We start from the raw sequence: 115,343 nt of genomic DNA on the forward strand, positions 1-115,343 counted from the left end.
ATTACTAGCTGCGTTATCGGCAATGATGTTTGTGAGAGAGTTTGATACCTACCTCGACCTATACTTTTTTGATGGCGCTTGGCAAAGTATCGTCTATTCAATTTTAGCTGGCGTGTTTGTTTATTTAATAACAAACAGAGGAAGTATTTTTAACTCTTTAAAAGCCTATAGCCTCACTCCTAGTTATGGAATTTGCTTATCAGGCATGGTTACTTTACTCGCATTTTCGCGAATGATGGGCAAAGGCGCATTTTGGCATTCAGTAATGGGTGATGACTATGTACGTGCGGTAAAAAACATTGTTGAAGAAGGTATAGAAACGCTTGGCTATACTTTGATTTTTATTTCAGCCATTGAGCTTGTACTCATATGCCGAAAAAGAATGGCTAAAAATCACAAGCATTGCACTGATCAAGTAACTCAATAACGTAGCTACATTTTTTATTGGTTACTTTTTTTACACTAAATTTGCTAATTGGTTTAATAAATCAATATACTGAGCCTGTTTTTATCAACTCACGTTTAATTGGATACCATGACTAAAGATATATTGCTGCATCCGTTTCTTCTTTCAATTGTAATGATCACAATTGCATTTGTACTAAAAGTGCTTGTTGATAAGCTCGCTAAAAGTCGCGCAGAAAAAAAAGAAAAAGACATCCGTTACATCGCACACAATATTAAGCACTTTATTAATTTTGTAATGATGATATCGCTGCTATTTGTGTGGTCGACCGAAATTCAAAACTTTGCACTTTCTATTGCTGCTTTTGCCGTGGCGATTGTACTTGCAACGCGTGAGTTTATTCAGTGTGTAATAGGCTTTTTTTACCTCGTAACAACTCGCCCGTTTAGAGTCGGTGATTGGATACAAGTAGGTGATTACTTTGGTGAAGTAGCTGAAACGGATTGGATAAAAACAACCATGCATGAAATTGATATACATACTTATCAATTTTCTAGAAAAACCATATACATACCTAATAATAAGCTGATTACCAGCTCTATTAAAAACTTAAACTTTGTAAAACGCTTTGTTACACATCATTTTATTATTGTCCGAAGAGAGAGCTTTAACCCTTACCCTATTCACGACACACTCACTGAGCAAGCTAAACTGTACTGCGAAGAGTTTCAAGAAGTAGCAAGCCGTTATAATTCGATGATTGAGCGTAAACTTGATGCAAAAATATCTGGCCCAGAGCCGGTAATTCACTTTGGTACAACCGATTTAGGTGAATTTAAAGCAAGCTTTACCTTGTTTTGTCCGACAGAAAAAGCGCTTGAGATAGAGCACAAATTAACAGAATGCTTTTTTGCGTTATGGTACAAAGAGGCTGAAAAAAATAAAGAAGGTGAAGGAGAGGCATAAACCTCGCCTACACAAAGTAAAAATACAAATCGTAGGTGCGAATTTATTTCGCGCTCTATTTCTAAGTCTGTATTTAAAAAGCGAGGTATAAAACCTCACCTACAATAAACATCAAGCACGTAGGTGCGAATTCACTTCGCACTCTATTTCTAAGTCTGTATTTAAAAAGCGAGGTGTGAAACCTCACCTACCCAAAGTAAGAATGCAAATCGTAGGTGCGAATTTATTTCGCGCTCTATTTCTAAGTCTGTATTTAAAAAGCGAGGTGTGAAACCTCACCTACCCAAAGTAAAAATACAAATCGTAGGTGCGAATTTATTTCGCGCTCAGTTTCTAAGTCTGTATTTAAAAAGCGAGGTGTGAAACCTCACCTACAATAAACATCAAGCACGTAGGTACGAATTCACTTCGCGCTTGAGTAATATTTAAGCTGTACCACCGACCGTTAACTGATCAATCTTAAGGCTTGGTTGGCCTACGCCTACCGGTACGCTTTGACCATCTTTACCACAAACACCAACACCTTTATCAAGTGCTAAGTCGTTACCAACCATAGATATTTGCTGCATTACTTCTGGTCCATTACCAATAAGCGTTGCGCCTTTAATTGGTTGGGTAATTTTACCATTTTCGATTAAATACGCTTCTGATGCACTAAACACAAACTTACCTGAGGTTATATCAACTTGTCCGCCGCCAAAGTTAGGCGCGAATACCCCTTTTTTAACTGAGCTGATAATATCGGCTTGGCTGTGCTCACCACCTAACATGTAGGTGTTAGTCATGCGAGGCATTGGTAAATGCGCATAAGACTCACGACGTGCGTTACCGGTAGGATTTACACCCATTAAACGCGCGTTTAGCTTATCTTGCATATAGCCTTTTAAAATACCGTTTTCGATAAGTACGTTGTACGCGGCTGGTGTGCCTTCATCATCAACATTAAGTGACCCACGGCGATCAGCCATAGTGCCATCATCAACAACTGTACACAGCTCAGATGCTACTTTTTGGCCCACTTTACCACTAAACGCAGACGCGCCTTTGCGGTTAAAGTCGCCTTCAAGTCCATGCCCTACTGCTTCGTGTAAAAGCACGCCAGGCCAACCATTACCAAGTACAACTTCCATCGTGCCTGCAGGTGCATCAATAGCTTCAAGGTTTACTTTAGCTTGGCGTACAGCTTCTTCAGCAAATTCCATCCAACGTGGTTTACCATCAACAAGCTCTTTAAAGTAACCATAATCTAAACGTGCACCACCACCTGCGCCACCGCGTTCACGGCGACCATTTTTTTCAAGCAGCACTGAGCAGTTTAAACGAATAAGCGGGCGAATATCGGTGGCAAACGTACCGTCACTTGCTGCGATTAATACTTCTTCGTATACCGCTGACATTGAGCTAATTACTTGCTCTGCATCGGGTGCTAGTTCACGAATATAGTTTTCAAGTTCGCGTAATAAACTCACCTTGTCGGTATCGCTCATACTCGAAATTGGCTGGTGCGGTGCAAACTGCTCTTTAGCTTTAACATCACTAAATACTTTAATCGCTCTATCTTCGCCAGCATCTGCGATGCTACGAGCCGCTGTAGCCGCTTTATTAAGTGCTTCAAGATTTATTGCATCAGAGTAAGAAAAACCTGTTTTTTCGCCGCTTACAGCACGTACACCAACGCCACGTTCAACGTTATAAGAGCCTTCTTTAACTAAGCCGTCTTCAAGCACCCATGATTCGTGGTGGCTTGATTGAAAATATAAATCGGCGTAATCCACTTTATGCTGATGTATGTAAGCGAGCGTTTTTTCGAGCTCTTCTCTATTTAGCTGGCTGTCTTGTAGTAAATGCTGTTCAACCGAATTCATAATAAATGCTCTCTAAATCGTTGATGAGACTGCACGGGCATATCTCGTCTAATTTTTTGTAACTGGTCTAAATCTGCGTTGCAGCTTATAAAACCGGTGCCTGTTGGCAATTCACTCAGGGTATTGCCCCAAGGTGAAATAATAATACTGTGGCCATATGTTTGTCGGCCATTTTCATGTGTACCGTACTGAGCAGCTGCAACTACATAACATTGTGTTTCTATTGCGCGAGCTGCTAATAGCGGTTGCCAATGCGCTTGCCCTGTAGGGACTGTAAATGCACTGGGTACTAAAATAATATCGGCGCCTTGGCGTACTAGTTCGTTAAATAAGCCACTAAAGCGCAGATCATAACATACTGTTAAGCCAATTTTACCAAAGGGAGAATCAACAACCACTACATCGCGACCTGCTTGGGTAAAATCTGACTCTCGATAGCTACCTGTTTTATCATCTACGGTTACATCAAATAAATGTATTTTGTTATACGTTGCAACCAGCTCGCCTTGATTATTATATAAGTGCGATGCTGCGTAATACTTATGTTCGTTAAATGGCTCAGGCATTGTGCCTGCATTTAACCAAATATTATGGTGTTGGCACAATTCACTAAGTTGTAATTTGTATTGCTCAACTTGCTTAGCAACACGTAACATATCGTTACCAGTTTTACTAAACACTAAAAAAGCCTCAGGCAAGCAAACAAGTAATGGCCTTTTTGCGGGGAGTGTTTTAAGTGCGCGCTTTAAGCTTGTTATGTTGTCATCAGGGTTTAGCCCTGAACACATTTGTAGGGCAACTATTGTGGGTGTGCTTATGCTTGCTGTTTTGTTCATTGCGTTACTGTTACTTGTGCATCTTTAAGTTTTAAATCGACTGATGCTTGTGGCTGATTTTGCGCAGCTTGAGGTAGTGTAACTTCACGACTTTTTCTGTCGAGTTCTTGAACAATAGGATCGTTCATTTTACCCGTTACTTTAAAATTGATCTCTGAGATGACGCGCGCAGAATGAATAACTTTATCAAGTGCTAAAGCAGCAAGCCCTGTTACTGGATTAACCATCCACGCAACTATAACCGGAATGCTTGAGGTTACTTGTGGCGCTACAGCAAGGTCGTAATCTATATCTAGCGTATTTAAGTTTGCGTAGCCTTTAATAGTTAAATCGGCAGGCACACCATCCATTTTAGTATCTTTAGTGTAAGCGATACCGTTTTCTAACTGCATAGAGCCTTGCATGCTGTTATAAAAAAAGCCCTTTGAAAATACATCTCTAAAATCAAGTTTCAGTTTGCGTACGAGTGAATCAAGGCTCAACAGCGAAAATACGCGTGCACCACCATCACTTATTTCAGTTAAGTGACCTTCCCCTAAATCCCAAGTAACCTCACCACTTAAAGTTTTCACATCAAAATCATAAGGTGCTGCTTGCCAAGTAAGATCATAATTTAGATCAGCTTTAGAATCCTTAATTGCAGAGGTAATATCAAACTCGCCAAACAATGCGCCTATATCATCACTTTTAAGCTCACCACTTAGCGTTGTTAAACCATTTTGCCACTGCCCTTTAGTGCGCAGTACATGATCTCCTTTATCGATTACAAGTTCTGATATCGATAAGCGCTCGCCATCACCTAATAATGACGCACTCACTTTATCAAGCTGATAGCGATCAATTTTGCAGTCACTACATTCAAACTCAATGGCAGGTATTTTAGTAAGCCAGCTCAAGTCTTCCTCAGGAAGTACATCTGTTATTTCAATTAATTGCTCGCTAGGCTGTGCAAAATTAAGCCTTAAGTAATCGGCATTAATTCGTATAGGCTGGCTAGGTTGTGATGTAGGAATAAAAACCCCAGCTCTAAGTTCTTTAGCATTTAGCTTTAGGTATAAATCGTCTTTTGATGGTGCTAAACGCATTTCAAAATCATTAAAGATGATATTACTCGCATCAAGCATACCTATATTTGCGACCACCTCATTAAGCGGTGGCATAATCCCTTTTGATTCTTGATCTGGGTTTGCTTTACCTGCTTTAATTATTTGATCAATCAGATCAAACCAAGGCACTAATTCACTCTGCTCAAGATTTATATTTACGCTTAAGTCTTTTTGGTTTAATCCTAAATCCTGTTTTCCGAGCACAAAATGGACATTACTAAACTGTGATTTTCCATTTTCTAAAATAGCATTAAAGTAAAACTGTTGATTAGCGTTTGCTGTAATGAGATTAGAAATATCATCACCTTGAACTACTGCATCAAGCGCCCACGCTTGTTCGCTATTTTTATTATAAGGTGCGGGTAAGTTACTCGTTAAGCCAAGTAGTTCTGAGTTTACCTGTGCACGGTAATTAAAGCCTTGTTCGGTAAAATTAAGTACCAAACCAATATCAACATCGCTTTGCCCACTTAAATAATTTTTTAATATACCTTGTCCACTATCAATTAGTGTATCGGCGTCAATTTTGGCGTTTATATCTATGTTTACTTGGTAATTTTTTGCATCACTTTTACTGCTGTAATTAATATTTAGCGGCATGCCCAACCACTTCGCAGTCGCATTTTTAAGTGTGATGTTGTCGTTTTTAAAATTAAGCTCGCCAGTTAAGTTTTTAAGCTCAATACCTGGCGTTGCTATAAATACTGGTAAGTCATTTAAATTAACTTTGCCGCTAACACTGGCTCCGCCTTTAAACTTAGAGCCTACTAAAAGCTCAATACTGGCATCGGCTTCGCCTTTGCCCTGTACAACTCTAAAAATTTCAGCAAGAGGTTTGGCAATAGGTGTCGCTGCAAAAAAATCATGTAACTTTTCCATCTCTGCTTTTTTATCAATTTGCACAATAAGTTCATCAGCATTCATTAAATCTGCAATGCTCACCTGTACACTATTACCAATATCTAAATTAACCAACTTGCCTTGCTGGCTATATATGTCCATCCGCTCATTAGCAAAATGTAGCTGTACATTAGCATTAGTGACCGCAGGCCAATCAGAGTCAAACTCATAGGTTGCATTGTCTATTTGTGCTAATACATCAAACTGACCACTACCATCAGTAAATGGGAAACCAGACAAAGGCCCTGCAAATAAGACCTGTGCTTTAGATACTTCTCCGCCTTTAATTGCACCATTTAAATAGCTAACAAGTTCAGGGCTCATCGCTTTTAATGGGAAGTAATGACCTGCAATATTGGCATCTGGAGCGAACGCTTCTGCGTAAAGATCTAATCGAGGATCATCTGTTAGGCTAATTTGTAATTCTGCAGCAAGAGTAACTTCATCATTATCAAACCAGATATTGTCACTACTTATATGCCAGCCATCATCTCGCTTAGCTAAATCTAGTTCTACATTTAGCTGATTATAATTTATGTCGTTACTAAAGCTTTCGCCTGTAACTAATGTGCCACTTTCACCAAATAAATTTATTCGACCAGTACTTTGGGTAAGTAAACCATTTACTCTAAGTCCTTGTGCGGCAGGTACCGATCTTAATTCTTGCCAGCCAATATTGTTAGCCTCAAACCATAATTGCCATTGCTGTGCATTAGAAAAACTTAAATAAGCTTGATCTATTTGCCCACTAGGTTGGCGTTCTAAAAATGGTTCAAGTGCATTAAAATTACTTAGCCCAGCTAGGTTACTCAGTAATTCAAAATCAACTTGATGCAGCCACACTTTATTTTGCAGCCCTAGTTGGGCTTCAAACTCTAAACTTGGCCATGCTTTATCGTTACTATTAAATGTTAAACCGGTGCTTTTTAAGTGCCAGCTATTTTGTTCTGGATATAGATGGAATCCACCTTCACTCAAACTAACTTGGTGGCTTTGCTCTTCTCGCTGCCAGCGTACAAAGCTTGGTAACCACTGCATTTTCACATCACTTACAAAACCTTTATCTAGTTTTAGCCATGCTTGTAAATTAATATCGCTATGCAGTTGTTGTTTTTGCGTATTTATATATTGCGCTAACCAGTTAGATACATCGACCTTATTAGCCTGTACATAAATGTCGCCCGCTACTTGCTCTAGAGTATCCCCAGTAAGTGCTATGCGCGCGTCAAAGTCTCCGACCGAAATACCCGGCAGTGCTAAGCTTCCACTACCAAGATGCTGCTCATCTTCATTTTGCCAAACAATGTTTTGAAGAAGTAATTTACGTTCTTTACCGTCTTCTAAAATAAAGTTAATACTGGAATTTTCTATTGCAAAATGACCCGTTTTACCCAAAAACAGTTCTTCAATTAGCTCTTTTTGCTCAAAAGAAACTTCGTCGTTATCACCGGTTTTAAATAAGTTGGTGATATTTACACTGGTATGAAAACCATTAATAACAAAATAATTAGATCTAAGTTGCAGTGCTTTTAAGCTTTCCCATAGGTTTAGCTCTAAGCTGGTTTTAGCAATGGTGAGTGATATTGGCGCGGTTTCGTTATCTTTAAACGATAAATCTTCTAGCACTAATGCAGGACCACTGCCCTGCCAACTAGCTGATATTTCGCCAATAGATAAGCTTATTTCAAACTTTTCGTGTAAATAGCTTTCTATGTCACCTTTGTATTCGTTTGCATACGGGAGGGTATATTTTAAAATTGAAACAATAACGGCCAGTAATACCAAAATTATGGCGCAAGTCTGCCATAACTTTCTAAAACAAAAAAAACAGACCGCTTTTGCTTTCATTACATCATTACCACATCAAACTGTTCTTGGCTGTATAAGCTCTCGGTTTGAATATTGACTTGCTTACCAATAAATAGTTCAAGCTCAGCAAGGTTATGATACTCATCGTTCAGTAGGGCCTCACTTACAGCAGGCGCTGCATACACCATAAACTTGTCCGCTGCGTATGCTCGGTTAACACGCACTATTTCACGTAGTATTTCGTAGCAAACCGTTTCAACTGTTTTTTGTGAACCACGACCGGAACATGCTGGGCATACATCACATAAAATATGCTCTAAGCTTTCGCGTGTACGTTTACGCGTCATTTCAACAAGGCCAAGCGCTGAAAGCCCATTAATATTCGTTTTAGTGCGATCTTTTGCAAGGGCTGATTCAAGTGAATGAAGCACCCGTCGCTTATGATCCTCACTTACCATATCGATAAAGTCGATAATGATAATACCGCCTAAGTTACGCAGCCTGAGCTGGCGGGCAATTGCAGAGGTTGCTTCTACGTTGGTATTAAAAATGGTTTCTTCTAAATTACGATGTCCTACAAATGCGCCAGTATTAACATCAACAGTCGTCATTGCTTCTGTTTGGTCAATAATTATATAACCACCCGATTTTAGCGTAACTTTACGATGTAGTGCTTTTTGAATTTCGTTTTCAACGTCAAACAAATCAAATATAGGTCGCTCGCCTGGGTAGTATTCAAGCACTTGAGAAAGCTGTGGAACAAACTCTTCTGTAAATAACTTTAGTTCTTCATAGCTGAGTTTAGAGTCAACGCGAATGCGCTCCATATCTTCGCCTACGTAGTCACGCAGGGTTCTAAAGGCAAGCGTTAAATCTTCGTGTAGGATACTGGCTTTACTCGTTTTTCTACGACGTGATGTTATTTTTTCCCATAATTTTCTTAAAAAGCCAGCATCGTGCCGTAATTCAGCTTCGCTAGCACCTTCAGCTGCTGTACGTACGATAAAGCTGCCATTTTCATCGCCATATTCTGCGACTATTTTTTTAAGACGTGAGCGCTCTTCTTCAGTTTCTATACGCTGACTAACCCCTACATGGGTCGCATCAGGCATAAACACTAAATAGCGAGAAGGAATAGTTATATCAGTGGTGAGCCTTGCGCCTTTAGTGCCTAGCGGATCTTTTACCACTTGCACCATAATGTATTGGCCTTGACGAACTAACTCTCTAATATCTTGTACTTTTTTTATTGGTACGTCGTCTACGCCTTCAACAATAGAGGCACTATTTACAATATCGGATGCATGCAAAAATGCAGCTTTTTCAAGGCCGATATCAACAAAAGCAGCCTGCATACCCGGAAGTACACGGCTTATTTTTCCTAAGTAAATATTGCCTACAATACCTAGATTACCGATTCGCTCTAGCTGTATTTCTTGCAGTACACCGTTTTCTATTAGGGCAACACGGCTTTCGCTCGGTGTGACATTGATCAGTAATTCTGTACTCATGTTACCTTCTTAAGAATGTTTGTAGTAATTGTTCGGTTTCATATAAAGGTAAGCCTACAACAGAAAAATAGCTACCCGCAATGTGAGTTACAAAGCGGCCGCCTAAACCTTGGATACCGTAGCCACCGGCTTTATCTTGTGGCTCACCTGACTCCCAATAAGCATTAATTTCTTCATCTGTTAAGGTTTTAAAAGTAACATCTGTGCTTACAACACAGCTAAGCACATCATTTTGCGTCGCAAATGCAACTGCGGTAAGAACTTGATGCGTGTTACCCGATAGGCGTTTTAACGTGTGTGTAAAATCGTTTTTATCGCGAGGTTTACCCAATGACTCGTTATCTATAACAACCACGGTATCACTACCAAGTACAGGGCGATCGGTATAACCAAGCTCTACACCGCTTTGGGCTTTCAAGCGCGCTAAACGCTCAACAAGTGCTCTAGGTTGCTCGTTTGGAAGTGGGCTTTCATCTGCATCAACACTAAATTGTGTAAATTCGACACCTAATTGGCTTAATAACTCTTTACGACGGGGAGAGGCTGATGCCAAATATACTGCGGTAGTCATTACCTGATCCTAAAATGTCTGCGATATTTACGAAGTAGTAAAAAGACCCAAAACCAGCTAACCATTCCGGTTGCTACTGGCCATAAGTACTGTGGATTAAAGTAAACCCCTAACAAAAAGTGATTTAGCCAAAACTGCATTAAGTGATACAGCGTTAAAAATAAACCAATTAGTAGGCTTTGTTGCCAAAGCGAAAAGTTACGAATTTTTTGAAAGTTGCTCGCGGTTACAAAAATACATACCGAGAATGTAAGCGAGTTCACGCCCAGCGGTGAGCCAGACGCTAAATCTATTAATAAACCAACAACCCAAGCAGTACCAATATTTAAACGATGCGGTACTGCTAGCGACCAATACATAAGTACAAGTAAAACCCAGTCAGGTCTAAATGGTTCAAACGAAAATGGAAGTGGCATTAGTGCCATTATTAACGCAAAAAAGATGCTTAGCGCAATTAACAATGAATAACGGTTAATCATCGCTGATTTGCTCCTGTTGATTACGCCATAAAATAACCAGCAAACGAATGCGATCTAGTTGCGCAATAGGTTCTGCAAAAACTTGTGCAAACGGTCGCCCTTCATCACGATTTATTTCGGTTACTACTGCCACCGGGTATCCTTCGGGGAATGTGCCCCCTAAACCCGATGTAACAAGTACATCGCCAATTCGCACATCTAAACTGTGTGGCACGTGAGAGAGCTTAACGACGTTAATTTTACCTATGCCTTCAACAACCGTTCGTACATCGTTACGAAGTATACGCACAGGTGTAGCATGTGTGGTGTCGGTCATTAGTAGCACGCGTGAAGTTGTTGAACCAACCTTTGTAAGCTGCCCTACTACACCCATTTCATCAATTACAGCTTGGCCTTCACTAAGCCCGTCAGTTGTACCACGGTTAATAACAACCTGATGACTATACGGGTTTGAATGTACAGAAAGTACCTGAGCAATAATTTTACGATTTGATTGCTTTGCAGATGAGCCTAATAAGGCGCGCAGTTTTTGATTTTCTCTGGCTAGAAATTGATACTGCTGAAGTTGCTCGCTTTGTAGCATTTGCTTTTTTTTCAGCGCTTCGTTTTCGGTAAGAAGTTGATCCCGCGTATGCAGGCTTTTAGCACTTAAGCTAAATAATTCGTAGGGTAAATTAGCAACATAGATTAGTGGGCTAACTAGAGTATTAAGGCTGGTACGAACAACGGTACCACCTTGCGTATATCTGTCTCCAACTATGAGTACGATACTCAAAAGCACTGCGACAAAAAGTCGCAGTTGCAAAGAGACTGTGCGTCCAAACATTAATTTCATTAGTCGTAACTAAAAACGTCACCACCATGAACATCGATCATTTCTAATGCTTTACCACCACCACGCGCAACACACGTAAGTGGATCATCAGCTACAACAACCGGAATACCCGTTTCTTCCATTAATAAACGGTCTAAATCTTTTAACAATGCACCACCGCCAGTAAGTACCATGCCGTGCGCAGAGATATCTGATGCCAGCTCAGGTGGTGATTGCTCAAGTGCAACCATTACTGCACTCACAATACCCATTAACGGCTCTTGTAGAGCTTCTAGGATTTCGTGTGAGTTAAGCGTGAATGAACGCGGAACACCTTCGGCAAGGTTACGACCGCGCACTTCAATTTCGATTGGCTCATCAGTTTTGAACGCAGAGCCAATTTGATGTTTAATATTTTCAGCTGTCGCTTCACCAATTAAGCTACCAAAGTTACGACGTACATAATTAATAATAGCTTCGTCAAACTTATCGCCACCAATACGAACAGATGATGAGTAAACAACACCGTTAAGTGAAATAATAGCCACTTCAGTTGTACCACCACCAATATCAACAACCATAGAACCTGTGGCTTCTGATACTGGTAAACCTGCGCCAATAGCTGCTGCCATTGGTTCTTCAATTAAGTAAACTTCACGAGCACCAGCACCCATTGCAGATTCACGTATTGCACGTTTTTCTACTTGAGTAGCACCACACGGTACACAAATTAGTACACGCGGACTTGGGCGCATAAAGTTATTGTTATGCACTTGCTTAATGAAGTGTTGTAACATTTTTTCAGTTACATAAAAATCAGCAATTACACCGTCTTTCATTGGACGGATTGCTTTAATATTTCCCGGTGTACGACCTAGCATTTGTTTTGCTTCTGTACCTACAGATGCAACACTTTTAGGTCCACCAGCGCGTTCTTGGCGAATAGCAACAACAGAAGGTTCGTTTAATACAATACCTTCTTCTTTTACATAAATTAGGGTATTGGCTGTACCCAAGTCGATCGATAGATCGTTAGAAAAAATACCACGGAGTTTTTTAAACATGAGGCTGGATGACCTTTGAAATACGTTCTTATATTAGCTGCCTCACTTTAACATGCTCAACTATATGAGCAATATAAAGCGCAGCGCCTTTGTGAATTTGTGAAAAAAGGAAGCAAAGCTTCCTTAATTGAGTTTATCGTTCGCGAACTAAGCGAAAACCAATGTAGTTAGATCTAAAATCAGGCGCTAAAATTAAACGCGTAGATGCACGAGCAAGGCTTGGTGCAAAATTCCACGCTCCGCCTCTTACTGCTACATCAGACTCACCTGATTCTTTATCGGTCCATTCCCATACATTGCCTACGGTATCGTATAATCCAAATGCATTTGGAGAAAAAGAACCTACTGGTGATGCACGTCTATTTGACCATTCACTACCACACCAACCACAGTTAGCTAGGTTTTTACCAATTTCGTTACCCCAAGGGTATTCTGTTTCGGTTCCTGCACGTGCTGCGTATTCCCACTCAACTTCGTTAGGTAAACGAAATTGCTGCCCTGTTTGACCCGATAACCACTCAGCGTAAGCTTTTGCATCGTTATAAGTTAAACATACAGCAGGAAAGTCACTGCCTTGCTCAAAACCAGGATTACGCCAATTTAAATTTGCTTCCCATACTGGTTCGCCATTTAAATAATACGCACACCCTTTATTTTTTTCCGCTTGAGTTTTATAACCTGTATTTGCTACAAATTTTTCGTAGGCACCTACGGTTACTTCTTTACTTTGCATAGCGAAAGAATTTGCTATTACTTTTTCAATTACTGGACGTTCATTAGCTAAACCATTGCCATTGATATCGCCCATTTTAAATTTGCCTGCAGGAATAACGACAACCGGCGTTTCAACGTTTGCATTTAATACATTAACGTTTTCATTAACCTGGCGTGTTGTTACTTCTGGTTGCTCTCGAGTATAGGTCGGTGCAGCAATCGACTTAGGCTTTTTTACCAAATTTGCATTAATTGTTTGTGCTTTATTCAAATCAACACGAACTTGATAAGGCTTATAGCCAAGTTTACGGATTTCAATGTTGTGAATACCCGGCGGTAAACGTGTGATCAAGCGTGTTGAGCCAAAGCTTACACCATCGATAAACACTTCATCGTCGTATACGTTTGATCGTAATGTCAGCTCTATTGATTGATCCTTCTTCTTATTAAGGATAGAAGGGTAATCTTTTTTCACCGATGCAGGTTTAACTGAATAATCACGTACTGGCTGCTTTTCTAAACGAGAAACCGATACCGTGTTACTATTATCCGCGCTATTACTGAATGTTAACTGACTATCAGTAAATGTATTGTTATACGCGGGTTGATAAGCAGCAGTAAGTGGCGTGCCGTACTCAGAACAATAACGGTTATCAATGCTTAATAAGCTACATAAACGGCTACTGTTTACTTCGCCGCGCATGGTTACGCTTAAGTTAACGTTGTAGTTACCTTGGCCGCTAAATGCACTGTTAACTACATGGCTACTTAATATTTGTACTTGAGCGCCCGCCAAATTACGTTTTGGCTCAACAATGCGCTCTTCTGTTAAGTTTGCAAATATTTGATCTACAAAGCGTTTAGTTGCTTTTTGTAGCCCCATTTGCTGACCGCGTTGCTCACACGCTGCTAGCGTTTCTGTTCGCTTACAGTTAATCGTATGGTTAACTTCAAGCGTGCCTTCACGTGTAAACTCGTTACGTAAACGCTCTACTCTGGCTGTAGTTAACTGCTCTTTTAAGCTCTCTAAAGTATTTAAAAGCGTATGCTTAGCAACACGAATTTGCTCTATATCTTTACGGTGGGATGCAATTGCCGCCAACTGCATAGAAATATCATCTTTGTTTTGCTTATGATCAATCACCGCTTTTTGATAGCGTGATTGAGCCGCACTAATATTAATAGTGGGATCGTCAATTAAACGACGGTACATTTCGTTCATCGCATCGAGCGCTTGGTTTTTTTCTTTATCTAGCTCTGTAGAACGAGAACGAAGTAGCTCTAGTTGATTTTGTAACTGACTTTCTTCTTTAAGATGTTTTTCAAGTATTCTTGTCGAGTTATCGTATTCTGTCTGTTTAACACTAATCTCTGACTCAATTCCAGTTACTGTAGCTGTGTCTTGTGCAAATGCACTACTAGCTAACAAACTAGCTGAAATTAACAGAGATAAAGGAGTAATTCGCATATATTCCAGTCCCAAAAAGCGGCAATTATTTGGTCGTTATTATTTTTTATAATTAAAGCCTTATGCTATGTACTTGCAGCACAAAACACAAGCTTTGTTCAATTATTATCTTAGTTTACAACTATTCGCGTGTTTCACGCCAGTAAATAACCCGATCATTTCCTCGAAAGCGTCCAAATTGTAAAATAGTACGAGGATCAAGCTGTGTTTCATCCCCCTGCCAATCCCACTTTAACCAATCATAAGTATTATATTCTAAGGTAAATTCACCAAAACCATTTGGCTGTGCATAAATACCATTGTTTGCCGGATACACTCCCGCCTCTAACTGGCCAGATACACCCGTTCCATATTCATAGGCTAACTGCGGGCTGTTAGGTGATATTTGAGTGATTTGGGTATGATCAAATACACTACAGTTATCTTCTGCGTTATTTACAAATCCACTGCCGTTGTAATACTGAGCCTGCATAGGAATAAGTAAAGGGTCGAGATCGGAGCCTGCGTTATTACCAAGTACTAAACGTCCAAATTTAAACTCTATTGGTAATGTATTTAGTCGTACACTATTACAGCCACCCGAGCATGCTGCTTGTGTATTAGGTTTATCATTTGCGTCAATGAGCGTTGCTCCTTCTATGTTAGAAAGCGTTGCCATTAAACTCACCATAGCAAACGGTCCATCTGCTTGCCCTACACCTAATCTTTGAAGTGTGGTGTTTATTTGGCTCATTTGCCATTGGCCGTCGCTTATATCTCCCCAGTTATTACTCCCTATGTTTACTAAGCGGCTAGCAAAATTAGTTGCGGGTACATAGTTGGCTACTTCATTATTTTCGGCATTAATGGCTACACTGGACTTATCAAAGCCCTCTTTATAATTAGCCATTAGCTCACCATTTTGATTTTGTGCTTGTACTGTAAAGCCAAGTTCAAAAGGTTGATCAAGGTAAGTTAAATTACTGCCGTATTGCGTGCATTGTGCGGCAGCTTGAACCCCCACTACCTGAAACTGCGAAGGTGCAAAACGACCAACGTTATATAATTCACCTTTTACATCTCCCGCGCCAAAGTAATCGGCATCTTGAAGACCTACTGTTAAATCAATGATGCCAACTTGGTCGTAATTATACTGCGATATAGATTCACTCAAACTGCCTGTGTCACTAAAGACAACAGTGCTCATCGCTTCAAGCGTACCTTGAACGCCTGGCGTAGGCGCTTTAAGTAATGCCTCTACAAGCGGTTGCTCTGTAATAAAATGCTTGGCAATGGTATTATTTGTAATATTGCTGTAGTTATCTGGGTAACCATCGTTGTTAGTGTCTTGACCTGTTTGCCACTGCACCGCATTCATTTTTAAATCGAATGCTTCGCCCGTTAGTCTAAATAAACTCCCATCAGCGTCTGCTGCATAACCATCACTTGCAACTTCCATCGCTAATCCAAATGGCTTTACAACATACTCATTTGAACTCCCCGTTAGATTTACTGATAAATTAGTGACTGGGTCTAAAATTAAATTGGTATTTACATTTAAACTCAACTTACCTGCATCGGGATAATTTATAACAATCGGGGCTTTAGACTCACTATCAAAGTTTAGTATGAACGATTTAGAAGCTTGCTCTACCGCAAAGGTATTATTGTTATTACTAAGTGAAACCGTATCAGAGCAACTTGCACCCGCGCTGCATGTATACGATAAATCTAAGCTTACATCGCCACCAGCAGGAAATGCAGCTTCGCATACGCCCGTAGTGGTATTAGTTTTTACCGCTTGAATAGATAGCGCTTTTGCATTAAATCCAGTATTTGAAGGCTTTGCTGATAACTGAGTAGGAATGGTAGTATTTACATCTGTATCATTATTAAAAATAAATCCGGCATCAGAAAATGTAACTTTACAGCCGCTTAATCCAACATTATTACCTGCAATATAACAACGCAGAGGGGCAGAAGGCTCTGCAGTGTTATATCCAAATGTAACACTGCCTGTGGTGCGTTTAGCAAATTCGACAACCGCTGATCCTGTAAAATTAATATTCTCTCCTGTAACCCAGCTTTGTTGCCCACTATTATCTGGAGAAAGGTTTAAACTAGAGGGTTTCGCAAATAATAAGTCGCAGGCATCATTAGCGCAGGCTGTAAGTGTCATCTCTTTAGCTTCACACGTTAGAGCATTGTTATCGCTTATTGTTAAACGATAATGATCTAGGGTTTGTGGTGTATAAATACCACAAAAACCAGGGATACTTTCGGGTACTGGTAGAGCGTCAAACGTTGAGCTCCCTTCGGTAATAATTTGAGTAGCCGATGTAATTGACCCCTGATACGTTACATTTTGTGCGATTCTTACCTCACCAGTGGCAACAATATAGGCCGCAATATTGGCATCGGCTGCAATAGCAATCGCACCATCAACATAAATCGCTAAATACGCGCCAGTTTCGACCACTATCTTTGTTTTACCGATATTCAAAAATGAAGTTGATAATAGTGAGGTTGTGTCTTTTAAAAAAATACGTGTAGGCGCTATTACTCTGTACTCTGTTTCCAGCATACTTAACTGCAACTCATCGTAAAAATAGTCGCCAGCTAAAGAAGTAGGTACGGGCCCTGTTGAGCTACCATCGTTTGTAACCGTTGGCACCTGCGCTGCTTGATTTGGCTCTAAAGAGTTATAGCCACCAGCAACACACGCCTGACCATTACACAAAGGAGGGCTCGTCAGCGCTGTAGAAATTAAGTTTGTAGTGGTGACAAACTGCGCATTGCCATCTGTTATTTCTACCCCCTGAACTAACTGCACCTCACCATTGTTATAGGTAGAAATAGCGCCAGGGAATAACGTATCACAATCTAAAATATCACCGTTAAATACAAAGGTACTGGTCATGGCGAGTATTGATGCTTCCTCGTTTACGTGACGGCGCTCGTTATCGCCATCACGATCTTCGTCAACAACAAGCCCTAGCCTGTCAGTCCTTAGGTTACAGCTACGTAGCCATCCGCCATCATCTTCTTGGCGTGAGTTTTTACTTGCTACAACTAACGGAGCCACACTAAAATTATTAGTAAAACTAAAGTAATTACAGCCATTGCTCCAGCCGTCGACTTCAAAGCCGGTAAAAAAGGTTTCCCATGATACCTCAACGCCATTATCGTCAGAAAATGTGCGATTACTTCCAGGCTCTACAGCCATATAAGCAACAGTTTCGGTTTTTATAACCCCAAGTGCTGTTTCAGATGCTTCTAAAGCAATATTAACGCCGCTGGCAGATAGAGAATTACTTTCTACTGCAACTGTTAAAAATGGTATTAATGCTTGCGTTGGTGGATTGCTGTCTATGCTATTGAGTGTTTGTAATGAATGGAAAAAGTTTGGCCTTTGAGTAAACGGTTCAGCAAATGTCAGTGATTTATATCCCTTAGGTGTCAGTGGAGCAAAACCAGATTTAGAGCCATACTGTAATTCGAGTAATAAGTCTGTACTGCCCACTTCCATAATTGTCCCATCAGGAAATTGATGCACACCATACTCAACAGCTAAATAGTGCGCCCCCATACTAATATGCCCGCCGTCCTCCCCAGAGGGTTCAAGCGGTAGAGCCTCAAAGCTAGTTGTGGTTATATTACGTATTCTTATTATTGCAGGGTTTCCGCCTTGGTTTGTCGAAAGCATAAAAACAGCAGGAGGCGTTATATATTGCTGTTGAAAATTAACTTTTGTCCAAACAGGCGATGTATATGTATCTTGCAGTTCTATATAACGGCCTTCGATTTTTGGAGGCACTGCATTTGCGTAATTACAAAGTAACACGCAGCTAAAAAATATAGTAACCAATACATTTTTCATCATGGTAAGGTTTTAGCCTCCACACTGAGCGTTCTTTGTGTTTGCCAATAATCTTTTTTGCAGCTACTCCCTACAGGGCAATCAATTGCGGCGCACGTTGCACTGCTTTGTAAGTAATATATATTTACAAGCCCGTTTGTTGTACTGCTATCAGGTAAGTCTATATATTCATTGCAACTTACCACTACTTTACAGTTAGCTAAATATGCAGTTTGGAAGGTTAAATCAGTAGCAACTGATGTACAGCTCTGAACTGAGCTATTTGTTGGAAATAGTTGCGTTAAGCCACTTTCTAATCCGCTTTGTGCTGCCATAAAAGCGCGAGCCCCATAGTACTCAATGGTATTTTGTTGAGATGCACCAGAAAGCACTTTAACTAATGCTAATCCTAGTGCTAATAAAGCAACAATAATTACCAAAGAAACTATTATTAAGTTCCCTTTTTGTTTACTGGGTAAGGCTTTTCCGGGAGGATTTTTTTTAAGGTACATTAGGAATATGTACCTCATGGTTAAAGCTCATTACTTCAGTACCGTTAAATTGCATTTGCGCATTCACATTAAGCACTGCGTTTCTTTGTAGGGAGAGCGCATCAAGAGTAAAAAATGAATCGCTCGCTAAATTGTTAGCAATATAAATACCTAATAAATCACGTTTAACATCACTGCTTATTTGTAAGCTCACGGCATCTAATTGATTAACAGTAAAACCGTAATTGGTATATCTATATAAATACTGCCCTTCAACGCAAAAACTTACAGGTTGAGAGAGTAAATAAAGGCGCTTACTTGGCGACTCTTGGGCAAACGCTTTACTAAATTGCCACTCATCAATTGCACTAGTGGTGGAGCTATTAAATGCTGATATTTTTAAGCGCTTATTATTATCCTCGTCGTATATATCAGCGCTGCTTAACGGGTAAATTGTTGCCCAATCTCCAGCTTGCGGCTGCGTTAAATTATTAAGTTCAAAATCGACAGCGCTAACATTAAAAGGCGCTACGGTTGGTAAGTAATTTGTATAGTGAGTGGCCGATAAAAACGGCGTAAACTCTAAGCACTGCTGAGCACTACATGCTCCGCTAGTACTGTTATCGCAAGAAAGCCTTAATGAATTTGGTGTGGCGTGGCGTAACTCTTTACTAAGTCGCGTTATTAAAAAGCGGGCCTGGGCTACAGCTTCTTGGCGTTCAACCCCTTGCGAATAAATACTGACTCCGGCACCAATAAACGAAAATGCACTTACGGCTAAAATACCAATAATAACCATAACAAGTAATAGCTCTATAAGGGTAAATGCATTTTGATATTTGGCTCTTTGCATTAGTAATTCCCTTTATATGCACTAAATCCGTAAACTTCGCCTAAGGGTGATGTTACTTCTATAGTAATACGCTTAAAGGTTGTGCCATCGTTAATGGTCAATTCGTTAAAGTCGCTATCGTACTGGACTGTAATAACTAAGTTAAAGTCACTGTATTGGCTTAACACCTCACCTAGGCTATTAGTAATAGGCTGGTTAGACAGTGCAATATAGTCATCTACATCGTTATAACTGGTTCTGGTTTCTGAGTTATCTACTCCGAAGTCAGCAGGTGCGGTACAAGCCTCAGCACCTATAGATATTTCGCCACACCGCTTAAAAGGAGAGCTTCTGTCGCTGTGTTCATCAAATGATTTACTTTGAATTTCGTTCATTAGTGATTGACCAAATTCAGAGGCTCTTAAAGCCACAATCGGCTCTGCACTTTTTTTGGCTTGTGGGGCAATTAAAGCGGTAATAATGCTCAATGCAATCGCAAACATGACTATGCCAATAATAAGCTCAATTAAAGTAAAACCTTTTACTTTAAGGGCACGCATATATTAGCCCTTCTCCACTTATGCATACACCAGCTAATCCAACATCGATTCGACATTGCGTAGTGCAGGTTTGATTTGATTTGCCTAATGGATCAAAACTAATTTGGGTAAATATATTCGCGTTACTATCTAAAGCACTAAATGTTATATCACTTCTTTGTGTGTCTATTTGCACCACTAAATGATCGGTGTTGTTTACATCAGCGCCACCGTTACATGTATCAGGTGTGGGGGGAGCAATAAGTGTGGAGGTTATATAAAGGGTATGGCAACTTGTTGTTGCTGTGTTTTGCATTGCACGTAGCTGCACTGTCCTAAGTGCATTTAAAGTACGGTCTCGATACGAATAGGCGTCTTCTGTTGAGCTGCCCAGAAATTTGGGAACTGCCGTTACCGACAGTATTCCCAATATCACTAGAGTAATAATTAACTCAATGAGTGTGAAGCCACGCAATCGTTGCCTACTACTGCTTATCATTTATGTAATTAACAGCCCGTAGTAACAAGTGTAATCACTGGAGGAGTTACAACTACAGGGCCTGTCGTCGCAGTAGCTTGCTTATAATCAATACGGCAATCATCTCCTTTTACATAACTGTTAGGGTAAATGATTAAAGTACCATCGGTTGCTGAATCATCTAGATTAAAATCCGCAGAATCATCAGTAGCGAAACTAACATCTAAAAATGCTTCAAAGGCTTCTTCGGTTGCTGCAGGGTACCCATAAACGGTAGGCACACCAACATCAATCTCACCACCACTAGCGTCAGTATCAGTACCTAAAACAACTGTAGCCTCATCCTTTTTGTGATCACTAGCAATAATAGATTTGCCATTCACAATATTCATACCACTGCGAATAGAGCCCTGTAAGCCTTCAAGTGTTGAAGCATTGGCATCACCTTGTAAGTTTAAAAAGCGAGGCGCTGCGGTAACAGCTAAAATGCCTAAAATAACAATTACGATGATCAATTCAACAAGTGTAAAACCTGCTTGTTTATTTATTGGTAAACTTTTTAACGATTGCGTTTTCATAAATAAGCCTCTTTTTAATTACTTAGTTTTTAAATATTTTTACTTTGCCTGTTTTAGCAAAGTATGAAAAACCTGTTAGACCTGATATTTCCCCCGTATTGGTAGGTATACTTTTAACATCAATGGTGTGAGTTAAATAATAGACGCATTGCGTATTTTCTGCATTGTACCTAACTAAAAAACTTACACTTTTTATTATCGATAATTCATTACTTAACGTACTACTGGGTGCATCTTGTAAAATTATATTTAAAACTTGGCGGCATTTATTCGCATTTATAACTTCTGCACGAGTATCTTTTTTTTCTGTTTCATCGCTTGTTGGTGTACCTAACGTCCCATCAACACCAACTATTACCCCTGCATAGTTAACAAATGTTTTGTTTGACCTGCTGTTTGGCCTACCTTCTAACTCCCATTGTCCTCTAACCATGCCAACAGCTGATGAAAAACTACCTGCTATAGCGTCAACGCTTGCATTATGCGCTTGATTTTTAATACCTATATATTGAGGTATAGCAAAGCTCAAAATGACTGCCAGTAAAATAACAACAATAACTAACTCAAATAATGAGAAACCTTTTGAGAAAGTTATTGTTGTGTTCACTTTAATTCCCTTTGATTGCCGACATCATGTTCCACATAGGCATAAAAATACCCAATGCTAAAATCAGCACCATAATGGCAACAAACACAGTTAAAATAGGTTCTATTTTTGCGGTTAAACTTCGTAAGTCATAATCAACTTCACGCTCATAATAATCAGCAGCTTCTTGAAGTAGCTCATCAACCCGGCCCGTTTCTTCACCTACCGCCACCATCTGTAATACAAGCTGAGAAAACAGCTCAGAACTTTTTGATGCCCTAAGCAAACTATCGCCCTTTTCTATATCTTGGCGCATAGTAATAATCGCTTTTTCCATATAGCTGTTATCTACGGCATGCGCTGTTAGTGATAAACCAGTGGTCATAGGCACACCGGAGCGCAATACCATAGCTAAACTTTGACTGTAGCGCGCAAGCAATGTCCGTTTTAAAATATCCCCAATAAATGGAATTTTTAATTTATATTGATCCCACTTAAAGCGTCCAGGCTCTGTATTTAAATAACGCCTCCAAGCAAAAACAGAACCAATACCCATCACCAATAATAACCACCAGTAGTTAACAAAAAAGCTGCTAGTGCCAATTAATATTTGAGTCATTAATGGCAATTCAGCATCAAATTTTTCGAACATACTGGCAAAGGTAGGAATAACAAAAATATTCAAAATAATCATAGCCGCTACTAGAGCCAAAATAACAAAAGTAGGGTAGCGCATAGCTGCTTTTATACGCTTTCGGGTTTCTTGTTCTTTCTCAAAATAAATAGCGAGTTGATAAAACGCATCTTCTAATCGTCCAGAGCCTTCACCAACCATTACCATTGATACTGTTAAACGGCTAAATACCTCGTTATGTATCGCCATTGCACTGGATAAGTCGCGGCCTTGCTCAAGCTGCTTGGTAACTTCTATTAGTACATTTTTAAATTTTTTATTTTGCGTTGTATCTGCCAGCCCAACCATTGCTCGTATAATTGGTATACCAGCTTTTAATAGCGAATACATTTGCCTAGAAAACATAATCATGTCGTCTAGCGTTATTTTTTCGACAAATAAATTATCAAAAATTTTGATGTTATTTTTTGTTTCAACTAAAGAGATTGATATTGGTATAAATTGACGCTTCATTAAACTATCAGCTACGCCAGCTTGGTTACTCGCTTCTAATTGGCCTTTAACCAACATACCTTTGCTGTCTTTCGCTTTGTAGCTATATAGTTGCATCAATATCCCCTACTATTTCTGGGATATATTCAGCCACTTTAAATACTTCATCTAAAGAGGTAATACCTTGCTTGGCGTAGTTTAATGCCATTGTTGAGAGCGGCGAAAAATTCGCGCTATTTTTAGCGGCTTTTGCAAAACCTTGTGTGTCGTTAACTCGTAATGCATCCATCATTGCATCATCCATTTCGAGCAACTCAAAAATACCTACACGCCCTTTATAACCACTATGGTTACATGCAGTGCAACCTTGCCCTTTGGAGAATTGAGCTTCAGTAACATCTTCGCCTAAGTATTTTAGCCAGCTTATTTCTTGATGATCTGGCAAGTACGGTACTCTACAGTCATTACATACTCGTCTTACTAATCGTTGGGCAATAATAGCGCGCAGTGAACTTGCCACTAAGTAAGCCGGTGCCCCCATATCAATTAGCCGCATAGCACTAGTGATTGCATCATTAGTATGTAGCGTTGATAACACAAGATGACCTGTTAAAGCGGCTCTTAACCCAATATCTACGGTTTCTTGGTCCCGCATTTCACCAACCATTATAATGTCAGGATCTTGCCTTAAAGCGGTCCGTAAAATACCGGCAAAGCTCAGCCCTATTTTATTATTTATTTGTACCTGGTTAATACGACCGATACGATACTCAACAGGATCCTCTACTGTAATAATTTTACTTTCTTGTTGATTTAGCTCACTTAGTGCACCGTATAGTGTGGTTGTTTTACCCGAACCTGTTGGCCCGGTAACTAAAACCATGCCATGGGGACGTTTTATAATGCTGCGCACACGTTTTAATATGTGTACAGGCATACCCGTTTCATCTAACGATAGTAATCCTGCGGATTGGTCAAGCAGGCGCATTACGACTGACTCACCATGCTGAACCGGCATGGTAGATAAACGCACATCAATACTATGGCTGCGCACTTTTATATTAAACCGGCCATCTTGAGGCAGGCGTTTTTCAGATATATCTAATCCCGACATAAGCTTTAAACGTAGCACTAATGCCGATGCTATTTTTACTTGGTTAAGAGTGTGCTCTTGCAATATGCCATCTACACGTTGACGAATGCGAAGCAAGCCTTCATCTGGCTCAATGTGAATATCGGATGCACGAACTTGTACAGCATCCTCAAATATTGATTGCAGTAACTTTACAACGGTTGCATCTGATGTCTCATCACCTAAAGAATTTAAATCAAACTCTTCTACGTCTTGATATTCTTCATGAAGTTGTGCTGCAAAGTTGGTAATTTCATCTGTACGGCGATATACGTTGTCAAACGCAGCCATAATTTGGCTTTCTTGAACAACAGCTAAATCTATTCGTTTAGGAGCAAGCATAGTCGCAAGTTGATCAAGGCTCCTTAAATCAGCAGGATCGCTCATCCCGAGCAAAACAGAGTCACCATTATCTTCAATTACTAATGCTCTGTAACGACGCGCATATACTTCAGATAAAAGTTTAGATACATCATGTGATATTTTTCGCTGTGATATATCTAAAAAAGGTACCTGTAATTGCTGCGCTAAAAAGCGTAATAGTTGTGGCTCACTAATAAACTCAAGGCTAATAAGTGTCGAACCTAATTTACGACCTGTCGCTGCTTGAACATTTAATGCTTCACTTAGTTGCGCTTCGGTGATCATGTGTTCATGAACAAGTAAATCGCCTAAGCGCATTTTTAAACTAGGTCTCATACGGCCTCCTTTAGCGCAACTAAACGCTGTAATGCATGCTGAGTCATAGCAGTATTTAATCCACCTAAATCTAGAGCTACTTTGTAAAGTTGTTTAGCATCCAGGTATTCTCCCAGTGCATCTTTTGAGGTTGCAAGTGCAAGCCACCACTTGGCTTGACTAGGCTGAAGCTTTGTAAGATGTTTAAAGCTTTCAAGTGCTTTATGGTGCTTACTTGCACTTTGCGCGGCAGTCCCTTGCAGCACCCAAAAATCAAGATTCGCTTGAGGCTCAAATTCATCACTTAAAAGCAGCAATACCCCTTCATACTGTTGTTGCATAATAAGAATTTTGCTTAGCATTACACGCCATTCAAGTACGTTAGGATTTTGGCGAATACCCGCTTGCAAAACCTGCTGTGCAGAATTTATATCTTGTTGTTTAAAGTAAGTTGCAGCCAGTAAGTTTCGAGCCTCAACATGTAAAGGCGATTGCGCTAAAATCACGTTTAAATCACTTATAGCTTCGTTGTATAAGCCAAACTGTATTGCCTGCTTAGCTGCCGCTAATTGCTCAACCAATAAAGCCTGTGGCGACTTAGCTTCTGCCACGCTTTTAATCATAGTATTTTGAGGCTTAGCTTTAGTCATTAGCGTAATTTTTGGCTTACTCACAGTAACTTCGCTAGCGGCTAACTCTTTATTATTAGCTAGTGCAGAGCTTTGTTTAACCTCGGCAATTACAACCGGCTCAACTACTGGCTGAGAAACCAATAATGTAGCTTCACTCAACTTGGGTTCAGCTAAATCATTCACTTTTGGCTTTATTTGCTCAATTGGCATAACTGCCTTCACAGCTTCTTGCTCAACCATAGGTTCTGCAGTGCTTTTTTTATCTTGGGAGTCAGATAAATTAGAGGTTATAACCGCAACCATTTTTTGCTGTGGTAATACAGGCTCACGTTGGGTCTCTTTTTTGTCGGCGGTAGGTAAATACAGGTATGCTAAAAAAATAACACTTAGCATAATAAGTAAAATTACGGCTTTAAATACAATGTTTCTTACATCATATATTGGCTTTACGCTTACACCTTCTTGAATACTTACTTGCTTAGCTTCACGTTGCTCAATATTTTTAAGCATATTATTTATAACGCTCATAACCACTGCCTCCAAACCCATATAGCAGCAATAACTAAAACACTAAACATTAACGCGCTGTAACTCCAATATTGGCCTGTCCGGTATTTTGCGCAGTCTTCAGTATCTTTTATGGCAAGCTGAATATGGCGATTTGTTATTGTATTTAATCCTTCACCGTACGCTTGTAATAGTGCTTTGTGGCATAAAATATTAACTAATCTAGGAATACCACGGCTTGCTCTGGCAATCTTAAGCCCCATACTATTATTAAATAAAGGAGGCCGATTAAACCCTGCAACTTGTAAGCGATGATTAATATAATAAACAACCTCTGCGCCAGTCATCGCCCTTAATTTATACGAAAAACTGATACGTTGGCGTAACTGCCTTACTTTATTATTTGCCAGTTTTTCATCAAGTTCTGGTTGTCCAAATAGCACTACTTGAATCAGCTTTTCGCTTTCTGTTTCTAAGTTTGTAAATAATCTAAGCGCTTCTAGAGTCTCCCAGCTCAAGCATTGCGCTTCATCTATCAAAAGTACTACGCGCTCATTGTCTTCTTGTAAGTCGAGTAAATGATGATTTATAAGTTGCCCTAGTGCTTGTTGATCCAATGCTTTATCTACATCCATGCCCAGCTCAACTGCAATCGCCCATCTAAGCTCTTCTGGGCTTAAATAAGAGTTAGGTAAATAAGCCACAATGTAATCTGGCTCAAGTTGGTTTAATAACTTTCTACAAAGCAATGTTTTACCAGTCCCAACTTCACCGGTAACCTTAATAAACCCCTCCCCCATTTCAATGGCAGTTGTTAACACTTGCATCGCTTCGTGGTGCGGCTCAAGCGCACAAAAAAATTGTGTGTTAGGGGTTAACGTGAAAGGCATTTCACTTAAATTAAAAAAGCTTAAATACATAGTTAGTTTTCATACCATGTTTTTAAAAGCTGACGGCTTTCACCTTGTTGTTTTTTCCAAGTGTCGGGCATAACAACGGTTGGTTTGATTAAGATAATCAGCTCTTTTTTCTCTTGGCGTTTACGAATACTTTTGAATAAATTGCCAAATAGCGGGATATCACCCAGCACCGGTGTTTTAGATTCTTCATCCTGAGTAGACGTTTGCATCAAGCCACCAATAACCACTATTTCGCCACTTTGAGCGCGAATAACGGTATCTGACTCTCGAATGTTGCTTTGCGCTAGAGGTAACTCAAAACGTTGATCGTCTAAAGTAATTACCTTTAGTTGCTCCTCTGTCTCAGTTACTGAAGGGTGAACATGCAAAATGACTGAGCCATACTTATCAATCTGCGGCGTTACATCAAGCGCAATACCAGAAAAGAACGGTGTTAAATCAATCTCAGGCGAAGTAGTTGTAGCAGTACCTGTTACCGTCGTACTTGATACGTTAGTAACAAAATATTCGTCCTGCCCTACTTTTATAACTGCTTTTTGATTGTTTGTAGCCGTAACCCGAGGGTTGGATAACATTTGCACATCGCCTTGGGTTTCTAGCAAATTAATAACCCCGTTAAAGTCACCTTTTTGAATGGTTAGCGATGACGCTCCGCCAATTGCAGCCGAAATACTATTACTAATTGTAGAACCCGCTGTTGTAGCAAACGAAATCCCACCTTCTAAACCACTGGCTATACGCTCCCAGTTAACTCCTTGTTGGTACTCATCTTTTAAAGTTACTTCTATTATTTTTGCTTCTAGAATAACTTGGCGTTGCAGGTTTTCTTGGCTTTGACGTAAAAACTCTTTTAGCTGACTAATTTCACTGGGCAATGCATTTACTGTAACCAAACTAGCTTGTGGGCTTGCAACAACATAGCGCCCATCGCTTGCGCCAATTAAGGACTTAAGAGCAACTTCTAATTCTTGCCAAAAATCATTTTTATTAATTGTTTGGATTCGAGAGCCATTTAAATCTAAGCTTTGGTTGTCACCACCAGAGCTACTATTTTGTTGGTTACCACTGCCTGAATTTGAACTACTCGATCCATTGCCACTTTGTGCAAACTGACTAACCCCACCAGCAACAACACTCACTGTAGATTGACCATGACGTTGCATCATCAAATAATTTACAGGTATCGTTTCTGTGCGCATTTTGGCTGGTAATACTTGTACAATTCGCCCTTCATTTACAATATCTAAAGGGTACATACGCTTAATAACAGCAATGACTTCGTTAAACGTAACGCTTTTTAGGTTTAAACTAATTGTGCCATTTACTTCTGGGTGTACAGCAACACTAAAAGGAGTATCGTCTGTTAAGCCTGCAAAAAAAGCGCCTATTTCAACATCATTTGCAGCAACATCAAAACGCTTGATAGATAAATCATCACTTATCGTTTGCTCATTATTTATAGATGACAATAAGCTTTGTGTAAGTTCGCTTGGCATTTGTAGAGGCGCAATGGCTTTAGGCTTTGTTGGTTTTTCTACTAACTCTTGCTCTATATGCGTTTTAATCTCTTTACCTGGTTTAAAGCTATGGCAAGCCGTTAAAAACGTAGGCAACAAAAAGAGAACAAGCCACGGGTGAGATAAATTATTTTTTAATTTCATAGTCATATAATTCTAATTTTATTTGTTTATCATCATTTGCTAGCACAACGTGTTTTGAGTTAATGCTTAGCACCCGAAAATCGTCTACAACATCACCCACTCGATAAATATGGCCGGAAATAATAGCCTTAAATGCTGTACTGTTTTTAATAATAGATTGCAATTTAAGTTCTGTACTTTGCTTAGTGGGACTATTGTTACTCACGAACATATTTGGCTGAGTCGGATCGCGAAGTTGCGCAAGCGCACTCGGCGCAATAATGTAAAGAGCCAAAGTACAAATACTATAACGCGATAAATTTTTCATTAGCGCTCACTGTAGCTATATGTAGGACGAGTTCAGCTTGAGGGTACTCTAGTACCTGATAACTAAACTCTTGTATTAATAACTTATTTTGATTGTTTTTTAATGCAGCTAAATATTTTTGTAAGTTGAAATAGCTGCCTTGTAAAGTAACCACCATTTGATGCTCAAAAAATAATGTTTGCGTATCATGCTCACCGAGCTTTTCTACATCGATAGCTCGTGCTGGTTTGACATTAAAGCTACTTACTTTCACATCGCTACTATCTACGAGCAAATCTTTTAAAACGGCAGGTACATTTTTAGCAGCAACAAAGCCTTGGCTAAAACTACTAAGTTGATTATTTATTTCGGCTAATTCGTCTCTAGTTTGTGCAATTTGCCCGCGTAAAACCTTAGTGTAGTCGTAGTTTAGTGCTTGATTTAACATAGAAAGTTGTGTGTTTATCTGCTGCAACTCTTGCAGCGTTATATTGTGCTTTGAACGTATATTGGCAACTTCATCTTGCTGTGGAAAAATAACAAACCAGAGACCGAGGTAAATCACTATAAACAGACCAACAAATAAGGTGGAATACTTCTCACGTTTTTGTAGCGATGCAAACTGTGTTTTATATTTGACCCACAATGGCCAACCTTTGCTTTTATTATTCGGGCTAATTGCTTCTTGGCTCATGGTCTATCGCCCTCATCACTAAGGTCTGTCGCTACGTTAAATTTACTCACACCGCCTTGCGTCGAAAGCTCTAAAACTGAAAACTCTTTATCAATAAAAAATGACGATTGTTTTAAATTACTAAACCAAATAGGTAAAAATTTTGACTGCGATACTTGCCCTTGAAGCGTCACACTTTTCCCTGCAAACTTAATGTGGGTCAACCAAATGTTAGGTTCGTGATACTTTGCCAAATCTTGCATTACCAGAGCGTAATCGGTTGTAGATTGATCTGTGCTTAGCTCTAAATAGGTAAATATTTGCTGTTTATGCAAAACCTCTTGCTGAAGTGTTTTTAGCTCATTAATAAATAGTGCTTTATTTTGCTTCTCTGCTAACTGCTGTTTTACAACTTCTAACTGAGCTTTTCCTTGCTTGAGGTATTCCTTATTTTGTTTTAAATCAAGCTTATTAGAATATGTTTTATAACTATAAAAAGCCCACGTGATCGCAATGATTAATAGCGCACCTAACCACAACGTAATCATTCCCGATAAAGGGACTGGGTCTCGCCGCACTCGAAGGGTTTTATGATAAAAGTTAATCCGGGTTTTCATAGCACAGACTCAGGATCTGTTAATTGATAGGCTGCACCGAGTGCATAATAAAAATTTGGCTCTAATTGCTGCGCTAGTTCTAAGTTAGGCTCAAAATCTACAACCTTTACTTGTAAAAACTCTGCAAGGCCAGCTCTAAGAGTTAATGACGATAAATCGTCGCACTGTAACTGAATGCTGCGAATTGGTGGTTGCTTGAGCTGGCTTTCAAAAAAGTCCATCGAACGCTGAATTTCTAACCCTAACGCATCTACTAACTCTTGGTTTTGATCTTTATCAGCAATACCTAAAAAACCGTTTAATCGCCTAGCTAAAACTAATTGCCCATCACGAATAATTAAGATTCGAGGCTCATGACTAGCATGCTGCACAATCAGCATGTGTGCCTCTTTATGCGTACCAAACAAGGTGACTAACACCATCTCCTCAGAGGTCATTGCACGTAAAACGGGCTTGGTCTGTCCAAAGCTGTCTATAAACGGAAGCAGCTGCAGCTTATTAGTAATAAATACATTCATTTTGCTGCTTTGCATTGTGAGTGTTATTGGGTAATCAATAAAATCAGCCACAATATTTTCAGGGGCTATATCAACTAAATCTTTTGTAGTCCAAGGGAGTGACTGAATTATTTCTTCATCGCTGAGATTTGGTTTATCCATTTGCACTATTTGATAAAAATAGTGCGGTATAACTAAATTAACGGCACAAATATCAGTAGAAACCTCATTTGTACAAGCAACAATTGCAGCGGTATAATCAGTTTGCTCAGACACATTAACACTGTGAGAACTGTGAACCATCCATTGGTCGCTTTGTTTTTTTAAACATACTGCGTTAACAGTATCTGCGTAAGTTGCAACACCAATAGCTGTATTTGGATCTAAACTACGATTTAACCACGAAAACAGCTTTTCTTTCATATAGCTACTAATGTTAATTATGTATGAAATAAGTGTCGTACATTTTAACTACTTTGCCAAATTGAAAACCAAAAAAATGCATGAAACATTCAAAATAGATGAAAATAACCAAATACAACAAATAGATAGCTCGTTTCTAAAAAAGAGAAATATTTATTTAGGTATAAAACGTGATGATTTGCTTCATCCGTTAATAAGTGGCAATAAATGGCGTAAATTAAAATATAATTTAGCGTACATGCAAAAGATAAATAAGACAGAACTTCTGACTTTTGGTGGTGCATTTTCAAACCATATTCACGCCTGCGCAGCTGCGGGAAAAGAATTTAATATAAAAACTCACGCGATTATCCGCGGACCAGAACTTGATAACAACAATCCAACAATTCAGTTTGCAAAACATTGTGGTATGAACCTACATGTTGTTAATCGTATAGAATATCGAAAACGTCACGACACCGAATACCTTAATGCTCTGCAAGAGCGTTTTCCAAACGCTTATATCATCCCTGAAGGTGGTACAAATGAACATGCTTTATTAGGGTGTCAAGAGTTAGTACAAAGCTTACCCGAACATAACTACTTAGTTTGTCCTACAGGTAGTGGTGGCACGCTTGCTGGACTAATAGAAGGCAGTGCTTCAACAACACAAGTTATTGGTATAGCGGTATTAAAACAAGCTGAATACTTAAATGAAGAAATAAAAAAGCTGAGCGCTAGAGCTAATAACCAAACTAACTGGCAGTTACTCACAGAGTTTCATGATGAGGGTTATGGTAAGTTTTCACCTGAGTTATGGCAGTTTTGCCAAGATATGGGCCGCACTCATAATCTGCCACTTGAGCCTATTTATAGCGGAAAAATGATGTATGCATTGTGGCAGCTTATTGAGCAAGATTATTTCCCATCTGGGAGTAAAATTATTGCTGTTCATACCGGCGGGCTTCAAGGATTAAATGGGCTTAAATATAGAGGGTTAATCTAGATCTTAATTAAATACCGCTTGCGTAAACTCTTGAAGCGGCTCTGAAAAGTAAAAACCTTGAGCTCCTACCACTCCCAATTTGGTAAGCGTAAGTAGCTCTTTTTGAGTCTCTACGCCCACCGCGTATACGGGTAGATTTAAAAGACTAGCGGCTTCGACTATCTTTTTTATTTTCTTTTGATTTTGAATTTTTTCATTTAATAAATGAACCAGTTCGTAAGATAACTTAAGCCCACATACTTGGTTATAATCAACTAGCATGGCTACTTTCTCACTGCTTTTTACATTATCAATCACAATATGTGAATGCCCTTTTTTAATAACATTAAGTGCATTAGTTATCGACTCTCTATGAGTAAAAAATTCTGCCTCACTTATTTCAAATTGTAATTTAGTATTTAACTTAAGCTCTGCCATTTGATTGGCTAGCCACTCCCAAAATACAGTATTGAACCAATTTTTAGGGTGTAGATTTACACTAACTGTTAAAGCCGAAGACTCACTGAGCATTAGCTTTTTGACTTGTGTTATTACAGCTTTATCTAATATTAAAGCGTCTTGATCACTATAAACCTGTTTAATAAAATAACGAGCGGCCAGTAAACCAAGTTGGCTATGCCTAACCCGAATAAGAGCTTCATGCTGCAGGATATCTCCACTAGAGAGTTCAAATACAGGCTGAAAGAATAATATAAACTTATTCTTTTTAATGTTTTCTATAACCTGTTTGCTAGAGAGGTGTTTTTCTTGGCAGTGATTTAACGTTAAACGATGGCAATGCTGTAATAGGCTGCTTTGTGATAGCGCGAGTGCTGATTTTGCTAGCTTATAAACCGCCACTTGTTCAGCGCCTAATTGATAATCACACGCACCTATTTTAATATTTTTATGAGTAATATTTTTTTGATGATGTTGACATATTAAAAACACATTTTTATGAAGCTTTTCAACGTAGCTATTCAACTCGCTAATAGAAATGTTTGGTAAGGTAACCGCTAAGTAATTAGAGTTTAGTATTTTTACCGACACATCTTTAAGTTCGGCTAATTTTTTAGTAATTAAGACTTTAAAATTGGCTTCTATATCCGTTTTTTTATCAAAGCTACAATCACACTCAATAAGTAAAAATAAGTTATGTGATGCAGTATTAACTCCATACAAAGAACTTAAATCACATTTTTTTGCCTGTTCGATTAGTTGAGTATTTTTATGCCTTTGTTGAATAATTTTAGTCGGCTGTATAACTGTATTTTTAAGCATTACTTTACGGTTTACTTTTAACAGGCTCCACCAGCGATAAGACCAATTAGCAGCGCCTAATATAATCAGATTCAAAAATATAAATAAGTAGCTTTGTGTTACCCACACTGGATAGTGATAAAGGCTCAAGCTTAACGTTTTAAAAGTAAAAACTTCGCGTTCTAAATTTACTAAGTTCCTAAAGTGATCTGAAGAATTTTGCACCTCTAACTTAAAGCCTTCATTTTTAGCTAATGCGACCAACACTTCGTTATTTATAGAGGGAGATAAATTTAATTCATAAACGCGTTTAACAAACTGCTGCCCAGAAACATGTGCTTTTTGATGTAATGCATCATTTAAAATGAAATTAAAACTAATAAGTATCATCAAAAACAAAACAAAAGAGATACCTTTGAAGTACTTTAAAAGCCAGAGTTTACTCTTTTGCATAGCCTGCCACTCGTTATATTAATAACTAAAGTGTTGTTCAATATCTATAGAAGCACAAGGCTGCAAACTAAGTTTAAACGTTTATTAATAGCACTAAACAAAAAACACTCAGATAAACGAGAGCTTACAAAAATAAACAGCTATGCCCTTCATTCTATAAATAGATGAAAGCCATCAACAGATCATTTTAAAAAGTATGCCAGCAGAGATTATGCTGCATACCGCCTTAATTAAACCAATGGCGGGTTTTATTTGCAAAGTATACCAAGCTTAGCATTACAGGGACCTCTACCAACACACCCACCACAGTGGCAAGCGCAGCCCCAGAATGTAAACCAAATAATGAAATAGCAACCGCAACAGCTAGCTCAAAAAAGTTTGAAGTGGCAATCATGCATGCAGGCGCCGCTATATTATGTGCAAGCCCCATTTTTTTAGCTGCAATATAAGCAATCGCAAAAATACCGTAAGTTTGAATTAAGAGCGGGATTGCAATAAGAACTATTGCCTCTGGTTTTTCTATTAATGTCTGCGATTGGAAACCAAACAATAGCGCTACTGTCGCGAGTAAGCCAATAATAGAATAAGGTTTCATTACCTTTAAAAAGTTATTTAAACACGTATGGTCATCTTCTTTATCAAGCTTTTTACGGGTAGCAGCACCGGCTACCAGCGGGATAAGTACATACAATACCACCGATAATAACAGTGTATCCCAAGGTACAGTAATATCAGTCACACCAAGTAATAGCCCTGCAATAGGTGCGAAGGCAAAAATCATAATTATGTCATTTATTGATACCTGCACTAAGGTGTAATTAGCATCGCCTTTTGTCAATTGACTCCACACAAACACCATAGCGGTACATGGCGCAACACCCAACAAAATCATACCAGCTATATATTCTGTAGCTGTTTGTGGGTCAACAAAATCGGCAAAAATACCCTTAAAAAATAACCAGCCTAGTAGCGCCATAGTAAAGGGCTTTATAAGCCAATTAATAACGATAGTGAGCACTAACCCTTTTGGTTTTTTACCTACATATTTAATTGATGAAAAATCAATTTGCACCATCATTGGATAAATCATCAACCAAATAAGTACTGCGATTACAATATTTACATGGGCATATTCAAAACCAGCAATTAAGCTAAATGCACTTGGCATTATATAACCAGCTACAATACCAACAGTAATAGCTAAGGCTACCCACACAGAAAGATAACGTTCAAATAATCCCATTGTTCTGTCCTAAATAGAGCTTTGATTAACGCGTTGGCTAAGTTCTTCTGCAGATTCAACACGTTCAGAATAACGATCTACAAAGTAATCTTTTTGATCTCGTAATAACAAAGTAAATTTTATCAACTCCTCCATAACATCAACAATCCGATTATAAAGTGGAGAGGGTTTCATGCGCCCATTTTCTTCAAATTCTAAATGAGCTTGTGGCACTGAGGACTGATTTGGTATTGTTACCATACGCATCCAACGCCCCAATACACGCAGCTGATTCACTACATTAAATGATTGCGAACCACCACAAACTTGTAGCACTGCGAGTGTTTTACCTTGCGTTGGCCTTACACCACCTAAATTAAGTGGTATCCAATCAATTTGGTTTTTGAATATACTCGTCATTGAGCCATGACGTTCTGGAGAGCACCATACTTGCCCTTCTGACCAAAGCATTAAATCTCGTAACTCTTGTACTTTAGGGTGTGATTCATCTTCACTATCGGTTTGAGGTAAACCTTCAGGATTAAAAATTTTAACCTCAGCACCAAAATACGTTAATAAACGTGCACTCTCCTCTATTACCAACTTACTATAAGAACGCGCTCTTAATGATCCATATAACAATAAAATTTTAGGTTTGTGCTCAGAAAAACTAACGTTAAAATTTTTAGTATGTGGAACAACGCTGTGTGTTTTATTTGTATTTGGTAACCCATTAACTTCTGACATTTATAACTCAACCTTTATCAAGTTAATATACGAAAAATCAAATATATGAAATTTCACATACAAACACACGTGAGTCAAATTCTATTTTATAAATTTTTTAAGTTATTAAAAAATTGGCTCAAGCCAATGGAAGGGATTACGGTAGGTATTTGATAAAAATATTAAATTATTTATATAGCGCAACTATTTATTTAAACAGCGAATTATAGTTTCACGTAGTTTTTGCGTTTTAATGGGTTTTGCAACATGGGCATTCATGCCAATGGATAAGTATCGTGTAATATCATCTTTCATAACATTAGCTGTTAAGGCAATTATTGGAATATTTGCGATAGTTTCATCACTATCATTACGAATAATTTGAGTCGCCTCAACACCGTCCATGATAGGCATATGAATATCCATTAAAATTATATCAAACGGCTCTAATTTTACTGTTTGGATGCACTCTAATCCATTATCAACTAAGTAAACTTGAGCGCCGCTATTTTCTAGTATGTTGGTAACTATGAGTCGATTGATTGAATTGTCTTCCACAACTAATACTTTAATACCCGCCAGCGACTGTTCACTCACAGTATTTAATTTAGGCACTTCATTAAAAGAACCGACTACTCTACTTTTCACCTCCTCATACAAGACACTCGAATAAACAGGTTTTTGCAAAATTGTGTTTATATTTATTTTGTTAGCCACATCATTAAGTAAAACCTCATGATCCCTTGTAAGTACAATTATATTATTGCAAAGCTGGGGATTAATATTATAAATACGCGTTAAAAATGTTTCACTACTCATCGCTGGCATTATCCAATCTACAATAATGACTTTAAATTTTTCTTTATTCTGTTCAATAATATCAATAGCTTGCTTAGCAGACGAGCACGCAGTACATACTAAACCCATAGCTGTAAGCTGATTTTCAATTACTTTAAGGTCATCTTCATTATCATCTATAATTAATACATCAAACGGATCAGTAAAGATTAGGTTAGGCGTATCATCAATCAACGCTTGGTTGTTCAATTTAACTTCCACCGAAGCTACAAACTCACTACCCACACCTTGAGTGCTGTGTACCGTTATATCACCACCCATCAATTGGCATAAACGCTTACTAATTGTTAAACCTAACCCTGTACCACCAAACTTCCTAGTTGTAGAACTATCTGCCTGAGTAAATGATTCAAATAAATTGGTAAGATTATCCTCAGCGATGCCAATACCTGAGTCTTTAACTGTAAAATATAAGCAAACACTTTGCGGATCGTCTAATAACTTTCTTGACTCAATTAAAACCGATACAGTGCCGTGAGGGGTGAATTTAATTGCGTTGGAGCATAAATTTAACAGCACCTGATTTATTCGCACTACATCGCCGATTAAGTCCAGTTTAACTGCCTCATCAATGACAATATCAAATGTGACCCCTTTACTTTTGGCCAATTCATTGAAGGTTGCTTTGATGTAATCAACAATCGAATTTACAGAAAAAGGAAATTCTTCAAGATTAATGTTTCCAGACTCAATTTTTGAAAAGTCTAAAATATCGTTAATAACCACAAGAAGTTGATCTGAGGAATATTTAATTTTATTTAAATAATACTCATACTCACCAGGTAAACCTTTTTCGAGCAAAATATTAGTCAAACCAATAATCCCACTCATAGGGGTTCTAATTTCATGACTCATATTTGCTAAAAACTCAGACTTAGCGGATGTCAGATGCTCTGCTTCTTCCTTGGCGTGCAAAAGCTCTTCAGTGCGCTCTTTAACGCGCGACTCTAATCTTTGCTTTTCTTCATCAAGCTCTTTTAAAAGTTGAATACGGCGTTGGTTTAAAAACAAAACAAAAACTAAAAAACTGCTAAGAATAAAAATAATTGCAGTAGCGCTGTAAATTAATATTTTATTTTTCTCAAAGTAAGTTGGCTCGTAATAAGAGATAATTGACTCTTCTGGCAAGCTCTGCGGAGCAATATTAAACTTACTTAATTGTCGCCAATCATATGAGTATGTACTAAGCCCTTCACCACCAATTTCATTTAACGCTTTGTTTTCATTATAAAAAACTATTGAATCGGCAATACGTTTGCCTATTTTTTCACCCGACAGAACATACCCACCAACAACACCCGAGCCTAATAGTACTTCCCAATAGCTAAACACTGGCGCCGGACTTTCTTCAGTTAATCGCTCTACTAGCTGATAAGGGCTAAGTGATTTATTATCGTAACGCCTAAAAATGGGGGTAAATAAAATAATTGAATCTGCTGGGGCATTTCTTACTCTGGTGAGTAATTCTGGTAATGGAAGATCAAACCACTTTTCTACATTTAAATACGAAAAATCACGGTTAATAACCGAAAATAGTCCTCGATGAAAGCTCATACCAATATCGTTTTTTGTATCTAAAATCACGATCAATTTTTTAGGCTTCATTAAATTAACAGCATTTGCTGTTGCTTGCGCATAATCTAATTTAGCTTGGATCACAGCCCCGCTGGTCTTTTTTGGTAGATTAAACTGGGCGCCTGGCTCTAAGTATATTCGTGGAGCATTTATAAAAAAATCATCTAATTGAGATAGTAACGTCGCTGCAGATGGCGACTGAGTAACGATGATATCGATGTGCTTATTTTTATATTTTTGTTTGAGGTAGTCTTTCATTAACTGTTTTTGATTAACTTCATCAAAGCGATTTACATCCATATTTTCGACAAATAGTTCATAACTAAAAGAACGTTTTGTAAGCTCTGTACGCAGTCCAAGCTCAACACTTTTATACCAAGGCATATCTTGATTTGTTGAATTTATAAATAAAATATGAGTAACATTTGAAGGAGGTTGAGCGTGTGAACTAGGGCTCAAGAATTGAAAAACAAGAAATAAAAATAAGATATTAGTTTTCATGTTTCTCATTGTGTAATCAGGGGAAAGTAGTTTAATGGTAAGTGTTAACGATATATATATCAATTAAATACAAGATAAAATTTACTGTAATTTAACATTACCAACAATACTATTTCACTTTACAGCCTAATGAGGTCTTATATTGATAGTTTTTTGATTATCATCACAGCGCAATACGCATAAAAAACCCAGTACGAATACTGGGTTTAGAGTAAAAAGTGTAAAGAATCTAACTATCTTTACACTGATAACTTTATATCATTTAAAACGGGATATCGTCATCAAAATCAATGGTTGGTTCCATTGGGTTTGATGCACCACCTTGCGGAGCACTTTGTGGTTTAGGAGCGAAACCACCTTGCTGCTGCGGTGCACTATTTTGTTGTGGTGCAAAGCCGCCTTGCGGTTGTTGGTATTGATTATTTTGTTGTGGTGCTGGCGCTGACTGAGGTTGCGCTGCAGGTGCTGCTTGCTGTTGTGGAGCATAACCACCTTGTTGCTGGTTATTTTGGCCTTGATTATTTTGGCCGTAACCACCGCTTTGTTGAGCACTTTGCGCTTGATTACCTTGGTAACCACCACCTTGTTGCCCACCTTGTGATTGATTACCTTGGTAACCACCACTTTGTTGATCGCCACCACGTGCGCCCAACATTTGCATTTGACCAGTAAAGCCATCTACGACTATTTCTGTAGTGTACTTTTCTTGGCCTTGTTGATCGGTCCACTTACGTGTTTGAAGTTTACCTTCAACATAAATTTGTGAACCTTTACGACAATATTCACCAACAATTTCAGCTAGCTTGCCAAAAAATACAACACGGTGCCACTCAGTTTTATCAACCATTTGGCCAGTGTTCTTATCTTTATAGCTATCCGAAGTTGCTAGGGTAATATTTGCTACACCGTTGCCGTTAGGCATATAACGAACTTCAGGATCTTGCCCTAAATTACCAACCAAAATTACTTTGTTCACACCGCGTGCCATGGAACCATCTCCTATAAATGTTAGATTAAACCAGCGACTTTACGCGCTTGGTCTAGGTCAAATTCTTTATCATTAATCTTTAAATAGCTGCGACTTTCATCGCGAACTACAGTTGCTTCTATTACACCTGGTAAAGCAACTAACTGAGAAGCAAGTACTTGAGCATGCTCTTCAGAATCTAATTTGGTCATTAAACTAATAACTTTACTCTTGGGTGGGACTTGCATTTTCCACGCAATAATAAGCCATATTAACCCAACAAGTGCCGCTGCCGCAAACACAGCTTGCGTCGTTGTAGTTTGTGCTACATAGCCGCCTAACATACCGCCTAAAAAGGCGCCTAAAAACTGACTAGATGAGTAGCCACCCATTGCTGAACCTTTTTGGCTTGCAGGTGCTATTCGCGATACAAGCGCAGGCATAGTGGCTTCTAAAAAGTTAAACGCCACAAAATAAAGCAGCATACACACAGCAATGCCTACTACACTATTAACCCATACCGACATTGCTAACATACTAATAGTTAACAAGGCTACTGAGCCAATGAATGCTTGTTTTTCTTTCTCTTTTTTAATGGCCACAATCATTATTGGTACCATTAATAAAAATGCTAAAAATAGCACTGGAATATACAAATACCAGTGATGGTCGGCAACCAAGCCATCTTTAATTAATTGACTCGGCAGTACCACAAAAATTGTGGTTAGCGTTAAATGCAATAACAATACACCTGCATTTAATCGTGCTAACTGAGGGTGTTTAATTAATTTTTTAATGTCGCTGAAGCTTGCTAATGTATCGCCTTTGGGCGCTTTATTTGCCGCCTTTGGCACTAGCATGGTCACTATAAATATACCAAAGACAGCTAAAATAGCAGTCAACCAAAATACACCAGCAATACCCCACGAAGCGGCGACAATTGGCCCAAGTAACATAGCAAAAGCAAAGCTCATTCCTATGCTCATACCAATAACGGCCATTACTTTTGGTCGTTGCTCATCGCGGCTTAAATCTGAAGCAAACGCGAGTAGCGCACTGGCTATTGCGCCCATACCTTGTAAAGCACGGCCTACGGTAACCATTTGGATAGAGTCAGCTAATGCAGCAACTATAGAGCCAATAGCAAATACAACTAAGCCACCAACAATAACCTTTTTACGACCAATCTTATCGGATAATCGACCCATAGGTATTTGTAATACAGCTTGCGTTAAACCATACGCACCAATGGCAAAACCAATCCAAATAGGCGAAAAACCTTCAAGCGATTGTCCATAAATAGCCAATACAGGCATCAGCATAAACAAGCCGAGCATTCTAAATGCAAACACACTCGCCAGTGATACAGCGGCGCGTTTTTCTCGTGAATTAAGTGAAGATGCGGTCATTATCTGCGTGATCTTACTCTATGAAAAATTGAGGTTGGGATTCTACCATAAGCTTGGCAATAATTAATCGCCTATAAGTAAGGATTTTTCATTGATCAAGGATTAATATTGCTTCGTATTATGCGATACTGAGTAAATAATTTTGGTAATAAACGAGATAGCATGGAAAACATTGAAGTCCGAGGCGCCCGAACGCACAATTTAAAAGACATCAGCCTAACCATCCCACGTGATAAATTAATAGTTATTACGGGTCTATCTGGTTCGGGGAAGTCATCACTTGCATTTGATACGCTTTATGCAGAAGGACAACGCCGATATGTTGAATCACTCTCTGCGTACGCAAGACAATTTTTATCGCTCATGGAAAAGCCTGATGTGGATCACATCGAAGGCCTCTCTCCTGCCATTTCTATTGAGCAAAAGTCAACGTCTCATAACCCGCGTTCAACCGTAGGTACTATTACCGAAATTTACGATTACTTACGACTTATGTTTGCCCGCGTTGGCGAACCACGATGTCCTACACATGATTTACCACTTGCTGCGCAAACCGTTAGCCAAATGGTAGATACTGTTTTGGCTCTACCTGAGGGCAGTAAATTAATGCTGCTTGCGCCAATAGTAAAAGAGCGTAAAGGTGAGCATGTTAAGTTATTAGAACAGCTATCTAGCCAAGGTTACATTCGCGCCCGTATAGACGGTGAAGTATGTGACTTGTCTGATCCTCCAACGCTTGAGCTTCATAAAAAACATACAATAGAAGTTGTTGTAGACCGCTTTAAAGTAAAAGATGGCTTACAACAACGCTTAGCAGAATCGTTCGAAACTGCACTTGAAATGTCTAATGGTGTTGCACATGTAGCATACATGGACGATAGCAGCGCTGAAGAGATTCTATTTTCAGCAAATTTTGCCTGCCCTACTTGTGGCTATGCAATGACTGAACTTGAGCCGCGTTTGTTTTCGTTTAATAACCCAGCTGGTGCTTGTCAAACCTGTGATGGCTTAGGTATACGTCAATATTTTGATCCTAATCGCGTAGTGCATAACCCAGAGTTAAGCCTTGCTGGCGGTGCAATTAAAGGCTGGGATAAACGCAGCTTTTATTACTATCAAATGCTGCAAGCGGTTGCGGATCATTACAATTTTGATTTAGACGTGCCTTATCAAGATTTAGACAGCGAATCGAAAAAAATTATTTTAGATGGCTCTGGTAGCACTAAAATTGCGTTTAATTACCGTAACGACCGTGGCGATTTAATTACGCGTAACCATGAGTTTGAAGGCGTTTTAAATAACATGAATCGCCGCTACCGCGAGACCGAGTCAAACTCTGTACGCGAAGAACTTGCTAAATACCAAACAAGCCAAGCGTGTCCTAGCTGTCATGGCTCACGCTTACGCGAAGAATCTCGAAATGTATTTATTGGACAAACCAACTTACCTGCAATCACATGCATGAGTATTGGTGAAGCCATGGAATTTTTTGAAGGTTTAGAATTAACCGGACAAAAAGGCCAAATAGCTGAAAAAATATTAAAAGAAATTCGCGACCGCTTATCGTTTTTAATTAACGTTGGCCTAAATTATTTATCACTTGAACGTAGCGCCGATACTTTATCAGGTGGTGAAGCTCAACGTATTCGCTTAGCCAGTCAAATTGGTGCAGGCCTTGTAGGTGTAATGTACGTACTAGATGAGCCATCTATTGGATTACATCAACGCGATAACGACCGTTTATTACAAACATTGGTCCATTTGCGCGACTTAGGTAACACCGTTATTGTGGTAGAGCACGATGAAGATGCTATTCGAGCCGCTGATCATATTATTGATATTGGTCCAGGTGCGGGTGTTCATGGTGGGCATATTATTGCACAAGGTACGCGCGACGATATTTTAGCAAGCAAAGAATCTGTTACGGGCCAATTTTTATCAGGCGTACGTAAAATAGAAATACCAAAAGAGCGTCACCCAACGAACGACAAATGGCTAGAGCTATTTGGCGCAACGGGTAATAACCTTAAAAATGTGGATTTAAAAATCCCATTTGGTTTAATGACCTGTGTGACAGGTGTATCGGGCTCAGGTAAATCAACGCTAATAAACGATACTTTATTTAAACTTGCTCATACAGAGCTAAATGGCGCAACCACTGCCGAAGCGGCACCGTATAAATCAATTAGCGGTTTAGATCATTTTGATAAAGTGATCGATATTGATCAAAGCCCAATTGGTCGTACTCCTCGTTCAAATCCGGCAACCTACACAGGGATATTTACCGGCATTCGTGAGTTATTTGCAGGTACACAAGAAGCGCGCTCACGTGGCTACAAAGTAGGTCGCTTTAGCTTTAACGTTAAAGGCGGACGCTGTGAAGCGTGCCAAGGTGACGGCTTAATTAAAGTTGAAATGCACTTTTTACCTGATGTGTATGTACCGTGTGATGTATGTAAGAGTAAACGCTATAACCGCGAAACGCTCGAAGTACAATACAAAGGTAAAAACATACACCAAGTGCTTGAAATGACTGTTGAAGACGCGCATGAGTATTTTGACAAAATACCGGCTATTGCCCGTAAGCTTAAAACCCTAATGGACGTTGGTTTATCGTATGTCCGCTTAGGTCAAGCCGCTACCACGCTTTCAGGTGGTGAGGCGCAACGTGTAAAACTAGCACGCGAGCTATCAAAGCGTGATACTGGTAAAACACTCTACATATTAGATGAGCCAACAACAGGCTTACACTTTGCTGATATTGAACAGCTGCTTGTTGTACTTCATCGCTTGCGCGACCACGGAAATACAATTGTTGTTATTGAGCACAACCTCGATGTTATTAAAACAGCAGATTGGGTGATAGATTTAGGACCTGAAGGCGGAGCTGGCGGTGGTGAAATACTCATTGCTGGTACGCCAGAAGAAGTGGCCGAATGTGAGCGTTCGCACACAGGTCATTACCTAAAGCCATTGCTTTAATACCAATAAAAAACACCAAGTAGTTTAACTACTTGGTGTTTTTTATATTTAGCTCCCGACTGTTAGTCCTTGATAAACTTTTTATTCATCCCAACTAATTTGTATAATTTGCATATCTTTGTATTTAGCACCCGTGAATAAAATTTCGTTATCTGAACTCACTTCAAAGCCAATAGGTCGAAAGTCCACGTGAATATCTTGTATAGTTTGATCGTGTAAATTTAGTCTAGCGACTCTAGAAATAGAATCTGAATAATAGAAATAGTCTTTGCTAACTCCATACGCAACTGACTTTTTGGCGTTTTTAGGTAATTCCCAGCTTTGCCTATCTGAAAGGCGAATTAACTGATTATCATTGGTTACGTACCCGTTACCTTTACTATCTGAAATGAGTTTATTAGCTTTTATACCTTCTATTACACGTGTATCACGTGTTACTAAATTAAATTCTGCCAATATATTTTTTGAACCAAGTCGCTTAACATAAATAATGCTGTCGCTATTTTTTGACCAAATATAGCTTACTATTTTATGCTTATTAAATTCTTCAAATGGATAAAATTTTTGAGCGTTTACGTCATAAAGTGAAAAACCTTTATTTTTCATGAATATCATGCGTTGCTTATTAGGAGAGGCTCTTAGTCCTCCTAATAAAAAAGTTGATGAGCCATCATCGTAATTAAAAAAGCTAAGTTGCTTTGTAAGACCATTTTGAGAGAGCCACAATTGACTGCTGCCAGAACGCTCGGATACAAAAACATGTGCTGTCCCTTCCTTATTAATTATTTCAGCAATGTTGTACTCGTCTTTATCACTTTTATAAAGTGCTTCATACTCAGGATTATCACCAAAAGGGTCTGTAGCTTTAATAAGCGAGTATGCCTGTGTCATATTTTCCGAGTAAAATAGGCTGTTAGCAGATTGAACTGCAATATAATAAGGTGAGATTGCTGGGGTAACCGTTAGTGTGCGTTTAATAATATTATTTTCATCAAACACAATGGTTGAAAGGTCAGAGTCTTCAAAAACAATCACGCCTTTATCGTCTGCAAGCCAGTCAAACGCGAAGCTAATTATGCTTTTCTTTGCTTTAAATAACCGCTTGGTTTCATGGGTCTCAAAGTTGTAGCTAAATACAGAAAAAGGCTTACCCTTTTGACTAAGTACATATGCTATTTTACTACCAGAATGAGATAAACGAGGCATGATTACGCCATACATGACGCCTGGTGGTGGGATCACTATGAATTCTTTTTTAAGTTCTAAATCATATTTATATAAACCTGAACCCTCATGCTCATTTTTATATTCGGTGTAATAAATATGCTCACCACTTTCGTCTACTTGCGCATAACCTGTGTATCTAAGGTCGCACTTTTTAATTAAAGTAGCCTCTCCTATAACAGGAAACTGGCTTAAATCAACGAGAACCATTTCACACTTTTGCTGCTTTAAGTTGGTCGCTTGTAACAACACAGAGTGCTGATTTAACTGCCACGATAAAATAGATACTTGAAAGCCAGGATAGGTAATTTCAACTTCCCTTTGATCAGATAGTCGCTTTACAAATGCATGCATTATGTCATTTTCAGGTTCAACATTTGTATAAGCTAAATATTGTTTATCTGAGGACATCTCAGGGTGAACCTCACTGCCTATATTCCACGTGCTTGCTACCTTATTAACCGTGATCGGTTTAATCTTTTCGCTAGAAGGTGCATTAATAAAAAACAACCCAAACCATACTAAAGAGCACAGGCAAATAATGACGAGTAAAGAATAAATCAAAAACTTTTTACTGTTCTTTTTTTGAACTGGTTGAGAAGTAGTTGCAGTAGCTATCTCTTCATTTTTGGCAGAAATACCTGGTGAGTCAGGCAAAATGTTTGCAGGCTCATTAGAAACGTTTGCTTGCGTTAAACGCTCAGGTATTACTGTTAGGCTATATCCTTTACGGTAATGCGTTTTTAAAAGCGGCGCTTTTTCAATTGGATGGGCAAGCTGCTTTCTTAACTCTGAGATTGCACGGTTAATCGCATTATCATCAACAAAGCTCTGTTGCCATACACTCTCAATAAGCTCTTGGCGGGAAACAATTTGTTGAGGCTTGTCTATAAAGTGAAGTAATAGCTTTACTAAGAGTGGATCTAATTCCCTTTCTAAATGGTTTGAAGTAATCACACAGCGATTACTAATAAATTGCCAAGGTCCGATTTGATAATTCATAGTCTTTACGTATTTTTATTTTTATAAACCGTATCATATCTACACTTTATTTTATAGAAAAAGCATTTTAAACCTTATATTAGCATTATAAGGTTTAAGGCTAACCCTCTAAATTAAAACAATTATTTAATTTAAAAACCTTATCTATTAATTGCTCATAACTAGATAAGCGACTCTCAATAAATTCAGCGATATTCTTTAAACCGTCATCAACAAGCAGCTTAGTAAAAAATCATTTGTGATTCTAAATTGGCTGCAATTAAAAATATAAAAGGTTTAATTATGAATAGCACAATGAAAAAAGTACTACCGGCTTTACTACTAGCAACTGCTTTTAATACAACTTCAGTTATTGCAGCTGACGCTAAACAACACACCGTTCAAAGTAATTTTAATCAATGCATAATTGGTGAAAGCGTAGAAGCGATTAACCCAGTTAATAAAAAGCAGCAAGAAACAAACAACATAGACGCCACTGAGTCTTTAAAAAGTAATGTTGATACACAAACGTTACTTTCTTCGATAGATGAAAAAATATCAGCTGAGCTTGACTCTTCAATGAGCAAAATAAACTCGCAAATTGATAAAAACCTTTCAAAGGTAACATCCTCAATCACTGCATATTTCAGCACTGTGTTATCGAACTAAAAACAATAAAATTAAAAGTTACATAAAGGAATTATCATGAAAAAATTCACAAAAAAATTAGTATCTGCCAGCGTATTACTTAGCTGTAGTCTTTTAGCAAATACAGCACAGGCCCAAAGCTCTGTATGGCAAGTAAGCAATGGTAATGACTCGCTATTTATTGGCGGTACAGTTCACATACTACCTAAAGCTGAAATGCCACTACCCGCTGAGTTCAACCATGCTTATGAACAAGCAGATACAATTATTTTAGAAGCACCGATAACTGACCCAGCCGACACCAATGCACAAATGCAAATGTTAGGCGCATTATCGTATACAAATAACGAAACGTTAAGTCAAAAACTTGAACCCGAGATTAAGGCATCACTTGAAAATAAGCTTAGCGAGTTTGGCGCTAACCTCGCTAAGTTAGATGGTTTTCGCCCTGCTATGGTTAGTATTGTCTTAATGTCGATGGAGCTTCAAAAGCAAAATTTAATGGGTGAAGGGGTTGATGCTTACTTTACTAAAAAAGCGACTGAAGATAACAAAACAAAAAATTACTTAGAAACAATCGAATTTCAGTTAGAGCTTTTTAAAACAATGGGTCAAGGCAACGAAAACGATTTCATTAAACGTAACTTAGCCGAGCTTCACAACTATGGCGATATGTTTAAAGGACTTTTAACTGCCTGGCGCAAAGGTGATACAGACACCCTAAATAAAGTAGCACTTGAAGATATGCAGAAAAATGATCCGAATAGCTATAAACAACTCATTACAGATAGAAATAATGATTGGTTACCAAAAGTAGAAGCCATGTTTAATAACGATAAAAATGAGTTTGTACTTGTTGGAGTTGCCCATCTTGCAGGACAAGATAGTTTACTTACCTTGCTTGAAAACAAGGGTTATAAAGTTTCTCTAGTTGATATTGATAGCACGGCAGATATAACTGTAAGAGGGGCTGAATAATGGATAAAACAGACAAACTAGCTATATCGCTACTGTTTCTATTTGGGTCTATCATGTTGATATGTGCTATATAAAAAATGCCGCTAACAAGCGGCATTTTTTTATTTTAATAAACTTACCCGCGAGGAATAAAACCAAGCGCATCGTATACCGATTTCAATGTTTTCTCAGCACGTACACTTGCTTTTTCAGCACCTGACTTCATTATGCCATCAAGTAGGTTTTGATCTTCTCTGATCTCTTTAAAGCGTGCTTGAATAGGCTCAATCATATTTACAACTGCATCTGCTGTATCTTTCTTTAAATGGCCATACATTTTATCTTCATATTCAGGAACTAGGTCTTCAATTGAGCGCTTAGTTGCAACACTCAATAAAGTAAGCAAGTTTGATACGCCAGGCTTTTCTGTGCGATCAAAATAAATACGTGCTTGTTCATCTGAATCAGTTACTGCTTTTTTAAGCTTTTTCACAATTTGTTTAGGCTCATCTAATAACATGATGTAACCATTTGGGTTTTCGTCAGACTTAGACATTTTTTTAAGTGGGTCTTGCAAGCTCATTACGCGTGCACCAAACTCAGGGATGTACGGCTCTGGTAATTTAAATACGTCGCCATATAAATTATTAAAGCGTGTGGCTATATCGCGAGTCAGCTCTAAGTGTTGCTTTTGATCATCCCCTACTGGTACTTGATCAGCTTGGTATAATAAAATATCCGCAGCTTGCAACACTGGATATGAAAATAAGCCCACGTTTACGTTATTTGCGTGCTTAGATGACTTGTCTTTAAACTGAGTCATTCGATTAAGCTCACCCATTTGCGCGTAACAATTTAGTACCCACGCTAATTGTGCATGCTCAGGTACTTGCGATTGTACAAATAACGCAGATTTTTCAGGATCAATGCCACATGCCGCGTAAAGAGCAATACCATCTAACACTCGAGAGCGCAGTAATTCAGGCTCTTGGCGAACCGTAATAGCGTGTAAGTCTACTAACATAAAGAAACTTTCGTGGTCTTCCTGTAACTTTAGCCACTGGTTAATAGCGCCAACATAGTTGCCTATTGTCATACCACCGGTTGGCTGAATGCCGCTTAAAACTACTGGTTTACTCATGATTTTCCTTTATTTTGCTTAATGAATAATATTTAACGCTGCGTTAGAACAGGTATTATATCTAAGAAGTTATCGCATAGGTACTGCGGATTATAATCCTCAAGACTTTCACCTTGGTTATAGCCATAACTAAGTGCAATTACGTCTATATTAGCGGCTTTAGCTGCAAGTATATCGCTTTTAGAATCACCTATCATTATTGCTTTATTAGGCTGCGCATTTAGTTTTTTGCAGGCAAATAGCAATGGTTCTGGCGATGGTTTTTTTGCCATGTCGTCACCGCATACAACCACATCAAAATGACTCGTTAGTGCCAATTTTTCGAGTAGTTTCTCTGTAAAAATTCGAGACTTATTAGTGATTAATGCTTTAGGCATACCGCGAAGTGCTGCAAGCCCTGTTTCTACATGTTGGTACAAAACACTATACTCACCAACTTGCTGTTCATAATACTTATAGAACTGTAATATTACTTTGCCACTAAGTGACTCATCTAAATTTTCACTCACTTGCATATCGCCACTTAAAGCGCGTTTTACAAGGACTTCAACACCATTACCAACCCAACTTTCAACCAAGCGTTGACTAACAATAGGAAAAGCAAAATCGCTCAAGGTTAAATTAATAGCGATATACAAGTCGTAAACGCTATCAACCAAAGTACCATCTAAATCAAATAAGGCGACATCGTACTTCATTACTTAACACTTCCAAGCTGCTCACGCATTTGATCAATCACTACTTTGTAATCAGGTTGATTAAAAATAGCTGAGCCTGCAACAAACATATCAGCACCCGCTCGAGCCGCTGCTGCAATATTATCGACTTTAATACCACCATCAACCTCTAAGCGAATATCTCGGCCTGATTCAATAATACGCTGTTTTGCTTGGCGTAATTTTTCAAGCGTATGAGGGATAAAGCTTTGCCCGCCAAACCCAGGATTTACCGACATTAGTAAAATAGTATCTAGCTTATCAATAACATGGTCTAAATAACTTAGGCTTGTTGCTGGGTTAAACACTAAGCCTGCTTTACAACCGTGATCTTTAATTAACTGTATTGTACGATCGACGTGCTCGCTGGCTTCTGGATGAAAAGTAATAATAGAAGCACCAGCCTCAGCAAATAAAGGTATTATGCTATCTACAGGCTTAACCATTAAATGTACGTCGATAGGTGCTGTAATACCGTAATCTCTTAGTGCTTTACACACCATAGGACCAATTGTGAGATTAGGTACATAGTGATTATCCATTACATCAAAGTGAACCACGTCAGCACCCGCTTCGAGAACTTTATCAACATCTTCGCCTAGCTTTGCAAAATCAGCAGACAAAATAGAAGGGGCTATTAAATATTTTTGCTCTGGGTTAAACATGATTAACTCCATCAATAAATAGTGTATTGCGTTAATGTAACTTAATTGAAGATGTTACCCAAGTAATATGGCGTAATAGCCCCCATTTTAGGTAACTTTAAGTTTGATATTTAACCAATATTTGCTATGATTAAAAAAGTAACAAATTATTGGATTTCATCATGCGTGCTTTTAAAATTGGGATATTAATTGCGTCGGCATTACTGCTTATCGGGGCGTTTAGCTTTGGTTCAAGCTCTGAGCAAGAATTAAGCTCAGTGAGTAATTGTCATAATACACAACTGGTAAGTACTCAAAACACTTTAACTGCGTGTATTAAAGCTGAAGAAGAGTCATCATGGTTTTCGTGGTTAACAGGCGATAGCCGTAGTGCTCAGTTTCATTACCTTGATTTACTGGAACTACTTACTAGTTCTGAAGATTCTAAAAACGCTCCTTCTTTAAAACCTTTATTTTAAATAATGCTACAATTTTTTAGCGCGTTGCAAAGTGTGCTAGCTGCATTTTTTGGTGTTCAATCTGAAAATAAACGCCAAGTCGATTTTCAACAACACTCCCCTTTATCCATCATTTTAATTGCGATTGTACTATTTGTTGCTTTTGTTATCGCAATTTACGCAGTGGTTGCTTGGGTGCTAAATACATAGCCATCAACTCGTCAACTTTATTTCTAGAGCCGCCTTTGGGGCTAATAGTGCGCTTTACTTGAATTTGTTCAAGCGATGCTTGGCTATAAATTTTACGCGTCCACACGGTATCGTGGTTTGAAATAAGCACAGGTGTGTTATTTTCAAATGCGGCTTGTTCTGCCAAATTAGCTAAGTTAGCCTGATCATCTAAATTAAAACCCCCTTTAGCGTATGACGTAAAAGAAGCGGTTTTACTTAATGGCACATAAGGTGGGTCGCAATAAATAACAGCATTGTTAGGCACTAACTTAAAAACGTCATCGTAATCTAAACAAGTGAACGTTGCTTTTTGTGCTTTTTCAGCAAAAAAATACATTTCTTTTTCAGGAAAGTAAGGCTTTTTATACTTACCAAAAGGCACATTAAAAATGCCTTTTAAATTATACCTACACAGTCCGTTGTAACCATGGCGGTTCATGTATAAAAACAAGATTGAACGTTCGTATACATCACGACTTTGATTAAACTGCACACGATATTCGTAATACGCATCTGCGTGATTATTCAAATCAACAAACAGCTTTTTAGCGTCACTAATAAGCTCATCTGGAGAGCTTTTAAGCTCTTTATATAAGTTAATTAAGTCTGCATTGATATCGTTAAGGATATAGTGCTTAAAGTCACTATTTAAAAACACAGAGCCTGCACCAACAAAAGGTTCAACCAAAGTATCAGCATGCTTGCTAGCTTGGTTTAATCGCGCATTAATGTTTTCAACTAGGCTGTATTTTCCGCCGGCCCATTTAAGGAAGGCTCTACTTTTTTGCTGCATTGGCTCTTTACTTCAATCTGGTGTTGCGCGATTTTACACTAAAGCAGTGTGTTTTACTGATCAACGACTGCTATTTCTTGCTTTATTTTACTAATTTTTTTATAGAAAGGTTTATTTTTTCTAACCCCTGGGGGTAAAGTATCCATTGCTGATTTTGCCTCGTTTATACTCTCAAAGCTGCCAAATGTAACAACCCACCATATTTGGTTATTTCGCTTCGTTTGGTAAGTGTGTGCTTGCTGCTGTAGATTGAATTGAGCAATGAAATTATCGCGAACTTCCTGCTGAGTTACCGCTAATAATTGAATAACACTATTTGTATCTGCTTGCTGCATATACCAAATATTATCTTGGCTGATCTGAGTTTGCTCTGCTGTATTTACTTTCTCTACTTTTAGAGCTTTAGATACAACGTCACCTGCTTCACTGCTTTTGTTTTTAACGCTATTATCAATAGCATTGTCTAATACCTTAACGGTATTTGCAGGTTCGGTAAGACTTTGCATGATAGCAGGCACATCATTAATGTGTACGCTCTCAGGCTCAATATCTGGCTCAACTACTTCAGGGTCATTTAAGGTAACTACTGAGTCATTTTGCTTTATAACCGGCTCACTTAATTCCTCTACAGATATTGCTGTATTTAGGACTTGTGTTTCTTCCTGCTGATAATATTGTTGCCACCACTGCGTCATATCAGACTTATAAAGCAGACCAATAATTAAAAGCATAATTAACAACATCAAAATCAATAAGTGCAATCGCCAAGATACTTTATCTTTAGCGATAATATCGGCTATGTGCTCACTAGGTTGCCAAGCAAGCAATAAACTGGGGTTACCATGAGCCTCGGCTAAAAAAGTACTAAAAACAGGGTCTTCATCATAAGGTAAATCAGTAAAGTACCACTGCAATAACATCTTGCTTTCTCGAAGCGTTAGTGGCTCCAAGTAAATTTCGACAGCGTCATTTAAAGCAAGTTTAGACTGTGATGCAATTATGATATACAACGTATTAGGGCTATTTTTAGAAAGCAGCTCAAGCTCAATTAGTATCTCTTCAGATAGTTGCCTACCGCCATCAAGCACCCATAAACAAGGTCCGCACTGCTGTTGCTCAAGCAGCTGGTAATAGTTTTCAGGTAAACTTAAATTATGATCAACCAAAGGGGAATTAAAGCTTTGCTCTAATAAATCGCTCATTAGCTGAGCGTCAGTCATTTGTGCACTTACTTGCACAAACGCTTTATTAAAGTCATTGTATTTATCTGTAATGAAGGTTTCGAGCATATAACTTTTACCTAGCCCCGATGTGCCAAGTAAAACTATTAAATTTTGTCCGTACTCAAATTGCAGTGCGATTCTATCCACCAAAGCCGCACGGCTTGGTAAAATTTGTGACTGCATTTACTGCTCGATTAAGTCTCTAACTTGGTCATCAGAGACATCATCAACTAATGCACACTGGCCAAATTGGGTAGGTAGAATAAAGCGTATAGTGCCTCTTTTATTCTTTTTGTCTTTACGCATATGCGTTAGGAACTGCTCGCTAGTCATTTTCTTTGGAATTTCTGTTGGTAAATTATATAGCTCAAGCAGCTTAATAATTCGATCAACTTCACTTGCGCTTAAATCTTGGCGTGTCTTAGCAAGTTTAGCTGCTAATACCATGCCTGTTGCAACAGCTTCGCCATGTAACCAAACGCCGTAGCCCATTTCTGCCTCAATTGCATGGGCAAATGTATGACCTAAGTTTAATAAAGCACGTAAACCATGCTCTTTTTCATCTTGCGCAACTATAAGTGCTTTTATTTCACAACATCTAAAAATAATGTGCTGTAAGCACGTTTCATCTAGTTGCTGCAAATTAGCTACGTTTCGCTCTAAGTATGCAAATAATTCGGTATCGTAAATCAGACCATACTTAATTACTTCAGCCATACCTGCTGCAAACTCTCTTGCTGGTAGGGTGTGTAATGTTTGTGTATCAATAAAAACCGCTTGAGGCTGATAAAATGCCCCTATCATATTTTTACCTAAAGGATGATTTACTGCCGTTTTACCACCTACCGATGAGTCAACCTGTGAAAGCACTGTCGTTGGTATTTGAATAAACGGTACGCCGCGCTGATAACACGCTGCTACAAAACCAGTTAGATCACCTATAACACCGCCACCTAACGCAATTAAACACGTATCTCGGCCACAGTTATTTTTTAGTAAAAATGCTGATATTTTTTCAAACCATTCAAGTGATTTATATTGTTCACCGTCAGGAATAATAAAAGATAGCGGATTTTGATCTGCTAATGAGTCAAGTAACGCTTGTAAATATAAAGGCGCTATTGTGTCATTAGTAATGATGATAGGCCGACAATCACCAATGTGGTGAACCAGGCGGCCATTATCTTGAAGTGCAGATTGCCCAATATAAATAGGATAACTTCGCTCGTCCAAATTAACTGTTAATTTAAGCATGCTTAGTTATTTCCTTATTATTGGTTTTTAAAAATCTAATTTCTCGATGATTTGGTTAGCAACAACTTTAGCGCTTTGCTCATCGGTACGTACAACAAAATCGGCAACTTCTTTGTATAGGGGCTCGCGTTCTTCTGCTAAGCGCTCTAGTACGTTACGAGGTGCTTCTTCAGTTTGCAGTAATGGGCGACGCTTGTCGCGTTGCGTGCGTGCAACTTGCTTTTCTATAGGTGTCTCTAGGTATACAACGATACCTCGAGCCGAAAGCTTGTTTCGAACTTCTTTGCTCATTACTGAACCACCACCGGTAGCAAGTACAATACCTTGCATCTCGGTTAAATCGCCAATAACAGACTCTTCTCGAAGTCTAAAGCCTTCTTCACCTTCAAGATCGAATACCCATGCAATATCTGCACCTGTGCGGCGTTCGATTTCTTGATCAGAATCAACAAATTCAAGGTGTAATTGGTCAGCGATGTGACGACCAATCGTGCTTTTGCCAGCCCCCATGGGGCCAACTAGAAATATATTACGTTTCTCAGCCATATCTTTTAGTACAAACAAACTCTAAAATTTGAAATAAAACCCCGCCTAACGACCTGGCCCCAAAATTAAGGAGGGGATTATCTCAGTAATTGCAGGGGTATTTCAAGTCAATTAGAATAAAAAGCCATATAACGAGCAATTAATCTAAATAATCACCCGTTGGTTAACATAAAACCACTGTATTTTAATCAATTTGTATTTTCGGTGTCACGAAAATAAGTAATTCACGCTTTTCATTAAACTCACTTGTGGTTTTAAATAGTCTTCCTACGTAAGGAATGTCACCTAAAATTGGCACTTTACTCGTAGTATTAATGATTTGCTGTTGGAAAATACCACCGAGTACTACGGTTTGGCCATTCTCGACTAACACTTGTGTTTGAATTTCTTGAGTATCAATAGACACAGCTTCACCAGTACCTGTTTGTACGGTATCACCACGTGTATCTTGAGTAATAATTAAATCTAGAATTACTTTATTATCAGGTGTGATATGAGGTGTAACTTCTAAGCTCAGTACCGCTTTTTTAAAGCTTACGGTAGTAGCACCGCTTGAAGCTGACTCAGTATAAGGAATTTCAGTACCTTGCTCTATTCGGGCTTTTTGCTGATTAGCCGCTATGATACGTGGACTAGCAATAATCTCGCCTTTATTCTCTTCCTCAAGCGCACTTAGTTCTAAATCAATCAGCGTACCGTTAGCCAGTTTTGCTATGTGTAAGCCAATGCTAGCCGCAGGGTTAGTGATAGGTAAATTTACATTTAATCGGTCTGAAATACTTGGTGCATTTGAAGTAGATGTCGCATTATAAATACCTTCTGCGCCTTCAAGAGAGCCTGAAATACCAACACTACTGCCTTGGTCACTAAAGCCCCAACGTACGCCTAAGTCTTCGGTAACGTTATCGCGTACCGTTACCATTCGAGATTCTATTACAACCTGCTGCACTGGAATATCAAGCGTTTCAATCATGCGGCGGATATTTTCTATACTCTTAACAGTATCTTTTACTAACAATGTATTTGTACGTTGATCAACAGATACACTACCACGGGCAGTTATAATACTGTTTGTATCTGTTTTTAATAAGTCAGCAAAATTTTCGGCTTTAGCATAGTTTAATCGGATGTATTCACTATATAGAGGCTCTAAGTCTTCAACTTGCTGTTTAGCTTTTAAATCTTTGGCTTCACGCGCTGCAAGTTCTTCTGCAGGCGCTACCATTAATATAGAGCCATCCATGCGCTTATCTAGCCCTTTAATACGTAGTACTACGTCAAGCGCTTGATCCCACGGTACACCATCTAGGCGCAGCGTTATATTGCCCGTTACTGAATCACTGGTTACTAAGTTAAAGTCGTTGTAACCCGCGATAATTTGCAGTGCTGCGCGCACAGAGATATCTTGAAAATTTAAGGTCATAGGGCGACCTTGATACTCAACCCCACCATCTAAGTACGCATTTTGCGTTTCATCTTTTTCTACTGTCAACGTTAAAATATTATCTATTTGCTGATACGTAAACGTGAACTGAGCATTAGGTTCGATAACAACACGACTTAAACCATCTTCTTTAAAAGTCTCGATATTACTGACAACAGTTCCAAAATCTAATACATCTAATTCATAAAGTAGATCGTCTAAAATATCGGTGTGATGAAAGTCAGCGTAAATTTTCCCGCCACTTTCATGGACTTCAATTGCAGCTTGAGTGTCTTGTAAAAATACAAGTACTTTTGCTTCACCCTTCTCACCACGTCTAAAATCAATTGACTGGATACGGTTAATGTAATTTCCACTTACATCACCTGAATCCATCACTACATCTTCATTTTCAGATTCTGTAAGAGGGTTATCAGAGACACGTATCGATACTAAATTGTTATGAACTTCAGTCTCATAAATTTTTAATCTATCTAAGTTTACCGTTACCTTTAAACCACTGTTAGTTAAAACATTAGTAACACTGCTAATACCAGCTTGATTAACTTCAACATCATTTAAACCAACCTCTAACTCTGCAGTATCAAAAAACATTTCGATTCGGGCTGGGCTATTAAACACTTGAACTTTTGGTTCAAAGGTTAACTCTTCATCAAAAACAAGCTGTAATTCAGTTTCGCCTTTAAGTAATGGATTATAACGAACATCATAAAGCAATGGCCCAGCTATGGCTGAGTTTACAGTGACTAAAGCAACAGCAGCCAGTAATGTCCGTGAAATACGATGAAGCCAAAGTACATCCTTATGCATCCTATTTTTACCTTTTTTATTATTAATTTGCGCCATCTGTTGCCGCCTCTAACATTTCTAATTTCGTCAGGCGCTCTTTCCAACAGCCAGACCCATCAGGGATTAATTCCACTAATTCTATATAGTCGTTGCTTACTCTTTTTACTTTGCCATCATAACTTCCAAGATAATTCCCTACCGTTACGCGGTGCAAAGTGTCATCTGTTGCTGTAATTAATGCCCATATTTGTCCACTAGAGCCAATTGTGCCTTTCATTGCTAAATTATCTAGCGGGTATTTCTCTAACGGTTCGCGGCGGCGCTCTTGATCTGGGTGCAAACAGTTTTTTACTTGCGTTAGTTTATTTTGAATAATCTCAGGCTGAGGCGCTACAAACGGACTGCGTAGCTGACCAGCACTGTACTCAAATATTTCAAACTTTGTCAGTTCAGGGATCGACTCAACCCTTGGAGTTGTGCTTGCTTTTACCTGATCAATAAATTCTTTTTGCTCAGAAGTGTCATCATTACAACCCGCTAAAACAAATGCTATAGCTAAAGGTACTACGCGAAGGAGTTTCATTTTTTAACCCCTTCTTCATAACGATATGTTTTTGCAACAACACTGAATGTTAACTGTTTATCGCCCGATGATAAAATAGAAAAGTCATGTAAGCTTACAATCCGGGGTAACTGGGCCACTTTACCTACAAACTCACCAAACTCATGGTAGCTACCTATTACTTCGATTTTAATCGGCAGCTCGGTATAAAATTCTTTCTCAACTTCTGGCAGCCAACCTATTTTTAAAAAAGTCAGACCACTCGTTGTCCCAACATATGATAAATCATCAAGTAAACCAGGAGTTTCGTTCGAAGTGGGTAGACGCTTTAATAGCTGTGAAAACTTATCTTCCATTTCAATCATTTGTTGACGATATATTTCAAGCTTGCTCGCTACTGCATACTTAGTTCGATAAGTTGTTCGTAGTTCAACTTCTTTTGCCACGGCACTATGGTAGCTGTCAATTTCATCAGAAACTAATAGGCTATAACTAAAAAACAATACAAGGCCCGCAACAAATGTGCAGCAAATTGCTTTAACAGCAATTGGCCAATCACCAATGTTATCAAGCTCTATTTCATTCCAATCAATTTCACTCAGTGCTTTAAAATCAAGGTTCATCGCTAACCTCACCAATTTTATCAAATGGTTTTACATAAAATTCCATATTAAAATCACTAAGTAAACGCGAAGATTGATCGCCTGCAACAATGCCCTGCATTGAAGGGTTCTCTAGTAAATATGAGCTCTGTACTTGGCGGAGCATTGTTGATAGGCGGTTATTAGATTCACTACGTCCTAAAACATGTATTTGGCTGCCTTTACGCTCCAGTTTTGTTAAATAAACACCACCTGGCACTATTTTGGCAACTTCATCCATTATTTGCGTACCCAAATTACGGCTGCTTTGCAATTCTTCAATGAGCCTCATACGCTGTTGTAAATTTTCCTTTCTTTTATCTAAGCTTCGTATTTCACTTATTTTTTTATCTAGCATGCTAATTTCTGAGCTTAAATAATTATTCTTTAAGTTTTGACCGTCTTTTAAAGCACTATAAAAAGAGCTTAATAAATACATACTTGCAAAACAAAGTATAACGACACCAACAAGTATAGTTACAAATTTCTTTTTCGATTCTTCGCGTTGTGATTCACGCCAAGGCAGTAGATTTATATGTGGCATGTTGAAAAACTCCTTAATGCCAACCCTGTTGCAATTGCAAACTGCGTTTTGTGACGCTGCATTATATTACGATCTACCTTTGGGGAAATTTCCATATTTACAAAAGGCTCTGCAACAACGGAGTGGATACCGAGTTCTTCAATAAGCAATCGGTCGATACCTTTTATCATCGATGTACCGCCCGTTAATACAATATAATCTATTTGCTCTTTACCACTGGTTGTTAAAAACATTTGCACAGCTCTGCGAACTTGTTGAAGTAACGAAGTTTGAAAAGGGGCTAATACTTCAAAGGTATAGTTTGGCGGTAAATCACCAGATGTTTTGCCTATTTCGGCTTCATCAAAGCCTTTATTATAATAAGCAACAATACTATTTGTATATTGATCGCCACCAAAAACTTGGTCACGGGTATAAATGGTTTCCCCAGCTTGCACAACACTCACAAGCATTAAAACTGCGCCAATATCGACCACAGCCACACACTTATTAAATGCATCGCTAGGTAATTGTTGGTAGTAAACATCCATAGCACGGCTCAATGCGTAGCTTTCTACATCTACTATTTTGGCTTCTAAATTTGCGGCTTCTAAAGCGCCCACCCGTGCTTCAACACTCTCAGTACGAGCAGCCGAAAGCAATACATTCATTTTACTAGGATCGGCCTCATTCGTCGAAAGCTTCTCAAAATCGAGGCTCACTTCATCAAGCGGGTAAGGGATTAAACTATCAGCTTCAATTTCAATTTGCGATTCAAGTTCAGCATCTGTTAACGATACATCCATGAAGATCACTTTTGTAATAACTGTTTGGCCAGAAACAGCCACTGCAGCAGATTTTAACGACTTCGGTAATTTTTTTCTTAATTTTGTAATAACGTTACCAATCGCTTCAATATCTTGGATTGTGCGCTCACTCATCGCACCTTTTGGCATCGGCTCAATTGCAAGTGCTTCTAGTCGAAATCCAGTTTCAATTTCACGTAAAAGCACCGCTTTGATAGAGTGCGATCCAATATCAATTCCTACCATCATCGGGGACGGTTTTTGAAATAGTTGACTTAGCATGTTTCAACTTGGCCTTTGTTTTAATAATAAACAAGTTATAATTTTTATCTGAAAAAATATTATTCATTTTTTAATCAATATATACTAGCAGTCAAAACTCGCAATTGGGAGTCCATTTAGGGAAATATAAGTGATTTTATTAAAACGAACTTTACAATTTTTTATCATTTGTGTGTTAATTGGTCTGATCACTTTGGTCAGTCTTTATTACTACGTTAAACCTGATATCCCCAGTGTGCAAGTTTTAAAAGACGTGCAATTACAAACTCCTATGCAAGTATTCACAAAAGATGGGCTTTTAATCAATCAATTTGGTGAAAAGCGTCGTATTCCAGTGACTATTGATGAAATTCCTCAAACCCTCATTAATGCATTTTTAGCGACAGAAGATAATCGATTTTACGATCATATAGGCATAGATCCTATAGGTATTGTACGTTCGGCTATTGTTCTTATATCTACCGGCGAGAAAAAACAAGGCGCAAGTACTATTACTATGCAGCTTGCTCGTAATTTCTTTTTAACTCGCGAAAAAGCATATATTCGTAAAGTTAAAGAAATATTTATAGCGCTACATATCGAAGGTGTATTAACAAAAGACGAAATTTTAGAGCTTTACCTTAATAAAATAGAATTAGGTAATCGCGCTTTTGGTATTGGTGCTGCAGCACAAGTTTATTACGGTAAGGAGTTAAAAGATTTAACACTTGCACAAATGGCGATGATTGCAGGTTTACCAAAGGCCCCTTCAGCTTTAAACCCAATTCGTAACCCAACGCGTGCAAAAGCACGCCGAAATGTTGTTTTAGGGCGTTTATTAACTGAAAATTATATTACTCAAGAAGAATATAACGAAGCAACGAGCCAACCTATCACCGCTTATTTTCATGGTGCTGAAATAAACTTATACGCCCCGTATATTTCTGAAATGGTGCGCGCTGAAATGGTCTCGCGTTATGGAATAGATAAAGCTTACAACTCAGGTTTTAAAATTTTCACCTCGGTAGAGTCTAAAGTTCAAAAAGCAGCGCAAAACGCACTTGTAAACAACTTACATAATTATGATATGCGCCATGGTTTTAGAGGACCAACAGATGTTTTATGGGACCCTGAAACACAACCTGCTTTAACTGAGCAACAAATACTCAATAAATTACAAAGCGTAAATGAGTTGGGTACTTTGAAAGCAGCAGCCGTGCTTAGTGTTAATGACAAAACAGCGTCGGTATTACTTAAAAGTGGCGAGCGCACAACTCTTACTTGGGATAACTTAAAATGGGCGCGTAAATATATTACTCGTTACCGCCAAAGTTTTGCTCCAAAAGCAGCTACAGATATTTTAACGCCAGGAATGCAAATATGGGTGCGTAAAAATGAAGATGACAGCTACTTACTAAGCCAAATACCAGAAGCATCAAGTGCTATTGTGTCACTCGACCCACAAGATGGAAGAATTAAAGCTATTGTAGGTGGTTACAGCTTTGAGCAAAGTCAATATAACCGAGCGGTACAAGCAAAGCGTCAAGTAGGTTCTAATATAAAACCTTTTATATATTCAGCAGCACTTGAAAAAGGTTACACGCTTGCGTCTATATTAAACGATGCTCCTATAAACCAATGGGATAAAAGCCAAGGCGTAGCATGGCGCCCTAAAAACAGCCCTGCTGTATATAATGGTCCGATAAGAATTCGCCGTGCCTTAGCACAGTCTAAAAACGTTATTTCGGTGCGCTTACTACGCGGCGTTGGATTACAACGTACAGCTGATCATTTATTAAAGTTTGGCTTTAAAGATTCAGACATTAATCGCAGTGAATCACTAGCACTGGGTAGTGCTTCCATTACTCCACTTGAACTTGCTCGTGGCATGAGTGCATTTGCCAATGGTGGCCACTTAATTGAACCTTACTTTATTTCAGAAATTCAAGATGCTTACGGTAATGTATTGTTCAAAGCAAACCCTGCTCTTGCCTGTGACGAAGAGGCTCTACCAACACATAATGAATTCTCACTTCATAATAGTAGTGCTGATGTGGAGCCAACAAAAAAATGTGCACCGAGAATTATTTCTAAGCAGAATGCATTTTTAATTGCTGATGCAATGCACAGTGGTATTTGGGGCGGCGGTAGTTGGGCCCATAAAACTGGTTGGAGTGGTACAGGTTGGCGCGCACAAGCTTTAGAACGTCGAGATCTTTCGGGTAAAACAGGCACAACTAACGATTCTGTAGACACCTGGTTTAGTGGCTTTAACAGTAAAGTAATGACTTCTGTGTGGGTGGGCTTTGATAACCCAGGTAACGCTCTTGGCCGTTCTACGTACAATAACAACTTAGATAGCAGCCAAATATCTGGTGCTGAATCGGGGGCTAAAACAGCGCAGCCTGCATGGATTGAATTTATGAAAGCCGCACTTGAGGGAACACCTGAAGCGCCAATTGAGCCTCCTGAGGGGCTTGTTTCGATTCGTATTGATTTAGCCACTGGTTTACTAAGCCACAAAAATGACTACACCAGCCGCTTTGAATACTTCGAAAAAGGCACTGCACCGACAAAGTATGTGCTATCTCAGCCTAACGATATATTTGAAGAAGACACAAAAACCGAAGAAGAGCTATTTTAATAATATCTCTGTAATACAAAAACGGCAGCTTATTTAAGCTGCCGTTTTAATTTTAAATAATCGCTTATTTTAAGTTTTGAACAAGCCAATATAAGTCAGAGTGTACACCCGCAGCGGTTACTTCTTTCCCAGCCCCAGGCCCCTGAATCACAAGCGCGTTATCACTATACCATTTGCTATTAATTACAAAAATATTATCGCCAGGTGTAAGGTTTGCTAACGCATCCCCATTAGGCACATACGTAATTCCTACTTTAGCGATAACTTCAGTTTTTGTTATATCTAATAGGCCTGTGTATCTCAGTACTGAGTTATTAGCTTTTGCTGTATCAGCATGCTCTTCAATGAACGCATCTAGCTGGGCTTTATTGTTTAGAAAGTCTTCCCAGCTTCCTAGCGCAAGCTCACCGGGCATTAATGCCGATAAGCTAATATCATCAAGCTCAAGCTCTATACCTAACTCTCGGGCTAAAATAAGTAACTTACGCTGCATATCTCGTCCAGATAAATCCTCGCGAGGGTCAGGCTCTGTGAACCCCATTTTCTGTGCTTCTAATACCAACTCAGAAAAAGCAGTCGTACCATCATACTTACTACATAACCACGAAAGCGTACCCGAGAATACGCCTTCAATACGCGTAATTTTATCACCACTATTTTGCAAATCAGCCAAAGCAAAATTGATAGGTAAGCCTGCGCCTACACTTGTATTATATCGCCAATGTAAATTACGTTCGCCAAGGTTACTACGAAGTGCTTTATACCAAGAAGTCGGTGCTGTACCTGCATATTTGTTAGCACTAATTAAATGACAATCTCTGTCTACAAAATCTGAATATAAAAAGCTAAACTGCTCACTTGCGGTAATATCAATTAACACTTTATGTTCGTAGTCAAGCTCGCTTATCGCATTAAGTAAATCCGCAGCTTCATAGCTATTCGCCTCATGCTGCCATTGAGTTTTCCATTGCGATATATTTATGCCACTTGCATTAAATAACATATGTTTAGAGCGAACCAGCGCTACCAATTTAATACTAAAGTCGTCTGATAAACGCTCAAATTGTGCCGATAACTGCTCAATAAAAGCATCGCCTACATTGCCAAGGCCCGCAACTATAACGGCTATTTCTTGGCCTTTATTGATTAGCTTATCGTGTAAGGCGCTTTGTATATCGCTATCTATAAATTGGTCTGTTAGTAATAAAACATAACCATTATCTTGATGCACAAAACGCGGCTTTATAGTCTGTTCAGCTAATACCTCTAAAGCTTGCAGTTTTAGTACGCTAACGTCTTGCTCAGGGGCAACAATTGCACAGCCATTTAAATTTGACTCACTAATATTAGCTCTACCAGCAAAGTAATTAATAACTTGATATGTTTGTGCAGCCGGTACTACTAAATACACTTCACCATTATGGTTAAAATGATGAAGGCTATGCTGAATAAGCTGACTAACGCTTGCGACCTCACCTTCACTTAATCCTTCAACCATTAATAAATCAACATTTTGCAGCGTGGTTATAAAGCGCTTTTTCTTTGCTGAACCTTCTTTTACTATATCTGTTGGGCTTGCTTGCACATCAAAACTACTACGAACAGCTAGCTTAATATCGCTGTTTTTAAGTGGCGATAGTGTTTTTGCATGTAATACAGGGTTACCCAAACGAGCTAATAAATTAGCTTGCCCGCGACAAATTTTGCCGTATTTAATCGCTTTTTTTACCTTACGAGGATCAGTGCTAAACACTCCCTGTGTATCGGTCCAAATACATACTTGCTTAGCATTACAGTAATTTGCAAGTAGTGTTGCACTATAATCGCTACCGTTGCGTCCAAGTGTTACGGTCTCACCTTTCGTATCAGCGGCAATAAACCCAGTAACAACATTTATCTTATTAGGCAAAATTGACTGTCGACATTGCTGCGCATTTTGCGCATGCATTAATTCACCATCGTTTAAGGTAAAAAGACTACGGGCATCTTGAGCACACGCCTCAATATTTAACTGCTGTAAATAAGTAGCGAGTAAACGTGCTGACCACAGTTCCCCATGCGCAAGTAACGCAGCCTCTTTTAGCTGCTCAGCTTGAGCAAGTTCTGCAATATTACTAAGCTCGGTATTTAGTGTTCTAAGTGCGCAGCGCTTTAAATCAGCTTGTAATAACTGCTCAATTAAATCGCTTTGATGGTTATTTAACTGCAGTAAAATATCAGCGACAGCTTGCGTGTCTTGCAGCTGATAACTTTGCCACAACGACACAAGTGTATCTGTAGTTTTACCTGCAGCAGACACCACAACACAGTCGCCCGGCTGAGTATGCCCAATAATTATTTTAGCTACGCTTTGATAGCGCTCACTAGAGCTTAAGCTTGAACCACCAAATTTATGTACACAATTGACCATATTTATACCAATTAGCTTAATTAAGTTGTCTATTTTGAGGTAAGAAAACCGTATCGATAATAAGGCAAAAATTTCGTTATTTAGTTGTTCTATATTAGGAATTTTTAACGATGTTATCGTGCGGTTTAATCCCTCAAATTGATTAGGGCGTGTTGATCTTTGTGGATTGAAATTTGTTCAATCCAAGGAAGATTAAATCGCGGCGCGAGGTTTGTAACCTAGTGGGCTAAGTAAAAACCGAGCAAAGCTTCCGCGTCCTGCTCACGCCCCTTACCTACATCCATGTAGGCAACAAAGAGTTAATCGTCCCTAGAAAGAACCCAAAGGGCAGCGCATGTTTGGTATTTATGCTGCGTTATCGCCTATTCATGGGGAATAACCACACTACATAGGCTCCGCCTTGCCTAAAAACCAAACATACTGCTGCAAATTCACCCACCAAAGATCAACACGCCCTAGGTATTATTGCGGATTGGTATTACTTACCAAAGCGCTGGACGGGCTGCACTTAATTTAACGTTTCCACCAGAAGTGCCAGCACCTTTGCCTACACGGCCAACATTTTTATTTTGCCCTGGTTTTACAAGTTCAAATACTCGTTCAAAGTCAGCTATTAAATCGTGTATATCTTCAATCCCAACCGAAATACGAATAAGCGTATCGCCCACACCCGCTTCTAAACGTGCCTTTGCCTCCATGCCTGCGTGCGTCATAGTTGCGGGGTGACAAATTAAACTCTCTACGCCACCTAGTGACTCAGCTAAACTAAACGTTTTAAGACTAGTTAAAAATGCTGCAGCGTCGTTTATATCGCCTTTAATATCAAAACTAACCATGCCACCAAAGCCAAGTTGTTGTGCTTTAGCAAGCTCATGCTGAGGATGCGACTCAAGTCCTGGATAGTAAACTTGGCTTACAAAATTGGAGCTTTCAAGGTACTTAGCTATTGCTAGCGCATTTTCTTGGTGCTGCCTTAAGCGCACATTTAAAGTACGTAGACCACGAAGCGTTAAATAACTATCAAAAGGGGCGCCCGTAATACCAATATTATTTGCCCACCAAGCAAGCTCATCACCAAGCTCTTGTGTTGCAGCAATAACAGCGCCGCCCACTACATCTGAGTGCCCGTTAATGTATTTAGTAGTTGAATGCACCACAATATCTACACCAAACTTAATAGGGTTTTGTAAGGCAGGAGACAAAAACGTGTTATCTGCGGCAACCAATGCACCGCATTGCTTAGCAACATCGGTAACCGCTTTAATATCGGTTAAACGAAGTACTGGGTTACTTGGAGTCTCTATCCAAATAAGCTTAGGTTTAATTGCTAAAATTTGTTGAAGGCTTTCTTCTTTTGTTAAATCTAATACTTCAAGCTTCAATAGTCCGCGTTTTTGTAACGATGTAAATAAACGATAGCTACCACCATAACAATCATGTGGAATTACTAACGTGTCGTCACTGTTAAGTAGCTGAGTAGCTAAATGCACGGCTGCCATACCAGTGGCCGTAATTATGCCGCGAGCGCCGCCTTCAAGCTTAGCAAGCGTCTCTGCTAAAATATCACGATTAGGGTTACCACTGCGGCCATAATCATACTCACGCTTGGTATCAAAGTCGGCAAACGAATAAGTCGTTGATAAATAAATTGGCGGCACCACTGCACCATGATGTTTATCAGCATCAACGCCGTTACGTACAGCAATGGTCGCTTTGTTTTTTTCGCTCATATTCGTCACCTGATTAATTTGGATGTTTAGACGTCTAAAATAGTAAGTTATCCATTTTAATAAGTCAAAGGATTTTAAAGCTCTAGATGGCTAAAGTTAGGAAAGGCGTTTGCTAGTATCACATTTTGACTCACAAAAGTGAGCTTATTTTTACATCCCAAATAGGCTTATTAAGATAGATCGGTATCTATTATTTGACTATCTTTTTTAAATCGATAGAATTTCACGCATATTTACACGCTTTTTATACCGTGTGAGAAATTAATAATCTGAGGCAACGATACATCTTATGGCTAAATGGAATGGTGAGTATATTCACCCATACGCAGAACACGGGAAAAAATCAGAGCAAGTTAAAAAGATCACCGTTTCGATCCCGCTAAATGTATTAAAAGTTTTAACGGATGAGCGTACGCGTCGTCAAATCAACAACCTTCGCCATGCAACAAATAGTGAATTGCTATGTGAGGCGTTTTTGCATGCCTTTACTGGTCAACCTTTACCAAATGACGATGACTTACGTAAAGACAACGCAGAAAAAGTACCAGAAGAAGTTAAAAAGATAATGCAAGAAATGGGTTTAGAAGTGCCTATTTTAAACGAAGAATAAATCGTTACCTTTTTAATCAAAAAACCTCAGCATTGCTGAGGTTTTTTTTGTTTAAGCGTTATATATATTACGCCATATAATTTTCAGGTAAGTCAATTTGCGCAACACCCGACTCTACCGCAGCAAGTGCTACAGCTTTAGCTATACGCGGTAGTAAACGCGGATCCATTGGTTTTGGAATAATGTACTGCGCACCAAACTCTAACTTATCTACGCCTGCGGCTTTTAAAACTTCTGCAGGTACAGACTCTTTGGCAATACTACGAATAGCCTCAACTGCAGCAATTTTCATTTCATCGTTAATCGCGCTTGCACGTACATCAAGCGCACCACGGAAAATAAACGGAAAACATAAAACATTATTTACTTGGTTAGGGTAATCAGAGCGCCCTGTTGCCATAATTAAATCGTTGCGTGCGCCGTGAGCAAGTGCAGGATCGATTTCTGGATCTGGGTTTGAACATGCAAACACGACCGGCTTTTCTGCCATTAGTTTTAAATCTTCGGCAGCTAACAAGTTAGGACCCGAAACACCAACAAACACATCAGCATCTGCAATTACATCTTGCAATGTGCGTTTATCGGTATTGTTAGCAAAAAGCTGTTTATATTCATTTAAATCATCGCGACGAGTATGAATAACACCTTTGCGGTCAAGCATATAAATGTGTTCACGCAGTGCACCACACTTAATTAACAATTCCATACACGCAACTGCAGCAGCGCCTGCACCTAAACATACAATTATTGCATCTTCAATTGATTTACCTTGTACTTCTAGCGCATTTAACATGCCGGCAGCCGTCACAATGGCGGTGCCGTGTTGGTCGTCATGAAAAACAGGAATGCTACAACGCTCTATTAATGCTTTTTCAATTTCAAAACACTCTGGTGCTTTAATATCTTCAAGGTTAATACCACCGAATGTGTCAGCAATATTGGCCACCGTGTTAATAAAGTCTTCTGTTGTTTTGTGCTTTACTTCAATATCAATAGAATCAAGCCCTGCAAAACGTTTAAACAATAACGCCTTGCCTTCCATTACGGGCTTAGACGCTAAAGGACCTAAATTACCCAAGCCGAGAATTGCAGTACCATTAGTGATAACCGCAACCATGTTACCTTTACCGGTATATTTATATGCATTTGCAGGATCTGCGGCAATTTCACGTACAGGTTCAGCGACACCTGGGCTATAGGCTAGGGCTAAGTCTTGAACTGTTTCAGCTGGTTTTGTTAGCTCAATGCTAATTTTACCAGGTACGGGATGTGAGTGATAATGTAGTGCTTGTTCACGAAAGTCAGACATAACGCGATGGTATCCTGCAATTTAAGTTAAAGTGAGAGGTGGAGTCTTGGGGTACGATACCCTTATTATTTTTAAATTCCAAGCAATATCAGGTCTATCCTGTTATATGCTATATCCTTTAATTTTAAGAGGTTTTTCAGTAACTTTGCAGGATTATATAAACATTTGATAAATAAAAATTCACCAAAAAAGTAAGTTTTGAGGTGCGTTTATGTCTATTAAAATATTAAAAAAATCTATGTTTAACGCATCATCATAAACTTAAAATAACAGCCTACTACACTACTTTAAAAACAGATAAGCCCACGTTAGCTACTTTTATCAACCTAGTTAAAATTTGTACTATTTAAAATATAGAGAATATCTATCGATTTGTCTGTAAAGGTTTATGCATACTCAGAATAAGATTAGGAAATAGTTATGCAAGGTGTGATGTAGCTCGAGCAAGCTAAATAAGATCAGAAGTGGTAAATTTTAGACACAAAAAAAGCACCCTAAGGTGCTTTTTTTAACTAAACAGCAATAATTACTTCTTGCTGCTAAGTGCACCGAAGCGCTTGTTGAAGCGATCAACACGGCCGCCAGTGTCTAAAATCTTTTGCTTACCAGTGTAAAACGGGTGACACGCAGAACATACGTCTAAGTGAATGTCTTTACAAAGAGTTGAGCTAGTTTCGAATTTGTTTCCGCATGAACATGTTGCAGAAATTACTTCGTACTTAGGGTGAATACCTTCTTTCATAGGAACCTCTAGTTAAGGCCGCATCGCTCTCCAAACCCGAAGTCTGGCACCATACGTCGTTAAAACAAATTTGTTGGTGGCGGATTTTATCCAACAACCTTCCCCTGCACAAGTATTTATTTATCTTTTCGCTAAAAAAGTGAACAATCTCTTTCTCAAGTACTATTGCTAGTAGGTTTTTAGCGGTATTTTTAGTACATTACAGCATTAATTTTACGGGTTGAGTTGTTATGAGTTTTGTTGAAGTTGCTATTAAAGTCCCGCTTCCACGCACCTTTGATTATAAAATAGAAGAGCAGCTCAGTGGCTTATCAACCCCAATACTACCGGGCATGCGGGTTTTAGTACCTTTTGGTAATCAAAAAAAAGTGGCTGTTGTTCTGGGCATTAAAAACAGTACCGACGTCCCTTTAAATAAAATTAAGAATATTATAGAGGTAATAGACGATACCCCTATTTTAAGTGCCCAACATTTAGAACTCCTTAGCTTTACTGCCCGCTATTATTGCTATCCCTTAGGCGAAACTATTCACATAGCGCTACCGAGTGCACTTCGCCAAGGTGAATCGCCTGATAAAACCAGTATTAATATGGTTGCCCTGACAGAAAAAGGTGCAAAAGTACCGTCATTAAAAGCTAAAACACAGCTCAACCTATTAAAGCAGTTATCGCAATCAGGTAAGTCATCATTAACTGAGTTAAAAGCTCTTGGCTTTAGTAAAAAAACAATAGATAGCCTAATAGATAAAGAACTCATTACGCAAACTATTGAACACGATAACCAATGGCAAAGCGTTGCACCAACTGTCGGTAGTAAACCTGTACTTAATAAAGAACAAGCGGTTGCTTGTACAGCAATAAATCAAAGTAGTGGATTTAGCAGCTTTTTATTAGAAGGCGTAACTGGCAGTGGTAAAACAGAAGTGTATTTACAGTGTCTAGAAGAAGTATTAAAACGTGGCGAGCAAGCATTAGTATTAGTGCCAGAAATAGGCTTAACGCCACAAACTGTAAACCGTTTTCGTCGCCGCTTTCCTGATACTCCCATTATGCTTTGGCATTCAGCCCTTACCGACAACGAGCGATTGCAAACATGGCGTTTTTGCGAAAAAGGCAGTTGTGCAATAGTTATAGGCACACGTTCGAGTATTTTTCTGCCATTTTTAAAACTCGGTATGATAGTTGTCGATGAAGAGCACGATTCATCATTTAAGCAACAAGATACCCTTCGTTACCATGCTCGTGATTTGGCCGCATACAGAGCTTTTCAGCATAAAATACCACTTATATTAGGCAGTGCTACACCCGCACTTGAAACACTTCACAAAGCAATTAATAACAAATATCAGCTACTAAGTTTAACCGAGCGCGCGCAAACTGCGACAGATAACCAATTTAAGTTACTCGATATGAAAGGTCAGCCCGACCAAGCAGGTATTGCACATGCAAGCCTTGCCACTATGCGCCAACACTTAAACCGCGGTAAACAGGTTATGGTGTTTTTAAATCGTCGAGGTTTTTCACCCACTCTTATTTGCCATGAATGTGGCTGGCTAAGTGAATGTAAACGCTGCAGTACCAGCGCCACATTTCATAAAGCGATTGGGCAAATGATTTGTCACCACTGTGGCGATCAATACCCTGTTCCTCACCAATGTCCTGATTGTGGAAGTACGCAAATATTTCCAAATGGCAAAGGTACAGAGCAAATTGAAGAGTTTTTATCGACCGAGTTTCCAGATACACCCGTTACTCGCATAGACCGCGATTCAACTCGCCGTAAAGGCAGCCTTGAAAAAGCACTAGATGAAATAAACCTAGGCGGTGCACGCATTTTAGTAGGCACACAAATGCTTGCCAAAGGCCATCACTTTGCAGATGTAAGCCTTGTTATAATTTTAGACGTAGATAGCGGCTTATACTCATGCGACTTTAGGGCGACAGAGCATTTAGCACAGTTAGTTACTCAGGTCGCGGGGCGAGCTGGGCGTTCAGGGGAACCTGGCCAAGTATTATTACAAACACACTTTCCAGAACACCCACTTTTACAAGACTTAGTTAATAATGGTTACCAAGATTTTGCTCGCTTTGCACTGAGTGAACGCGATGATGCAGACTTACCACCCATTACAAATATGGCTATTGTCCGTGCACAAGGACACAGCATTAAGCTAGTCGTCGATTTTTTGACGGATTTGGTTCCTGTGAATGGGGTATCTGGTATACAATTGCTCGGTCCGATCCCTGCTCCACTTGAAAAAGTCGCAGGTATGTATCGTTTTCAATTACATATTCAAGCGCAAGATCGCCGCATATTACATCAGTACCTTGCGCAAATGGTTGATTATTTAAGTTCAAGTAAACTTGCACAAAAAGTACGCTGGAGCTTAGACGTAGACCCTATAGACATGATTTAGGTTAAGGCCAAAATAACACCATGGCACAGCACGATTATATTAACAAAAAGCCTGCAGGCAGAAACAGTAAAAAAAACGCACCCGCTAAAAAACCATTTCCTATTCTTTTAGCTGTCATAGCCATCTTACTCGTCGGTGGTTTTGCTTATACATTATGGTTTATTAAAAGTAATGCAGATCCAAAACTTGTCGAAAAACAAGCAAACCCCACTGCGCCCGCAAAAGTAGAAGTGGTTATTCCACGCACACCAGAGTTTATTAAAGAAATTAGAAACCACGAGATTCAAGTTGAAGTGAAAGAACTTGAGCAAAAAGGCCCTTACGTTATGCAGTGTGGTTCGTTTAAAACCCACGCACAAGCGGAATCGCTAAAAGCTAAAATAGCATTTGCAGGCCTCATTTCTGAAATAAAACAGGCTGAAGGCAGCAATGGTACTTGGTATAAAGTGCGCTTAGGCCCTTATAAAACCAAACGCCAAGCCGAAAGTGATAAAAACAAACTTAAACGTGTAAAAATAGTCGGCTGCGGAATTTGGGGCTGGACTTGAAAATAAACCATTCACCCATATAACCTCTTCATAATCGTTTTTTACGAGTTGCCTCTGCAGCTCGATGATGAGGAATAACATGACTACTATCGTAAGTGTACGCCGTGGCGACAAGGTTGTAATTGGCGGCGATGGCCAAGTGTCTCTTGGTAATACCGTAATGAAGGGCAACGCCCGTAAAGTTCGACGTCTTTATAATGGCAAAGTAATCGCTGGTTTTGCCGGCGGTACTGCTGATGCCTTCACTCTTTTCGAACGCTTCGAAAGCAAATTAGAAATGCACCAAGGAAACCTGACTAAAGCCGCAGTAGAAATGGCTAAAGATTGGCGCAGCGACCGTGCACTTCGAAAACTCGAAGCTCTGCTCGCTGTAGCAGACGAAACAGCCTCTTTAATTATTACCGGTAATGGCGATGTGGTTCAACCTGAAAATGACCTAATTGCAATTGGCAGTGGTGGTAACTTTGCACAATCAGCTGCAACCGCCCTTTTAGAAAATACAGATTTAAGCGCTCGTGAAATAGTAGAGAAGAGCTTAACTATTGCAGGCAACATCTGCGTATTTACTAATAACTTCCAAACAATCGAAGAATTATAATAGGAACTATCATGTCTGATATGACCCCAAGAGAAATTGTTCACGAGCTAGATCAGCACATTATAGGTCAGGCTAAAGCAAAAAAAGCAGTGGCTATCGCACTTCGTAACCGCTGGCGCCGCATGCAACTCAAAGAAGATTTACGCAGCGAAGTAACACCAAAAAACATTTTAATGATTGGTCCAACCGGTGTAGGTAAAACAGAAATTGCCCGCCGATTAGCAAAACTTGCTAACGCACCCTTTATTAAAGTAGAAGCGACTAAGTTCACTGAAGTTGGCTATGTTGGTAAAGAAGTTGAGACTATCATCCGCGATTTAGTCGATGTATCAATTAAAATGACTCGCGAACAGCAGACTAAGAAATTTAAACATCGCGCCGAAGAAGCAGCAGAAGAGCGCATTTTAGATGCCCTTTTACCACCAGCGAAAGATCAATACGGCGAAACGCAGCGTGATGATAACTCATCAACTCGCCAAGCGTTCCGTAAAAAGCTACGTGAAGGTCAGCTAGATGATAAAGAAATTGAAATCGATTTAGCACAAGCACAACCAAACGTAGAAATTATGGCGCCTCCTGGTATGGAAGATATGACCAACCAGCTACAAAGCATGTTTCAAAACATGGGCGGCGATAAGCGCACTAAGCGTAAACTAAAAATCAAAGAAGCCTTCAAACTATTAACGGAAGAAGAAGCCGCTAAATTAGTAAATCCTGAAGAGCTAAAAGAGCAAGCTATTTTTGCAGTAGAGCAAAACGGTATTGTGTTTATTGATGAAATAGACAAAATTTGTAAGCGCGGCGATTCTTCAGGTCCAGATGTGAGCCGAGAAGGTGTTCAGCGCGACTTACTACCGCTAATTGAAGGTTCAACTGTAAATACTAAGCACGGAATGGTTAAAACTGACCATATGTTGTTTATTGCTTCTGGTGCGTTTCAGATGGCGAAGCCATCAGATATGATCCCAGAACTACAAGGCCGCTTACCGATTCGAGTAGAACTTGAAGCACTTACTGCAGATGACTTTAAACGCATCCTTACAGAGCCTCATGCGTCGCTTACCGAGCAACAACGAGAGTTGCTTAAAACTGAGCAGGTATCGATTGAGTTTAGCGACGATGCAATTGAGCGTATTGCCAAAGCAGCTTGGCAAGTTAACGAGAAAACCGAAAACATCGGTGCTCGTCGTCTACACACTGTAATGGAAAGATTGATGGAAGAAATTTCATACGATGCTTCTGAAAAAGCAGGCTCGTCATTAGTAATCGACGCAGCTTATGTTGAAAAACACTTAGGTGCACTTGTTGAAGATGAAGACTTAAGCCGCTTTATTCTATAAAACGAATATAAACGTTATACTAAAAGCCTCCAAATTGGGGGCTTTTTAATGGGATATATTAAATGAAACACGTAACAAAAGTGCATTACCACAGTGTGAGTAAAAATCTAGATGTTTACTTTGATGATGACAGTAAAGCTGTATTTAGCTGTGAGTTTTTACGTGTACACTCCCCTTCAGCTGAAGTGCAGGGCCATGGCTCTGGCCCAATGAAGCTAGTACTTAATAAGCAAGCTGTAGGAATAAAAAGTATTGTACCTGTTGGGCATTACGCACTTCGTCTAGGTTTTGACGATGGCCATAACAGCGGTCTATTTAGCTGGCGCTACTTTGAAAAACTACAACAGCAACAAGATACATTATGGAGTGAATATTTAGCGCGGGTAACTGAACACGAAAAAAGTAAAGATAGCGTACCTATAAAATTTGTTCCTTAAACTTTATAGGCCCGTTCTATTAAGCGTTATTAAACCTTAAATTTATCAATTGCAGAGAACAGAACGCGAGCCTGCTCAGAGACTTCTTCACTTGTTTGCGCATTGTTAGCGGCATGTTCAGTTGCGTCTTGTGCAATATCGCGAATTCTTACTACATTTTTATTAACCTCTGATGCCACTTGGCTTTGCTCATCAATAGCAACTGCTATTTGAGAGCTCATTTCCATTATTGTTTGTACATCTTCTGTAATTGCGCCTAATAGCTCACCTGCTTTAATTGCTTGTGAGGCACTTTCATCACCTTGAGAGCGACATTTGTGCATAATACTCACCACTTCTTGAGTACGCTGCTGTAAGGTACTTATAATACCTTCAATCTCACTTGTAGACTCTTGAGTACGCTTTGCTAATGAACGAACCTCATCTGCAACAACAGCAAAACCACGACCATACTCACCAGCACGGGCCGCTTCTATTGCCGCATTAAGTGCAAGTAAATTTGTTTGATCTGCAATCGCTCGAATTACATCAAGCACTGAACCAATTGTTTCACCATCTTTTTCAAGTTGCGACACTACATTTGATGCATTCCCCAGCGAATCAGATAGGGCCCTAATGTGCTTAACGGTAGAATCTACTTCACTACGCCCTTGTTGTGCACTTAAATTTGTTGACTCTGCTTTTTTCGCAGCCGCTTCAGTATTATGTGAAATATCCTGAATCGTCGCCTGCATTTCGGTGGCTGCAGTTGCAACCATGTCGGCTTCATGTAGTTGCTCTTGCATACCAGAGCTTGTTGCTGCGGTACTTTCTGATAAATGCTCTGTTGCTACATTAAGCGTGTTTAAAGCACCATTAACTTCGTTAATTAAGTTCTTAAAATCGCCTATTAAGCTATTAAAGTCGACCGTCATGGTGGTAATTTCGTCTTTACCAGTTTGCTCTATCATCACGCTCAAATCATTATTACGACGAATGTCGTTAATGGTGTGATAAACCCGCTCAATAGGTACGATAATGGAGTGGCTTGTAAAATAAACGAGTGCTAATACAATCACACCAGCAATCACAAATACCAAAATAGCTAAAAATTGAGCCTGCTCTACACTTTGTTCTACTTGTAACTTAGTGTCTTTAACGATTTTAGAAACAATGGCGTCGCTTTTATCTACACTGTCACGCATTACTCCAAGTGCGCCTGACTCAAGATCTAGCCCTAGCTTAGTTTGCGCCTGCACAAGTGTTTGAAATTCGCTTTGGTATATATCAATCATAGGATTAATTTGTGCTTTATAGTCGCTTGGCAGCTGTGCTGCAGCTATCTGCTGCTTAAATGTATTAATTCCCTCATTAAAACGCCCTAGGTACTTAATATCAAATCTCAGCATGAAATCTTTTTCTGAGCGTCTTAGTTGCAGCATTGACGACAGCAGTTGGTAATTTTGCTGCTCTTTTAATAGTTGCTCAACTTCATGAACCGAGCTTCTAAGCTTGCCATATAACCCGTCGGTCGGGGTTAAACCAATCTCTTTTTGAAGCTTAACAACAGTATTAAAATCATTATTATAGCTATTTATTAGTTGCTCAAAGCGCTGAACTTGCCCCTGTGCAATACCTTGGTTAGCCATTAACTGTTGTAACTTTTTTACTTTATCACTTAACTGCTCAAAATCCGTTTCAAATGCAGTTAACGCGTCTTCTTGTTTATAAAACAAAAAGTTTTTTTCATGTTTACGCAATGCTAATGCATGTACGTTGAGCTCTTCTGCTAATTGAATAGTCTTGTTTAAGCTCAGGGTTGTACGTGATTCAAAAATAATCACGCATAAAAGGACCACCATTGCTAAACCAACAACGACTGCGTTTAATTGTAAACGTCGTTTGATTGTTAAGTTTTGTAAAAAATTCATCGCTAACGCCTTTTTTAAATATGCATTTTTATTATAGCTAATAGATCAAAAGCGACTAATTAATTTAACTTTTTATTATTGGTAATTTTAAACAGTTTAAATATGATGGCTATAAGGCGACACTATCCCACAAACCTTTATGTAACGATTGTGTGTTATTCCATTGTTGTTTAACCAACCAATCAATTAAAGGCGCGGGGTCGCTGGGGTAATTTATTTGCTTGTTTTGCGGCGCGCTATTCCAATCATCAAGGGCTTGTGGGTTTAAATAGTTCATAACATGCGCCATGCCCATGGCAAATAAAGTTTGTGCATTTGCTGCTTGCTCAAACTGACCATCTAAAGGCTTTAATAGTAACTTTTTACCTAACTTAAGCGCTTCACTGGCAAGCTCAAATCCCGCATTACCAATAACGCCACTTGTGTTTGCTAAGTCGTTTAAAAAGCCAGAACGTGAAGGGGCTCGTAAATGTATGTGTCCAAAAGACTGATTGCTGGCATTTGGGTGATAGCAATAAAATTCTTTTTCGGGAAAGTCTTTTAAATAATCAACAACGCTATCTAAGTTTTCGAAAGGTAAATATACCAATACCTTGTTCATTACGGCTACAGGGTTGTCGTGATTATGATGAGCAATAAAAGGCGGTATTATATTATTTGCAAATGGTTGCCAGTGCACGCCTAAGTAGGTAGTCGCTGGTGCATAATGCTTGATAAGCGATTTTCTCAGGACGCCACGACCAAACATAGGTACGTTATCTGACAAAAATGCTGCTTGGTGACTAATGCCAATAACGGGTATACCTGCCCGTTTTGCAGCCCATGCTGTAACAGGCTCAAAGTCGTTAAGTACAAAATCGTACTGTTTTATCTCAAGCGATTTTATATCACTCACCAACTTACAAATTCGCATGTTTTTAAGTGTTTTTAAATTTTTAACTTGCCCATTTTCAGTGCTAAACGATAAACCACGATACGCTTTATAATCTGAGAATTCGTGCATATCAAAGTAATCTTTATTTGCGCGCCCTGAAAACACATAATCAACATCAATACCGAGCTTATTAAAGCAGCTTGCCATAACCCGAGCGCGCGTTATATGACCATTACCGGTACCTTGTACTCCATATAATATTTTCATGCAGGCACCACGAGTGCTAACGCAAATAAACCACAAAAACTACCAATCGTTGCGCCTATTATAATATCAGCAGGAAAGTGCACACCCAATACCACACGAGACATAGCAACGCCGGTAGCCCAACTAAATAGTAGTAATGCATATTCTGGAAAAAAATGGCTTAATATAATTGCCACTAAAAAGGCAGCTGCACTGTGACCCGATGGTAAACTAAATTTATCGCTTGGTACTATATAGGCATTTGTTACTAAGCAGTCGCATGGACGGATCCGAGCAAATCTATTTTTAGCTAGTAGGTAAATAGGTCTTTCTATAGCAAAACCAATTAATATAGTGACAGGCAATAATTGGTGCTGTTCATTATTACTAAGCCACCACACTGCTAAGCATATTAATATATAAAGCCCACCATCACCGCTTTTAGACAAACCAAAGGCCATTGTTTTAAACCACCTCGGTGAATTGCAATTAAACAAAGTTAAAAATAATTGCTCATCTATCTGAGTTACCTTTTTAAGCATATTATTATTCATCACCATCCCTCATTGCATAACATATGAACACCGATTTAGCTTATGTGTTGTAAATAACAATTGAGTGACGCTTTTAATACACTATTATTGCGATTAATGATTTAGCGCTTGTTTTGCCTAAATTTACTGCGATTAAGTCGTTGTTATTGCTTATAAGGAGGGTATACTGAGATATAAATTAATGTACCTTTTGAGGATAAAATAATGGATTACAGCACTTCTGATTTATGCGACCACTTTGCTGACGTGGTTGACGTGCTAGAGCCTATGTTCATCAACTTTGGTGGTCGACACAGCTTTGGTGGCCGCATTAAAACGGTTAAATGTTTTGAAAATAATGAACTCATCCGCGAATTACTTTCTCAAGATGGTACAGACCTAGTACTTCTTATTGATGGTGGCGGCTCAACTCGTCGCGCACTAATCGACATTGAACTGGCTGAGCTAGCACTTGAAAACAACTGGAATGGTATTGTTGTTTACGGCGCAGTACGCCACGTTGATGAGCTTGAAGAGCTTGATTTAGGCATTCAAGCAATTGCTTCAATCCCTGTTGCAGCCGACAGCGAAGGTGCTGGTGAAGATGCTATAGGCGTTAACTTTGCTGGGGTATCATTTTTTGATGACGACTTTATTTATGCTGATAGCACAGGCATTGTTTTATCTGCAGAAGAATTAGAGTTGGAAGTTGTAGAAGTATAACGTGACCTCCCATTTAAAAGTATATGATGAAAGCGCGGTTAGAACACTTTGCTCTACCCGCGCAAATGAGAAAAAAGCATGGCAATCAATGGCCTTGCTCGACACCCAAGTAAACCTGCAACAAGCACTTGTTGACGCTGCTCAATTTGGTATCCGCTATGTACTTCTGGGTATTTGCGAAGATATCGGCCCAAAAGCAAACTTAGGAAATGGCGGTGCAAACGAAGCATGGCCAGCTTTTTTAAAACGCTTTTTAAACCAACCTCACAATCAATTTATTGCCACTCAAAAAGTGCTTTTATTGGGTGAAGTTAATACTGATGATTTAATGGCGCAAAGCAACCAGCTTAATAATCAGCAAGGCCAGCAATTAACTCAATTACGAGATTTATGCCAACAGCTTGATGAACGCGTAGAGTCGGTATTGAGCCTTATTTTTAAAGCGGGGCTTGAGCCAATCGTTATTGGCGGAGGTCATAACAATTGCTTGGGAATTATCCGTGCCCTGAGTAAGTCAAAAAATACACCTATTAATGCTATCAACTTTGACCCTCATGCCGACTTTAGAGAATGTGAAGGTCGCCATAGCGGCAATGGCTTTCGCTACGCTTATAACGAGCAACATCTAAGTAATTACCACGTTATTGGCTTACATGAGATAAAAAACAATCAAGCAATTATAGATGCAATGAGTGAAGCTAACTTTACGTTTGATAGCTATCAATCAATACAAGTTAAGCGAAAAATTACACTCACGCAGGTAATTGAAAACGCATTAAGTAATTTTAACGATTTACCACTGGGTATTGAAGTTGATTTAGATAGTATTACTTACATGCCGGTTAGTGCGTACACATGTTGCGGATTTAGTGTGAATGACACTGAGCACTTTGTGCATTTAGCAGCAAACCATCGCCACTCTAAGTACTTACATTTATGTGAAGCAGCGCCTAGACAGCACCCTAACGGAGTTGAGGCAGGAGCTGCCCATGTAGGACAAGTGATCAGTGCACTTGTGAATAGCTACCTACAAGCCAAAGAAAACACTTAGCGCTGCTGAACTAATCGCCACTCTTTTAGCCAGCTCATTAAACCGATACTACTTAGCGGGTGACCAAAGTAATAACCTTGGGCAGCATAACCTTTTAAGCTTTTTACAAACTTAAGTTGCTCAAGTGTTTCTACCCCTTCAAAAATCACTTTTGTTTTTTGTTGGCTATGCATTTCAACCATTCCGCTAACTAAACTGCGTATATTGTTTTGATTACTAAAGTCAGCAGTAAGTGAAGGTGAAACCTTAATATACTCTACCGCTAAACTTGGTAACTTAGAAAGCAGTACCGGGTTATCACCAAGTCCATCAACACATACTTTTAAGCCTATGTTATTAAGCCTTGCGATCATGCCTCTGCCTTTATCATCTAGTCCCGCAAAAATATGCAAAGGGCATTCAACAATTAAATCGCCAGCTTCCAAGTGATGCTCACTTAAAACAACATCAACAAATTCAATAAACTCTTCGTTAAGCATTTCAGGACCAAATACGTTAATGCTAAGCGGTATAGAAATACCTTCTATTCTAAGCGCCATTGCAAGCTCAGCGGCTCTCTCTATTACAAATTTAGCGAGTGGATAACCAAGCCCTGCAATTCTAATGTCGTCGATAAATCTGTTAGCGGATAAAATTCCTTGCTTAGGGTGCTGCCAACGCAGTAGTAATTCTAAAAACTCAATTTGACCGTTTTCGTTACAAATAATAGGCTGAAAATAAAGCTCTAACTCGCTCGAGAAATCAATATTTGCTAATTCTTTTAGTCGCGCTTGTTGCTCTCGCAATTCAATCATCATTTGTTGATGATAAGGCACAACCTTGCGATCTGGGTGGCTATCGAGTGCTAGGTATGCGTACGATATTAAATTATCAAAGTTGTTATCTTGCTCATTACAATCAACATAACTCGCTCTCGCTTTTACTTCTACAGTGCAGTTAGCAACATTAAATGGCTTAAGCGTTGCACCCAGTATTTGGTCAATAACTAATTCATGTAAGTGTTTTTGATTCGCGAAACTACAAATAAATGCAAAGTTAAGACCCCCTAAGTGGGCTAGCTTTTCTTGCCCAGTTAAAGTCACTATTTCGTCACTTGAAAGTAGCTCTTTTATTCGATTAGCCGATTGCGCTAACAGTATATCGCCAAAGTCGCGTCCAATATGCTGGTTAACTTGCTCAAAGCCTTCAAGGCGAATAACGATTAACGCTGCGCTTATTTGTTTGTTGTCGCACCATGTATAATAACCTTGGCGTAACTGTTTTCTATCTGCAAAAACTGAAAGCGGAGACTCTTCAATAAATGCATCACCTTCAGGTTCTGGCTCTATAACGACTTCTATTTCAGCACTTTCATCATTTAAAAAGCCAACAATAGCTAATAATAATATTGCTAACACAACCCAAAATAGCGGAACTTCCAATAATAAATGAGCTGAAAATAGAACAACAAATAAAAGACCAGCCATTGAGCTGGTAATTATCATGCTCCAATTATTTCGCTCAAATGCTTGCCATAAGTGAAAACAAAATCCAAAGGCTAGTAAAATAGCAAGCCAAGCCGCACCGCTGCTTAAGATAGCTAAACCAACAGCAGCTGTGCATAAATAACTAAATTTAATACTGGTATTTTTAACAGCAAATAAAGTGGCGATCATCGCCATTAATAGTGCACCACTAAAAAATATTGGGAAATTACTGTCGGTTAGTATGTTCAAATTAACGGCATCCGTATTCGCTAAGAAAGTTTAAACCAAGTTATATGTGAGCAAAAATAATACAAACTAATTAATTCTACCCAAAATCCATAAATTTAACAGTTTATTTACGCCAAATTGGTAACTTAATTGTGATGGATGACTTATTTGCCAATGCGCAATATCAGCTCTTGCGCCAACCTTTAAAATACCACGGTCGTCTAACCCTAGTGCTTTAGCTGCATTTCGAGTAACACCAGCTAATGCTTGCTCAGGTGTTAATCTAAACAATGTGCATGCCATGTTCATCATCAAGTGCACTGAGCACAGCGGTGAAGTACCAGGATTAAAGTCACTCGCAATAGCTATCGGTACTTTATATTGATTAAGTAATTCTATAGGTGGGAATTTAGTTTCTCTTAAAAAATAAAATGCACCTGGCAATAACACCGCTACCGTCCCAGCGTCTGCCATTGCTTTTACACCCTCTTCATTTAGATGCTCAATATGATCCGCCGAAAGGCCATTAAACTGCGCCACCAGCTGAGAACCCTGTTGATTAGATAGCTGCTCAGCATGGCATTTTACTGGGAGGTTGTGCTTTTTAGCCGCCTGGAAAACACGTTTGGTTTGCGAATAACTAAACCCTACATTTTCACAAAATACATCGACTGCATCAGCAAGATTATTAGCCACTACCTGATCAAGCATGTCAGTACACACTAAATCAATATATTCATCAGCACGGCCTTTGTATTCAGGCGGTAGAGCATGCGCCCCTAAAAAAGTAGTTTTAATATCAATAGGGTGATGTTCACCTAATAAACGAGCGACTTCTAATATTTTTATCTCGTTTTCAGTATCTAGCCCATAACCAGACTTTATTTCAACGGTGGTTACACCTTCTTTTAACAACGTATTTAAGCGATCTTTTGCATCAACAAACAATTGTTCACGGTCGGCTGCTCTTGTGGCTTTAACCGTACTTGCTATGCCACCGCCTTGTGCTGCGATTTGCTCATAGCTTACGCCTTGCAAACGCTGTTCAAACTCTTGCGATCTTGAACCTGCAAATACTAAGTGAGTATGGCAATCTATTAAGCCCGGCGTTAACCACTGCCCTTTTACACTCAATGTCGGCGTTGCAAACACATCAAAACTAGGCAATGTTGATTGCTCTCCAATCCACGCAATTTTACCATTTTTAATGGCTATAGCAGCATTTTCAATTGCGCCATAAGGGGCATTTATATTGCTATCCATAGTGGCAATATTGGCATCAGTTAAAAGTAAGTCGATTTCTTCTAACTCATAATTTTGTGTTGTGCTTTGCATTTTTCAGCCCTTTTTACGCCCAGAGTGATGAAAATATAGTCTAACAACCCATCTTGTATATACAAGGTAATTGTGTCATCTTATTTATATAGTTTATTTTTAATGTAACCATAAATTTAATGACGACACCTAAATTTGCGCAAATAAAACAATTCATTGTTGATAAAATTCGCAGCGGTACGTGGCAAGAAAACCAACGTGTTCCCTCTGAAAACGAACTAAGTAGTCAATTTAGTGTAAGCAGGATGACAGCCCGCAGAGCACTAAGCGAATTAACCGAGGCAGGTATTTTAACCCGCAGCCAAGGGTTAGGTACATTTGTAGCTACATTTAAATCGCAGTCATCATTACTTGAAATAAAAAATATTGCTGATGAAGTAAAAGAGCGTAACGGCAACTACACCTGTAGCGTACTCATACTCGAATCAATAAATGCAGTCGCACCTATTGCCATTGCACTTGGTGTTGAGGTTGACAGTGTTGTATATCGAAGTGTACTTGTGCATAACGAAAACGACAGCCCTTTGCAGCTAGAAGAGCGTTTTGTAAACCCTGCCCTTGCGACTGGCTACTTACAACAAGACTTTAGCATGCTTACACCACATGAATATTTATCTAGTGTTGCTCCACTTACTCAAGCAAGGCATACCGTAGAGGCCATTATGCCAAACAGCGAAATGTGCCAATGGTTAAACTTATATAATGAAGAGCCATGCTTACAAGTGATCCGACGCACCTGGTCTGTTAAAGGCATTGTAAGCTTTGCGCGCCTTGTATCACCAGGCAGTAAATATCGCTTAGGTGGCCACTTAACATTTAAAAAATAACAAACAATAGCGCTTACTGCGCTTTTTTTATAACAAATCACCTTGTATATACAACAGGAGCAAAACATGAACAACCGACTCGACACAAGTCGCGTAATACGTGCACCTCATGGAGATAAAATAAGTGCTAAAAGCTGGCAAACAGAAGCTGCTAAGCGCATGCTAATGAATAATTTAGACCCTGAAGTTGCAGAGCATCCTCATGCACTTGTTGTATATGGTGGTATTGGCCGAGCAGCTCGTGATTGGCCAAGTTATGACAAAATTATAGAAACCCTCGATAGGCTCGAAAGCGACGAAACCCTGCTTGTACAATCAGGAAAACCCGTTGGTGTATTTAAAACCCACAGTAATGCTCCTCGCGTGCTTATTGCTAACTCAAATCTTGTTCCACACTGGGCAAATTGGGAGCACTTTAACGAGCTCGATAAAAAAGGCTTAATGATGTACGGGCAAATGACGGCGGGTTCTTGGATCTATATTGGCTCGCAAGGCATAGTACAAGGAACTTACGAGACCTTTGTAGCTATGGCAAAGCAACATTTTGCAGGTAGCGCTAGTGGTAAATGGGTATTAACAGGTGGTCTTGGTGGTATGGGCGGTGCGCAACCACTTGCAGCTACAATGGCTGGGTTTAGTGCACTGGTTGTTGAATGTGATGAAAGCCGTATCGATTTTCGTATAAAAACAGGCTACGTTGATGTAAAAGCAACAAATCTTGAACACGCACTGCAATTAATAACCAATGCATGTGTAAAAGGTAAAGCCCTCTCAGTGGGTTTACTAGGTAACGCTGCCGATGTATTTAGTACACTGGTTAAAACAGGCATTACCCCTGATGTAGTCACAGATCAAACATCTGCTCACGATCCATTAAATGGTTACTTACCACAAGGCTGGACAATGGAGTACGCAGCAAAAATGCGTGAGCAAGATCCAAAAGCCGTAGTAAAAGCCGCTAAACAATCAATGGCAGTCCAAGTTAAAGCTATGCTGGCACTACAAAAAGCCGGTGCCGCCACTACTGATTACGGTAATAATATTCGTCAAATGGCGTTTGATGAGGGTGTTACCAACGCGTTTGATTTTCCTGGATTTGTGCCTGCCTATATTCGCCCTTTATTTTGTGAAGGTATTGGACCATTTAGATGGGTAGCATTATCAGGTGACCCTGAAGATATATATAAAACCGACGCTAAAGTAAAAGAGCTTATTCCTGATGATGCACATTTGCATAATTGGCTTGATATGGCGCGGGAACGCATACAATTTCAAGGGCTACCTGCACGTATTTGCTGGGTTGGCCTAAAAGATAGAGCACGCCTTGCACTGGCCTTTAATGAAATGGTTAAAAATGGCGAACTTAAAGCCCCTATAGTTATTGGTCGCGATCACCTCGATTCTGGTTCAGTTGCCAGCCCTAACCGCGAAACAGAGAGCATGAAAGATGGCTCAGATGCAGTATCAGATTGGCCATTACTCAACGCACTGCTTAATACCGCTAGTGGCGCTACTTGGGTGTCGCTTCATCATGGTGGCGGTGTAGGCATGGGATTTAGTCAGCACTCTGGTGTAGTTATTGTTGCCGATGGTACTGATGAAGCTAAAGAGCGTATTGCTCGCGTACTGTGGAACGACCCTGCAACAGGTGTAATGCGCCATGCTGATGCCGGATACGACATAGCAAAAAACTGCGCTAAAGAACAAAATTTAGACCTACCTATGTTAAACGAGGAATGATCATGTTCGAACTTACTCTCACACCCGGATCACTTGATTTAAACACACTAAGAAAAATTAATAATTCACCGGTAAAATTGAGCCTTGCAAAGCATGCCGAGTCGCAAATAGCAGCCAGCGCGCAAACCGTTCAAAACGTTATCAATGAACACCGCACTGTATACGGAATTAACACCGGCTTTGGATTATTAGCCAATACCAAAATTGCCGACGACGAACTTGAATTATTACAGCGCTCCATTGTACTTTCACACGCTGCGGGTATTGGCGAATACATGGATGACAGCACAGTAAGGTTAATGATCACCTTAAAAGTAAACTCACTTTCACGTGGCTATTCGGGCATTCGCCTGCAAGTAATCCAATTTTTTATGCAGCTGCTTAGTAGCGAAGTATATCCATGCGTGCCTAAAAAAGGCTCCGTGGGGGCATCGGGAGATTTAGCTCCTCTTGCGCATATGTGTCTACCTTTATTAGCTGAAGGTCAAATGCGACATAAAGGAGAAATAATTAGCGCAGCACAAGGGTTAAAAATAGCGGGACTTGAACCCCTAACACTTGCAGCCAAAGAAGGCTTAGCATTATTAAATGGCACACAAGCGTCGACTGCGTTTGCACTACAAGGCCTATTTAGAAGCGAGAACTTATATGCACAAAGCTGCGTTATCGGATCAATTAGCATAGAAGCTGCAATGGGTAGTCGCGCGCCATTTGATGCACGTATTCATGAAATTCGCGGCCAACGTGGTCAAATAGACACCGCTCAAGTATTTAGAGAGCTACTCGATACGCACTCTCAAATTAGTAACTCCCACGTCAATTGTGAAAAAGTACAAGACCCTTATTGCCTTCGCTGCCAACCTCAAGTGCTAGGTGCTTGCCTAACTCAGATACGCCAAGCTGCAGAAGTGTTACTATGCGAGTCGAACGGTGTAACCGACAATCCGCTAGTTTTTGCCGATGTAGGCGACATAATATCGGGCGGAAACTTTCATGCAGAGCCCGTTGCTATGGCCGCTGACAACTTAGCAATCGCAATTGCCGAAATTGGCGCATTAGCAGAAAGGCGAATTGCATTACTTATCGATTCAAACCTATCCAAATTACCGCCATTTTTAGTTGAAAACGGGGGGGTAAATTCAGGATTTATGATTGCCCAAGTTACCGCAGCAGCGCTTGCATCAGAAAACAAATCATTAGCGCATCCGGCTTCGGTCGATAGCTTGCCTACATCTGCAAATCAAGAAGATCATGTTTCTATGGCAACCTTTGCAGCAAGGCGCTTAGATGAAATGGCCAATAATACCCAAGGTGTTTTGGCAATAGAATGGTTAGCATCGGTTCAAGGGCTAGAATTTAGAAAGCCGCTTGAACCATCAAATAAAGTGCAAAGCGCTAAAGCGTTGTTACGCGAGCATGTGAGTTATTATGATAAAGACCGCTACTTTGCTCCCGATATCGAAGCTGCTAACACATTACTAAGTGAAGGTAAGCTATGCGACTTTATAGAGAGCAGTCCCCTGCCTTCAGCATATTAAATACCGTGCTGATAGCTAAACCCTAAGGCTTCAATGGCTGAGCCTAATATTTTTCGCTCAGCCGAATCAGTTCCTGTAAACGTTGGCATTTCACCACCATGTTGCTGACACTTCATAGCGTAGTATTCAGCTTTTTTGGGGTGCGCAGGATTAACCACATTATAAATATTTTGCCCTACTTGCCAGTGCTCTATCACCGCAAAAATAGCATTAATTACATCTTGTTGATGCACCATATTTACCACTTGCTCACTTGATGTATTGAGCTCTTTACCTGCCACAAAACGCCCCGGTTCTCTATTAGGCCCTAGTAAGCCAGCTAAACGAAGTATTTTGCCATCTTGTTCAAGCACTTGCTCTTCAGCTTCGTAAAGCTTTATTTGGCGCTCGTTTGTGCATGAAATATCGCTACTTTCGCTATATACACCAGGCTCTTGATCGTACACCCCGGTTGATGAGCACAATAAAAAGCCCTTTGCGTTTAGCTCCTTTGAAAGCTTAAGCGCTGCGGTGAGTGTTTCAGGATAATTACTTTCACTGTGTCTGCTACGGGGTGGAATAGCACATACCCAATAAGCATCTTGTAAATCAACTTGATGCCTTAATTGTCCATCTTCAAGTGTAAACTGACGCTCAAAGTCAAACTCGTGTATATCTGTTCTATGCGTTCCTTGTACTTGCCAGTCAGCTTTTTGTGCACTTACGCATAAAGCATGTCCTAACCAGCCTGCACCTAATACTACTAATTTATTACTTTTATTTGTCATTTTTGTATAAGCCTTTATTTTAAACGCATAATTAGTTCTTTCTATCTAACTTTATAGAGATTTTAAGTAAGATATGATTAGATATAATTTCATAAATAATAAAAATATGTGTACTCATGCTAAATAATTTATCATTACGGAAGAAAATATTATTATTGATTGGTGGAACAATTACCGTTTTACTAATTATCGCCTCAACATTTTTTGTTAAACACATTGCCAATCTCTCTAGAGAAAACATAGAAAACGAAGCACAAAGTTATCTACAGACCGAGCAACTTTCAATGCAAAGTTACTTCGCGATGTACGGTAAAATGGTATCAACCTTTGTTAATAACCCACATTTAATCAACTTTTTTGAAAATTGGGATACGCGCGATCAAGCACTCGAAAGCGCGCCAGGTTACAACGAAGTAAACCAAGACTTTGTGCGTTTAAGCTCAAATGACGAAAACATTTTATCGGCCTTTTTTGCCTCAGCAACCACCGGTGAATACTTTAAAGAAAACGAGCGTACAAGTCACTACAACGGCCAGCCTTATTACGCCTACAAGCGTGGGTGGTGGCAAGAAGCCATGCAAGTTAACAAGCTTTACGTAGGTCCAATCTCTGTTGATTTAACCACAGGCGTAGCATCCGCAGTAGTACAACAACCTGTTTATAACGCTCAGCGAAAACTCATTGGTATGGGCGGTGTTGATTTACAATTAAACAAAATTAACGACATGGTCGAAAATATTCGCTTTAACGGCCAAGGTTATGGATTTTTACTCGATGGCAATCAAAAAGTAGTACATTTTTCAAAGGCCACTGGGCATAAACTTTCAATTACAGATGAAGGTGCAAACGGTAAAGAAGGGCTCGATGCGCTTGAGCAACAATTTACAAATACAGCAGGCTTTAAAGAGTTAAATACACAAATGCGAAATAACCTTGAAGGCAGCCAAATGGTTACTTTTAAAGGTGAGCAGTTTTATGTGGTTTACCATCGTTTGCAGCTAGAGCAGCCTTATATAGATTGGTATGTAGGTCTACTTATCCCAACTACTATGATTGAAGAGCCCGTAAATGCCGCAGTAACCGCTACAACAACGGCGGTAATTATTATCTTAATCATTATATTAGCCATGATTTTATGGGCTACCCACATGATTTCAAAACCCATTACAACGCTTACACACATTATGCGTGATATAGCATCGGGCGAAGGCGATCTTACTCAAAAAATTGATATTAATAGTCAAGATGAAGTGGGACAGCTGGCCAACCACATGAACACTTTTATTGATAAGTTGCACGCCATGATGCTTGATACCGCAGCGCAAGCAGAACAACTAAGTAATGCAGCGGCCCAGCTAAGAAGTGTTTCTGAGAAAACAAATTCTGAAATTCAGCAAGAGAAGCAGCAAGTTGATAGCGTGAGCGCAGCGGTAACTGAAATGGCGACTACTGTGCTTGAAATATCACGTAACGCACAACACACAAATAACGCAGCTGAAGAAGTACAAGCAATTACAGCTGAAGGAGCTAGCCGTTCTACACAGGCGCAAACAGTAATGACTGAACTGGCATTACATATTGGCGAAGCATCTAAAGTGGTTGCAGGTCTTGAGCAAGAAAGTAATAACATTGGTGCGTTAGTCGATGTAATTAATTCCATTGCAGATCAAACCAACTTACTTGCACTTAATGCGGCTATAGAGGCTGCTCGTGCAGGTGAACACGGTAGAGGCTTTGCCGTTGTAGCTGATGAAGTACGTTCACTAGCAAGTCGCACACAAGAATCAACAGACGATATTCGAAATATGATTTCGCGCTTGCAGCAAATAGCTCAACAAGCCTCAGTAATGATGCAACAAGGACAAGATCAAACCGAGGGCTCAGTGCTTCAAACTAAAGAAGTGCTTAGCTCACTTCACAATATTGCGCAGTCGGTTACTAAAGTACAAGACCAAAGTCATCAAATAGCCACATCTACCGAGGAGCAAACTGTTGTTGCTGAAGATATTAATACGAGCCTTTCAGCAATTAATAACTTAGTGAACAGTACCGCTGACCATGCGCACACCCTCGCTGACGAAGCTCGTGACTTAAGTGATTTAGCTGCGGCGCTTAACAAAACGGTTAATCAATTTAAATTATAAAACATTCATTTTATAGTTGTGTTTAAGCGTAAAACTTAAGCGCAACTATAACCCTTGTTTTTAATTTATTTAGCACCATATCTTTACAGTTCGCTGCTATTTTTACTGTAATTGAGTAATACAAAGTGATTTTTACGAACCAGATCAAATTTTTCGATTTTATACACCGATCTTTTTATTGAGATAGTTTGTTGTTTGGCAGAGTCTGGTATAGTAGCGCACGTAATAAACAGTGCTTTTTGAACGGTTTAATACAAAATTGCTAATTAATATGTTCTAAGTGTTACTTAAAAGCACATATTAATTACCAATTGTTAAAAATGGGTTAGCCGATACTCGGCTGACAAAGAATACATTGTAACGGTTTTATCATGATATCTAATTTATTTACCAAGCTTTTTGGTAGTCGCAATGACCGCACTATTAAAAACTTAAGAAAGACGGTCGCGCTAATCAATGCGCTAGAAACGCAACTTGAAGCGCTTTCTGATGAAGATTTAAGAGCTAAAACAGCTGAGTTTAGAGAACGTTACGATAACGGACAAAGCCTTGACGACATTCTACCAGAGGCTTTTGCTGTGGTACGTGAAGCGTCAAAGCGTGTAAATGGCATGCGTCATTTCGACGTGCAGTTATTAGGTGGTATGGTTTTACATCAAGGTCGCATTGCAGAAATGCGTACCGGTGAAGGTAAAACACTTACAGCTACTCTACCAGCTTATCTAAACGGCTTAACAGGCAAAGGTGTTCACGTAATTACCGTGAATGACTACCTTGCTAAACGTGATGCTGAAACCAACCGTGCGTTATTTGAATTTTTAGGCCTTACAGTAGGCTGTAACGTACCTGGTATGATGCCGCAGCAAAAGAAGCTCGCTTATACTGCCGACATTACATACGGTACTAATAACGAATTTGGTTTTGACTACCTTCGTGACAACATGGCTTTTAGCATTGATGAACGAGTTCAACGTCCATTATTCTATGCTGTAGTCGATGAAGTGGATTCAATCTTAATTGATGAAGCACGTACCCCGCTTATTATTTCAGGCCCAGCTGAGGATAGCTCTGAGCTATACACTGAAATAAACACCATCGTTCCTTTACTTGAGCTTCAAGAAAAAGAAGACGAAGAAGGCATTGAAGGTGACGGCGATTACACTATCGATGAAAAATCTAAGCAAGTTCATTTAACAGAACGTGGTCAAATTAAAGTAGAAGAGCTACTTACTGAGCGCGGCTTAATTGAAGAAGGCGATTCGCTTTATTCAGCAGCAAGCATTACGCTACTAAGCCATGTTTATGCCGCCCTTCGTGCTCATAAGCTATACCAAAAAGATGTTGATTACGTTGTAAAAGAAAACGAAGTAATTATTATCGATGAGCATACTGGTCGTTCAATGGAAGGTCGTCGTTGGTCAGAAGGTTTACACCAAGCTGTTGAAGCAAAAGAAGGTGTAAAAATTCAAAACGAGAACCAAACACTTGCCTCTATTACGTTCCAAAACTACTTCCGTTTATACGAAACGTTAGCAGGTATGACAGGTACAGCCGATACTGAAGCATTTGAGTTTCAGTCAATTTATGGCCTAGATACTGTTGTTATGCCAACTAATAAGCCGATGATTCGTGATGATCGCGCCGATTTAGTTTACCTAACGCAAGAAGAAAAATACGAAGCTATTTTAATTGATATTAAAGACTGCCAAGACCGCGGACAACCGGTGCTTGTTGGTACTATTTCAATTGAAAGCTCTGAGTATTTATCGCAGTTTTTACGCAAAGAAAAAATTAAGCACAATGTACTTAATGCTAAATTTCACGCGCAAGAAGCTGATATCGTTTCAGATGCTGGCCTACCAGGGACAGTAACAATTGCAACAAACATGGCCGGTCGTGGTACCGATATCGTGTTAGGTGGTAACTGGAACAGTGAAGTTGAAAAACTTGAAAACCCAACTGATGAGCAAATTGCTGAAATTAAAGCAGCTTGGAAAATTCGCCATGATGCAGTAATTGATGCCGGCGGTTTACATATCATAGGTACTGAACGTCACGAATCTCGTCGTATCGATAATCAGTTACGTGGTCGTTCTGGTCGTCAAGGTGATGCTGGTTCAAGCCGTTTTTACTTATCGATGGACGATGCGCTAATGCGTATATTTGCCGGTGAGCGTATGACGAACATGATGCGTAAATTAGGCATGCAACGCGGTGAAGCAATTGAACATCCATGGGTTAACCGTGCGATTGAAAATGCACAGCGTAAAGTAGAAGCACGTAACTTCGACGTTCGTAAGCAACTACTTGAGTACGATGATGTAGCAAACGATCAACGTCGTGTTGTTTACTCTCAGCGTAACGAACTACTTGAAGAAGGTGATATTTCAGAAACTATTACTGCAATTCGTGGTGACGTACTTAGCAATACAATTGATCAGTACATTGCACCGCAAAGCCTTGCTGAAATGTGGGATATTCCTGGCCTTGAAGAGCGTTTAAAACAAGACTTCTTAATTGAGTTACCTATTACTCAGTGGTTAGCAGATGACAATAAACTATACGAAGAAAAGCTTCGTGAGCGTATTGAGCAGGCGGTTGAGCAGTCATACAAGCAAAAAGAAGAGCAAGTTGGCGATTCTGTTTTACGTCAATTCGAAAAAGCGATTATGTTACAGAGCCTTGATCAGCATTGGAAAGATCACCTTGCTGCAATGGATCATTTACGCCAAGGTATTCATTTACGTGGTTACGCGCAAAAGAATCCTAAGCAAGAGTACAAGCGTGAATCGTTTGAGCTGTTCTCCGAAATGCTTGAAAACTTGAAAGTAGATGTTGTAAGCATTCTAAGTAAAGTACAAGTACGCGCAGAAGAAGATGTTGAAAAAGTAGAAGAGCAACACCGTAAAAGTGAAAATGCTCCTCGCGAATACCAACATGAAGAAGCTGAGCACGTAGGTGGCGAAGCGCCAGAAACAGCGACAGTAATGGCTCGTACAGAACCAAAAGTAGGTCGTAATGACCCTTGTCCTTGTAAATCAGGTCAAAAATTCAAACAGTGTTGCGGTAAATTAAAATAACCCAATATTGTCAGTAGCTTATTAAAAAGCGGCGCTAGCGTCGCTTTTTTTTATGGAGTTTTAAAGTAATGACTATAGAAATTGTACATGTAGCTGTTGGTGTTATTAAGAAAAATAACGCTATATTCATTTGTAAACGTGCAGATGAACAACATCAAGGCGGTTTATGGGAATTTCCTGGTGGTAAAGTCGAAGCTGGAGAAAGTGTGTTTGTTGCACTTAAACGCGAGCTTATTGAAGAAGTTGGACTAACCATTCACAGCTCTAGCCAATTGATGGTGATTGAACATGACTACGGCGATAAATGCGTTAAATTAGATGTACACGTAGTAAGTAACTTTAGCGGTGAAGCACATGGCGCTGAAGGGCAACCTAGCGAATGGGTAGCAATTACTGAATTAGAAAATTATGATTTTCCTGAAGCGAATGCTGAAATTATCGAAAAAATAGTTGCCCGATACGCATAAAAAAGAGCATAAGTGAGCACAATGAATATCTCAATACAAAATAAGCTAAGCGAACTGTTAGCACTGCCTCCTGAGTTAACTCAAGTTAGTGCGATTGGTAGCGGCCATATAAATAGTACATGGCTACTTACAAGTATTGATAAACAGTTTATTGTGCAAAAACTAAATACTGAGGTATTTAAAAACCCTGCTCAGTTAGTGAGTAATGCAAAACTAATTGAGCAGCATTTAAATGCTAAACAACTGCAAAATAATTACCCTCTTGAAATAATCAAACATATAGCTACACAAAACGACGAACACTTAATAAAAATTGATAATGCGTATTATCGCGTCCTTAACTATATTAGCGGTAGCTACAGCGAAGACGTTGTTAAAAATACCCAGCAGAGCGAGCAAGCGGCTTACGCCTTTGGCGTATTTGCTCAGGCATTACAAGATTTTGATGCGCAACAGTTACACACTGTAATTCCTGATTTTCATAACTTAGCGATGCGCTTTGAGCAATTAAATACCGCAATCACTAACAACGTAGTTAATAGAGTAAAGCACTGCAATGGTGAAATAGAGTATTGCTTAACGCAGCAGCATTTAATTACTGAGCTTAGTCAGGTAGCTAAACACATACCGCTTAGAGTGTGTCATAACGATACAAAAATAAATAATATGCTATTTTGTAATACAACTCACAAAGCAAAAGCAGTTATTGATTTAGACACCTGCATGGCAGGATTTTGGCTTTATGACTTTGGCGACATGGTACGTACATTTTGCTCCCCCGAAGCCGAGGATTCAACAAACTTACACAATGTTGTTATTCGAAAAGATATATTTTCAGCCATTGTTAAAGGCTATGTAACGCCATTAAAAAGCAGCATGAGTATACTAGAGCAAGAAAGCTTATTATTAGGCGCTAAAATAATGCCACTCATGTTAAGTGTGCGCTTTTTAACTGATTACTTAAATAACGATGTGTACTTTAAAGTATCTCATGCAGAGCATAATTTAGAGCGAGCACAAAACCAACTCGCGCTTTATAAAAACATACTGAGTAACGAAGAATGGATGCACGCGTGCTTAGTCGATGAAAAAATTCAAGATACAAAAAACCAGTAAGCTAAAAACTTACTGGTTTTTTGTTATTTATAGCAATGCAATTACCAGATTTTTACGCGATCTTCTGGTTTGATATACATTTTATCACCTTCTTTTACGTCAAACGCTTCGTAAAACTCAGGCATGTTCGACAAGATACCGATTACACGGTAGTGGCTTGGTGAATGAGGGTCTGTTAATAAACGATTACGTAACTCTTCATCGCGGTAGTTACGACGCCAGATTTGTGACCAACCCATAAAGAAACGTTGATCGCCTGTGTAACCATCTATCACGGGTGCTTTTTTATCACCTAAAGATAGCATATACGCTTTATGCGCAACGGTTAAACCACCTAAGTCACCAATGTTTTCGCCAAGCGTTAGCTCACCATTAACACTTGCATCTTCAAACGGTTTATATTCGTTATACTGTGCAACTAAAGCCGCTGTACGCTCTTCAAATTGCTTAAGGTCAGTCTCACTCCACCAGTTACGTAAGTTACCGTCACCGTCGTATTTAGCACCTTGGTCGTCAAAACCGTGACCCAGCTCATGCCCAATTACCGCGCCAATTGCGCCGTAGTTTACAGCATCATCCGCTTCTAAATTAAAGAATGGTGGTTGTAATATAGCGGCTGGAAATACAATTTCATTGTTTACTGGGTTGTAATACGCATTGACTGTTTGCGGAGTCATGTGCCATTCAGAGCGATCAACTGGTTTACCCAATTTAGCAATCATATCTGCGTATGCCCATTCGCTATAACGGATGTAATTACCTACTAGCTCGTCTGAGTTAATCTCTAGCTCTGAGTAATCTTTCCACGTGTCTGGGTAACCAATCTTAGGCGTAAATTTGTCTAATTTTTCTTTCGCTGCAAGCTTTGTTTCAGGGCTCATCCACTCAAGATTTTCGATAGCAACGCCATAACCTTTAATTACGTTATCAACTAACTCTTCCATGCGTGCTTTAGCTTCTGGCGGGAAGTTATCTTTAACGTATACCTTACCTAAAATCTCACCAAGTACACTGTTAGATGCATCAACCGCTTGCTTCCAAAGAGGTGCTTGTTCTTCTACGCCACGAAGTGTTGTGCTGTAAAAGTCAAAGTTAAGGTTAACTAAATCTTCGCTAAGTAGCTCTGCATAACCACTTACAAAATGAAATTTTAAGTAGTTTTTCCACGTCGCTAAATCAGTATCTTTGTAAATAGTAGCAAGTGCTTCTAAGTAGCTTGGTTGACGTACAATAATGTCACTTGCACTCACACCTGCATCTTTAAAGAATGCAGCTAAATCAAGCTCCCCCATCAACTTGCTAGCATCTGCTACTGTCATCTTGTTATAAGATTTAGTTGCATCACGGCTTTGCACACGGCTCCACTGAGCATCAGCTAGTGTTTTTTCAAATGCAAGTACGCTCTTGGCAGCTTCTGCTGCATTTTTAACGCCTGATTTTGCTAAAACATCTGTGATGTATTGCTCGTAAGAAGCACGAATTTTAGTGAATTTTTCGTCATCATTTAAGTAATAATCACGATCTGGTAAACCAAGACCCGACTGAGATAAATACAATGCATACTCGCTCGAGTTTTTAGCATCGTTATTTACAAACCAACCAAACGGTAAAGTACCGCCTTGTTTTTGAATTTTAGCCATTAAACCCACTAAATCAGCTTTAGATTTAACGCTATCAATCGTATCTAATGACGGTTGTAATGGCGTAATACCTAGCTCATTACGCGCAGATTGATTCATGTAGCTTTTATAAAATGCGCCAATTTTATACTCATCACTGCCTTTTTTAGCGGCCTTATTCGCGGCTGCGTTTTCTAGGGCAATTTTCATCGCTTTTTGTGACTCATCATATAGCTGCGAAAAAGAACCGTAGTTAGACTTATCACCTGGTATTTTAGTTTTTGCTAACCACTGTCCATTTACATGATAATAAAAATCGTCTTGTGCGCGTACTGAACTATCCATATTCGCTAGTTCAATACCAAGCTCTAGTGGCTTTTCAGCGGGTGCTGTTACTACAGGAGTATCGGTTACTTTAGCTTCTTGTTGTTTTTCACCACAACCTACTAGACCAAGTGCAAGCGCTATGCTCGCAGCGGCCATTGTTACTTTATTCATAATGATTCCGTTTGTTAGTTAGAATTAAATCATACCAATCTGCTTATGTATGGGGTCTATTTAACGTTAAGAAAATTACGCTAGAACTAGGCAAAAGTTTTTGTATCTAGTTGTTCTAAATAAAAAATTTTTAACGACGTTATAGTGCAATTTAATTCGTTAAATTGATCAAAGATTTATGCAGGTTGGTATCACATACCAACTCCATTAAATTCTTGAATATAGCAGGAGTAAAAATAGCACTGCCTGTACGCTTTTACTTAATGGAATGGGTATCAAGGGAGCTTTAAATAATAAAGCACACCAGGCAGTATCATAAACCTCATTAGACCAACAATAAAATGGAATATGTAACAAAGTATTTTGAATGCGGTGAGCTGCAAAAATAGCCCTACCAATAACAATATAGCGGGTGGCTAAGGCTAACTTTTATTCTTCCCGTGGAGCGCTAAACGCTCTAGTTTTTCTTTTAATGAAGGGGGGGCAGAAGCCGCTATCGCATTTAAGTAATTAGCGGTTTGCTCACTCATTTTCCGAGAGTTGGTAACTGTAGGGCTGCCCGATTTATTCGCGGTACTTAATCGCTGAGTTGCTTGAGGATTTGCAGTTATTTTTATTTGCCCGAGCTCTGCCATTCCAGCAGCTCTAAAGTGTGAAAGCATATCCATTTTTAAATAATTAAGCCTAAGCGCGATAGGCGCAGACACAGCCTCTATCATTAGCGTGCCGTCTCGGTAATTACTAACTCGGCATTTATCACCCAATTTAGGGCCTAAAAAATCTTTTAATAAGGTTTGCTGTGTATCAAGTGCTTGGCTTTTGCCTGCATAAGCCGATAAACGATTATTTAACCCCGCCATAATATCGGTTAGCGGTTTTGGTGCATATCTATCTTTAGCCATTTTACACCTCGTAAAAACTCACTTAGACCCAGAGATAATACTCTGGGTCTAAGTATACACTGCGTATTAATACTACGCGCCGGCTATTTGCATTTGCTCTATTAGTACTGAGCCTGTTTGAATACCACCACGGCGTTCTATATCACCACCAATGGCAGAAATACCTTTAAACATGTCTTTTAAATTACCAGCAATAGTAATTTCACTTACCGGATATTGAATTTCACCATTTTCAACCCAAAAACCTGCAGCACCACGAGAGTAGTCACCCGTTACGGTATTTACGCCCTGCCCCATTAGCTCTGTAACTAATAAGCCAGTACCCATGGTTTTTAATAGTGCTGTTAAATCGTTATGAGTTTGCTCAACGAGCCAGTTATGTATACCGCCTGCATGCCCTGTTGGCGTCATATTCATTTTGCGTGCGGCATAACTTGCTAATAAATAAGTTTGTAACTCGCCACCTTGAATTATTTCTCTATCGAATGTTTTAACACCTTCGCTATCAAACGGTGACGATGCCAACCCTTTTAAAATATGTGGGCGCTCAGCAATATTCACACAATTACTAAATACCTGAGTACCTAAGCTATCAAGTAAAAAGCTTGATTTACGATAAAGCGCGCCACCACCAATTGCCGACACCAAGTGACCAAACAATGAATTTGCAATATCTGCTCTAAAAATAACAGGCACTTTCATTGTGCCTAACTTTTGGCTGTTTAATTTAGCTAAGGTTTCAGCTGCCGCTTCAAGGCCCACTGCCGCCGCATCATTTAAACCAGCCTGATCGCGAGCAACTGTATAAGCAGAGTCGCGCTGCATGTGTTCGCCATCTTTACCTATTACCATAGTACTAATACTATGACGAGTACGCGGAAAGCCTGCAATTAAACCGTGGCTGTTACCATAAACACGTAATCCCTGATGCGATGAAAAACTCGCACCATCAGAGTTAACAATCCGCTCGTCTGCATTTAATGCAGCTTGCTCAGCAGCATGACAAAGCTCAATGCCTTCCTCAGGACTTACATCCCAAGGATGATATAAATCTAAATCTTTAGGATTAAATTCAAGTAACTCTTTATCAGCAACGCCGTTAAATGGGTCATCAGATGTAAATTTGGCTATATCAATCGCTTTTTCGACTACCGTGCGCAATGTTTTTGGATTTAAATCAGCCGTTGACGCCGAGCCTTTATTATTACCAACATATACACTAATGCCTAAGCCGCCGTCTTGGTTGAACTCAATGGTTTCTACTTCACCCATTCGTGTACTAACCGATAAACCAGACGTGCTAGACATCGCAGCTTCTGCAGCTGTAGCGCCTAATTTTTTAGCATGTTCGAGTACTTCTGCTACCGCATCTTTAACTTGCGATATTTGAGAATAAATTGGATCGTTTTGTTGGCTTTTCATAAATTAAGTCCTGAGCCTTAGAGGCATAATGCACGCATTTCTTATATTTAAATGCTAACACACTCAATGCATCACATCAGCTAATATTCCTAAGTATCATATTCATGTATAATGGCAAAAGTTATTTTTATTTAAGAGCATCCCATGGCAAAGAAAAAAGGCAAGCCTGCTGAAATTGAAGAAGAAATTGAATATGTATCAAGAACGGAGCTTAAACGCGAAGCGCAAGAGTTTCATCAGTTAGGTACTGAAATTGCCAAAATGGGTAAAAAACAGCGCGAACGCCTGCCATTAAATGACGATTTAAAAGAAGCGATGGTTGTTGCTGATAAAATAAGTAACAAAAGCGACGCGTACCGCCGCCACTTAAATTACATCGCTAAAACACTGCGTACTGTAGAAAACATTGATGATATTAAAGCGATTATCGATGTGATGCTTAATAAAAATAACCAAGCTGAAGTATTGGTCAAAAAAATTGAGCAATTACGTTCAGATTTAATTGAACAAGGTGATGACCTTATCAATGAGACTATTGAGCAGTTTCCGTCTCTTGATCGCCAACAAATGCGCCAATTAGTTCGTAATGCAGCAAAAGAAGCGAAAGCTGAAAAGCCAGGTAAAGGTTATAAAGAATTATTTCAATACCTTAAAGATGCTCATACTATTACGTATTAATTAGGTTGTCTTAAGTTATATTTTATTAAAAAAGGTGCTTCGGCACCTTTTTTGTTGTAGATCAAACCGCCTTCCTGAGTACTTTTTTATAATCACCCCTAAATAAATACTTAGGTGCGCGTGATGATTAAACTTCCACAATGGGATGAAACCCTAATAAACAAATATAATGTGTCTGGTCCGCGTTATACCTCTTATCCCACGGCTTTATCACTGCGTGACGGATATCAGCAACAAGACCTACTAAGCGCTATAGAATCGTCAACAAGTCGCTCTCTTTCTTTATATATTCACATCCCGTTTTGTAGTCAGCTTTGCTACTACTGCGGCTGTAATAAAATAATTACCCGTCATCAATCTAAGGCAGATACGTATCTCGACTTTTTAGCAAAAGAAATTACTGCCCAAGCGCCTTTATTTAAAAGCTACACGGTTGAGCAATTACATTTAGGTGGCGGTACTCCCACCTTTTTAACCGCAAAACAAATGACCCGTTTAATTAAGCTTTTAGAACAGCACTTTAATTTTACACGCACAACAGAACGCGGTATTGAAATAGACCCACGCTCACTTGCCGATAATATGCTTGTTGATTTAAGGATGCTTGGCTTTAACCGTGTCTCATTTGGGATTCAAGACTTTAACGATGACGTACAACTTGCTGTTAATCGCCCGCAAAATGCAGATACCGTTAAGCAATTAATTACACAAGCTCGCGAGCTGGGATTTCAATCTATTAATGCAGATATGATTTACGGGCTTCCTCTGCAAACGCCAGAGAGCTTTAAGAAAACTATAGAGCAACTTATTGAGTTAAGCCCTGACAGAGTATCAGTGTTTAACTACGCGCATTTACCAGAGCGCTTTGCCGCACAGCGTAAGATTAAAGATGCAGATTTACCCAGTGCTCATAATAAGCTCACCATGTTTAAAAATACGCTGGAGCAGATGACGCAAGCAGGCTATCAATTTATTGGTATGGACCATTTTGCAAAAACTGATAATGAACTAGCTGTTGCGCAGAATGAAGGCAAGTTACATCGTAACTTTCAAGGTTATACAACCCATGGAAATTGTGATTTATTAGGTTTAGGCGTGTCATCGATTTCGCAGATTGGCACCGCCATTTTACAAAATCAAAAAGAATTAAAACATTATTACCACAGCGTAGAAACACAAAGCGGTAGTGCTCTTAATAAAGGAATTCACTTAACACATGATGATGTAATTCGGGCTGATGCAATTAAACAGCTCATTTGCCAATTTGAATTAGATATACAAGACTTTAGTGAAAAACACGCGCTTATATTTAATGACTACTTTGAGGATGCATTAGTAGCGCTGGCGCCACTTATAAAAGATGAACTAGTAACTATAATTGATAATAAAATTAGCGTAACACCACGCGGTAACTTATTCATTCGTATTATTTGTATGTGCTTCGATGCTCACTTACAAAAACAAATTAACGCAACGCGCTTTTCAAGAGTGATTTAGCCTGAACTCTGGATAATAAATACATCGACACAAAAAAAGCAGACCTAGGTCTGCTTTTTGTATTTAAGTTGTAGCTTTAATTAAAAACGACTTTATCGCTACCTGGAGCGGCTTTAAACTCGATGATAATTTTAGCGCAATCCGCTTTAACTTCATCTTTAAGTGTTTTTTCAGCTTGCCAGCGAGCCTTATCTAGCTTAAAAATCTCTTTTTTAGAGTATTTTTTACGTGCATCGTGCGTCGGCATTTCTTTAACTACCTGATACATTTTATAAATACCAGGATACTGCGTCGTTAAATCACGCTCGCTTTCAAAGGCATACTGAGACATAAGTACCCAAATGCGTAAACAGCCTTCAGAAAACTCACACTGCTCTTCATTCATTGCACGTGCGATTAAATGAATACTATCGGCTAGTTTTGCGTTTCGCTTTAAACGCGACTTTTCAAGCTTTTGCTTTTGTTCAGCCTGCGTTTTAGCAATTAACTTTTTTTGCGCATTTAACTTATACAGCAACTGACCCGCATAAAATGCCAAACCAGCTATGATAGCAGCGCCTAAAAGTAAGGCTAAAATTACCGAGGTACTCATTATTTATCCTTACTATTTGTCGTCTTCATCTAACCATTCGTTGGCTAAATCATCAGATAAGTATTGATCGAAATCAGAATTGCCTTGGCTTTCAAGGTCATCTTCAAACTCGTCTTCGTCCTCATCTTCAATACCAAGAATTTCACATAACGCCTGATGACGAGCAATGCGACTATTAAAGTACTTAGCATCTTTACCTGTTAGCATTTCACCTTTTTCATGACGCTCTACTAATTTAAGTAAACGTTCATCATTCTCAAGTGCTTCTAGCTCTTGTTCAGGTGTAAATTCAGGCTCGATTACTTTTTTCAGCTCAATAGTTGGCTTTAAGTTGCGTTTCATTTCAACTTTAGGCTCCGGCGCGGTTGCGATTAACGGCACAGGCTTTTTACTACCTACACGCTTATCTTTAGGCGCGTGATTACTATTTTGGCTTTCGCTATCTAGTAAATCTGGCGCATTACGAGAACCGGGCTTTGCTCCTTTGGTTTTTTTAACTCGCTGCTCTTTTAATGCGCGCATTTCTTTAAGCTTATCTTGGCTTAAACGAACAGGTCCGTTTGCTGGGCTTTTGCGTGACTTTTTAGTTCTACTCATATCTTGATCATCTCACTTAAGAGGTTTTGAGCGAAGCGCAAATTAATGGGCATCGCAGTGCTGGCCTAGCCAGAAGAATTCAGTTTGCGCTATAGAGGTTGGGTTTCTCATTTAAAAGCGCCTTAGCTAATTAATCGCTAATTTTAAACGGTGGGTATTGTAACAGGACAAATAAAAAGGCGGTAGAGAAAACATCTCTACCGCCTGCTAATCTGAGCGCCATTATCTGGACACTTCTCCCTTCGACTTTTTTTAGTCTTTATTATTTTTATTATTATCAGTCCGTATTGTTATTATTTTTACGTTCCTTGTTACATTCCATTTTGTTTTTGTTATTAAACTTCCATGAGTTTTTTATTATTTTCGGTCATCCTGACACTTTTTTATTATTTCCTTTAGTAGCACTAATCTTGTGCTATGTAGTCATGCCGCGCCACTTTCCTTATAGCTTGTTTCCATTTTGTTATTGTTCTTTTGCGACAGTGGTTAATTTACTCGTTAATGATTTTGTTACAACTGGTTTATATAACTTTTATTATACTTATTACATTTTAAAATCAAATAAACAATAAAATACAATAAGTTAATGATAGATAAAAAATAAAAATAAGACTTTTCTCACACTCACGCATAGTCAATGTCTTACATTTAAACGGGTGATATCGTTAATTTTGCACACAAAAAAAGCAGCCCGGGCTGCTTTTTGTAAAACATTGTAGTGTATTTATTATTAATTGCTAAATAAATACGACTTTAGTGTAAACCACCTAAGTACTGAGAAAGTACTTCAATATCTTTATCTGTTAATTTCTTCGCTATATCGCCCATCATGCCATTTAAGTCATTGTGACGAGTTCCATCACGGAATTTTTCAAGTTGAGACTTGATATATCCAGGATGCTGAAAAGAAATTTTTGGAAACTTAGCAAGTGATGAACCGTTACCACGTGGACCATGACATGCTGCACATGATGGAATTCCACGCCCCGCATCGCCTGCTTTAAAGAGCATTTCGCCAACTTCAACAACATCTTTAGGTGTAGCACCTTCAGTCATGTTCATTGAAGAAAAATAAGCAGCTAGATCTTTCATGTCTTGCTCGCTAAGTGGCATAGCCATAGCGCTCATTACTGGATCCATACGCCCTTCTTTGCCGCCTGACGTCATACCTAATTTCAAATCCTGAAGTTGCTTAAGGATATAATCTGGATGTTGACCTGCAATTTTAGGGTAAATATTAACCGGCGCATTACCGTCTGGGCCGTGACAAGCCGCACACGTTGCTGATTTTTCTTTACCTGCGTTTACATCGCCATCAAATGCTGTTGCGTTGCTTGCTGACAACGCACCAAGCAATATTGTTAAAGATAGTGCTATTTTTTTCATGGTGAATTCTCTGTTTCCGACCCTGTATCATCTACAATCGTGATGTTGTAATACATATATTCTACACGATAATAAATTCTCTGGCACGTTTTCTACACATATTAAGCTTATAATTTACAGGGTTTTGACTTAGATTAAGCTTTAACATGTTTTAAATGTACCATAGGTGCTGTTTTTAGGTGGTTAAATACGCTTTTTAATACATCCTTTATAGTATAAAATACGCGCCCTGAGTGAATTTGGTTTACTCAATGTTATTTTTTTAAGTTTTAGGAGAGCCTGTGCTCAAATCTCGTATCAAATATAATACTGCGTCTTTCGTAACAAGCGCTCCCGACATTACTAAATTACCTGCTGATACGGGAATTGAAGTTGCGTTTGCCGGTCGCTCCAATGCAGGTAAGTCGAGTGCATTAAATGCATTAACCGATCAGAAGCTAGCACGTACAAGTAAAACACCTGGACGTACTCAGCTAATCAATACATTCGATTTAGCGGATGTCGACGATATGCGCCTTATCGATTTACCAGGCTATGGCTTTGCTAAAGTACCAATCGAAATGAAAAAGAAATGGCAAAAGTCGTTAGGTGAATATCTGCAAAAGCGTCAAAGCTTAAAAGGTATTGTTATTTTAATGGATATTCGTCATCCATTAAAAGATTTAGACCGTGATTTGATTAACTGGGCAATTGGTAGTGAAATTCCAGTATTGGCACTATTAACTAAAGCCGACAAACTAAAGCAAGGCCCTCGTAAATCACAAGTACTGCAAGTTCGCCGTGAATTAAGCACGCTTGATGGGGATATTACAGTTCATGCGTTTTCATCATTAAAAGGCACCGGTTTACCAGAAGTAGCTAAAAAGCTAGATGAATGGTTTTTAGGTCCTGTTATTGCTGTACCACCTAGCGATGAAACAATCACAGACGAAACAAACCCAGAGGCTTAAACGCTGGCGTTACGATAAATAAAACTGCTTTCCTGCAGATTTAATAAAATAGCCGAGCTTATCAGACTCGGCTTTTTCAGCCCACTGATAAAATACACTGCGTGAAACTCGCGCACTACAACCATACGGTAGCTTTAAATAAGGCACCTTTGAACCATTGTAGTCTTTTATATGCAAGGGCTGCTGAGCGCTCACTAGCCACTGCCTAGCTAAATTATCAATACAACACAACACTTGCCCTTGCGCTGTATTTTCAAAACGCCAATCAACAATAATAAACGGCACATCTTCAACCGTTATTGTTATTTTTTCGACAGGGGTTTTTAAATAAAATTGCTCATCTTCTTTACACAATACAGAAGCAAACAGCTTCACCATGGCTGGGCGTGTTATTTCGCTGCCATCGTAAAACCATTTCCCTTCATTATTAATAACAATTGGCAGCTCCCCGCAATGGTTAGGCTGCCAACTATCAAAAGGTTTGCTTGGCTCGCTTAATCGCTTGCTAAGCTCACTTAAAGAAATCACTGTTTTTTAAGTGTTATTGCAAATGTAACAGGCACAGCTGTTGCAATTGAAGGCAAGCCCGCTAACTCTTGCAGCTTTTTAACGCCTTCGGTTACACCAAAATCATCACTATTAATAATAATAGGTGTTAATGATGATACCGTTAAATCACCACTTTGCGTGCTGTTAACGAGTACATCAATTGCCAATGGTTTTTTATTACCATGAAAATCAAGCTCAGCTTTAATACCCTTCAATATGTATTGACCAGGCTTTTTAATATTACTTAGCTCTTTAGTTAAATTTGCAGTTAAAACAGCATTGGGGAATTTAGCCGCTTCGAATAAAAATGTAGCTAAACGCTCATTACGAATAGGGATTAGAGTTTCGGCTGATGTTAAATCAACATTAACGCTAAACTCACCTTTATCAGAAAGCATACCTTCAAGGTTAGTAAAATGGTGAGCTTCAGCAATCGAATCTTTTTTAATTGAAACAAAGCTTAGTTGGCTTTTATCATTCACTAGCTGCCAATTGGCCTGAGCAACATTAGAAATAACTAAACTTGATAAAGAAAAACCTGCAATAGCTAATGCTTTAAACATAACGCACTCCTTAGTAATAAAATGAAAAGAATAAAAATGATAGCACTTCGATGGTATCACCTGCGATGTACCCAAACCACCTCGAAGTGACGAATGAATAATACAATTGGTATAGCGCAAAAAAGAATTAATTAGATAGGATTTTTAGGCGTAAAACAAAAAACGGCCCACCAAACAAGTTGGTAGGCCGGTATAGCAAACTGGGGAGAAGCTATCAATTTGTTGCACCCTTTCAGATGCATCATCAACAGGATGTCCTACAGGATAGGACAGGCGGGACTTTAACAAAAGCACGCATTAAAATACAATCATATTCCTGTAAAACAGCTCGAATTGACGAACATATAACTATTTAATACAAATAGTTGCTTAAATTAACCTTATTTTAACTAAAGCTTGCATATAGCTAATTAAATAGCTGTTATTCGCCCTTTTTATTAAACATAAAAAAAGCGCCAAAAGGCGCTTTAATTAAAATGCTCAAATTGCATTAATGGGCTTGTTCCCAGTTGTCACCCTCGTCGGCTTCAACAATAAGCGGCACATCAAGCGTTGCAGCTTGCGACATCAGTTCACAAATATGTTTTGTGTATTCTGGTGCGCAGTCTGTTTTAATTTCAAATACCAATTCATCGTGTACTTGCATAAGTAACTTAATCGTATTTGGCGCCTGTTCGTGTACCCAGCGGTTAACGCTCAGCATTGCCTTTTTAATAATATCAGCAGCAGTACCTTGCATTGGCGCATTAATAGCAGCACGTTCAGCTCCTTTTCTGCGCGCGCCATTACGTGCGTTTATTTCTGGCAAATGTAGGCGGCGACCAAATATTGTTTCAACATAGCCATTTTCAGCTGCTTTTTCACGTGTTGTTTCCATGTACTCTAATACACCTGGAAAACGCTCAAAGTACTTATCTATGTAATGCTGCGCTTCATGGCGTGGCACATCTAGTTGACGTGCTAAACCAAATGCAGACATACCGTAAATTAAGCCAAAGTTTACTGCTTTCGCCTTGCGGCGCATATCGGTAGTTACATCATCAAGCTCTACACCAAATACTTCAGCGGCAGTTGCACTGTGTACATCTAAGCCGTTAGCAAATGCATTTAATAAACCTTTGTCTTGTGAAAGGTGCGCCATAATACGCAGCTCAATTTGGCTGTAATCGGCAGCGACAATTTTATAACCATCTGCAGCTATAAACGCTTCACGAATTCGACGCCCTTCTTCTGAACGAATAGGAATATTTTGTAAATTAGGATCGGTTGAACTCAAGCGCCCCGTCGCTGTAATTGCCTGATGATAAGACGTATGTACACGCTGGGTTTTCTCATTCACCATTAATGGTAATTTATCGGTATAAGTTGATTTAAGCTTTGATAAACCACGATGCTCTATAATTACTTTAGGTAGTGGATAATCATGAGCAAGCTCTTGCAATACTTCTTCTGCGGTAGAAGGTGCACCTTTAGGTGTTTTTTTGATAATAGGCAGGCCAAGCTTTTCAAACAACAGTACTTGTAGTTGCTTAGGGGAGCTTAAATTAAATGGTTCGCCTGCTATTTCAAATGCTTCTTTTTCAAGCTCAATTAAACGCTCGCCTAAACGCATGCTATGCGCTGCAAGCATATTGCTATCTATTGCAACGCCGGTTCGTTCAATATCAGAAATCACACTAACAAGTGGCATTTCTATATCTTCGAATACAGACTTTAGCTTTTCATCAGCCGCTATTTTTGGCCAAAGCACTTCATGTAGGCGCAAAGTAATATCGGCATCTTCTGCAGCGTAAGGCGCAGCTTTTTCAAGTTCAATTTGGTTAAAGGTAAGTTGCTTTTTACCTTTGCCAGCAATATCTTCAAAGCTAATATTTTTATGACCTAGATATTTAAGTGCTAGCGAGTCCATATCGTGGCGTGTACCCACACTATTAAATACGTATGACTCAAGCATGGTGTCAAACTTAATACCGTTTAGCGCAAAACCTGCATTCGCTAATACACTTTTGTCGTATTTAAGGTTTTGCCCTACTTTAGCTTTATTTTCATCGGCCAAAATTGGACCTAGCTTTTGCATTACAAATTCAAGACTTAATTGCTCAGGCGCACCCGGGTAATCATGCGCTAGAGGTAAATACACAGCTTCACCCGCTTTTACGGCAAAACTCATACCCACTAATTGCGCTTTCATATAATCAAGGCTGGTAGTTTCTGTATCAAATGCAAATAACTCGGCACTATTTAATTGCTCTATTAACGCATCAAATTGCGCTTGCGTTAAAATAGTTTCGTAATGAGCATCTTCTACTTTTGGTAATTCAGTGGCTTCGGTAGGTACAGCTAAATGTGTTTCTGCATCTTTGGGGTTATCTAGTAACTCAGCTAACCAACGACGAAATTCGCACTCACCATATAGTGCGATTAATTCATCTTTATTTGGCTCTTGTAGTTTGAACGTATCAAGATCTGATTCGACTTCAACATCGCACTTAATTGTTGCAAGCTCATAGCTTAAAGGCAGATGATCGAGAGCTGCAGCTAACTTTTCACCTATTTTGCCCTTAATCTCACTTGCGTGATCCATTACACCTTGCAACGAGCCATATTTCTCTAACCACTTAACGGCCGTTTTTGGACCACAGCCTTCAACACCTGGGATATTATCGACCTTATCGCCCATTAGTGCCAAGTAATCGATAATAAGCTCGGGGCCTACACCAAACTTTTCAACTACGGTAACAGGGTCTGAAATACTGTCGGTCATCGTGTTTATTAATGTAACGTGTTCATTTACAAGTTGCGCCATATCTTTATCACCAGTGGAGACAAGGACATGCCGTTTTTGCTCAGTTGCAATGCGTGCAAATGTGCCAATAACATCATCAGCTTCAACGCCTTCGATACTAATTAGCGGAAAACCCATCGCTTTGATAATGCTATGTATTGGTGCTATTTGCGTACGTAAGTCATCCGGCATCGGCGGACGATTTGCCTTATATTCGCTATACATATCGTTACGGAACGTTTTGCCTTTAGCATCAAATATAACCACCATGTGTGAGGGATCATATTGTCTGATCAAGCTTTTAAGCATGTTGATCACGCCATAAATAGCGCCCGTAGCCTCACCTTTAGAATTAGTTAAATGCGGCGGAGAATGATAAGCACGAAATAAATATGACGAGCCATCAACTAAAATAAGTGGGTTTTCGGGGATCTGAGCCATGGTGAATTTGGATCCTAAATGCAAAAAATTAAGGTAATTATAAGCATGCCATAAGGTAGTAAATAAAACGACTGTGAATTACTGTTTATCGTGTTATTAAAACTAGAGCAAGCTGTGGATAAGTGTGTAGATAACAGCCACGAGCTATTCTTCCAAAGCATTATAAAATGCCTAGAAAATACTTTAACTGTATGTTTTAATTTAAAAAAGATAATACGAGGTTCTTTTTTTATTATTTTAAACCAATGTGGAAAAAGGTTTTCTAACGACTGCTTCTGTTGTTATTCACTTTGATTATTCGCGTCCATTTAAATAACCGGAGGAGTATTCTAGCACAATGGATCGAAGATCATAGCGATCCTTTATAATTTTTTTAAAGGCAAAGTGATCGCAAATGGCATAAACCGCAAAACGACTTGCACTGCGAATGATTTTTGTACTAAAAATTTATTTTCGCGAGAAATTTTGAGCATGTTAAACTTCATCCGATCGACTTATAAAAAAGACTTTAGGGGCACAAAAGCATGAAAAAAGTAGCAGTAATATTAGCAGGGTCTGGTGTGTACGATGGTAGTGAAATTAATGAAGCAATTTTAACTTTATTACATATAGCCAAAAATGGCGCAACGTATCAGTGTTTTGCACCAGATATTGAACAACTTCATACCATTAACCATTTAACAGGTGAAGTGATGCCTGATAAACGCAATGTATTAACAGAAGCTGCTCGCATTGCACGAGGTGACATTAAATCGCTGATTGAACTAGACGTGACTCAGTTTGACGCATTAATTGTACCTGGCGGTTTCGGTGCTGCAAAAAACTTATGCGATTTTGCAATTAAAGGCGCAAAAGCAAATATCAATCAGGACGTCCTTAATGCTTGTAAATCATTTGCAAAAGCGAATAAGCCTGCAGGTTATATGTGTATCGCACCCACATTGATCCCATTTATTTACGATAACGCCGCACTTACTATTGGTAATGATGTAGAGACAGCACAAGCGCTAAGCACATTAGGCGCTAAACATATAGATTGTGCGGTTGACGGTGTAGTTATCGATGAACCAAATAAGTTAGTTACCACCCCTGCTTACATGTTGGCAGAATCGATTCTTGAAGCCGACGCAGGGATCGCAAAACTAGTTAGTAGCGTATTATCAATAAATTGATTTTGATCTTAGGATCTAAAAAGTTAATTGAATGACTGATTGCGCTTATTAAATTGCTTAACAAAAAACAGTAAATAATTAAATTTTATTGCGTTAACGCAAAAAGTAGTCAGTTTTATTAATAAAAACGGCTCTTAGCATTTTATAAATTGGCTCAGAGAGTTATAATCGGTTTAATTTCCGTCATCTTTAATCGTGATTGATCACGTTCAAATCGAAGTGAGCAAGGCCAAATGAAAAAATTAACAGCTGCAGCATTATTATTGCTAGCAACCACTGCATACGCACAGCCATATGATAACTCTATGACTGAAGATGCAATTAAAGCACGTCTCGCGCCGGTTGGTGCTGTATACCTTGAAGGCGATAAAGCTGCAGTTGCAGCGGCGCCTACAGGTCCTCGTTCTGGTGAGCAAGTATATCAAGGTGCATGTTTTGCATGTCACGGCACTGGTGCACTAGGCGCGCCTAAATCGGCTGACGATTGGGCTCCACGTATTGCTAAAGGTAAAGATACTTTACTTGAGCATGCGCTAAATGGCTTTAATGCTATGCCTCCAAAAGGCACGTGTATGGATTGTTCTGATGATGAGATTAGCGCTGCTATCGACTTTATGACATCTAAATAAGCTCGATTGAAATATACAAAAAAGGTTTACTTCTGTAAGCCTTTTTTAATGCCTAAAATAGTGTATCTAGCTACTGCTTTAGTAGGAATATCAACTTGACGATAAGCACTAAAAGTGAAAGTATAAGGCTAATAACTATACAATAAAAATAGCCGGTTAGATCATTGGAAGATAAACTATCAGTATCGAGTAAATTGGCGTATCAAAATAAACGCCTTAGAGCGCTTCTCGAGAAATACAAACAATCACATCACTTACAAAATGCCCTGATCCAATTATCAGAGCAGGCAAGTACTGTGGCCGAGCTAACCCTGCTATACCCCGCCATCCATGATATTTTACAAAAGTACGTACCTAGTAAAAGTTTTTATGTGGTGCTGCTAAATCAATACAGTCAATCACTGGAACTTTCTTACTTTTCAGATGAAAAAGATGGTATTGCCGTCGCCCTTAACCAATCAAATAGCTTTGATGAAGGCGCCACGGGTTATGTATTTAAACAGGGTAAAACCACATGTTTTACCAAGCAGCAAATGCAAGATGCTGCAGCAGAAGGTTTATTTAAAGCATTAGGCACTCCTGCCGAACATTGGGTAGGCGTACCTGTTTACCAAGAACACAATATTATCGGTGTATTAGCAGCGCAAAGTTACGATACAAAACAAGGCTATAGCTCACAGCAAATACAATTACTCGAGTTTATGTCGCTTTATTTGGCAACAGCAATAGAGCGTGTAAAAAAACGAGAGCTCCTTGAGTCAGAAGTTAAAATTCGCACCCGCGCACTCACTCAAAGTAACGATGCACTAAACCTTGAAATAGAGCAGCGTAAACGCGCACTTCAACGCCAACAAATTCTATTTAAAATATCTGAGATAGCAACACAAGCTAAAAACCTTGATGACGCTTATTTTAAGATACACGAAATAATAAAAACAATTACCTACGCAGAAAACTTATATATTGCACTTTATGATAAAGAAACAGGGTGGATTAGTTTTCCTTATTGCGTAGATGAATTTAAAGAAAATACACAGCCAAGACGCTTTGCTAAAGGTTATAGCGAACTGGTAATAAGCACCGAAGAAACACAACTAATACACCCATGTAGAGCAAAAGAATTAATAGAAAGCGGTGTGGTACAACGTTCAGCACCTGTACCAAAAGAGCAAATGGCCACTAGCTGGTTAGGCGCTCCACTTAAAACAGCTCAAGGTGTTATCGGTCTTCTTGTTTGCCAAGCCTACGATAACAAACATATTTTCAGCCGAGATGATTGCGAGTTAATTACCTTTGTATCGCATCAAATTGCAGCTGTTTTACAAACAAAGCTCGTCAATCAAGCAATTGCAAAAAGCCATCAAGAACTCGAATTTAGAGTAAACGAAAAAACCAAAGAATTGCGTCAAACTAATCTGCACTTACAAATGCAAATAGATGAGCGAAAAAAAATAGAGCAGCAGCTTTATCATGATGCACATCACGATTCACTTACGAGCTTACCTAATCGCAGTCTATTTTTAACTCAGCTCGAAAAAACGCTACAACATTATCAACGTTTTCCTGAGCACCACTTTGCTGTTTTGTTTATCGATTTAGATAAATTTAAAGATATTAACGATCAGCTTGGCCACCATGCAGGCGATCAATTTTTAATTAACGTAAGTGAGTTATTTGCCCAATGTATACGCGAGCATGATTTACTAGCACGCTTAGGCGGGGATGAATTTGTTATTTTATTAACCCATTTAACTGAGCCTCAACAAGCAGAAGATGTTGCAAATCGTATTATAGATTTAATGAAAAAACCCTTTTATCTCAAAGGTGAGTCTTTACAAAGTGGCGCAAGTATAGGGATAACCTACTCAAAGAAAAGCTATACGCATACAGATGAAATTATTCGTGATGCCGATGCCGCCATGTATCACGCCAAAAACTCAGGAAAAAATCGTTACGAGTTATTTCATCCGCTATTAACGCAATCAATACCTGCGCAGACTCTAAAAGCACAACATCACCTTGATATATTACCTATGAGTTTTAGAAGCTCAGAAATAATTACGCTTGATGAGCAACAACAGTCTGAATCTTTATTTGAAGCATTTGGTGAACACCCAATACTTGGCTTTACTAGCTTTGATATTTTGAAAAAGTTTGCATCAGATAAAGAGCAGCATCTGCAAGTAGAGTTACAACTATTACAACGCGCCTATGCACAAGCAATTACTGCAAATGTAGCTATGGCATTGGTTCCTTGCTCTGGTTTGCTACTTGAGGAACACGAATTTGTTTTATTTACAGATACGCTAAATAAACAACAGGGACAAAGCCAACTCTGTTTATTATTTGATGAACAAGAAATTCGCCACGCATGTGCAACGCAAATAAAAAACCTCAAAACGCTATCACAACTTGGTTATTCAATTGGTTTAAACAATTTTGCTAAAGACAGGTGCGAACTTAATTTACTAACCGATATTAATTTTGATTATTTACTACTTAGCTCGACCTTTAGTAAACGTGTTTTACAGCAAGAAAGTTACGATTTTCAGCTACAGGGCGTGCTTGCAATTACAAAGCTCAAAGCAATGAAGGTCATTGCTAAAGGCCCATCAATACTTAATTTTAGAGCTTTATTAGATAAACACGGTTTGGCATTTTTTGTAGGAAAACAACACGCTCTAGTATGTTCTGAGTTACCTGAAGTGCAAGCAACCCAGTCTTTATAAAGTTAGCCTGAGGTATTACTCAGGCTTTTTAAACATCGCTCGTAAGTTAGCGACTCTTGCTTGGCCTTTTTCCATGCGCTCTGCTTGGGTATTTGGCGCCTTTTTGTTTTCGAACGCGAGATCGTCCTGCGGTAACTCTTGTACAAATCGGCTTAATTCAGTTTGTGAGGTTTCACCAAATTGACGACGTATCTTTGCATAAGTAAGTGTTAACTCCTGCTGTGCGCGAGTAATACCAACATAAGCTAAGCGACGTTCTTCATCTACGTTGTCCTCATCAATACTTACCTGATGCGGAAGTAAACCCTCTTCCATACCCACCATAAATACGTACGGGTACTCTAAGCCCTTTGATGCATGTAGTGTTGATAAGTGCACTGCATCGGTTTCATCTTCTTCTTCGTTACGCTCAAGCATATCGCGAAGGGTTAGCTTGCTAACAACCTCGGCTAATGTCATTGGTTCGTTGTCGGCATCACCTATCAACATATCTGTTATCCAACGATACAGCTCTGATACGTTTTTCATACGCATTTCAGCCGCTTTTGCACTCGGTGACGACTCGTACAAATATGCCTCGTAATTAATATTACGCACTAAGTCTTTAACAGCTTCGAGCGTATCACCGCGTACTGCGTTATCAGATAGCTCAACAACCCAGCGTGCAAACCCAGCAAGCGCATTAAAGCCACGCCCTTTTAGTCTGTAGCCTAAATCGTTATCAAAACAGGTAGCAAACAAGCTCGCGTGCTTTTCATTAGCAAGCGTACCAAGCTTTTCAAGGGTAACCGTACCTATTTCGCGTCGCGGTGTATTTACGATACGTAAAAAAGCATTGTCATCATCTTGATTAACTAGCAAACGTAAATACGCCATAATATCTTTAATTTCTGAGCGAGCGAAAAACGACATACCGCCACTAATTTTATAAGGGATACGGTTACTCATTAGTGATTTTTCAAAGCCACGTGCTTGATGATTACCACGATATAAAATCGCGTAATCTTTATAGCTGGTTCGCTTCATAAACTTATGTGAAATTATTTCAGCAACCACACGCTCAGATTCATGCTCTTCATCGCGGCACCCTATTACTTTAATCGGCTCACCATAACCTAGTTCACTAAATAACTTTTTCTCTATGTCATGTGGGTTATTCGCAATTAAAATGTTAGCCGCTTTTAGTATTCGCCCTGCACTTCGATAGTTTTGTTCAAGCTTTATAAGTCTAAGCCCTGGGTAGTCTTTACCTAATAACACTAAGTTTTGCGGGCGAGCACCACGCCATGAGTAAATTGATTGATCGTCATCACCTACCACAGTAAAACGGGCACGCTCGCCTACTAGCAATTTAACAAGTTGATATTGGCTTGTATTGGTATCTTGATACTCATCCACCAGCAAGTATTTAAAGCGTTGCTGCCAGCGCTCACGAGATGTGGCGTTATTAGTAAGTAACAAAGTAGGGATCATAATTAAATCATCAAAATCCAGTGCGTTATAAGCACGCAGTTGATTTTGATATCGCGCATACAACTGTGCAAACAATGCCTTTTGCGCATCACGCGCTTCGCGTATTGCTTGCTCTGGCAGTACTAATTCGTTTTTCCAACTACCAATTTCCATTTTAAGTAGTTTGAGTAAGTCCTTGTCTTTTTTTAGCTCATCTTCGGTGAGTTCACTAAGAAGCTGATTGGTATCTTGATCATCAAATAACGAAAAGCCGGGTTTAAACCCTAATG

The 115,343-nt window shown here is 39.2% G+C and carries 94 protein-coding genes (2 of these 94 only partly in view); 30 read left to right on the forward strand and 64 right to left on the reverse strand.

The annotated features are described in order from the left end of the window. Together QT16_RS03455 and QT16_RS03460 are read left to right on the forward strand one after the other, a co-directional pair. A protein-coding gene (locus tag QT16_RS03455) for a hypothetical protein (protein ID WP_039485723.1) crosses the window boundary here: on the forward strand, positions 1-427 show its 3' portion. Its footprint begins 206 nt before the window's first position; only the last 427 of its 633 coding nucleotides appear in the window; its start codon lies off the left edge, out of view; it ends in the stop codon at positions 425-427. 108 nt (positions 428-535) lie between these two features. Continuing rightward, the gene (locus QT16_RS03460) at positions 536-1,372 is read left to right on the forward strand and encodes a mechanosensitive ion channel family protein (protein WP_024597410.1); all 837 of its coding nucleotides are present in this window, start codon (positions 536-538) and stop codon (positions 1,370-1,372) included. Between the two features lie 425 nt (positions 1,373-1,797). On the opposite strand, the gene tldD is transcribed toward QT16_RS03460, so the two are convergent. The 25 genes from tldD to QT16_RS03585 form a co-directional block, all read right to left on the reverse strand. Next, positions 1,798-3,237 (reverse strand): metalloprotease TldD, encoded by a 1,440-nt coding sequence (gene tldD, locus QT16_RS03465; RefSeq protein WP_039485728.1) that lies wholly within the window; start codon positions 3,235-3,237, stop codon positions 1,798-1,800. Beyond that, complete coding sequence (locus tag QT16_RS03470; protein WP_039485732.1) at positions 3,234-4,073, reverse strand: carbon-nitrogen hydrolase family protein; 840 nt, start codon at positions 4,071-4,073, stop codon at positions 3,234-3,236. Before QT16_RS03470 ends, tldD begins: the two co-directional genes overlap by 4 nt. Beyond that, positions 4,070-7,927: a YhdP family protein gene (locus QT16_RS03475; RefSeq protein ID WP_039485735.1), complete on the reverse strand. Its 3,858-nt coding sequence runs from the start codon at positions 7,925-7,927 to the stop codon at positions 4,070-4,072. The genes QT16_RS03470 and QT16_RS03475 overlap by 4 nt, the downstream gene beginning before the upstream one ends. Further along, a complete protein-coding gene (gene rng / locus QT16_RS03480; RefSeq protein WP_002958405.1) occupies positions 7,927-9,399 on the reverse strand; it encodes a ribonuclease G in 1,473 nt (490 codons plus the stop codon). Before rng ends, QT16_RS03475 begins: the two co-directional genes overlap by 1 nt. A 1-nt stretch (position 9,400) precedes the next feature. Then, on the reverse strand, positions 9,401-9,970 hold the full coding sequence (locus QT16_RS03485; RefSeq protein WP_039485739.1) for a Maf family protein: 570 nt from the start codon (positions 9,968-9,970) through the stop codon (positions 9,401-9,403). After that, positions 9,970-10,449 (reverse strand): rod shape-determining protein MreD, encoded by a 480-nt coding sequence (gene mreD / locus QT16_RS03490; protein WP_002958403.1) that lies wholly within the window; start codon positions 10,447-10,449, stop codon positions 9,970-9,972. Before mreD ends, QT16_RS03485 begins: the two co-directional genes overlap by 1 nt. After that, positions 10,442-11,284 (reverse strand): rod shape-determining protein MreC, encoded by an 843-nt coding sequence (gene mreC, locus QT16_RS03495; RefSeq protein ID WP_173400216.1) that lies wholly within the window; start codon positions 11,282-11,284, stop codon positions 10,442-10,444. Before mreC ends, mreD begins: the two co-directional genes overlap by 8 nt. Next, complete coding sequence (locus tag QT16_RS03500) at positions 11,284-12,327, reverse strand: rod shape-determining protein (protein ID WP_002958401.1); 1,044 nt, start codon at positions 12,325-12,327, stop codon at positions 11,284-11,286. Before QT16_RS03500 ends, mreC begins: the two co-directional genes overlap by 1 nt. A gap of 133 nt (positions 12,328-12,460) precedes the next feature. Further along, complete coding sequence (locus tag QT16_RS03505; RefSeq protein WP_039485749.1) at positions 12,461-14,509, reverse strand: SUMF1/EgtB/PvdO family nonheme iron enzyme; 2,049 nt, start codon at positions 14,507-14,509, stop codon at positions 12,461-12,463. Between the two features lie 121 nt (positions 14,510-14,630). Further along, entirely contained in the window at positions 14,631-18,371 is a 3,741-nt protein-coding gene (locus QT16_RS03510) for an H-type lectin domain-containing protein (protein ID WP_039485753.1), read from the reverse strand. Then, on the reverse strand, positions 18,368-18,859 hold the full coding sequence (locus tag QT16_RS03515) for a hypothetical protein (protein ID WP_039485758.1): 492 nt from the start codon (positions 18,857-18,859) through the stop codon (positions 18,368-18,370). The genes QT16_RS03510 and QT16_RS03515 overlap by 4 nt, the downstream gene beginning before the upstream one ends. Then, the gene (locus QT16_RS03520) at positions 18,849-19,691 is read right to left on the reverse strand and encodes a PulJ/GspJ family protein (protein ID WP_039485761.1); all 843 of its coding nucleotides are present in this window, start codon (positions 19,689-19,691) and stop codon (positions 18,849-18,851) included. The genes QT16_RS03515 and QT16_RS03520 overlap by 11 nt, the downstream gene beginning before the upstream one ends. Next, a complete protein-coding gene (locus tag QT16_RS03525) occupies positions 19,691-20,230 on the reverse strand; it encodes a type IV pilus modification PilV family protein (protein WP_039485763.1) in 540 nt (179 codons plus the stop codon). Before QT16_RS03525 ends, QT16_RS03520 begins: the two co-directional genes overlap by 1 nt. Next, on the reverse strand, positions 20,217-20,684 hold the full coding sequence (locus QT16_RS03530) for a type II secretion system protein (protein WP_234047865.1): 468 nt from the start codon (positions 20,682-20,684) through the stop codon (positions 20,217-20,219). Before QT16_RS03530 ends, QT16_RS03525 begins: the two co-directional genes overlap by 14 nt. A 32-nt stretch (positions 20,685-20,716) precedes the next feature. Next, the gene (locus QT16_RS03535; RefSeq protein WP_039485769.1) at positions 20,717-21,265 is read right to left on the reverse strand and encodes a prepilin-type N-terminal cleavage/methylation domain-containing protein; all 549 of its coding nucleotides are present in this window, start codon (positions 21,263-21,265) and stop codon (positions 20,717-20,719) included. Between the two features lie 22 nt (positions 21,266-21,287). Beyond that, positions 21,288-21,872, reverse strand: coding sequence for a pilus assembly FimT family protein (locus QT16_RS03540; RefSeq protein ID WP_039485772.1), 585 nt, complete (start codon positions 21,870-21,872; stop codon positions 21,288-21,290). A 1-nt stretch (position 21,873) separates the two neighbouring features. Then, entirely contained in the window at positions 21,874-23,094 is a 1,221-nt protein-coding gene (locus QT16_RS03545; RefSeq protein ID WP_039485775.1) for a type II secretion system F family protein, read from the reverse strand. Beyond that, positions 23,081-24,808, reverse strand: a complete 1,728-nt coding sequence (locus QT16_RS03550) for a GspE/PulE family protein (RefSeq protein WP_039485777.1) — start codon at positions 24,806-24,808, stop codon at positions 23,081-23,083. Before QT16_RS03550 ends, QT16_RS03545 begins: the two co-directional genes overlap by 14 nt. Continuing rightward, positions 24,805-25,947, reverse strand: a complete 1,143-nt coding sequence (locus tag QT16_RS03555; RefSeq protein WP_039485781.1) for a tetratricopeptide repeat protein — start codon at positions 25,945-25,947, stop codon at positions 24,805-24,807. Before QT16_RS03555 ends, QT16_RS03550 begins: the two co-directional genes overlap by 4 nt. After that, complete coding sequence (locus QT16_RS03560; RefSeq protein WP_039485786.1) at positions 25,944-26,846, reverse strand: ExeA family protein; 903 nt, start codon at positions 26,844-26,846, stop codon at positions 25,944-25,946. Before QT16_RS03560 ends, QT16_RS03555 begins: the two co-directional genes overlap by 4 nt. A gap of 2 nt (positions 26,847-26,848) precedes the next feature. After that, complete coding sequence (mshL, locus tag QT16_RS03565) at positions 26,849-28,507, reverse strand: pilus (MSHA type) biogenesis protein MshL (RefSeq protein ID WP_039486073.1); 1,659 nt, start codon at positions 28,505-28,507, stop codon at positions 26,849-26,851. Next, the gene (locus tag QT16_RS03570) at positions 28,491-28,814 is read right to left on the reverse strand and encodes an agglutinin biogenesis protein MshK (RefSeq protein WP_039485790.1); all 324 of its coding nucleotides are present in this window, start codon (positions 28,812-28,814) and stop codon (positions 28,491-28,493) included. Before QT16_RS03570 ends, mshL begins: the two co-directional genes overlap by 17 nt. Continuing rightward, positions 28,792-29,487, reverse strand: coding sequence for a hypothetical protein (locus QT16_RS03575; protein WP_039485794.1), 696 nt, complete (start codon positions 29,485-29,487; stop codon positions 28,792-28,794). Before QT16_RS03575 ends, QT16_RS03570 begins: the two co-directional genes overlap by 23 nt. Continuing rightward, positions 29,484-30,083: a PilN domain-containing protein gene (locus QT16_RS03580; protein ID WP_238719407.1), complete on the reverse strand. Its 600-nt coding sequence runs from the start codon at positions 30,081-30,083 to the stop codon at positions 29,484-29,486. The genes QT16_RS03575 and QT16_RS03580 overlap by 4 nt, the downstream gene beginning before the upstream one ends. Then, positions 30,080-31,003, reverse strand: a complete 924-nt coding sequence (locus QT16_RS03585) for a hypothetical protein (protein ID WP_039485798.1) — start codon at positions 31,001-31,003, stop codon at positions 30,080-30,082. Before QT16_RS03585 ends, QT16_RS03580 begins: the two co-directional genes overlap by 4 nt. Positions 31,004-31,079: 76 nt before the next feature. On the opposite strand from QT16_RS03585, the gene QT16_RS03590 reads away from it, so the two are divergent. Continuing rightward, complete coding sequence (locus tag QT16_RS03590) at positions 31,080-31,988, forward strand: 1-aminocyclopropane-1-carboxylate deaminase/D-cysteine desulfhydrase (protein WP_039486076.1); 909 nt, start codon at positions 31,080-31,082, stop codon at positions 31,986-31,988. 3 nt (positions 31,989-31,991) lie between these two features. On the opposite strand, the gene QT16_RS03595 is transcribed toward QT16_RS03590, so the two are convergent. The 6 genes from QT16_RS03595 to QT16_RS03620 form a co-directional block, all read right to left on the reverse strand. Continuing rightward, a complete protein-coding gene (locus QT16_RS03595) occupies positions 31,992-33,617 on the reverse strand; it encodes an EAL domain-containing protein (protein WP_238719411.1) in 1,626 nt (541 codons plus the stop codon). A gap of 289 nt (positions 33,618-33,906) precedes the next feature. Then, a complete protein-coding gene (arsB, locus tag QT16_RS03600) occupies positions 33,907-34,923 on the reverse strand; it encodes an ACR3 family arsenite efflux transporter (protein WP_039485799.1) in 1,017 nt (338 codons plus the stop codon). Between the two features lie 9 nt (positions 34,924-34,932). Then, positions 34,933-35,649 (reverse strand): arsenical resistance protein ArsH, encoded by a 717-nt coding sequence (arsH, locus tag QT16_RS03605; RefSeq protein WP_039485802.1) that lies wholly within the window; start codon positions 35,647-35,649, stop codon positions 34,933-34,935. A 183-nt stretch (positions 35,650-35,832) separates the two neighbouring features. After that, positions 35,833-38,562: a response regulator gene (locus tag QT16_RS20860; protein ID WP_039485807.1), complete on the reverse strand. Its 2,730-nt coding sequence runs from the start codon at positions 38,560-38,562 to the stop codon at positions 35,833-35,835. A gap of 262 nt (positions 38,563-38,824) precedes the next feature. Continuing rightward, the gene (gene ssb, locus QT16_RS03615) at positions 38,825-39,550 is read right to left on the reverse strand and encodes a single-stranded DNA-binding protein (protein WP_039485810.1); all 726 of its coding nucleotides are present in this window, start codon (positions 39,548-39,550) and stop codon (positions 38,825-38,827) included. Between the two features lie 20 nt (positions 39,551-39,570). Further along, a complete protein-coding gene (locus tag QT16_RS03620; RefSeq protein ID WP_039485813.1) occupies positions 39,571-40,938 on the reverse strand; it encodes an MFS transporter in 1,368 nt (455 codons plus the stop codon). Positions 40,939-41,100: 162 nt separating this feature from the next. Between QT16_RS03620 and uvrA the strand changes: the two genes are divergently transcribed. Then, positions 41,101-43,920, forward strand: coding sequence for an excinuclease ABC subunit UvrA (uvrA, locus tag QT16_RS03625; RefSeq protein WP_039485816.1), 2,820 nt, complete (start codon positions 41,101-41,103; stop codon positions 43,918-43,920). An 81-nt stretch (positions 43,921-44,001) separates the two neighbouring features. Here uvrA and QT16_RS03630 read toward each other — a convergent pair whose 3' ends face one another. Then, positions 44,002-46,146, reverse strand: a complete 2,145-nt coding sequence (locus QT16_RS03630) for a transcriptional regulator (protein ID WP_039485820.1) — start codon at positions 46,144-46,146, stop codon at positions 44,002-44,004. Positions 46,147-46,428: 282 nt separating this feature from the next. On the opposite strand from QT16_RS03630, the gene QT16_RS03635 reads away from it, so the two are divergent. Both QT16_RS03635 and QT16_RS03640 read left to right on the forward strand, forming a co-directional pair. Next, positions 46,429-46,794 carry a hypothetical protein gene (locus tag QT16_RS03635; protein WP_039486083.1) on the forward strand — a complete coding sequence of 122 codons (366 nt, stop codon included), beginning with the start codon at positions 46,429-46,431 and terminating at the stop codon, positions 46,792-46,794. 36 nt (positions 46,795-46,830) lie between these two features. After that, positions 46,831-47,751 (forward strand): TraB/GumN family protein, encoded by a 921-nt coding sequence (locus QT16_RS03640; RefSeq protein ID WP_039485824.1) that lies wholly within the window; start codon positions 46,831-46,833, stop codon positions 47,749-47,751. 115 nt (positions 47,752-47,866) lie between these two features. Here the strand turns inward: QT16_RS03640 and trpS are convergent, their stop codons facing one another. From trpS to rpe, 3 genes are read right to left on the reverse strand one after another with little or no spacing between them, the layout of a single operon-like run. After that, positions 47,867-48,871 carry a tryptophan--tRNA ligase gene (trpS, locus tag QT16_RS03645; protein ID WP_002958388.1) on the reverse strand — a complete coding sequence of 335 codons (1,005 nt, stop codon included), beginning with the start codon at positions 48,869-48,871 and terminating at the stop codon, positions 47,867-47,869. A 32-nt stretch (positions 48,872-48,903) separates the two neighbouring features. Continuing rightward, positions 48,904-49,569, reverse strand: a complete 666-nt coding sequence (locus QT16_RS03650; protein ID WP_039485827.1) for a phosphoglycolate phosphatase — start codon at positions 49,567-49,569, stop codon at positions 48,904-48,906. Next, positions 49,569-50,252: a ribulose-phosphate 3-epimerase gene (gene rpe / locus QT16_RS03655; protein WP_002958386.1), complete on the reverse strand. Its 684-nt coding sequence runs from the start codon at positions 50,250-50,252 to the stop codon at positions 49,569-49,571. Before rpe ends, QT16_RS03650 begins: the two co-directional genes overlap by 1 nt. A 161-nt stretch (positions 50,253-50,413) precedes the next feature. On the opposite strand from rpe, the gene QT16_RS03660 reads away from it, so the two are divergent. Beyond that, positions 50,414-50,710, forward strand: a complete 297-nt coding sequence (locus tag QT16_RS03660; protein ID WP_039485830.1) for a hypothetical protein — start codon at positions 50,414-50,416, stop codon at positions 50,708-50,710. 3 nt (positions 50,711-50,713) lie between these two features. Then, positions 50,714-50,899, forward strand: coding sequence for a DUF2970 domain-containing protein (locus QT16_RS20530; protein ID WP_082007345.1), 186 nt, complete (start codon positions 50,714-50,716; stop codon positions 50,897-50,899). On the opposite strand, the gene QT16_RS03665 is transcribed toward QT16_RS20530, so the two are convergent. The 9 genes from QT16_RS03665 to QT16_RS03705 form a co-directional block, all read right to left on the reverse strand. Then, positions 50,856-51,713 carry a Dam family site-specific DNA-(adenine-N6)-methyltransferase gene (locus tag QT16_RS03665; RefSeq protein ID WP_002958383.1) on the reverse strand — a complete coding sequence of 286 codons (858 nt, stop codon included), beginning with the start codon at positions 51,711-51,713 and terminating at the stop codon, positions 50,856-50,858. The genes QT16_RS20530 and QT16_RS03665 overlap by 44 nt on opposite strands. Before the next feature lie 53 nt (positions 51,714-51,766). Beyond that, on the reverse strand, positions 51,767-53,119 hold the full coding sequence (locus QT16_RS03670; RefSeq protein ID WP_039485834.1) for an SPOR domain-containing protein: 1,353 nt from the start codon (positions 53,117-53,119) through the stop codon (positions 51,767-51,769). Next, positions 53,120-54,190 carry a 3-dehydroquinate synthase gene (gene aroB / locus QT16_RS03675; RefSeq protein WP_039485837.1) on the reverse strand — a complete coding sequence of 357 codons (1,071 nt, stop codon included), beginning with the start codon at positions 54,188-54,190 and terminating at the stop codon, positions 53,120-53,122. A gap of 27 nt (positions 54,191-54,217) precedes the next feature. Further along, on the reverse strand, positions 54,218-54,736 hold the full coding sequence (gene aroK, locus QT16_RS03680; protein WP_004589350.1) for a shikimate kinase AroK: 519 nt from the start codon (positions 54,734-54,736) through the stop codon (positions 54,218-54,220). Between the two features lie 184 nt (positions 54,737-54,920). Next, positions 54,921-57,026 carry a type IV pilus secretin PilQ gene (locus QT16_RS03685; protein ID WP_039485840.1) on the reverse strand — a complete coding sequence of 702 codons (2,106 nt, stop codon included), beginning with the start codon at positions 57,024-57,026 and terminating at the stop codon, positions 54,921-54,923. After that, entirely contained in the window at positions 57,013-57,552 is a 540-nt protein-coding gene (locus QT16_RS03690; RefSeq protein WP_039485843.1) for a pilus assembly protein PilP, read from the reverse strand. The genes QT16_RS03685 and QT16_RS03690 overlap by 14 nt, the downstream gene beginning before the upstream one ends. Further along, positions 57,549-58,154: a type IV pilus inner membrane component PilO gene (locus tag QT16_RS03695; protein ID WP_024596028.1), complete on the reverse strand. Its 606-nt coding sequence runs from the start codon at positions 58,152-58,154 to the stop codon at positions 57,549-57,551. Before QT16_RS03695 ends, QT16_RS03690 begins: the two co-directional genes overlap by 4 nt. Further along, positions 58,144-58,716: a PilN domain-containing protein gene (locus QT16_RS03700; protein WP_002958376.1), complete on the reverse strand. Its 573-nt coding sequence runs from the start codon at positions 58,714-58,716 to the stop codon at positions 58,144-58,146. The genes QT16_RS03695 and QT16_RS03700 overlap by 11 nt, the downstream gene beginning before the upstream one ends. Then, positions 58,704-59,783 carry a pilus assembly protein PilM gene (locus QT16_RS03705; RefSeq protein WP_024596029.1) on the reverse strand — a complete coding sequence of 360 codons (1,080 nt, stop codon included), beginning with the start codon at positions 59,781-59,783 and terminating at the stop codon, positions 58,704-58,706. The genes QT16_RS03700 and QT16_RS03705 overlap by 13 nt, the downstream gene beginning before the upstream one ends. 130 nt (positions 59,784-59,913) lie before the next feature. Here QT16_RS03705 and QT16_RS03710 point away from each other — a divergent pair, with 130 nt between their 5' ends. After that, positions 59,914-62,406, forward strand: a complete 2,493-nt coding sequence (locus tag QT16_RS03710; protein WP_039485850.1) for a penicillin-binding protein 1A — start codon at positions 59,914-59,916, stop codon at positions 62,404-62,406. Between the two features lie 64 nt (positions 62,407-62,470). Here QT16_RS03710 and metL read toward each other — a convergent pair whose 3' ends face one another. Further along, positions 62,471-64,816: a bifunctional aspartate kinase/homoserine dehydrogenase II gene (metL, locus tag QT16_RS03715; protein WP_039485853.1), complete on the reverse strand. Its 2,346-nt coding sequence runs from the start codon at positions 64,814-64,816 to the stop codon at positions 62,471-62,473. 482 nt (positions 64,817-65,298) lie between these two features. Next, positions 65,299-66,546: a cystathionine gamma-synthase gene (gene metB, locus QT16_RS03720; RefSeq protein WP_039485856.1), complete on the reverse strand. Its 1,248-nt coding sequence runs from the start codon at positions 66,544-66,546 to the stop codon at positions 65,299-65,301. 289 nt (positions 66,547-66,835) lie between these two features. Between metB and metJ the strand changes: the two genes are divergently transcribed. After that, the gene (gene metJ / locus QT16_RS03725; RefSeq protein WP_002958371.1) at positions 66,836-67,156 is read left to right on the forward strand and encodes a met regulon transcriptional regulator MetJ; all 321 of its coding nucleotides are present in this window, start codon (positions 66,836-66,838) and stop codon (positions 67,154-67,156) included. A gap of 67 nt (positions 67,157-67,223) precedes the next feature. Here the strand turns inward: metJ and QT16_RS03730 are convergent, their stop codons facing one another. Further along, positions 67,224-68,465, reverse strand: a complete 1,242-nt coding sequence (locus QT16_RS03730; RefSeq protein WP_039485859.1) for a malic enzyme-like NAD(P)-binding protein — start codon at positions 68,463-68,465, stop codon at positions 67,224-67,226. Between the two features lie 526 nt (positions 68,466-68,991). Then, positions 68,992-69,207, reverse strand: a complete 216-nt coding sequence (gene rpmE, locus QT16_RS03735; RefSeq protein ID WP_002958369.1) for a 50S ribosomal protein L31 — start codon at positions 69,205-69,207, stop codon at positions 68,992-68,994. A 230-nt stretch (positions 69,208-69,437) separates the two neighbouring features. On the opposite strand from rpmE, the gene priA reads away from it, so the two are divergent. The 5 genes from priA (at position 69,438) to QT16_RS03760 (ending at position 74,547) form a co-directional block, all read left to right on the forward strand. After that, a complete protein-coding gene (priA, locus tag QT16_RS03740; RefSeq protein ID WP_039485864.1) occupies positions 69,438-71,624 on the forward strand; it encodes a primosomal protein N' in 2,187 nt (728 codons plus the stop codon). Between the two features lie 20 nt (positions 71,625-71,644). Next, complete coding sequence (locus QT16_RS03745; protein WP_024596311.1) at positions 71,645-72,172, forward strand: SPOR domain-containing protein; 528 nt, start codon at positions 71,645-71,647, stop codon at positions 72,170-72,172. 79 nt (positions 72,173-72,251) lie between these two features. After that, positions 72,252-72,770 (forward strand): ATP-dependent protease subunit HslV, encoded by a 519-nt coding sequence (gene hslV, locus QT16_RS03750; protein ID WP_002958366.1) that lies wholly within the window; start codon positions 72,252-72,254, stop codon positions 72,768-72,770. Positions 72,771-72,781: 11 nt separating this feature from the next. Continuing rightward, positions 72,782-74,110 carry an ATP-dependent protease ATPase subunit HslU gene (gene hslU, locus QT16_RS03755; protein ID WP_002958365.1) on the forward strand — a complete coding sequence of 443 codons (1,329 nt, stop codon included), beginning with the start codon at positions 72,782-72,784 and terminating at the stop codon, positions 74,108-74,110. Positions 74,111-74,172: 62 nt separating this feature from the next. Continuing rightward, complete coding sequence (locus tag QT16_RS03760) at positions 74,173-74,547, forward strand: gamma-butyrobetaine hydroxylase family protein (protein ID WP_039485873.1); 375 nt, start codon at positions 74,173-74,175, stop codon at positions 74,545-74,547. Between the two features lie 29 nt (positions 74,548-74,576). On the opposite strand, the gene QT16_RS03765 is transcribed toward QT16_RS03760, so the two are convergent. The 3 genes from QT16_RS03765 to QT16_RS03775 all read right to left on the reverse strand — a co-directional run bounded on the left by QT16_RS03765 (position 74,577) and on the right by QT16_RS03775 (position 78,134). Then, entirely contained in the window at positions 74,577-76,457 is a 1,881-nt protein-coding gene (locus tag QT16_RS03765; protein WP_039485876.1) for a methyl-accepting chemotaxis protein, read from the reverse strand. 109 nt (positions 76,458-76,566) lie between these two features. Further along, positions 76,567-77,598 carry an MJ1255/VC2487 family glycosyltransferase gene (locus tag QT16_RS03770; RefSeq protein WP_002958362.1) on the reverse strand — a complete coding sequence of 344 codons (1,032 nt, stop codon included), beginning with the start codon at positions 77,596-77,598 and terminating at the stop codon, positions 76,567-76,569. After that, positions 77,595-78,134, reverse strand: coding sequence for a phosphatase PAP2 family protein (locus QT16_RS03775; RefSeq protein ID WP_024596307.1), 540 nt, complete (start codon positions 78,132-78,134; stop codon positions 77,595-77,597). The genes QT16_RS03770 and QT16_RS03775 overlap by 4 nt, the downstream gene beginning before the upstream one ends. 201 nt (positions 78,135-78,335) lie before the next feature. Between QT16_RS03775 and rraA the strand changes: the two genes are divergently transcribed. Both rraA and QT16_RS03785 read left to right on the forward strand, forming a co-directional pair. After that, positions 78,336-78,833 (forward strand): ribonuclease E activity regulator RraA, encoded by a 498-nt coding sequence (gene rraA / locus QT16_RS03780; protein WP_002959955.1) that lies wholly within the window; start codon positions 78,336-78,338, stop codon positions 78,831-78,833. 1 nt (position 78,834) lies between these two features. After that, on the forward strand, positions 78,835-79,884 hold the full coding sequence (locus tag QT16_RS03785) for a formimidoylglutamase (protein ID WP_039485883.1): 1,050 nt from the start codon (positions 78,835-78,837) through the stop codon (positions 79,882-79,884). On the opposite strand, the gene QT16_RS03790 is transcribed toward QT16_RS03785, so the two are convergent. Both QT16_RS03790 and hutI read right to left on the reverse strand, forming a co-directional pair. Further along, positions 79,881-81,545: an EAL domain-containing protein gene (locus QT16_RS03790; protein WP_039485886.1), complete on the reverse strand. Its 1,665-nt coding sequence runs from the start codon at positions 81,543-81,545 to the stop codon at positions 79,881-79,883. The genes QT16_RS03785 and QT16_RS03790 overlap by 4 nt on opposite strands. A gap of 120 nt (positions 81,546-81,665) precedes the next feature. After that, positions 81,666-82,913 carry an imidazolonepropionase gene (hutI, locus tag QT16_RS03795; RefSeq protein WP_039485892.1) on the reverse strand — a complete coding sequence of 416 codons (1,248 nt, stop codon included), beginning with the start codon at positions 82,911-82,913 and terminating at the stop codon, positions 81,666-81,668. Positions 82,914-83,032: 119 nt separating this feature from the next. Between hutI and hutC the strand changes: the two genes are divergently transcribed. From hutC to hutH, 3 genes are all read left to right on the forward strand, one after another. Beyond that, entirely contained in the window at positions 83,033-83,740 is a 708-nt protein-coding gene (gene hutC, locus QT16_RS03800; protein WP_002959947.1) for a histidine utilization transcriptional repressor HutC, read from the forward strand. Between the two features lie 66 nt (positions 83,741-83,806). Next, positions 83,807-85,480 carry a urocanate hydratase gene (hutU, locus tag QT16_RS03805; RefSeq protein ID WP_039485896.1) on the forward strand — a complete coding sequence of 558 codons (1,674 nt, stop codon included), beginning with the start codon at positions 83,807-83,809 and terminating at the stop codon, positions 85,478-85,480. A 2-nt stretch (positions 85,481-85,482) separates the two neighbouring features. Next, entirely contained in the window at positions 85,483-87,018 is a 1,536-nt protein-coding gene (hutH, locus tag QT16_RS03810) for a histidine ammonia-lyase (protein ID WP_039485898.1), read from the forward strand. Here hutH and QT16_RS03815 read toward each other — a convergent pair. Continuing rightward, positions 87,015-87,785, reverse strand: coding sequence for a Rossmann-fold NAD(P)-binding domain-containing protein (locus QT16_RS03815; protein WP_039485902.1), 771 nt, complete (start codon positions 87,783-87,785; stop codon positions 87,015-87,017). The genes hutH and QT16_RS03815 overlap by 4 nt on opposite strands. A gap of 116 nt (positions 87,786-87,901) precedes the next feature. On the opposite strand from QT16_RS03815, the gene QT16_RS03820 reads away from it, so the two are divergent. The 4 genes from QT16_RS03820 to QT16_RS03835 all read left to right on the forward strand — a co-directional run bounded on the left by QT16_RS03820 (position 87,902) and on the right by QT16_RS03835 (position 94,592). After that, a complete protein-coding gene (locus QT16_RS03820) occupies positions 87,902-89,929 on the forward strand; it encodes a methyl-accepting chemotaxis protein (protein WP_024596300.1) in 2,028 nt (675 codons plus the stop codon). A 371-nt stretch (positions 89,930-90,300) separates the two neighbouring features. Further along, the gene (secA, locus tag QT16_RS03825; RefSeq protein WP_039485905.1) at positions 90,301-93,009 is read left to right on the forward strand and encodes a preprotein translocase subunit SecA; all 2,709 of its coding nucleotides are present in this window, start codon (positions 90,301-90,303) and stop codon (positions 93,007-93,009) included. A 68-nt stretch (positions 93,010-93,077) separates the two neighbouring features. Beyond that, positions 93,078-93,476, forward strand: coding sequence for an 8-oxo-dGTP diphosphatase MutT (gene mutT, locus QT16_RS03830; protein WP_007377262.1), 399 nt, complete (start codon positions 93,078-93,080; stop codon positions 93,474-93,476). A 21-nt stretch (positions 93,477-93,497) separates the two neighbouring features. After that, positions 93,498-94,592 carry a phosphotransferase enzyme family protein gene (locus tag QT16_RS03835; RefSeq protein WP_039485915.1) on the forward strand — a complete coding sequence of 365 codons (1,095 nt, stop codon included), beginning with the start codon at positions 93,498-93,500 and terminating at the stop codon, positions 94,590-94,592. 41 nt (positions 94,593-94,633) lie between these two features. Here the strand turns inward: QT16_RS03835 and QT16_RS03840 are convergent, their stop codons facing one another. The 3 genes from QT16_RS03840 to pmbA form a co-directional block, all read right to left on the reverse strand. After that, positions 94,634-96,709 (reverse strand): M13 family metallopeptidase, encoded by a 2,076-nt coding sequence (locus tag QT16_RS03840; protein WP_002959937.1) that lies wholly within the window; start codon positions 96,707-96,709, stop codon positions 94,634-94,636. A gap of 422 nt (positions 96,710-97,131) precedes the next feature. After that, positions 97,132-97,611, reverse strand: a complete 480-nt coding sequence (locus QT16_RS03845) for a DUF721 domain-containing protein (RefSeq protein WP_002959934.1) — start codon at positions 97,609-97,611, stop codon at positions 97,132-97,134. A 72-nt stretch (positions 97,612-97,683) separates the two neighbouring features. After that, the gene (pmbA, locus tag QT16_RS03850) at positions 97,684-99,033 is read right to left on the reverse strand and encodes a metalloprotease PmbA (RefSeq protein ID WP_002959932.1); all 1,350 of its coding nucleotides are present in this window, start codon (positions 99,031-99,033) and stop codon (positions 97,684-97,686) included. Positions 99,034-99,177: 144 nt separating this feature from the next. On the opposite strand from pmbA, the gene yjgA reads away from it, so the two are divergent. Together yjgA and hemN are read left to right on the forward strand one after the other, a co-directional pair. Continuing rightward, positions 99,178-99,711, forward strand: coding sequence for a ribosome biogenesis factor YjgA (gene yjgA, locus QT16_RS03855; protein ID WP_002959930.1), 534 nt, complete (start codon positions 99,178-99,180; stop codon positions 99,709-99,711). A gap of 123 nt (positions 99,712-99,834) precedes the next feature. Continuing rightward, the gene (hemN, locus tag QT16_RS03860) at positions 99,835-101,208 is read left to right on the forward strand and encodes an oxygen-independent coproporphyrinogen III oxidase (RefSeq protein ID WP_039485919.1); all 1,374 of its coding nucleotides are present in this window, start codon (positions 99,835-99,837) and stop codon (positions 101,206-101,208) included. Between the two features lie 76 nt (positions 101,209-101,284). Here the strand turns inward: hemN and QT16_RS03865 are convergent, their stop codons facing one another. From QT16_RS03865 to QT16_RS03875, 3 genes are all read right to left on the reverse strand, one after another. Then, a complete protein-coding gene (locus QT16_RS03865; RefSeq protein WP_002959926.1) occupies positions 101,285-101,800 on the reverse strand; it encodes a DUF2489 domain-containing protein in 516 nt (171 codons plus the stop codon). Between the two features lie 12 nt (positions 101,801-101,812). Beyond that, complete coding sequence (gene yihI / locus QT16_RS03870; RefSeq protein ID WP_002959924.1) at positions 101,813-102,397, reverse strand: Der GTPase-activating protein YihI; 585 nt, start codon at positions 102,395-102,397, stop codon at positions 101,813-101,815. Between the two features lie 753 nt (positions 102,398-103,150). Next, the gene (locus QT16_RS03875) at positions 103,151-103,783 is read right to left on the reverse strand and encodes a c-type cytochrome (RefSeq protein ID WP_002959922.1); all 633 of its coding nucleotides are present in this window, start codon (positions 103,781-103,783) and stop codon (positions 103,151-103,153) included. A gap of 281 nt (positions 103,784-104,064) precedes the next feature. On the opposite strand from QT16_RS03875, the gene yihA reads away from it, so the two are divergent. Next, on the forward strand, positions 104,065-104,733 hold the full coding sequence (gene yihA / locus QT16_RS03880; RefSeq protein WP_002959920.1) for a ribosome biogenesis GTP-binding protein YihA/YsxC: 669 nt from the start codon (positions 104,065-104,067) through the stop codon (positions 104,731-104,733). 9 nt (positions 104,734-104,742) lie between these two features. On the opposite strand, the gene QT16_RS03885 is transcribed toward yihA, so the two are convergent. From QT16_RS03885 to polA, 3 genes are all read right to left on the reverse strand, one after another. Beyond that, positions 104,743-105,261 (reverse strand): DUF1285 domain-containing protein, encoded by a 519-nt coding sequence (locus tag QT16_RS03885; RefSeq protein ID WP_039485925.1) that lies wholly within the window; start codon positions 105,259-105,261, stop codon positions 104,743-104,745. Then, complete coding sequence (locus tag QT16_RS03890) at positions 105,258-105,845, reverse strand: YceI family protein (protein WP_039485927.1); 588 nt, start codon at positions 105,843-105,845, stop codon at positions 105,258-105,260. Before QT16_RS03890 ends, QT16_RS03885 begins: the two co-directional genes overlap by 4 nt. Positions 105,846-106,335: 490 nt before the next feature. After that, positions 106,336-109,071 (reverse strand): DNA polymerase I, encoded by a 2,736-nt coding sequence (gene polA, locus QT16_RS03895; protein ID WP_039485929.1) that lies wholly within the window; start codon positions 109,069-109,071, stop codon positions 106,336-106,338. A gap of 524 nt (positions 109,072-109,595) precedes the next feature. Between polA and elbB the strand changes: the two genes are divergently transcribed. The 3 genes from elbB (at position 109,596) to QT16_RS03910 (ending at position 113,601) form a co-directional block, all read left to right on the forward strand. After that, a complete protein-coding gene (gene elbB / locus QT16_RS03900) occupies positions 109,596-110,243 on the forward strand; it encodes an isoprenoid biosynthesis glyoxalase ElbB (RefSeq protein ID WP_039485931.1) in 648 nt (215 codons plus the stop codon). A gap of 233 nt (positions 110,244-110,476) precedes the next feature. Continuing rightward, positions 110,477-110,872 carry a c-type cytochrome gene (locus QT16_RS03905; RefSeq protein ID WP_002959908.1) on the forward strand — a complete coding sequence of 132 codons (396 nt, stop codon included), beginning with the start codon at positions 110,477-110,479 and terminating at the stop codon, positions 110,870-110,872. A 164-nt stretch (positions 110,873-111,036) separates the two neighbouring features. Continuing rightward, positions 111,037-113,601 (forward strand): sensor domain-containing diguanylate cyclase, encoded by a 2,565-nt coding sequence (locus tag QT16_RS03910; RefSeq protein ID WP_039485933.1) that lies wholly within the window; start codon positions 111,037-111,039, stop codon positions 113,599-113,601. 15 nt (positions 113,602-113,616) lie between these two features. Here QT16_RS03910 and rep read toward each other — a convergent pair whose 3' ends face one another. Then, positions 113,617-115,343, reverse strand: the 3' portion of a protein-coding gene (gene rep, locus QT16_RS03915; protein WP_039485935.1) for a DNA helicase Rep. Its footprint extends 292 nt past the window's final position; only the last 1,727 of its 2,019 coding nucleotides appear in the window; its start codon lies beyond the right edge, outside the window — the gene reads right to left on this strand; it ends in the stop codon at positions 113,617-113,619.

The sequence above is a fragment of the Pseudoalteromonas distincta genome (genome assembly GCF_000814675.1).
In the GTDB taxonomy this organism is placed as follows: Bacteria; Pseudomonadota; Gammaproteobacteria; order Enterobacterales; family Alteromonadaceae; genus Pseudoalteromonas; species Pseudoalteromonas distincta.

What these genes read in the sequence shown, in the direction of transcription:
- metB (WP_039485856.1), bottom strand. Translation starts at nt 66,546, where the DNA reads ATGAGCGAAAAAAACAAAGCGACCATTGCTGTACGTAACGGCGTTGAT.
- pmbA (WP_002959932.1), bottom strand. Translation starts at nt 99,033, where the DNA reads ATGAAAAGCCAACAAAACGATCCAATTTATTCTCAAATATCGCAAGTT.
- yihI (WP_002959924.1), bottom strand. Translation starts at nt 102,397, where the DNA reads ATGAGTAGAACTAAAAAGTCACGCAAAAGCCCAGCAAACGGACCTGTT.
- QT16_RS03705 (WP_024596029.1), bottom strand. Translation starts at nt 59,783, where the DNA reads ATGCTAAGTCAACTATTTCAAAAACCGTCCCCGATGATGGTAGGAATT.
- rng (WP_002958405.1), bottom strand. Translation starts at nt 9,399, where the DNA reads ATGAGTACAGAATTACTGATCAATGTCACACCGAGCGAAAGCCGTGTT.
- QT16_RS03650 (WP_039485827.1), bottom strand. Translation starts at nt 49,569, where the DNA reads ATGAAGTACGATGTCGCCTTATTTGATTTAGATGGTACTTTGGTTGAT.
- uvrA (WP_039485816.1), top strand. Translation starts at nt 41,101, where the DNA reads ATGGAAAACATTGAAGTCCGAGGCGCCCGAACGCACAATTTAAAAGAC.
- QT16_RS03525 (WP_039485763.1), bottom strand. Translation starts at nt 20,230, where the DNA reads ATGCGTGCCCTTAAAGTAAAAGGTTTTACTTTAATTGAGCTTATTATT.
- metL (WP_039485853.1), bottom strand. Translation starts at nt 64,816, where the DNA reads ATGGTCAATTGTGTACATAAATTTGGTGGTTCAAGCTTAAGCTCTAGT.
- hutU (WP_039485896.1), top strand. Translation starts at nt 83,807, where the DNA reads ATGAACAACCGACTCGACACAAGTCGCGTAATACGTGCACCTCATGGA.
- QT16_RS03685 (WP_039485840.1), bottom strand. Translation starts at nt 57,026, where the DNA reads ATGGCGCAAATTAATAATAAAAAAGGTAAAAATAGGATGCATAAGGAT.
- yjgA (WP_002959930.1), top strand. Translation starts at nt 99,178, where the DNA reads ATGGCAAAGAAAAAAGGCAAGCCTGCTGAAATTGAAGAAGAAATTGAA.
- QT16_RS03660 (WP_039485830.1), top strand. Translation starts at nt 50,414, where the DNA reads ATGCGTGCTTTTAAAATTGGGATATTAATTGCGTCGGCATTACTGCTT.
- QT16_RS03745 (WP_024596311.1), top strand. Translation starts at nt 71,645, where the DNA reads ATGGCACAGCACGATTATATTAACAAAAAGCCTGCAGGCAGAAACAGT.
- priA (WP_039485864.1), top strand. Translation starts at nt 69,438, where the DNA reads ATGAGTTTTGTTGAAGTTGCTATTAAAGTCCCGCTTCCACGCACCTTT.
- hslV (WP_002958366.1), top strand. Translation starts at nt 72,252, where the DNA reads ATGACTACTATCGTAAGTGTACGCCGTGGCGACAAGGTTGTAATTGGC.
- mshL (WP_039486073.1), bottom strand. Translation starts at nt 28,507, where the DNA reads ATGAAATTAAAAAATAATTTATCTCACCCGTGGCTTGTTCTCTTTTTG.
- QT16_RS03790 (WP_039485886.1), bottom strand. Translation starts at nt 81,545, where the DNA reads ATGGCGATGATCGCCACTTTATTTGCTGTTAAAAATACCAGTATTAAA.
- aroB (WP_039485837.1), bottom strand. Translation starts at nt 54,190, where the DNA reads ATGCTTAAATTAACAGTTAATTTGGACGAGCGAAGTTATCCTATTTAT.
- QT16_RS03630 (WP_039485820.1), bottom strand. Translation starts at nt 46,146, where the DNA reads ATGAATTATCAAATCGGACCTTGGCAATTTATTAGTAATCGCTGTGTG.
- QT16_RS03580 (WP_238719407.1), bottom strand. Translation starts at nt 30,083, where the DNA reads ATGAAAACCCGGATTAACTTTTATCATAAAACCCTTCGAGTGCGGCGA.
- QT16_RS03875 (WP_002959922.1), bottom strand. Translation starts at nt 103,783, where the DNA reads ATGAAAAAAATAGCACTATCTTTAACAATATTGCTTGGTGCGTTGTCA.
- hemN (WP_039485919.1), top strand. Translation starts at nt 99,835, where the DNA reads ATGATTAAACTTCCACAATGGGATGAAACCCTAATAAACAAATATAAT.
- secA (WP_039485905.1), top strand. Translation starts at nt 90,301, where the DNA reads ATGATATCTAATTTATTTACCAAGCTTTTTGGTAGTCGCAATGACCGC.
- QT16_RS03585 (WP_039485798.1), bottom strand. Translation starts at nt 31,003, where the DNA reads ATGAAAGAAAAGCTGTTTTCGTGGTTAAATCGTAGTTTAGATCCAAAT.
- ssb (WP_039485810.1), bottom strand. Translation starts at nt 39,550, where the DNA reads ATGGCACGCGGTGTGAACAAAGTAATTTTGGTTGGTAATTTAGGGCAA.
- QT16_RS03770 (WP_002958362.1), bottom strand. Translation starts at nt 77,598, where the DNA reads ATGAAAATATTATATGGAGTACAAGGTACCGGTAATGGTCATATAACG.
- QT16_RS03555 (WP_039485781.1), bottom strand. Translation starts at nt 25,947, where the DNA reads ATGAGCGTTATAAATAATATGCTTAAAAATATTGAGCAACGTGAAGCT.
- QT16_RS03665 (WP_002958383.1), bottom strand. Translation starts at nt 51,713, where the DNA reads ATGCAGCAAAAAAGTAGAGCCTTCCTTAAATGGGCCGGCGGAAAATAC.
- QT16_RS03545 (WP_039485775.1), bottom strand. Translation starts at nt 23,094, where the DNA reads ATGCAACTATATAGCTACAAAGCGAAAGACAGCAAAGGTATGTTGGTT.
- QT16_RS03890 (WP_039485927.1), bottom strand. Translation starts at nt 105,845, where the DNA reads ATGTTTAAAGCATTAGCTATTGCAGGTTTTTCTTTATCAAGTTTAGTT.
- QT16_RS03765 (WP_039485876.1), bottom strand. Translation starts at nt 76,457, where the DNA reads ATGAATTTTTTACAAAACTTAACAATCAAACGACGTTTACAATTAAAC.
- hutC (WP_002959947.1), top strand. Translation starts at nt 83,033, where the DNA reads ATGACGACACCTAAATTTGCGCAAATAAAACAATTCATTGTTGATAAA.
- QT16_RS03500 (WP_002958401.1), bottom strand. Translation starts at nt 12,327, where the DNA reads ATGTTTAAAAAACTCCGTGGTATTTTTTCTAACGATCTATCGATCGAC.
- QT16_RS03515 (WP_039485758.1), bottom strand. Translation starts at nt 18,859, where the DNA reads ATGTACCTTAAAAAAAATCCTCCCGGAAAAGCCTTACCCAGTAAACAA.
- arsB (WP_039485799.1), bottom strand. Translation starts at nt 34,923, where the DNA reads ATGGGATTATTTGAACGTTATCTTTCTGTGTGGGTAGCCTTAGCTATT.
- QT16_RS03520 (WP_039485761.1), bottom strand. Translation starts at nt 19,691, where the DNA reads ATGCAAAGAGCCAAATATCAAAATGCATTTACCCTTATAGAGCTATTA.
- QT16_RS03640 (WP_039485824.1), top strand. Translation starts at nt 46,831, where the DNA reads ATGAAAAAATTCACAAAAAAATTAGTATCTGCCAGCGTATTACTTAGC.
- hutI (WP_039485892.1), bottom strand. Translation starts at nt 82,913, where the DNA reads ATGCAAAGCACAACACAAAATTATGAGTTAGAAGAAATCGACTTACTT.
- rraA (WP_002959955.1), top strand. Translation starts at nt 78,336, where the DNA reads ATGGATTACAGCACTTCTGATTTATGCGACCACTTTGCTGACGTGGTT.
- QT16_RS03550 (WP_039485777.1), bottom strand. Translation starts at nt 24,808, where the DNA reads ATGAGACCTAGTTTAAAAATGCGCTTAGGCGATTTACTTGTTCATGAA.
- QT16_RS03575 (WP_039485794.1), bottom strand. Translation starts at nt 29,487, where the DNA reads ATGAGCCAAGAAGCAATTAGCCCGAATAATAAAAGCAAAGGTTGGCCA.
- mreD (WP_002958403.1), bottom strand. Translation starts at nt 10,449, where the DNA reads ATGATTAACCGTTATTCATTGTTAATTGCGCTAAGCATCTTTTTTGCG.
- QT16_RS03905 (WP_002959908.1), top strand. Translation starts at nt 110,477, where the DNA reads ATGAAAAAATTAACAGCTGCAGCATTATTATTGCTAGCAACCACTGCA.
- elbB (WP_039485931.1), top strand. Translation starts at nt 109,596, where the DNA reads ATGAAAAAAGTAGCAGTAATATTAGCAGGGTCTGGTGTGTACGATGGT.
- arsH (WP_039485802.1), bottom strand. Translation starts at nt 35,649, where the DNA reads ATGTCAGAAGTTAATGGGTTACCAAATACAAATAAAACACACAGCGTT.
- QT16_RS03510 (WP_039485753.1), bottom strand. Translation starts at nt 18,371, where the DNA reads ATGATGAAAAATGTATTGGTTACTATATTTTTTAGCTGCGTGTTACTT.
- QT16_RS03845 (WP_002959934.1), bottom strand. Translation starts at nt 97,611, where the DNA reads ATGGCTAAAGATAGATATGCACCAAAACCGCTAACCGATATTATGGCG.
- QT16_RS03760 (WP_039485873.1), top strand. Translation starts at nt 74,173, where the DNA reads ATGAAACACGTAACAAAAGTGCATTACCACAGTGTGAGTAAAAATCTA.
- polA (WP_039485929.1), bottom strand. Translation starts at nt 109,071, where the DNA reads ATGGCTCAGATCCCCGAAAACCCACTTATTTTAGTTGATGGCTCGTCA.
- QT16_RS03670 (WP_039485834.1), bottom strand. Translation starts at nt 53,119, where the DNA reads ATGCAGTCACAAATTTTACCAAGCCGTGCGGCTTTGGTGGATAGAATC.
- QT16_RS03470 (WP_039485732.1), bottom strand. Translation starts at nt 4,073, where the DNA reads ATGAACAAAACAGCAAGCATAAGCACACCCACAATAGTTGCCCTACAA.
- QT16_RS03590 (WP_039486076.1), top strand. Translation starts at nt 31,080, where the DNA reads ATGCATGAAACATTCAAAATAGATGAAAATAACCAAATACAACAAATA.
- QT16_RS03620 (WP_039485813.1), bottom strand. Translation starts at nt 40,938, where the DNA reads ATGACCGCATCTTCACTTAATTCACGAGAAAAACGCGCCGCTGTATCA.
- QT16_RS03835 (WP_039485915.1), top strand. Translation starts at nt 93,498, where the DNA reads ATGAATATCTCAATACAAAATAAGCTAAGCGAACTGTTAGCACTGCCT.
- tldD (WP_039485728.1), bottom strand. Translation starts at nt 3,237, where the DNA reads ATGAATTCGGTTGAACAGCATTTACTACAAGACAGCCAGCTAAATAGA.
- aroK (WP_004589350.1), bottom strand. Translation starts at nt 54,736, where the DNA reads ATGGCTGAGAAACGTAATATATTTCTAGTTGGCCCCATGGGGGCTGGC.
- QT16_RS03485 (WP_039485739.1), bottom strand. Translation starts at nt 9,970, where the DNA reads ATGACTACCGCAGTATATTTGGCATCAGCCTCTCCCCGTCGTAAAGAG.
- QT16_RS03635 (WP_039486083.1), top strand. Translation starts at nt 46,429, where the DNA reads ATGAATAGCACAATGAAAAAAGTACTACCGGCTTTACTACTAGCAACT.
- metJ (WP_002958371.1), top strand. Translation starts at nt 66,836, where the DNA reads ATGGCTAAATGGAATGGTGAGTATATTCACCCATACGCAGAACACGGG.
- QT16_RS03815 (WP_039485902.1), bottom strand. Translation starts at nt 87,785, where the DNA reads ATGACAAATAAAAGTAATAAATTAGTAGTATTAGGTGCAGGCTGGTTA.
- mreC (WP_173400216.1), bottom strand. Translation starts at nt 11,284, where the DNA reads ATGAAATTAATGTTTGGACGCACAGTCTCTTTGCAACTGCGACTTTTT.
- QT16_RS03690 (WP_039485843.1), bottom strand. Translation starts at nt 57,552, where the DNA reads ATGAAACTCCTTCGCGTAGTACCTTTAGCTATAGCATTTGTTTTAGCG.
- QT16_RS03475 (WP_039485735.1), bottom strand. Translation starts at nt 7,927, where the DNA reads ATGAAAGCAAAAGCGGTCTGTTTTTTTTGTTTTAGAAAGTTATGGCAG.
- QT16_RS03460 (WP_024597410.1), top strand. Translation starts at nt 536, where the DNA reads ATGACTAAAGATATATTGCTGCATCCGTTTCTTCTTTCAATTGTAATG.
- QT16_RS03535 (WP_039485769.1), bottom strand. Translation starts at nt 21,265, where the DNA reads ATGAAAACGCAATCGTTAAAAAGTTTACCAATAAATAAACAAGCAGGT.
- QT16_RS03560 (WP_039485786.1), bottom strand. Translation starts at nt 26,846, where the DNA reads ATGTATTTAAGCTTTTTTAATTTAAGTGAAATGCCTTTCACGTTAACC.
- QT16_RS03700 (WP_002958376.1), bottom strand. Translation starts at nt 58,716, where the DNA reads ATGCCACATATAAATCTACTGCCTTGGCGTGAATCACAACGCGAAGAA.
- rpe (WP_002958386.1), bottom strand. Translation starts at nt 50,252, where the DNA reads ATGTTTAACCCAGAGCAAAAATATTTAATAGCCCCTTCTATTTTGTCT.
- QT16_RS03730 (WP_039485859.1), bottom strand. Translation starts at nt 68,465, where the DNA reads ATGTCTGACTTTCGTGAACAAGCACTACATTATCACTCACATCCCGTA.
- trpS (WP_002958388.1), bottom strand. Translation starts at nt 48,871, where the DNA reads ATGAGTAAACCAGTAGTTTTAAGCGGCATTCAGCCAACCGGTGGTATG.
- QT16_RS03820 (WP_024596300.1), top strand. Translation starts at nt 87,902, where the DNA reads ATGCTAAATAATTTATCATTACGGAAGAAAATATTATTATTGATTGGT.
- QT16_RS20530 (WP_082007345.1), top strand. Translation starts at nt 50,714, where the DNA reads ATGCTACAATTTTTTAGCGCGTTGCAAAGTGTGCTAGCTGCATTTTTT.
- QT16_RS03695 (WP_024596028.1), bottom strand. Translation starts at nt 58,154, where the DNA reads ATGAACCTTGATTTTAAAGCACTGAGTGAAATTGATTGGAATGAAATA.
- rpmE (WP_002958369.1), bottom strand. Translation starts at nt 69,207, where the DNA reads ATGAAAGAAGGTATTCACCCTAAGTACGAAGTAATTTCTGCAACATGT.
- QT16_RS03570 (WP_039485790.1), bottom strand. Translation starts at nt 28,814, where the DNA reads ATGAAAAATTTATCGCGTTATAGTATTTGTACTTTGGCTCTTTACATT.
- hslU (WP_002958365.1), top strand. Translation starts at nt 72,782, where the DNA reads ATGTCTGATATGACCCCAAGAGAAATTGTTCACGAGCTAGATCAGCAC.
- QT16_RS03865 (WP_002959926.1), bottom strand. Translation starts at nt 101,800, where the DNA reads ATGAGTACCTCGGTAATTTTAGCCTTACTTTTAGGCGCTGCTATCATA.
- QT16_RS20860 (WP_039485807.1), bottom strand. Translation starts at nt 38,562, where the DNA reads ATGAAAACTAATATCTTATTTTTATTTCTTGTTTTTCAATTCTTGAGC.
- mutT (WP_007377262.1), top strand. Translation starts at nt 93,078, where the DNA reads ATGACTATAGAAATTGTACATGTAGCTGTTGGTGTTATTAAGAAAAAT.
- QT16_RS03505 (WP_039485749.1), bottom strand. Translation starts at nt 14,509, where the DNA reads ATGCGAATTACTCCTTTATCTCTGTTAATTTCAGCTAGTTTGTTAGCT.
- QT16_RS03595 (WP_238719411.1), bottom strand. Translation starts at nt 33,617, where the DNA reads ATGATACTTATTAGTTTTAATTTCATTTTAAATGATGCATTACATCAA.
- QT16_RS03840 (WP_002959937.1), bottom strand. Translation starts at nt 96,709, where the DNA reads ATGAATAAAGTAACAATGGCCGCTGCGAGCATAGCGCTTGCACTTGGT.
- hutH (WP_039485898.1), top strand. Translation starts at nt 85,483, where the DNA reads ATGTTCGAACTTACTCTCACACCCGGATCACTTGATTTAAACACACTA.